This is a genomic window from Collinsella sp. UBA1693, assembly GCF_002320115.1.
GTDB classification, from domain to species: Bacteria; Actinomycetota; Coriobacteriia; order Coriobacteriales; family Coriobacteriaceae; genus Collinsella; species Collinsella tanakaei.
This window is the reverse complement of sequence record NZ_DCJT01000013.1, coordinates 201,128-316,470: the sequence shown is the minus strand read 5'-3', so window position 1 is coordinate 316,470 and position 115,343 is coordinate 201,128. Positions and strand designations below refer to the sequence as shown.

The following is a 115,343-nucleotide window of genomic DNA, read 5'->3' as shown; positions in this document are numbered from 1 at the left end:
TGATGTCTGCCAGGGTCACGTAATCGTCCAGCTCCAGCGCGGTCAGGCGCAGCAGGGAACGGTCAAGCGAGGTGCGCGTGGTCTGCAGCGTCGCCACCAGCTGGTTGACGGAGCTCATGATCTCGCCCACCGGCTTGATCTGGTAGGAGCGGCCGTTGACGTAGACGTTGACCACGCCGCGGCGCTCGGAGACGGAGATGACGATGGCGTCGGTGAGCACGCTCATGCGCGCGGCGGTGCGGTGGCGCATGCCCGTCTCGCTGGTCGCCAGCGAGGGGTCCGGGTTGAGGTGGAAGTTGGCGCGCAGGATCTGGGTGAGGTCCTCGTCGATGACGATGGCGCCGTCCATCTTGCACAGCTCGAACAGTCGGTTGGAAGTGAACGAGATGCTCAAAGGGAAACCGTCGTTGCCCGATGCCAGCACGTGCTCGGTATCGCCCACGCAGATGAGCGCGCCGATGTGGCCGGCGATGATCATGTCGAGCGCCGTGCGAATGGGCTGCCCGGGCGCCGTGAGCCGAATGGCCTCTTGCATGCGCTTCTGAGTATCCGTTTTATCCAAAACACTACCCCCGTCCCGTACGTTCATAGTTGCCATTCTCGCATATACGCAGCGCTAAAAGCGATGGGCGGGCATTTGTTTATAGAAAAAGACCCGCAATAGGGCGGCTGGACGCAAGGGCTCCGCGACCACCGACCGCATCACCGCGCATACAGCGAACGGCGCCCCGCAACCGTTTTGGTCGCGGGGCGCCGTTGACGACGCGTATAAGGTAAAACCCAGAACAGCGCTAGCGCGCGCCGGCACCCATCTGAGCACCGCCGCCCGCCGCTGAAAGCGAGGGGGCCGCATAGCCGTTGCGCGGAGCGGAATCGAAGGACGCCCCAAGGGCGCCGGCCTCGCGGGGAGCGGGGATCTCGCCGGCGCCGTGGGTGAACACGAAGGAACCGTCGACCACGTCGCACTCCACGGTATCGCCCTCGTGCCACTCGCCCGCCAGCAGCTCCTCGGAGAGCGGGTCCTCGATGAGGCGCTGGATGGCGCGGCGCAAGGGGCGTGCGCCGTTGGTAAGGTCCGTACCCTCGGAGACGATCTTCTCGACTGCGGCGTCGGTGAGGACGATGTTCATGCCGTTGGCGATCAGGCGCTGGCGCAGGTCGTCCACCAACAGCTTGGCGATGGATGCCAGCGACTCGCCGGCGAGCTTCTTGAACACCACGATGTCATCGATGCGGTTCAAGAACTCGGGGCGGAACAGGCGCTTGAGCTCGCCCATCGCGCGACCGCGGATCTCGTCTGCGGTAAGGCCCTGCTCGCCGGTGGTGCCAAAGCCCACGGTTGCATCCTGGGCGATCTCGCGGGCGCCCACGTTGGACGTCATGATGATCACGGTGTTGCGGAAGTCTACCGTCTTGCCCTGGCCATCCGTCAAGCGTCCCTCGTCCAGAACCTGCAGAAGGATGTTGAAGATATCCGGGTGGGCCTTCTCGATCTCGTCGAACAGCACCACGGAGTACGGGTGGCGGCGGACCGCCTTGGTGAGCTGGCCGCCCTCCTCGTGGCCCACGTATCCCGGAGGGCTACCGATGAGCTTGGAGACCTCGTACTCGCTGGAGAACTCCGACATGTCGAAGCTGATGAGCGCGTCCTTGCTGCCGAACAGGTACTCCGCCAGGGTCTTGGCGAGCTCGGTCTTACCCGTGCCGGTGGGACCGAGGAAGATGAACGAGCCGCCGGGACGACGCGGGTCCTTGAGCGGCGAGCGGCTGCGGCGGATAGCCTTGGCCACGGCCTGAACCGCCTCGTCCTGTCCGATGATGCGGGTCTTGAGAACGCTCTCGCACTGCAGCAGGCGGCGGCTCTCGTCCTCGGTCAGCGAGGAGACGGGCACGCCGGAGGCGATGGAGACGATGTCGGCGATCTGCTGGGTGTCGATGACGAGCGGATGGGCGTCCATCTCGGCCGTCCAGTCCTCACGAGCCTTGGCGAGCTCCTGCTCGGCGGCCTTCTCGTCCTCTTTGATCTCCGCGGCGCGGTTCATGTCGTCGCCCGCCGCCGCCTCATCGATCGCGGCCTTGAGCTCGGCGATACGTGCTTCCGCGTCGCGAACGGACTGAGGGGCCTTATTGGCGGCGATGCGGGCGCGGGCACCGGCCTCGTCCATAAGGTCGATGGCCTTGTCCGGCAAAAAGCGGTCCTGGATGTAGCGCGAAGACAGGTTGGCCGCGGCCTCGATGGCGGCGGGCGTGTAGGTCACGTGGTGGTGCTCGGCGTAGCGGGGAGCGAGCGCGTTCAGGATCTTGATGGTATCCGGAATGCTGGGCTCCTCGACGTCGATCGACTGGAAGCGGCGCTCGAACGCGGGATCCTTCTGCAGGTGCTTGCGGAACTCCTCGGCCGTGGTGGCGCCGATGATCTGGAAGGCGCCGCGAGCCAGCACGGGCTTGAGCATGGAGCTCGCGTCGATGGAACCCTCTGCGGAGCCCGCGCCGATCAGCGTGTGCATCTCATCGATGAACAGGATGATGTCATCGGCCTCCGTTGCCTCGGCGATAACGTTCTTGAGTCGCTCCTCGAACTCGCCGCGGTACTTGGCTCCGGCCACCAGGCCGGGAAGGTCCAGCGTCCAGATGTTCTGGTTCATGAGGTTCTCCGGCACGTTGCCGGCGGCGATCTCCTGCGCCAGCCCCTCGACGATGGCGGTCTTGCCGACGCCCGGATCGCCCAAGATCAACGGGTTGTTCTTGGTGCGGCGGGACAAGATCTCCATCATGCGCGAGATCTCTTTCTCACGTCCGATAACGGGATCGAGCTTGCCGGCGCGTGCCTGGTCGGTGAGGTTGGTGCCGAACTGCTTTAGCGTGCTCTCCTGCTGGCCCTGGCCCTGGCCGGCCTCGCCGGAGAAGAACGGCAAACCCGCGCCGGGGCGACCGGATGCGGAACCGGCCATGGGGCGCTTCTTTCCCTTGTCCCTGCTGGTGAGCTTGTCGATGGCGGCGCGCACCGAAGCGGCGGAGACGCCCAGGCGCTGCAGGATGTCCATCGCCTTGATGTCCGTCGCCTTGCCCTGTCCCACCTCGACGATGGCGAGCAGCAGATGCTCGGTGGAGACATAGGTCTGGCTGTTCTCGCGCGCCAGGCGAAAGCCCTTCTCCATGACGGCGATCACGCTGGGGGTGAAGGCGAGCTTGCCGGCAGCGTTGTCCGCAGCGGCTTTCTCGTCCAGATCAGCATCGTCGCTTTTTGCCTGCTCTTCCGGCGCGGCGGCAGAGACGGTGGTCGCCATCTCTTCAAGCTGCGTCAGAATATCCTCATGGGTTATCTCGAGGTCGCGAAGGGCCTCGGACGCTATGCCGGAATCCTCCTTGGCAAGCGCTAGGAGCAGATGCTCGGTGCCAACCTTTTGCGACTTAAGTCCAAGCGCCTCCTCCTTCGCCAGCGACATGACGCGGCGGGCGCGATCAGTGAATCTATCAAGCATACGGGTACCTCTTACGTGCTATCTCAAACGTATCAGTTTTGGTCTTTACCCTATAAGATTCAACATCATACCTGATAGATGCTTTTACATTGCCGTGCAAGCCATTTTGTCAGCATCTTTTGCACTTCGCATGCGCTGCCATAGCGTGAAAAAGGCGCCGTCGCACATCGCGGCAGCGCCTTTCTCAAGAGCTATAAAGTGAAAACCCGATAAGTCCCCTACTGTGCCAGGCGGCGCAGCGCATCGACCAGCAGCACGTAGAAGCGCTCGAAAGATGCCAACTCCATATGCTCGTCGGGCGTGTGGACGTCATAGAGCTGCGGGCCCACGGCGATGGCATCCAGGCCGGGCAACGCATCGGCGAACAGGCCGCACTCAAGGCCGGCATGGATGGACTCGATACGCAGCTCGGTGCCAAACAGCTCGCGGTAGCTCTCCTGGAAGACCTCGCGCACGGGCGAGTGCTCCACGTAGCTCCAACCCGGATACTCGTACTCAAAGATCACGTCAAAGCCCAGAACCTCCGCCAGCGTGGCGATGCGGTCCTTCACATCGTCCTGCAATGATTTGATGGACGAGCGGGGCGACAGCAAAATCTTGATCTGGTCATCGGTGACGGCGACCACGCCGATGTTGGAGGAAACCTCGACGGAGCCGTCCGCCGCGACGTTGCGACGCATCACGCCGTTGGGGGCAAGGCGCAGAGCGCGAACCAGCGCAAGGGCATCGTCCTTGCTCATAGCGTCGACCTCAACACCGTCCTCGACCGCGATAGCGCAGGCGAAGCCCGGGTCAAACACTTCCAGCTCAACCTTAATGTCTTCAACAATGCTGACTGCGATGGCGGCGCCCGCCTCCGCGGCGGCGTGGTCGGGGTAAACCAAGACGGCCTTGCACTCGCGGTTGATGGCGTTGTCCTTGGTACCGCCGTTGAAGGTCACCAGCGCGGGATCGCCGGCAGCCATAAGGCGCTCGACCATGCGGCCCATCAGCAGGTTGCCGTTGCCGCGCTCCAAGTGGATGTCCGCGCCGGAGTGCCCACCCAAAAGACCGGAGATCTCAAGGGTAAGGGTGCTGCCGGCCTTGTGCTCGCGGGTGACGGGGCGCGTATAGGTGGCCACAACGCCGCCGGCGCAGCTAACGGTCGCCACGCCCTCTTCCTCAGAGTCCAGGTTAATCATGATGCGCGCGTCGATCTGGGACTTGTCCAGGGTCTCGGCTCCAACCAGGCCGGTCTCCTCATCCGTGGTGAACACGCACTCAAGGGCGGGGTGAGCCAGCGAGTCATCGTCCAAAATAGTGAGCATCAGCGCCACGGCGACGCCGTTATCCGCGCCCAGAGTGGTGCCGTTGGCGCTCAGCACGCCGTCCTTCACTACCAGGTCGATACCCTGGGTCTTGAAATCGTGCTCAACGCCCGCCAGCTTATCGCAGACCATATCGATGTGGCCCTGCATCATGACGGCGGGGGCACCCTCGGCGCCGGCGCTCGCGGGCTTCTTGATGATGACGTTATATACATCGTCCTGGTACACCCACAGGCCACGCTCCTTGGCAAAAGCTACCAAAAAGTCGCTGATGGCCTTCTCATCACGGGATTCGCGCGGAATGGCGGCGATGTCCTCAAAGAAATGAAACAGTTTCTCGGGCTTGTATCCAGCGATCTTGTATTCCATGTGCTGTCCTCCTTGGCGCATTGTGGAACTGCCTTTTGCATACACGCTATATATTCCCAAAGATCCTAGAGACGAGCCGTGTCAATACGCTGGCAGTTCCAAAAACAGCAGGGAACGGCACTTTGATATGCCTTTGGACGATGATTCTATTCATGTTTGATTCTGCAGTACACCCGTTCCATAATCTATAGACGTGGTGCCATTTAAATCACTGGGTACAGAAAGCTACATACGATATGGCAAGGAGACTCCAGTGGAAACTGCGATCCAAACGACCGCTCACCCGGGTCTTTCGTCCAAAGAAACGGCGCGCAAACTGGCCCTCATAGAGCATGGCGCCAGACTCGTCATCTCCGTTGCCCAGCAATGCGGCTATACAGGCCCAACGGACAACCTTCTTGAAGGCAAAACCTGGAGCGAGCTTCGCGATGATATGTATGACGAAATGCTCGATGCCATAAAGGGGCGATAAGCAAGTCCAACAACTTGCTGCGCTGCCTCATAACAGCAAAACGGCGAGCCACCCTCTCGGAGTGGCCCGCCGTTCTCATTTTGATGTACGCGCAAGGACCATAGAGCCTTCCGCCGCAAAGCTGCCGTTAGTACAGCTTGGCGCCCGCGGGGATGGAATCATCCACGATCAGCACGTTCAGGCGCTCCTCGGGCTCCTCGCCCTCGGCGACGTTCTCGGCGTGCACCGCGGAGATGATCATGCCGCACGAATCGATACCCATCATCTTGCGCGGGGGCAGGTTGGTGATGGCGATCAGCGTCTTGCCGACCAGGTCCTCGGGCTCGTAGTAATCATGGATGCCGGAGAGGATGATGCGGTCGGTGCCCGTGCCGTCGTCCAGCGTGAAGTTCAGCAGCTTCTTGCTCTTCTTCACGGGCTCGCACGCCTTGACCTTGACGGCGCGGAAATCGCTCTTGGCAAACGTATCGAAATCGACGAAGTCTGCGAACAGCGGCTCGATGGCGAGCTTGCCGTAATCGAGCGTGGGCTTCTTGGGGGCAACAAAGGGAGAGGAGGCAACAGCCTCGGCATCCTGAGCTGCCTTAGCGGCGGCGGCGCCGTTCTTGGAGCCCTTCTCCGGCTTCATGTGCGGGAACAGAAGGACATCGCGGATGGACGTGGAGTTGGTAAGCAGCATGACCACGCGGTCGATGCCGATGCCGATGCCGCCCGCCGGAGGCATGCCGTACTCGAGGGCGCGCACGTAGTCCTCATCGTACTCCATGGCCTCATCATCGCCGCCGGCCTTCTCGACCATCTGGGCAGCGAAGCGCTCGGCCTGATCGACCGGATCGTTGAGCTCGGAGAACGCGTTAGCGTACTCGTGGCCGGCGATCACCAGCTCGAAGCGATGGGTCAGACGCGGGTCGTCCTCGTTGCGCTTGGCCAAAGGCGACACCTCGACGGGGTAGTCGCATACAAAGGTGGGATTCACGATGGTGTCCTCGCCCAGCTCGTCATAGAGCTCGGCGACCAGCTTGCCGGCGGTCCACTCGGGCTTGGTCTCGATACCGCGCTCGGCGCAGGCGGCGCGCAGCTCCTCGACCGGGGTGTCGAGCGTGACCTCGCGACCCAGGACGTCGGAGACGATGGAGGTCATGGGACGGCTTTCCCAGTTGGAGAACAAATCGATCTGCTGACCCTGGTACTCGATGACGCCCTCCAGGCCGACGGCGTGCGCAGCGGCCTTGATAACGCCCTCGGCGAGCTCCTTCATGCCCTCGAGATCGGAGTAGGCGCGGTAGGCCTCCATCGTGGTGAACTCGGGGTTATGGGTGAGGTCCATGCCCTCGTTACGGAAGATGCGGCCGATCTCGAAGACGCGCTCGTAGCCGCCCACAAGCAGGCGCTTGAGGTGCAGCTCGGTGGCGATGCGCAGGTAGTTCTCCTGATTGAGCGCGTTAAAGTGGGTGATGAACGGCTTAGCGGTGGCGCCGCCCTGAATGGTCTGCAGGATAGGGGTCTCGACCTCCATGTAGCCGTTATCCTCCATGTAGCGGCGGAAGGTGGAGATGATCGCGGAGCGCTTGCGGAAGGTCTCGCGAACGTCCTCGTTCACGATAAGGTCGACATAGCGCTGACGATAACGGGTCTCCTTGTCGGAGAGGCCGTGGAACTTCTCGGGAAGCGGGCGAACCGCCTTGGAAAGCAGTTTGGCCGTACGGGGGGCAACGGAGAGCTCGCCGCGCTTGGTGCGGACCACAACGCCGGTCGCCTGGACGATATCGCCCAGGTCGAGCTCCTTCAAGACCTCCCAGGAAGCTTCCTCGACATCGTTCACGCGGCAGAACAGCTGGATGTCAGCGGAGGGGTCGCGAAGAACCAGGAACATGATCTTGCCCTGGCCGCGCTTGGCGACGATACGGCCGCCCACGGTGACGGTCTCGGCGCCCTCTTCCTCGTTTGCCAAGCCGGCATAGCGCTCAAGCAGGTCGGCGGCATGGTCGGTGACGTCGGAATGCTCGGGATAGGGATTCTTACCGGCGGCGTACAGCGCGGCGCGATCGGCGAGGCGGCGGGCGCGCTCGTCATTCAGCGTCGAAGCGCCCTGTGCTGCCGCATCGACGGACTGGTTCTCAGCCATGTTCTCTCCTTTTACAATAAAACGCTCCCTGAGGCCTGACGGTCCCAGGGAGCGAACTGTTACCTGTGCGCGGGACCGAAAGCCTAGCGCGTGATCTTGGTGATGGTGTAGACGCGGCGCTTGCCAGCCGGGGTGATGATCTCAACGGTCTCGCCCTCGCCGTGACCGATGATGGCGCGGCCGACCGGGGACTCGTTGGAGATCTTGTGCTCGAGAGAGTTGGTCTCGGTGGTACCGACCAGGGTGACCTCGGTAGCGACGCCGTCGCCATCAACCAGGGAAACGGTGCTGCCAATGGAAACGGTCAGACCGAACTCGCCGCTCTCGGCATCCTTGGCGTTTGCGAGGATAGCCTGGATCTCGGCGATGCGAGCAGCGTTCTTGGCCTGCTCTTCCTTGGCGGCGTCGTACTCAGCATTCTCGGAAAGGTCGCCGAATGCGCGCGCCTCCTTGATGTGCTCGACGATCTCACGGCTCTTCTCGCCCTCGCGCCACGCAAGCTCATCCATGAGCTTCTTGCGGCCCTCTGCGGTCAGTACGATCTGGCTTGCGTCCATGCGCAGAACTCCTTGCTACATCTGTCGGCGGCGCTGCGGTGCAGCGAGCCTTTCGCCAACGGTACTCCAAACAACAAAAGCGACCGGTCGACCCTACCAGGGGAAACCGGTCGCCGCTCTCCCCTTGTGAGAGAAGCGTTTACTCAGCGTGCTGAGCGCTATCTTCCTTCTTGGCCTTAGCGGCGGCAAGCTTTGCCTCAAGCTCGCGAATCTCCGCATCGTCCTCATCCTCGACCACGGTCTCGGACTCGACCTCCTCGGCCTTGTCGTCACCCTCCATGCCCTCACGGATGTTCTTGACGGTAGAGCCAAAAGCCTTGCCGAGCTTTGGAAGGTTCTTGGGACCAAAGATAAGCAGGACCACAACCAGGATGACTACGAGCTCCATAGGACCAAGTCGCATGTTACTTCCTCCAAATACGTAGAGTCGATGCGAGGCGCATCGGAAAATCGCCGCCTTTGCGCGATCCGGCCAACGCTGGCCGTGCCTGTAAAGTTCGATTGAGTATACCGCGCCTGTACTGCGAATGACAACACCGCCATATTTTACACGCTTGACGGGCATCAATATCAGCATTTGGTAAGCCGTGCATCAGTTCACCTACATAGCAAAAGGGGCCAAAGCCTAATGCCTTGACCCCTTTATCATGCAATGGTCGGGTTGACTGGATTTGAACCAGCGACCCCTGCGTCCCGAACGCAGTGCTCTACCAAACTGAGCCACAACCCGTTAGCTCGACTATAGTACCAAAGGCGGACGAGAAATACCAGAGATATTTTTCGTCCACATCATCACGCTGCCTATTCCAAACCCTGGACCTGGGTACAGCTTAGCCGACGGCGATAAAAGGACCGCTCTTCTCCATCTTGGCGGCCTGGGCCCACCAACCGTGGTCCTTGAGTGCGGACAGCGCGATCTTCTCGGCCGCCATCTGCGTGTTGCATACCGCAAAGAGGCACGAGCCCGAACCGCATACATCCACGGCGCGGACGTTGTCCTGCGCACGGAGCCACTCGAGAATGTCCGCCATCTCGGGCGAGAGCTTGAGCGCCGCCGCACCCAGGTTGTTGTGGATGTTCGCAAAGATATCCTGCTCGCGATGGTCGCGCATAGCCTGGAGCATGGGCTCTATATCCGTGGGCGCAACCGGATCCGTATCGAACTCAGCGTAGGCGTCCGCCGCGCTCACCCCGCCGTTCATGGGCTTTACCAGCGCCAGCGGCGTTCCCGTGAGCGGCCGGTACATTTCCTGCATCGCGTCGCCCCTGCCGGATAGGTACGCCGGCGGGCCATACAGGAAGAACGCCACATCAGAGCCAATGGAGCGCGCGACGGCATCGATACGCGGATCTGTGGCGTCGATCTTCCAGAAGTAGCACAGACCCATGATGACCGCGGCGGCGTCCGCAGACGGCCCGCCCAGGCCGGCGCGCACGGGAATGTGCTTATCGATCAAGATCGCGAAATTGGGGTCGCGACCAAACGCCTCGCCCATGGCGATGGCCGCCTTGTAGGCGGAGTTCTGCTCCATGGGAAAATCCGCCTCGGGCACCATGCGAACCAGCAGCTCGTCATGAGGCGCCATGGCGACGGTATCCGCCAGGTCGATCGCGGTCATAACCGTATCCACGCGATGGTAACCGGACTCCTCCGCCTTTGCATCCGTCCCATGGGGATGAACGCCAAGGTATAGGTTAATCTTGCCCGGCGCGGTAATCAGGATGAACTGAGGAGCCATAGCCCTACTCCTCCAGCTGGTTTCCCAGGGGAACAAAGATATGCTCGCCGGACTCCGGATCAAACAGCTCGACGGTACCGGTTAGCACGTCGACGTACTGGTAGGACTGGCGGGACTTGCGGCCACGGCGCTCGTCCACCTCGACAATGAACACAGACGGATGAACCGTCTTGATGGTGCCCATGCGCTCGACCACGCGGGTGCGGCCCATATTGGCCTTGACGCGGATTCGCTCCCCCACCATGTTGATCAGCTTCTGGTGAATCTCGTCCACGTGATTAACTTCAAGCTCTTCCATCTTGTTAGCCTCCACAAGGGCATAATGCGCCCAACTTAGGTTCAAACGGAAGCAGTATAGCAGCCTGCTAACAAAATTGCACGTCAGAGCGTCACGCATAGAAGAGGCGCCCCAGATATCCGTCAAATGAGGACAATCTGGAGCGCCGCGAAGTGCGTATCTTGGAAACGAGGCTAGAGCTCGTCGGTGTCGAGAATGATGGTGAAGGGACCGTCGTTGACCAGCGAAACCTTCATGTCGGCGCCAAAGCGGCCGCACGCCACATGGGTGACGTCCGCACGCACCAGCGAGACAAAGTACTCGTAGAGATCGTTGGCGACTTCCGGGGCGCCTGCCGCCGTGAAGGACGGGCGACGGCCGCGACGGCAATCCGCATAGAGCGTGAACTGCGAAACCACCAGGACCTCGCCTTTCACCTGCTCCAGCGACAGGTTGGTCTTGCCGTCCTCGTCATCGTTGATGCGAAGGCCGCCCAGCTTGCCCCACAGCTTGTCCGCGTCCGCCCTGGTATCGTTGTGGCCAACGCCCAACAGCACCAGGTATCCACGGCCAATTTGGCCCACCGTCTCGCCGTCTATAGCCACCGATGCGGACGAGACGCGCTGCACCACGGCGCGCATCTACTTAGCCTCCGCGGAGAGTTTGGACGAGAGGTCCAAAAGCGCGTGGAACCTATGGCTGATAGCATTTTTCTCGTCCGGCGCGAGTTCCGCCATGGTCTTGCCCGGAGTATCGCTTGGCAGGAAGAGCGGGTCATAGCCAAAACCAAACTCGCCACGCCCCTCATGGCCTATCACGCCCTCGCACGAACCGGTGCCGGTGAGCACGAAGCCCTGGGCGTCGATCAGCGCGACCACGCTCATGAAGCGCGCCGTGCGGTCGGCATCGGCCACGCCGTCCATATTCGCCAGCAGCTTGGCGTTGTTGGCGGCGTCATCGCCATGCACGCCAGCGTAACGGGCGGAGTAGACGCCCGGCTCGCCGTTCAACGCATCGACCACCAGGCCGGAATCGTCCGCGATGGCGGCGAGGCCGGTTACCTCGACAGCAGCCTGAGCCTTGATGATGGCGTTTTCCAAGAACGTGGTTCCGTTCTCCTCCGGATCCTCGAAGTCGCCTAGCTGACCCAACGCGACAAAGCGAACATCCGGCAGCACGCCGGAAAGAATGGCCTCGATCTCGGTCAGCTTATGCATGTTGCCCGTAGCGACTACAATGGTCCGCTTGGGATCGAGCTCTCCGATGTTGATCTTCTCGAGCACGTCGTGCTCCCTTCTGGTAATCGCGGCAGGTGCTACTCGTCCCTAAACGCAGTGACCTCGTTTTGCAGGGCGATAAGGTGCTGAATGCCAAGATCGCCCAAGTCGAGCAGGTTGTTAAGACGCGTACGGTCGAACGGGGTGCGCTCACCGGTTCCCTGCAGTTCCACAATCTCGCCGGAGTCCGTGGCGACCAGGTTCATATCGACCTCTGCATTGGAATCCTCGGAATAATCGAGGTCGAGCAGTTCGGCACCATCGACCACGCCCATGGACACCGCGGCGACCTGGCCGGTGAGCGGCAGACGAGCGATCTTTCCGGCGTCGACCCACGCCATAAGGGCGTCATGCAAGGCGACCCAGGCGCCGGTGATGCTGGCGGTGCGAGTGCCGCCATCTGCCTGGATGACATCGCAGTCCACGGTGACCGTGTACTCGCCCAGGGCGCGCAGGTTCACCACGGTGCGCAGGCTGCGCCCGATGAGGCGCTCGATCTCCATGGAGCGGCCCTTGCGCGCGGAGGTCTCGCGACGCGTGCGGCGATTGGTGGAAGCGGGCAGCATGGCGTACTCGGCGGTCACCCAGCCCGCACGGCTGGCACGACGCCACGCAGGCAGGCCCTCCTCGATGGTGGCGGCGCACAGCACGCGCGTGTCTCCAAACTCGACCATGCACGAGCCCAGCGCGTTCTTCATAACGTCGCGCTCCAGGCGAACCGGGCGCATTTGGTTGGCGGCGCGGCCGCCGGATCGAACGACTTCGATATGTTCCATGGTATAGCTCCAATAGCCGTAGACGTGGTTGATGATGGAGGCGACGCGGTGCGCCCGCTCGCAGGGCACCGTGGGACGGTTTTTTCTAACCCGCCTGGCAGGACCTCCCGGCGGCGCCCGCGGTAACCGGCAGGCTCTCGAGCTCTTCCAGCGGAATATGCTCGATGCTGCGAAGGGGCTGGCCAAAGATGAAGCTGCCCGCGGCGGCGAACTCCGCGATGTTGTCAGACGTGGTGGCGAAGCGATGCTCTGGAACCACATCGTCCGTTGCCAGCTGATCGCGGCGACGCAGGATGTCCGCCAGCTCGTAGGTGGTCTCCTCAGCCGAGGATACCACGCGCACCCCGGGGCCCAGCGCATTGCGAATGGGACCGGCCAGCAGAGGAAAATGCGTGCAGCCAAGCACCACGGTATCGATAGCGGCGTCTTCCAGCGGCTTGATGGTACGAGCCACCTCAGCTCGGGTCTCTGGCGTATCGAAGATATCGCCGTTCTCAAGCCACTGCTCTTGCAGGTGCGCCCCCGTGGCGAGCTCGCGCTCGACAATGTTGACAAAGCTGGAAGCCGGGCAGCCGTACACGTCCACGCCGGCGTCCAATGCGTGAATCGCCCTGGCGTAGGCACCGGAGCGCACCGTAAGCTCGGTTGCCAGCACGCCCACCTTGCGCGTGCGGGTTGAATGGATGGCCGCGCGGGCGCCAGGCGCGATGACGCCGATTACCGGAACGCTGAACAGCTGCTGGGCAAGGGGCAGGGCGGCGGCGGTCGCCGTGTTGCAGGCGATCACCATGATCTTGACCGCATGGGCCTCAAGCCAGCGCCCCGCCTGGATAGCGAAGGCGCGTACCTGGTCTTCCGAACGCGTGCCATACGGACAGCGCTTGGTGTCGCCCACGTAGTAGATAGACTCGTGCGGCAGCGCCTGAGCGATGGCGCGAGCAACGGTAAGTCCGCCCAGGCCCGAGTCGAACACGCCGATGGGCAACGCGTTGAGCGAGATGTCCTTCACATCCAATGTATGCATCTGTTCTTGCACGACCTTTCCGTTAGCTTAAAGACCCTGCCTGATGAACGGGCCTGCGCCGGCGATTCTCATCCAGCGCGCACCCCCTACTGTTTGGCGGCGAGCAGCGCCCTCATAGCGTTGATCCAGCCGGTAACGATGCGGCCGTCCGTCACGTACGCGTTCTCGTGGCTCTCCAGGAACGCCTGCGCGCCGGGGTCCTTCAAGCCATTCTCGACCAAGAAGAACAGGCCCGTGGCGTCCGCCATGAGGAAATCAGAAGACGCGTCGCCAATGGACAGGGTCTCTTCCCTATCGATGCCGCGCAGCTCGCAGAAGCGCTCCACGCCGCGACGCTTGTTGAGGCCCAGCGGCATAAGGTTGAAGGCGCGGCCTCGCACGCCCTCCGGCAGCTTGAGCGTGGTAGGTGCGGAGATGTAGTTGAGAAAGCCGTTGTCGCCCCAAGAGAGTTGGGCGCCCGCAGCCTCGATGATGGCCAGCGCCTCCTCGTCCGGCACCTCGCCGCGCATGCCCACCGTGACCTCGCGGTACTTGTAGCCGTTTGCCATGTCGTTATGGAACTCGAGCAGACCCGGCCAGCGGCTCATGAACTCGTCCAAAACGCCGGTTTCCTCGATGCACTCGTGCGGCGTCTTGCCCGACCCCTCGTCAAACGGCATGTCAGCGGTAAAGTAACGCCAATCATTGCGTTTATGGTCGAGCATGAGCAAGCCGCCCATCTCGCCAATGTAGGAGTTTAGACCCAGCACGCGCACGTCCTCATGCAGCATGGAGCGGTTGCGGCCCGAGCACGGGATGACTTCCACGCCGGCGCGCTTAAGGTCCAGCAGCGTGGCGACCAAATCGAGGCTGGGATTGCCGTCGTTATCCGCCAGCACGCACGAACCCGGAGCGAGCATGGTGCCGTCCAGGTCTGTGAACACGTAGCGAACGCGCGCGAGGCGCTCTTTGAGCTCGCCTGCGGGATTCGCGGGCAAAACGGTGTTGGGCATGAGGAGGTCCTTCCGCGTAGCTTGTCGCCGCAGGGCGGCGGGCGATTAACGAACCTATCATACCCGCATGCCCAAAGGGCTGCCAAACGCGTCGGCGCGCCTGCGCAATTAAAGCCCAATACAAACAGGGCGGTCCGCCATCCGCTTGGGACGCGGGCCGCCCTGCACCGTGGATGGAGGATGCAAGCAGGCTATTCGACCGCCTTCACCTCTTGGTCGAAGACACGGGCGAGCATGGACGAATCGCCCTCGTAGGGATCTCTTCCGTGAGCGCGGATCATATGGCGCTCATGCCCCTTGCCCGCCATCACGATAATGGCAGGACCGGTGCAACCGCGTACCGCCGAGCGCGCCGCCTGCTCGCGGTCTGGCTCGATTTGGATATTGGTTGCCCCGGCATCGCGAGCGAAGGACTCTATGGTCTTGCATATATCCATCACGTTTTGGGTGCCGGCGTCATCCTCCGTGATGATGATGCGGTCCGCCAGCTCGCCCGCCACGCGGCCCATGCCCTCGCGACGTTCGACGCCCTTGTCTCCCGTTGATCCAAAGACGCAGCACAGTTCTCGATCGGGATAGCTTCGACGCACGTTCTCAAGCAAAGCGCGCATGCTGACCTCGTTGTGAGCGTAATCAACCAAGCCCACAATGTTGGGATCGCGCGACTCGATGCGCTCCATGCGGCCGGGCACGCGCACGTCCTCAAGCCCGTGCTCGATGGCGGCACGGCTACACCCAAGGACCTCCGCGCAGGCGATAGCGCCCAGCGCGTTGGACAGGTTGAAGTCCGCGATGGTAGGGACGATGACGTCTATGGTGAAGCGCGGCGTCTTAACCGTTAGAACCGTCTTGTGACCGCGCTGCTCCCACGACACGGCGTGAACATCTGCTGCGGGGTTGGTCATGGAGTACGTCAGCACGCTCTCGCAGACGGAAGCCGCCTCGAGCACGCGATCGACCATGTCCATATCCAGATTGACCACGGCGTGACGGCACTGGCGGAACAAGGTGAGCTTGCTGGAGAAGTAATCCTCAAAGGTGGGGTGCTCGATAGGCGAGATGTGGTCCTCGCTGATGTTGGTGAACGCACCGACCTCGAACTCGACGCCCGCCACTCGTCCATATTTTAGCGCTTGGCTAGATGATTCCATCACCACGTCACGGGAGCCAAGCTTCCACGCGCTCGCCAGATAGAGGTTGAGCTCCAGGGGCTCCGGCGACGTGAGCTTGGACATGATGCGGTGGCGACCGTTGTCGATAAGGATGGTGGAGATGAGGGCGCACGGCTCGCACTCGTCCGCGCGCGCCTCCTTGTCCAAAATGCCCTTGAGGTAGAACGCGCTGGTAGTCTTACCCTTTGTTCCCGTAAACGTGCTGATGCGAAGGTGCTTGGCAGGCTGCCCGTAGGCAAGGGATGCCAACGGGCCCAAAGCGGCGCGGATATCATCCACAAGCAGGCATGGAAGATCGATATCCGTATAGTTTGACTCTGACACGTAGGCGACGGCGCCGGCATGCTGCGCCTGCACCAGGTAATCCTCTTTGAACGCAGCGCCTTTGCAGATGAACAGCGTGTCCGGCCCCACGGCTCGCGAATCATAGCTGACCAGCGATATGGGAATGCCCGCCACGTCCTCGATAGACGTGGAGCCCGCACCGCCCGCCAGGACCCCCGCGCTCTCGAGCGCGTCGATGTATTGCTCAAGCGTACCCGGTATCTGCAGCGATGCGGGATCGAGCGATGCGGCGTCTGTTGTAGCCATGATGCCTCCGAAAGCCCCCGCGGGCGGCCCGGCAAACCCGATGCGACCGAGGGGAAAACGCCCGGCCAGCGCGATGCGGCGCGTACCGGGAACTCATCGTCCAAAAACTATTACTATTGTAGCCTTGCCGAACTGCTTTGCTGTGGATATACTAGATGCCCATGGGCGATTGGCGCAACGGTTAGCGCAGGTGCTTTACACGCACAAGGTTGGGGGTTCGAATCCCTCATCGCCCACCATCGATTTGCCAGCGGCGCCATGAAGGCGCCGTTTTTATTTGAAATGGCTGCCGTCGAGAGGCGCGGTGTTAAGGGGCGACCCGACTTGCGGGGGCTTCCTGACTTGCGGGGGCGTCGGGACCAAATAGCGCGTTGCCGCGAGATGCAGGATGTGCCAAATAATCGCTTAGTGCGGAGGTTGAGACAAATAGTCGCTTAGTGCGGTCCGGTCGAGAGATAGACGAGGCAACTTATGAATAACGCATTCTTATATTACGAGTTAGAGAGATTGGTCGACATCGCTCGATGTATAAAATCATCGATTCGGACCGCCTCCAATCCGCACTAACGCACTATTTGACCAAACCTCCGCACTAAGCCTTTATTTGACACGCCGCTCTTCTCGCACTAAAGCGTTTTTTGTCACAGCATGACAATGGAGCAGATGCCCCGCGCGGACAGCACTCGTGATTGTGCGGGGACTGCAAAAAACGCGCGGCGCCCCGTGAGACGCCGCGCGATATGCGATCTAAACGTTACTCGTAAACGCTGCTCCAGGATACGCTACGCGAGAATCGCGGAGAGCGCATCGATAAGCGCGTCGACGTCCTGGCGTTCGCAAATTAGCGGTGGCAGGAAGCGCAGGGTGTGAGCACCCGTCGCGTTGATGACGAAACCGCTTGCAAGAGCAGCGCCGACCACGTCATGCGCATCGCCGGCGGCATCGTCCAAATCGCAGCCAAGCATGAGCCCGCATCCGCGCACGTCGATCACATGGGGCAGACCAGCCAGGCGCGCGGCCATGTAATCGCCGACCACCTGGGCATGCTTATCGTACTCGCCGCGGACAAGCTCGCACAGCACGGCGCAAGATGCCGCCACGGCCAGGGCGCTGCCACCAAACGTGGTGCCGTGGTCACCGGGGTTGAAGGCATCGGCAACGGATGCCTTCGCCATCACCGCGCCCATGGGGACGCCGCCGGCGATGCCCTTGGCAAGACTCATGATATCTGGCTCGATGCCGTAAGCCTGGAACGCAAAGGGCTTGCCGGAACGGAAGACGCCCGTTTGGACCTCGTCCGCGATAAGCAGTGCGCCGTGGGCATGGGCTAGGTCATGCGCGGCCTTGAAGAACTCGGGCGTCAACGGATGAACGCCGCTCTCACCCTGGATGGGCTCGACCATAACGGCGCAGATCTCGCTGCCGTGTTCCTCGAAGAGCGCGGTGAGCTCGTCCACGTCGTTAGGCGTGCAGGCAAGAAAATCTTGCGGCAGCGGCTTAAAGGCATCTTGCAGGCGGTCCTGCATGGTGGCGGCGATAGTCTCCAGCGTGCGGCCGTGGAAGCTGCCGCGCAGGGCCACTATGGTGTTGCCGCCGTTGCCAGACCGCTTGGCGTAGAGGCGGGCGAGCTTCATTGCGCCCTCGTTCGCCTCCGCGCCGGAATTGGCAAAGAACGTCTTCCATACCTGGTCGTTCTCAGTAGGCAAACCCAAGGCGACCGCGGCGGCCCCGTCGCCGGCGCGCACCGCATCGGCGATCATCAAAGCGCCGTCCATATCGCCGGATGCCAACTTGGACAGAATCGCAGCCAGCTCGCCGCGCCGCTCGATGTAGTAGTAGTTGGAGACGTGCAGCAGGCGCTCCGCCTGACGCTGGATAGCCTCTACCAGCACGGGATGGCAGTGGCCCAGGGAGCACACGCCGATACCAGCGAGGAAGTCGCGATATTCCGTTCCGTCATCGCCCACCAACGTCATGCCGTGCCCTTCGACAAACTCCACGGGCATGCGCGCGAACGTATTCATTACATAGCTGGATTCCAGAGCTTTTTGCAAACCTAGCGACATATCGCCGCCTCCTTATTCGTCCAGATTCTCCACCAAGCGCGAGGCGAAGACGCCAAGCGGATGGGGATGGGTGTCATTCTCATATGCCGCCTCGGTCGAGTGCATCACGGTGCCCACGCCGGCATCGGTCAAAAGCTCCAACAACAGCGAGTGCGGCGTGGTGCCGTTGATGATGTGGGCGCGGAACACGCCGCCGCGCAACGCGTGGATGCAGCTTTGCAGCTTTGGAATCATACCGCGGTCGATTTCACCTTTGTCCAGCATATCCTGGGTTTCCGCCAAAGTGAGGTTGGAGATGAGCGAGTCCTTGTCAGAGAAGTCCTCGTACAGGCCGTCGACGTCGGTAAGGAAGATTGCCTTGTGCGCGTGAACCGCCGCGGCGATATGGCCGGCGGCGACGTCGGCGTTGATGTTGAAGAACCCGCCGTCCTCGCCCGCGGCAACCGTTGCGACCACGGGGATGTAGTCGTTGGCCATGATACTCTCAAGGTAGCCGGAGTTTACGCGCACGATGTTTCCCACGCGGCCCAAATCCGGGTCGAGCTGCTCGGCGATAATGGTGCCCGCGTCCGCACCGGACACGCCCACCGCCAGGTTGCCGTGCTGGTTGATAGCGGCGACCAGCTCCTGGTTCACCTTACCCACCAACACCTCGCGCACAATCTCCATGGCCTCCGGCGAGGTGACGCGCTGACCGTCCTTGAACTCGACGGGAATGTCGTAGTGCTTAAGCGCCGCGTTGATGTCCGCGCCGCCGCCGTGCACGATCACCGGGTTCACGCCGATGATCTTGAGCAGGACGATGTCGCTCATCACGTCATCGCGCAGCTTGGGATCGACCATGGCCGCCCCGCCGTACTTGATAACAATGGTCTTGCCGGTTAGGTTTTTAATCCACGGCAGCGCCTCAAACAGCAGCTGCGCGGTCTTTTCATGCGATATTCCGGGACGAGAATCCCTTGCGTACTTCATAGCTCTCCCCTTATGAACGTCTCCCATCGTACGAACCGGGGCCCCTTACGGACCCGCAGGCACGGCCTACGTGCGGTAGTCTCCGTTGATGGTGACGTAGTCATGGGTGAGGTCGCAGGTCCACACCGTGGTGGTATGCTCGCCCGCGCCCAAATCGCACGAGATCACGATCTCGGGCGCCTCGAAGCGTCGCAGCGCCTCGTCCTCATCAAACGCAACGGTAAGGCCTCCGCGGCATACGGGCATGCCCATGATATCGATTGAGACATCCTCTTGGTTAAAGGCGACGCCGCACTTACCCAACGCCATGGCGATACGGCCCCAGTTGCAGTCATGGCCGGCGATGGCGGTCTTGACCAGCGGCGAGTTGGCCACGGCGCGCGCCGCCGTATCGGCATCTTCGTCCGTTGCGGCACCGGTCACGTTGACGGTCACCAGTCGCGACGCGCCCTCGCCGTCGGACGCGATGGTGCGGGCGAGCGTTTCGCACACCTCATGCACGGCGTAGAGCAGCTCGTTGTAGGCATCGCTTCCTTTCTCGATGGGAGCGGCGTCCGCGCCGGCGGCACCGGAGGCGAGCATGATGCAGGTATCGTTGGTCGAGGAATCCGAGTCGACGGTCACCTTGTTGAAGGTCACGTCCACCGTCTGCTTCAAGATCGAATGCAGCACTCGCGGCTCCACCGGGGCGTCGGTGGTGATCACGGCGATCATGGTCGCCATGTTGGGCATGATCATGCCGGAGCCCTTGCACATACCGCCTACGGTAAAGGTGCAGTCGGCATACTGCAGCGTCTGGCTAGTATAGGAAATCGCATATTCCTTGGAATGCGTGTCCGTGGTCATGATTGCGCGCGCTGCGTCCGCACCGCCGGAAACGCAGAGCGCATCGATCGCCGCGGGCAGTCCCGTCTCGAACAACTCGATGCCCAGCGTCTGGCCAATCACGCCGGTAGAGGCAACCAGCACCTGTTCGCTCTCGCAGCCCAAGATCTGCGAGGCGATCTCGCACGTCTCGGCAGCAACCGCGCGACCCTGCTCGCCCGTGGCGGCATTGGCGTTACCGGAGTTGATGACAATGCCCTTTACCAGACCGTAGCCCTTTTCCGCACCGCCCAGGTTCTGGCGGCTCACCTGCACGGGCGCCGCGCAGAAGCGGTTGGTGGTGAAGACGCCCGCGCACGAGGCGAGCTCGTCAGCCGTCACGCAGGCCATATCGAGGCGCTGCGGGTTCTTGCGAAAGCCCGCATGGATGCCCGCGGCCTTAAAGCCCTTGGGACTGGTAACGCCTCCCGCCGGCACGGTGCGAATGCATGTTTCAAAGTGGTCGATATTCATAATCAGCTGTCTCCCCACAAGAACCGCCCACGCGAAGACGGGCGGTGGTTCGTTGTTCTCAGTGTAGCCGTTGGCCGCGACACATCGCGGCGCAAGCTCGCCCGCTGGCTAAACGGGCATCGCGACCATGGGGAGTCCTCGTCGCTGGTCCCAGCCGTACACAATATTCGCGCACTGTACCGCTTGGCCGGCGGCGCCCTTGCACAGGTTGTCGATGGCGGCGACCGCTACAAGCACGCCCGCACGCCGGTTGAGCGCAAGGCCGATATGGCATCCGCAGGTTCCAACCACGCTCGAGGTCTTGGGCATCTGCCCCGCATCGAGCACGCGCACCATAGGTGAATCCTTGTAAAACTCGCGATACGCGGCCACAACCTCATCCGCATTCAACCCGTCATCGCCCGCAAAGTCCGCAGCGAGCGGCAGCGTGACGGTGGAAAGCAGGCCGCGCTTAAGCGGAGCCAGATGCGGGGTAAACACCACGCGGTCCTTCGCGTCCAGAATCTGTTCGATCTCAGGCGTATGACGATGCTTGCCCACGCCGTAGGCCTCCAGGTTCTCGTCCGCGCTGCAGAAGTGCGTGCGCTGGTTGGCGCCCTTGCCGGCCCCGGTCACACCGGAAATGGCATCGACCACAATGGCGCCGGCATCGGCAACCCAGCCCTGCTTGATAGCCGGCAGCGCGGCCAGCGACGTAGCGGTGGGATAGCAGCCCGCGCATGCAACCAGCACGGGGTCGCCCGCAGCATGTGTCGCGGCAGCGCTTGCAAGATCGCCCGCAAACAGCTCGGGTAGGCCAAAGGCGCGCGTTTCAAGCAATTCGGGCGATGTGTGCTCGGTGTCGTACCACGCCTGGTACACACCGGCGTCCTTAAGGCGATAGTCCGCGGACAGGTCGAATACAGAGACGCCGTGCTCAAGCAGCTTAGGCACCGCCGCCATGGCAGCTGTATGCGGCACCGCCAGGAACACGGCGTCCAAATCAAGCAGGATCGGGTCATCATGCGTGGTAAACGCCAGATCCGTGGCGCCGGCAAAGGCAGGGTATACATCGGCGAGCGCAACGCCGGCGTCCGCGTTGGACGTCACGGCAGCAAGCTCCATATCGGGGTGGCCAAGCACCAATCGCACCAGCTCTGCCCCCGCGTAACCGGCAGCCCCCATAACGCCAACTTGAATACCCATCGTCTTTCGCCCTCCCGACGCTAACGTCTCCCTATCGCCCGGCGCGCCCGCAGCCCCATCCTTTTGGCAGCCATCGGACACGCCTTGTATGCACTAAATCGCATGCAACGCGCTTGAATATTTAGTAGTTCGAGAGATTAGCACTCTAATACCTGATTGGACGCAAATTTAATGACTGTTAATACAGATTCACATTTGGACGAGGAAAGGCTTGGGGTCCCTCCCGGGTTAAACCCGCTAGCAGGGCACACCGGCACTCACGACGCTATCGTCCACGGCTTCATCGTCCACGCCCTCATGCCCTACCTTTGCCTTTGATGCGACGCTGGCCGCACAGAAACATAGAAGAACGGGGGCGGTGTAAATCATGGGCAGCGCGTAGCGCGTATCGTACATGGGCGACATCAGCACCGCCCCCACGGTGAGGGCCACGGGGATAAACAACGGGATCCAGCGAGGCGACCTTCTCACGCATACCCAAAGACACAATGCGGGAATCCAAATCGCGTAGAGCGCGCTCATCATGAGCACGTTGATGACGGGAGTCTCAGTCGCCGCCTCGAACACCTCCGTTGCCGCCTGGCGCATGCCCCTTAGGTTGGCGGGACGGGTCAGCAGCTCTGTTCCGCCGCGCTGCTTATCCCACAGCGCGTCTTTGAGCTGCGCCGCACCCTTGGGCGATACAAACCCTGCAATGGGTGCAACCAGGGCTTCAAAATAGACCTGCGGGTCATCCATCCCCTGCTGGGCCCACACGGCAAAATACGCATCCCATGCCTTTTGGGTCGCGTTGTATACATACTTGTACTTCACGGGGTCCGCCCATGCGGGCTCGTAGCGCTCCGCGAGCGTGTCATAGCGAAGCACGTCATCGATGGCCTCGCGCTGGTCCTTGTCGATCTTGTCCCCATGCTCGACCACGTAGCGCGCGGTCTGCTGAAATATAGGGCCCAGCATCTCCTGCTTGCCGCCCGGCGCCACGTCGAGCGCGGGAAACACCACCTGGGGCAGCACAACCCACATCACGCCGCCCACGGCAAGGGCCTGCATGCCAAGCCTCCACCACGCGCGCCAATAGATAAGGGCCAAAGCTGCCAAGGTTGGCACAACCACGTACACGCCCGTTTTCTTGGTCAGCGCGCACAGTACGCCAGAGACCAGCAGGGCGATATAGAACCCGGGCGAGCGCGCAAGGCCTCCTTTGCTGTTGACCAGGCGCGCGACAAGCGTGAACCAAAAAAGGTAGATAGGCGAGAAGATGGAGTCTTTCATGTTGAGCGACGAGTAGTGCCCAAACACGGGCACCAGCCCCACCAAGAGAAACACCGCGGCGCACAGGGTTCGCGGGGCGCCCAGGTCACGTGCCGTGGCCAAGGCGTACGAGAAGCAGAGCGCGGTCACAAGCACCTGCACCGTGACAAGCGTGAACAAGCCGGTATTCCATGATGCCGTCTGGGCCTCGCTTGCCTGCGCGGCAAAGCCGTAGATCAGCGTATCGAGAATGGGATGATGATCAGAGTAGTGGGCGTCAAGCTCTACCCCGGGGACGTTCCACACGCCAAAATATACCGAGCTGTCCTCTGGGTAGGACTGGCATATCTGGTAGTAGGTGTCATACAGCATGGAGCCCGGGCAAAACGCCACAAGCCAAAAGCTCCACAGCGCAAACAATACAAGCGCATGGGCAAGCACGCTCTTTACGCCCAGCTGGGGCGCCAGGATATCAAGCAGTCGCGGGAATCGATCGGTATGATGGCAAAGGCGACGTAGCAGCCATTCGCATAGCAGGATGATCGCCGCTATGGCAAAGGTCAACGCGCCGGCGTTGGCATAGAGCTCCGCGGGCTGGGCGCGCGCCCACCCGGTATCGAACATAGAGGTACCAAACACAAGTAGGACCGCGACGGGCCAGGAAATCGCCAAGAGCAAAAGCACGCGGGCGACCGCGAGGAAAACACCCATAACATCTTTTCTTGCCACCTGCATCCCCCGCATCATCGTCCGCATGACCTAGCAAGCCATAATAAGGCACCAGCCCCATGAACGCGACGCATATGCGGTTGAACGCAAAAAGAGGGGCCAGGCAGCTTCTTGCCACCTGGCCCCTCGCAATCATCTGAAAGATGAATTAGAACTCAACCGGGGTGTCGTTGTAGACGCACTCCAGCAGCTGCTCCATCTCCTCCTGAGAGGGCTGGCGCGGGTTGGAGCCGGTGCAGGCGTCCAGGATGGCGTTCGCGGCGACGTCGTGCTTCTTGGCCTCGAACTCCTCGTAGTCGATGATGGACTCGTCGGCCTTCACGCCGCCCTTGCCGTAGTTCTTGATGCCCTGCGGAATGTCCAGAGCGTCGTTGAGGTCGCGGATCTTCTGGACCAGAGCGGCAACCAGCTCGTCCTCGGTCTCGCCCTCAAGATGCAGGATGTCCTTGGCGATGAAGGCGTAACGGCTCTTGGCGCGCTCGTCCTTGGCGTTGAACTGGATGACCTTGCCCAAATACATGGCGTTGGCGCAGCCGTGGATGATGTGGTCGCCGGTAAATGCGGCGCCGGTCTTGTGGGCCATGGAGTGGACGATGCCCAGCAGGCCGGACGAGAAGGCGATGCCGGCGATGCACTGGGCGTCGTGCATATGGGCGCGCGCCTCATGGTCGCCCTGGTAGGACTTGGGCAGCCACTCGACGATCTCGCGGATGGCATGCAGGGCGTTGCCGTCGGTGTACATGGAGCCGGCGGTGGAGACGTACGCCTCGATGGCGTGGGTCAGGGCGTCCATGCCGGTGTGGGCGCACAGCTTGGCGGGCATGGTGTAGGTGAGCTCGGGGTCGACGATGGCGACATCAGGGGTGATGTTGAAGTCTGCCAGCGGGTACTTGATGCCCTTCTCGTAGTCGGTGATGACGGAGAATGCGGTGACCTCGGTAGCGGTGCCGGACGTAGAGGCGATGGCGCAGAACTTGGCCTTGGTGCGGAGCTCCGGGAAGGAGAAGGGCACGACGGCCTGCTCGAAGGTCTCCTCGGGATACTCGTAGAACAGCCACATGGCCTTAGCGGCGTCGATGGGCGAGCCGCCGCCGATGCCGATGATCCAGTCGGGCTGGAAGTCCTCCATGGCCTTGGCACCCTTCATGACGGTGTCAACGGAAGGATCGGACTCGACGCCCTCGAAGATCTCTACCTCGAAGCCGGCCTCCTTGAGGTCCGCCTCGACGTCCTGCAGGAAGCCGCCGCGGCGCATGGAGCCGCCACCGGTGACGATCATGGCGCGGGAGCCCTTGAGGTTCTTCACCTCATGACGAGCGCCCTCACCAAAATACAGGTCGCGAGGATTGGTAAAACGTCCCATAGGATTGCCTCCACTCTACAGATCCAGGCGTGGATCTGCCCAAAATAACGGGGCACCCAAACGGCCCCGTTGCTTCCCGGGGGTCGTGCATGCGATCTGCACGGCTCAACGTTATTTTACCGTCCTGCTATTTTTTCATTCCATATAATTAGGTGAACATGTTTCATCTTTCGCGAACAATCGCACGCTCACACCACGTACCTGCGAGGTCTTTCCCATGGGCAAAACCCTTAAAACCGGTGACCGAATTCTGCTTGCTATTCTCGCCATAACGGTCATAATATGCGCTCTCGCGTTCGGCGCGCGCACCCTTGGAGGACGGGACGGCCAGCAGTCCCAAGGAGGCTCCGGCGCCATGGTGGTCTGCCAAACCAAAAGCGGTTTCTACCGCGCCGACCCGCTCTCGTCCAACGCCGAATACACGGTCGACACCACCGCCGACGCCATAAAGAGCAGCGCCGAGAACGGCAAGAACACCATCCGTATAAAAAACGGTGAAGTCGACGTGATCTCGTCCAACTGCTCCAACCAAGTCTGCGTCAACCACGATCCCATTAGCCAGGCGGGCGAGCAGATTGTCTGCCTGCCGCATGGTTTGGTAGTCGAAATTGTACAGGACGAGGATATGGCCTCCAAACTGGTGTAGATGCGCGGGATTTTAGGGCCTTCACGCACCTTGCACGCCGGTAAACAACGTTACACTGTTGCAATTACCAGCTATTAGAAAGGAGGCGCCCGTGTCATTCGATCCCATACAGGAAGACTGCCTGCGCCTCATACTCCAAGACATGCGCCGCAAGCGCGTCTTTCCCCTTGAGAACCCCGCGTTCATCGAACGCGACATGGACGTATACAGCCAAGACCCCGCACGCCTCATTAAAACGGACGAGGACCGCTCGTTTCATCTAACCACGCGCGCCGCCGAGATGGTCGATTACCGCATTCCCTTCGTAACGGACGAGGCGGAAATCGATCGCATGAGCGACGAGGCCGAGGGCATGTTGCGCGAGGCGGCGGAGCTCGACCCTTCCAACTGGGACGCCCGGCGCATGCTGAGCGCCCTGGTTGCGCAATCAAACGACGAGTACGTGAGCTACCTGCTCGACGCGCGTGAAGAGGTCGAGCATGATTGCGCCCTTATGGTCGCCTCCGCCCAAGACCCCTACAGCCGCGAATTCGCCGCGGGCATAGGGCGCAACCCGTACCTGCGCTGGCTGGCGGCCATCTCATCCCAGGCGCTTATCTGCGGGCAATACCGCCTTGCTTTGCGCACGGCGGAAGAGAGCCTCTCCTACGCCCCGGACGACCCCGGCGATGTCCGGCACACCGGCATGTTCGCCCTGGCAAAACTCGAGGCAACCCGCAAAGAGCTCGCCGACTACCGTCGCCGCCACGCGGTAAGCTACGCGCTGCCCTCTCCCCGCAACCGTCGCCCCCACCCCGCTGAGAAGGACCTGGACCCCTGGTCTCTTTTAGCGCAGATGAGCGTCGAGTACCGCGAGCTTGACTATGACGGCGCCTCGCGTCTGCTGCGGCTGCTGCTCAAGCGAAGCCCCCATGCAGCGCACGCCCTGTTCTACCAAGCGGAGTTCCCGGAGGGCGTGTTTGGCCGCGTCAACGTGATGCCCGGCAGCGAGGACGAGCTGGTGCTGGCCATCAGCGAGGCCACGCCGCTGCTCCAAGAGGGCATGGGGGCACCGGAGGCTTCCTCGTTCTCTACATGGATCTCGCAAAACGATGCCGTTCAAGACGCGCTTGACCAACAGGACGCTCAGCTTGCGCCCCATTTTGGCGGCGCCACCGGGGGTGAGAACTAATGGAGCCCTCCCTGTATGTTCCCGCATTTCTGGCCCGCACCTACGCCCGCGAGCATCCAGACCTAACGCCCGCGGCAATTGAGCTGGTGCGCGATGAAATTGCCCTGCACCCCGAGACCTATGCCACAGAGGTCCATGCGCAGGCATGCCTGTCTTACGCTCGCGTCCATGCCAACCTGCATTCCGGCCTCTCGCGCATGGAAGAGTTGTCGGACGAGGAGTATGAGAGCCAGCGCTCCCGGTTGTTTGAGCAAACGCGCCTGAACCTTTTCAAAATCGCCAAAACGGATCCCGCCTGCATCGATGCGCGCTTGGTCGACATCCTGCTCGCCAACGTGCCCTTGGATGACTGCATCAACGACCTTATGCGCCTTGAGCTAGAGGCACGTGGCACCCTTGAAGAAAGCGGACGAGGGTTCTTATCCGCAGCCCCCATGTTTTGGAGCGACGCCGCCCTTGATGCTGCGCAGAGCGACCCCCTACTCTCCACCGTTGGCAACAACCTGCCGCTAGCTGCAAACTCTGCGCCCGGTTTCTCGGGCGCGCCCAACCACGCAGCCGAATCCGCAGCCAATGCAGACGACCGCGTGCTTGCCGCAGCCTACCTCACCGGCACCGACCCCGAGGTGGTTGGATGGCTGCACACCGTTGAATGCCTTGCGCAGGGCTGCATGGTGACCGCACGCTACAAGGCTGCCGCCCGCTATGCCCGCATAATTATGCGCGCGCAGGGCTACCCCAACTTTGCCGTGGGCACCCTTATGCTCGCGCTCGCCCGCCTTGAGGACGAGGAAGGGTTCTTTGCCGCCGCGCAGTCAAACCCTGCCGCCGCCTTGCAAGACTCGCCCTGGTACCTGCTAGGGCGCGCTTTGCTGCTCTACAAGCTGAGCCGCCGCAAAAATGCCCGCCGTGCGCTCAAGGACTTTGCCTTCCGCTGCGAAGGCGGTGCGTTCTTCTTACTAAACCCCACGTACCTCGCACCGTACCTGCCGGTGCGCCCGCCCGTTAAAGAAGCCTGGAACCTCACGCACCAAGCCGTTTGGGAGGCTGATGGCATCATTGCGGACACGCCGGACTTCACCGGTTGGGCCATGTCTATCGACGGCATCCAAGAGGAATCCGAGGCCTTCGCGCGCCGCTACGGCTTCTAAGCGCCTTTCCGGTCCCACGCGCTCCATGCAAGCGGACGCCTCTCACATATGGTTGCGCACGCGGGGCGCAAGCGGCTACAGTACTAGGGTGGGCGTGCACGCGCCCCCCAGCACCGTTATTCGCAATTGAAAGGGTCTTGCATTGTCAGACTTCTCTCTTAAGCACAAGGTTTGCGTCCACTACACCGGCAGCTTCGACGATGGCGAGGTGTTCGACACCACGCGCGGTCGCACGCCGCTTACCTATATAGAGGGCAACCATGAAGTTGTTCCCGGGTTTGAGATGGCCGTGCTCTCCATGAAGCCGGGCGAGACCAAAAAGGTCCACCTTGAACCGCGCGACGCATATGGCGAGCGTCGCATGGAGCTGCTATACCAAATGCCCACCATCGAGATCCCCAACTACGACGACCTTGTTGTGGGCGAGATGATCTACCTAATGAACGAGACAGGCCACCAGCAGCTAGCCCGTGTGGTCAAGGTTGAGGACGACGGCATGACCGTGTTTGACTTCAATCACCCCATGGCAGGCTGCAGCCTCAACTTTGAGCTTGAGCTCTTGAGCCGCGAGCCGTATAACCCCGGCGACGCCGCATCCCAGGACGAGGGTGCCTCCCATGCATAAGGTCGAACGCGGCGTATCGTGCGCGGGCTGCCCGCATCGCGCCGCCTACATCGCCTGCAAGGAAGCCCTTGGTCGAGGCAAGAACAAGGTGATCTGCGGTAACGCCGGTTGCGCCGCGACGGGATACATGCACCCGGCGGCAACCACCTGCACCGGCGGCGAAGACGCCTTGCTGCCCCGCTACAAGCAAGAGGTTCCCAGTGGCGGCGCCGTAGACCAACCCGCCGTCGAGGCTTGCATCCATTTCGCCCTGGATACCGAGGTTGCCGCGGACGATGCGCCCCGACGCTTCGCCGGGCTTGCCGCGGAGGGCGCCGTCACGATCCTCGCTGTTATGGTTTCCAGCCGCACCTTCCTTGGCGCAGAGGCCATCGAGGGATTGTGCCAGCATATGGTCGAAGACCTTCGCATCGATGACGTGGTCGCCGTCGATCCGCTCGATACGCTGGCCTGCACCGATATCTTGCGCGACATGCTCGCGCGCCCCGGCGTCCACGCCGTCGCCTTCTGCTCACCCTGCGTCCAGCTGCAAGGCGACCGCGCTCCCGAGCCGGTGGATATCGACCGCATCGCCTGCGTGGGCTGCCACCGCTGCAAGCAGATTACCGGGTGCCCCGCCCTTGTCTTCGCTCCGCCCGCTTATACCGTCGATGCGGACGCCTGCGCCGGATGCGACCTGTGCACCTCGTTTTGCCGCACGCACGTGATTTATTCGCCCCGCGTTCGCATCGCCCCGGCAGAGCGCTGCGAGATGCGCTACGTTGCAGCAACGTCCCAGCGCTAGCGGGGCGCGTTTCGTCGCCTATGCCCTGGCACCGCGCACGTACGCTTGAAGCACCGCGACGCGCCCACCAGGGCGCTTGTTCACCAACAGGTAGCGCCCCACGCTCTCCGGCACAATGAAGGTCTCGGCGTAATGCACCGTCATAGGATCAAACGATCCGTCGAGGCTCCGCACCTCGACCTCCTCGCCCTCGACCAGATTGAGCATGTTAACGCTGCCGTGGCACTCGACCGCGACCCTGTCATCGAACCAGTGACGGCGCGTCTCAATGGGCTCCAGCCCGTGCAGGCCGGTGCTCTCGGTGAAGACGCCCGGTTGATTGGACAGGTTCTCGCGTTCATCGTCCACGCGCGTCAGCAGCTCGCGCTCGCAGAACCCTGTATCGCGGTCCATCATGATATTGGGCGCGCCGTGAGCGATGTTGATGGGGCGCGGCCTGCCGTCCAGGCCCATACGACCCCAATCCCATAGCTTGAAGGTAAAGTTGTACGGGGTCGCGCTGATCTCCAAAACAACGGTACCCGCCCCCGAGCAGTGAATGGTGCCCGCGGGAATAAGCACATGGTCGTGCTTCTTTACCGGGAACACGTTGACGTGCCGCTCCGCCGGGAACGGGGCTTCGCCGCGCTGCGCCGCCCCAAGGTCCGCGAGCAGGGCCTCCTTGGTCGTGTCATCCCGAACGCCCAGGTACACGCAGGACTCGTCCGTGGCATCCAAGATGTAGTAGCTCTCGTCCTGGGTGTAGGGCATGCCGAAGGCGTCCTGGATGTACTCCGTGCGGGGGTGCACCTGCAGACTCAGATTTCCGCCGCCAACGGTGTCAAGGAAGTCGAAGCGGATGGGAAACTCCGTGCCGTAGCGAGCACGCACCATGGCGCCAAGCAGCGAATCGGGCTCGTTGAGCACCATGTTGATGGCAGGAATCTCAACTTCGGCACCCCCATAGGAGAGGATGATGCTGTTCTCCTCCGGCACGCCGTCAAACGACCACCCGTAGTTGGGCTTAGCAGGATCGAGGTTGAAGCGCTCCTTCATCCACTGACCGCCCCACACGCTCTCGTCAAAATACGGCACCAGACGGAAGGGGCGCCTGGCCGCCGCGGCCAATCCGGCGCGGTACGCGTCGCCGTCGACCATCCTGGGCTCCCCGGGCACGTTGGTCTCCATCAAGAAGTCGATGCGCCGGTGCAGATCGCGCTTGAGGCGGTCGGCGATGCGCCACTCGAAGAAGTAACCGCGCTTGATCTTGCGCAGCGGGTCCTCGTCGGCGTTATCGGTTTTCCAGTTCCGCATGCCCGCGCGGAAGCGCAGCGTGATCTCCCAGCGCGTGAGGTCGGAGTAGACCAGCAGCGCGCCCGGCGCGATCAGCGAGGCGCCCACGCCGTAGACGACCACGGGACCGTGCGCGGCCTCGCCGTCCGCGTCGAGCGCATGGGCGATGAGCCCGCGGGCGCGCTCGACCTCGCTCTCATCGTAAAAATCCCGTACGCGGTAGTGCGACATGACACCGAAGATGCGGTCGTCTGTCACCGTGTCCTTGATCCGCTCCTGCACGCGCGGCGCATCCCAGGCGAAATCATCCGCGCACAGCGCCAGCGACGGATTAAGCCGGGGCAGCAGCTGCTCGCGCAATTCCTCATAGTCCGTGCCGGGATAGCACTCGATAGCCAATACCCGGGATAGCGTCGCGTCGTTCCCCTCGGCTTCCGAACAGCGCCTTCTCATTGCCTCCTGCAATTGCTCGGCAATGGAGGAGAAGCCGACCACCGCGGTTCCGTGCGATCGGACATCGATGGCGGGTCTCAAGGTGTAGGTCGAATCGGACATGGATTTCCCCCTTCTTCTCGTCCTCGACCGTATATATAACATATTCCTTACATATTGTCTTTTTATTCTATATCTATAGGCGATCGCGAGACTTAGAACCGAAAAGGCGATATATCATGTTCTGGATCGTTATCAGAGCAGATGCCCGTCTCCCCCGTCGCCGCACGATGCGCAATATGTCAAGTTTGGAAGGTCCGGATATGCCCGCTTTATACATTCGCATCAAAGAGGATATCCTCAACAAGATCACAAACGGCACCTACGGCGAAGGCACGATCATCCCATCGGAGATGGAACTCGCCACCATGTACAACGTGAGCAGGCCAACCATACGCCAGGCCGTACAGCTGCTTGTCAACGAAGGGTACCTGGAGAAGCGAAAGAGACGCGGCACGGTGGTATGTCGGCCCAAGGTGCGCCAGGCATTCAGCCTTGGCATCCGCAGCTATGAGGATGAAGCGAACACCGCCGGATCCGCTGTGGAAACCGTTGTCTTGCTGTTCAAGCGAACCAAGGCAAACGAGGAAGTCGCCAGCCGACTGGGGGTTTCCGTTCACGATGATGTCTTTCGCTTGGTCCGCGTCCGCCGCGTGGACCAAGAGCCCAACGTACTCTCTGAAACGTATATCTCATGTAGCCGCTATCCCGAGATAGACGGCGTCGATTTCACGACCAATCGCCTCTACGACGTACTGGAAGCAACCGGCAGGCCCGTTGTCGATGCCGAGTATTCCCTTGAGGGGGCACGCGCCGACGCCTATTCCGCGGCAATTCTGGGCATAGAGGAAGGGGATCCGCTGCTGATTCTGCACACCGTCGGCCGCAACCAGCAAAGAGACGCCGCCGAATACTCCATCTCCACCTACCGGGGAGAACGAACCTCGTTCTCGTTTGTCGCCACCAGAATATAGGGAGGATTTGGACGAGCCACCCTACCTAGCAGCCAACTTGAGCAACCGCTCGACCATACAGCCTATGCGCGCACCGACGACGAGCTTGATGGCATCCGGGATGACGAAGGGGAGCACCGCGAGCATCAGCGCCGGAACCAAATCGAATTGGGCCACTATCATGAGCTGAGCGGTTCCGCAGGCATACGCTACCGCAAGCATCGCGATATCGGCAAGAAGGACGCGCGCGAATGGACGCACCCGCCCCGCAAGCGCTCTCGCGATCACCCCGGCAACAGCGACCCCAAGCAAAAAGCCCCACAGAAAACCACCTGTGGGACCCGCGATAACGACGATGCCGCCGCCGAATCCGGCAAAGACCGGCAGCCCCAGCGCGCCAAGCAGCAGATACACCCCCACTGCAGCGCACGCGGTGGTAGCATCCAGCACCGCCGGAAGCAGCGCCAGCGCCATGGTCTGCAGCGTAAAGGGCACGGGACCCAGGGGGACGCTCACCCACGATGCAACGGTTAGAAGCGCGACAAACACGCCGGCGCGCGCAATCTGGCGAACGTTCATAGCGAAGGCACGTCCTCTCTTTAAAGCCCAACGAGCACAAAAAGGGTACTCCAAACCGCTCGCGCGCGCCACAGGACAGCGGGGAACCGTCGCTGCAGGTGCGGCTCAGCACCCAACTTTGAAAGCGAGGAAATGCAAAAGGGCCCCGGATGCCGGAGCCCTTCGTGGTACAGATGGATTCGAGCGAGCATGCGGCTGGCCTTCCAAGCCGTCGCGCTCGCAATATCAGCGCTCGCCAAGAAGCTTTTGAAGCTGCATGGCGAGGCCGTTTTGGTCGTTGGTGAGCTCGGTGACGCCCGCCGCGGAGCTCTTGACCTCCGCGGGAGCGTTCGCCATGGCATAGCTTCTAGGCACCGCGCGCAGCATGTCGATATCGTTGCGACCATCGCCGAACGCGATCGCGCGATCGATATCGAAACCAAGGTGGTCGCAAACCACGTGAACTCCCTCGCTCTTGGTGACATCCCCGCGCATGACCTCGCACAGCGTCTCAGACGAGCGGACCGCCGTGAGGTTGGAGTAAGCAGCGGAAATCCGCTCCTGAGCAGCGGCGATTTGGTCGGGATCGCCCATCAGGAGGAACTTGTGGATTCCCCGTTCGTCAAACGCTTCGCTCAGCGGAGCGCGGGTTGCCTTGAGCGTGGTGATGCGCTCCTCGTTCATAATGCGCGGATCGGTGTCGTCATCGCACGCCCATGTGTGGAAACCATATTCAGAGCAGCAGATATCCGGCAGCTCCGCATCGAGGAACGACTTGAAATCAAGCGCCTCGTCCAGGGCAATGGGCTTGCTCAGCAATTCATTCCCCTGATCGTCCAACACGTACGCGCCGCTATAGCACACCAACGGACCCTTAAAGCCAATCTCGTTTTGAATGGTATAGAGTCCCTCCGGCATGCGTGCAGACACCAACACAAACGGTATGCCCAGAGGCGCTAAGCCCTGAATCACAGGACGAGAACACGCGATCACGCGGTGTTCGGCGTCGAGCAGCGTCCCATCGACATCGGTGAAGACGATATCGAATGCAGCGACATGATCGGTTGCCATATAGATTCGCTCCCCTCGAGCAGCAGCCAGGACAATAATGGCCGCTTCTCCCTATCGCGCGCATTTCGTCCCGTCTGAGGTGTGTATGTACAGTTGCATCATGCCTTTTTGGACGATGGAGCCTTGTCGATATCAACGCCTGCCTGGGACAAGATTCCCTGAACGTTAGCTGTCGCCCGCGTGATCCCCACGCGAAGCACGATCGCCGCCGGAATACCGAGAACCAGGCACACCGCACCGACTGCCGTGGCGACGCCGTTGGCAGAGCTGGAAGACCATATCAGCAGAATGGCTCCGACAGCGACCAGCGAGTAGGCCAGGCGCAGCCAGACCTTAAGGTGCTGAATCGCATCGGTCTGCATCCTCGCCTCCTTGACAAGGTCGGCACGGCTCCAATTCTCCGTGTTCACGGGCCTGGGCATGGCTGTCATCCTCCAAAAGGCACTTAAGCTGCGGGCCGCGGCAATATGCTCGCGGCACGCATACGGTTGTATCAGCTTGTAATGCTAAACCACGAAAACGGTTACGCGACCGGCGCGGCGATGGTGGCGGCGCCGAAGAAGCCAACTGCAGCGCCGATGAAGGCGACGACCAGAAGGATCAGCATGGTGACGATGGGGCTAACCTTCTTCTTGGCCATGAGCCACCAGCAAAGGATGGTGAAGCCCATGGGCAGAAGCTTGGGGAAGATGCCGTCGAGCGTGCCCTGAAGGGTGCCTCCGCCGGGAAGGGTAAGAGCGGTAGTGATGTTTACCCAAGTAGCCGCAACAGCACCGATGACCATGGTACCGATCATGACGATGGACTCACGAAGAGCGGTGGCGTTGGGTCCCACCAGCGCCTCAACGGCAGCGCCGCCCAGGTCGTAACCACGGAAGTAGGCAAAGCGCATACCAAAGTACGCCAGCAGGTTCCACACCACGATGTAGAAGATGGCGCCCAGAGGGGAACCGCCCTCGGACAGGCCCATGGCGATGCCCAGAAGGATGGGGATAAGGGTGCCGACGATCAGCGAGTCGCCGATGCCTGCCAGCGGGCCCATCAGGCCGGCGCGAATGCCGTTGATGGTCTCGTCGTCAATCGCCTCGCCGTTTGCACGGGCCTCCTCAAGACCGACGGACACGCCGACGATCATGGCGCCGATCTGCGGCTCGGTGTTGAAGAACGCAGTGTAGGTGTTGAGCGCCTTCGACTGCTCTTCCTTCTTCTCGTACAGGTCCTCGACGATCGGCAGCATGGAGACCAGGTAGCCGAACGTCTGCATGTGCTCCTGGGAGAAGCAGGTGAGGTTTCCATAGTACCAGTTGTGGAACGACTTAGAGAGGGCCTTCTTGGAGACCTTCTTGCCAGTGTTCTCAGCCATTAGATATCCTCCTCGTCCTCATCGTCGGCAGAAGCGATGGCGGCGGCGGTGCCAGCCGTAGCAAGCTTCTGCTTGAGGGTGGTCATGTTGAAGTTGATCAGCGCGAAGAAGCACGCGATTACAGAGCAGGCGATCAGGTTGCAGCCCATGACGGCGGCAAGGGTGAAGCCAAAGAAGAAGGTCAGGAAGTCCGTGGGCTTGGAGATGACCTGCTTGAGCAGGATCGCGATACCGACGCAGGGCAGAAGCGAACCGACGGCGAACAGGGTCTTCATGGCCAGGCCGTCCATGGGAAGGCTGGTCATAACGAAGTCAACGGCGCCCTGGCCCGCCATAAGGATGAAGAACGTAGGCAGGAAGGAGCAGATGATGTGCGAGATCCAAGGCAGAACCATGTCGACCAGGTAGAGCTTGTGGGTATCGCCCTTCTCGAGGGCCTTCCAACCGTAGGACTGCCACACCAGGTTAATGGTAGCGGTGCCATAGAAGAGAATGGCGCCGATGGTGCCGCAGGTGGCACCAAGAGCGGTCGCGACGGCGACGGCCTCTGCACCGGAGGGGTTGGCCGCCAGATCGGGCTGAGCCTGGATGGCCATCATGGCCAGCGGGATGCCGATGTAGCAAGCGGCGCGAACGTCAGCGGAAACGGTTCCGCCGGGGGTGACCAGGGCAATGTAAACCACCTGGATAGCCGTACCGACGATGATGCCCAGCGAAACGTCGCCCATGATAAGGCCAACGACCAAGCCTGCGACCAGAGGACGGCCAAGCGTGTAGTTGCCTACCGAGGTGCCACCCAGACCGGGCATCGATGCCAAACAGGCGAAGATGCCAAGCAGCGCGGCTTGCCAAATTTGGATTGTCATACGTACCACCTTTCTTATTCCAGCGCTTTAATACGCTGACAGCTCCCCGCCCAACCTCCCTCATTGGGACGGGGCCGCAATAATGCGCTCATTTCAAGCAGCTTGGGTCCTAGAAACCAAACTGATCGCGGAACTTCTCCCACTTGCCAATGCCCTTATCGGGAAGCAGACGGAAGTCGACCTCGTAGCCCGCCTTGGAGATGTCCTCGAATGCCTGCGCCTCCTCCTGGGTGATGGACTGGTTGTTGCCCAGCTTCACCGTGTTGGGGCGATCGTTGCACGGGCCCACGATGACGGTCTTGACGTCGCTGGGAACAAAGCCCATCTCAACCAAGATCTCACGCATGTCCAGCGGGTTTTTGGTGATGAGGAAATAGCGGGTCTTACTGTCCAGAACTGCCTGAGCCTTCTCCTTGAAGTGCTCCATGGTCCACACAAAGGTCTTCTTGTCCGGAGCGGCGCTCTTGTACGCGCTCTTGAGGACCGGGTTGCCGGCAGCGGCATCGTTAACGGCGATCAAGCCGTCGCAAGGATACTCGACTGCCCAGCGGGTGCAGGTCTGACCGTGGATCATGCGGTCATCGATGCGAACGAAAGAAATCATGATGCTGTCCTTCCCTCTCAAGCCCATTAGGACTGATAACTTATCAACTCGATAACGTCGTGCTACAAATCTTCCTCGTCCTCATCATATGCGAGAACGATTTCAGTTATCCCCATGCGAGACTCATCCACCAAGCGCGACCTAAGCTCCTGGAGATCGCCGGAGCCCAGGCTCATGAGCGCGGTCATCGCCATGGGTAGATTCATTCCTGCAAAGACGATGGTCGAAGGCAGCATACCGGCGGAAGCGATCTCGTTCATGGCGTTGGTCAAAGGCGAGCCGCCCTGGATGTCGCCCATGAGCACGATTTCGTCTTCGGCGCTCATATCCTCAATGGTCTTCTTGAAATTCTCGACGAACGCTTCAGCACCCATGCCGTCTTCCAAACAGCAATGCCTGACCGCGGGGGAATCCCCTCCAAGCATTTTTAGGACGCTGTGCATTCCTTCTGCGAGCGTGCCATGGCTCACAAGTACCAGATAGCGCATATCGCTCCCCTCCTCGATTGCTCCGGCCCGTGCCGTCGCCCTTCGAAAGTAATTATTACTATTAACTATTTGTTCATGACAATTATTTCGTGAACGGTAGGTTTAGGAGGATTAATGGTGTTAACTATTTCGTAGTAACGAGTTTGGGGTCACATGACTACGAATGGAGCGATTTACACTAGCCTGCAAATAAAAAACGGGGTGCACGACCCCGCTTACAAACGATTCCTTTAACCGATGCCCTATTCACTAGAGCGCTTTCGACGTTTTGTCTTTTTCTCTTTATTGATTTCGGGCTCGCGATTATACGTAATGCTGTACGCCTTTTCCAGGACGTTGAGAAGCTCCAACACGTTTTGATCACCCAGGGCGCTCAACTGGCTTGCGACCGCGGCGACGCCGCCGCCCGATGTGCTCTCAGTGTGTTCCCTACCCGCTTCAGTTGCAGCTACAAGGACCTTGCGACGATCGTTGGAATCGTTCTTTCGCTCTACATAGCCCTTTGCCACCAAAGAATCCAGAATGCGCGTCATGCGAGGGCGGGTGTAGCCCAACGTATCCGCTAAAACCGAGGGGTTCATCTCGGCGTCATTATCCACAAGATATTGCAGCACCGGCTCCTCGCCCACCGAAGCGGCACGCGCAGTTCCCAGCGAACCCTTGGCCAGACCACCGGAATATACAATTAGCTTCCGAGCGGCCTCCTCGTAATTCACCATCGAACCCCGCCCCCCTTCGAGATAGCAAAAAGCACTTTAAAATGATTAACAGTATTGATTATTCCCACTTTGTCCATTTTATCAAGCTGCCTTTGAAAAGGAATGTCAAATGTGCGGACATGCCCTGAAGGCACCTTCATTTGAAGAAAAAGCCCGCCTGGAAGCTACCAGACGGGCTCGTTTCATTTCAAATGGTGCCCCCAACGGGATTCGAACCCGTGATATCCACCTTGAAAGGGTGGCGTCCTTGGCCGCTAGACGATGGGGACAGCGGTAGAAAGTATAGCAGAACTCCCGCGATGTAAAAGAGTGCACAAAAAGATGACGACTACAAAGGCGGGACAAGACAAGGATCGAACCAATTTGTAACAAACTATTTGTTTTTCTACCAAACATACCGTTTGCCCTCAAGTTTCAACCTATCACCTATCTCGTCAGAAGTAAGCCGAATGAAACTGTAAGCCGTAGGGTATCTTTGCGCCATGTACCGGCATGCATATACATCCAACTCGCGGACGCTCCGCGGCTATGAAAGGAGTTATGACATGGGATTGTTCACCGGCAAAACCGTTATCGTCACCGGCGGCGGCAAGGCGACCCTCAAGGATGGATCGGCGGGATCGATCGGCTACGGCATCGACATCGCTTTCGCCAAAGAGGGCGCCAACCTGGTAATTACCGGCCGCAACGTCGCCAAACTCGAGGCCGCCAAGGAATCCCTTGAGGCCGAGTACGGCGTCAAGGTCCTCCCCGTCCAGGCAGACATCTCTGCCGGTCAGGACAACGAGGCCATTGTTCAGCATGTAGTTGACGAGACAATCGCCGCATTTGGGCGCATCGACGCCCTGGTCAACAACGCCCAGTCTTCTGCTTCCGGCGTTACCATCGCCGACCACTCCATGGAGCAGTTCGACCTAGCCATCTACTCGGGCCTGTACGCCACCTTCCTCTATATGCAGAAGTGCTACCCGCACCTCAAGGAGACCCGCGGCTCCGTAGTGAACTTCGCCTCTGGCGCCGGCCTCTTTGGCAACTTCGGCCAGTGCTCCTACGCCGCGGCCAAGGAGGGCGTCCGCGGCCTCACCCGCGTCGCGGCCAACGAATGGGGCCCGGATGGCATCAACGTCAACATCGTCTGCCCGCTTGCCTGGACCGCGCAGCTCGAGAACTTCCAGAACGCCTATCCGGAAGCCTTCGAGGCAAACGTCCATATGCCTCCCGCGGGCCACTACGGCAACGTCGAGACCGAGATCGGCCGCGTTGTCGTCCAGCTTTGCGGACCTGACTTCAAGTACATGAACGGCGAGACCGTCACCCTTGAAGGCGGCATGGGCCTGCGCCCGTAGGCAGCTGCCAGCGAATCAACATGAGGGCGGCGGGGTTCATCCCCCGCCGCCCTTTATCCGCTAGCTAGCGAAATCTACACGTAGAACAGGATGTCGTCGTAGGTGGGAACGGGCCAGTAGTCGGCGGCCACGATCTCCTCCATGGCGTCCACGGCAGCGCGCAGGCGCTCCATCGCGGGAGCGATTTCATGAGCGTACATGTTGGCCTGCTGCTGAGCGTCCTCGATAGCCTCGGCCTGCTGGTGCAGGGCGTCGAGCGCCTTGATGGACTCGTTGATCTCCGTAACGCCGCTGCACAGCTTGTTCAGCGTGTTCTGCTCGCACTGCATCACGGCCTCGGCGCCGGCGGCGCGGATGGTCTCCAGGCCCTTGGCGACCTTGGTGGCGTACGCGGTGATGACGGGGCGATAGGTTCGGCGCGCCTCGCGGACCATGGTGGTCGCCTCGATGTTCATGAGCTTGTTGTACTTCTCGAGCTTGCAGTCATAGCGGCAGACGGCCTCGGCGTGGGACAGAACGCCCATGCTCTCGAACAGCTCAAGGTTCTTCGGCGCGATAAACGCGGGCAGAGCGTCGGCAGTGGTACGGAAGTTGCACAGTCCGCGCTTCTCGGCCTCGACAGGCCACTCGTCAGAGTAGCCGTCGCCCGAGAACAGGATGCGACGATGCGCACGCAGGTGCTCGGCACAGTAAGCAAGGGCCTTCTCCTGGAACTCATCGGCAGGGGTGCCCTCGAGCGCGTCGGCGAAGTCACGCAGCGCCTCGGCCACGGCGCAATCGAGCACCATGTTGGCATCGGATACGTTGGCCTCCGAGCCCACGGCGCGGAACTCGAACTTGTTTCCGGTAAAGGCGAAGGGGCTGGTGCGGTTACGGTCCGTGTTGTCCTGCTCAAGGTCGGGGAGCACCACAGCGCCCAAGTCGATGACGCCGGTGGTGGCGTGGACCGACGCCTTGCCGTCCATGATCAGCTCGACTGCCTCGGTGAGCTGGTCGCCCAGGAAGATCGACATGATCGCCGGGGGAGCCTCGTTAGCGCCAAGGCGGTGGTCGTTACCGCAGCTGGCCACGCTGGCGCGCAGCAGGTCCTGGTACTTGTCGACGGCCTCGATCACCGCGGTCAAGAACACCACAAACTGCAGGTTCTCAAGCGGGGTGTCGCCCGGATCAAGCAGGTTCTCGTCCGCCGTGCCAATCGACCAGTTGTTGTGCTTACCGGATCCGTTGATGCCCTCGAACGGCTTCTCGTGGAGCAGGCACACCAGGTCGTGGCGGCTGGCGATGAGCTTCATCTTCTCCATCGTAAGAAGGTTGTTGTCAACAGCCTCGTTCAGCTCGGTGTAGACCGGCGCGAGCTCGTGCTGGCAGGGCGCGACCTCGTTGTGCTTGGTCTTCGCGGGGATACCCAGCGCCCACAGCTCATCGTCCAGATCCTTCATGTAGGCGGAAACCGTGGGGCGGATGGCACCGAAGTAGTGCTCCTCCAGCTCCTGGCCCTTAGCAGGGGCGGCGCCAAAGAGGGTGCGGCCGGTGATGACCAGGTCACGGCGACGGCGGTAGGCGTCCTTCTTGATGAGGAAGTACTCCTGCTCGTCACCCACGCTGGGGACAACCTTCTTGGGAGCTTTGCCAAAGAAGGCGAGTACGCGCTTGGCCTCGCGGTCGAGCGCCGTCATGGAGCGCAAAAGGGGCGTCTTCTTGTCCAGCGCCTCGCCGGTGTAGGAACAGAAGGCGGTGGGGATGCACAGCACCTCGTCCTTGATAAAGGCGGGGCTGGTGGCGTCCCAAGCGGTGTAGCCGCGGGCCTCGAAGGTGGCGCGCAGGCCGCCGTTGGGGAAGCTCGAGGCGTCCGGCTCGCCCTTGATCAGGGCTTTGCCGGTAAATTTGGTAATCGCCGTACCATCGTGGTTGGGTTCCAGGAAGCTGTCGTGCTTCTCGGACGTGATGCCGGAGAGCGGCTGGAACCAATGGGCATAGTGCGTGGCCCCGTTGAGTAGGGCCCACTCCTTCATGGCATGGGCGACGGCGTTCGCCACGTCCAGGTCCAGGGGCTCCCCCTCCTCGATGGTAGCCGCGAGCTTCTTGTACACGTCCTTGGGCAGCCAGCGCTTCATGACGTCTTCGGAGAAGACCTTGGTGCCGAACCGTTCGGTAAGGTTGGACATGACTCGCTCCTTCCTGTCGCACCGCGGCATCGCCACGGCGTCTCTTGCGGATGACACTTTGGCAGACTAAGCAGAATTCGTTGCATGTGTGTTTCGAAACGTGCGGGCAACAAGAGCGCAAACGAATGGAAAAAACCCGCCCATAGCATGTTCAGCCGAACGATTGAGAAACGAGACATCGATTGGAGCACTCTATGGACGCTACGGATTCCAAAGACCCCGCGCAGCGAAGTTCCCATGTGAAGACGCTTTGGCGACCTGAATTTGAGCACGACGCCTGCGGCATCGGCGCGCTGGCAAACATCAATGGCCACAAAAGCCACCAGATTTTGGACGATGCACTCTCGGTGCTTGTCAACCTTGAGCATCGAGGCGGCGTCGGGCTGGAGCGCAACACCGGTGACGGCGCGGGCATCTTGTTCCAGGTTCCGCATCGCTTCTTCCGTAAAGAGGCTCAAAAATGCGGCCAGATCCTGCCGAAAGAAGGCGACTACGGCGTCGCCATGCTCTTTTTGCCGCAAGATGCCCAGGGCGTAAAAGATGCCAAGCGCGTCTTTGAGGAGGGCTGCGCCGCATGCGGCGTGCCCCTGCTGTTCTGGCGCCAGGTACCGGTCGACCCGCATGACCTGGGTTCCACCGCGCAGGCCTGCATGCCCACCATCATGCAAGCGTTCTTGGGCAGGCCCGACGGCGTGGAGGCGGGCGACGACTTTGAACGCGCCCTGTATATATGTCGCCGCACCATCGAGAAGCGCGCCGACGCCTGCCCCGCACTCGAGGGCAAGATCTTCTATGCGTGCTCCATGTCCAGCCGTACCATCGTCTACAAGGGAATGTTGGTAGCAACCCAGATGCGCCGTTTCTATACGGACCTCAACGATGCCGCGGTCAAGACCGCCGTGGCCCTGGTCCACTCGCGCTACTCCACCAACACCACCCCTAGCTGGGAGCGCGCGCACCCCAATCGCTTCATCATCCACAACGGCGAGATCAACACGCTTAAGGGCAACGTCAACTGGATTCGCGCCCGCGAACCAAACCTGTACTCCCCCGTACTGCAAGGCGACCTGGACCGCGTGCTGCCCATCATCAACCGCGAAGGCTCCGACTCCGCGATCCTGGACAACGTACTTGAGTTCTTGGTCATGAACGGCCGTCCCATGACGCGCGCCGTCTCGCTACTTGTGCCGGAACCCTGGGACAACAACGACGCTCTCTCACCCGAGCGCCGTGCCTACGACGCCTACCAATCCATGCTGATGGAACCCTGGGACGGCCCCGCCGCGATCGCCTTCACGGACGGCCGCACCCTGGGCGCCGCCCTGGACCGCAACGGCCTGCGCCCCGCGCGCTACTACGTCACCCGCGACGACCGCTTCCTGCTCTCCTCCGAGGTGGGCACCATCGAAATCGACCCCGCCAACGTGCTGACCAGCGGATGTTTGGGGCCGGGCGAGATGCTCGAGGTCGACATGCAGGCGGGCCGCGTGCGCTACAACGACCAGCTGCGCGACCAGATGGCAAAGCTCAAGCCGTTCCGCGATTGGATTGACGAGGAGACCATCACCCTGGACACCCTTGTGCAAGAGCAGCGCGACCGCGATTCCCAGCAGACTGCCAGCACAGAGGATGAAGGCGTTTCCCGCGCGGTGCGCGCCACCAAGCTGGGCATACACTGGGATGACGTGGACGAAATCCTGCGGCCCATGGCGACCACCGGTAAAGCACCGCTTGCCTCCATGGGCATCGACGCGCCCCTTGCCTGCCTCTCTGGCAAGACGCGCTCGTTCTTCGACTACTTCTATCAGCTCTTCGCCCAGGTCACCAATCCGCCCATCGATGCGCTGCGCGAGGCCCACGTCACCTCCACGGTGCTCTACCTGGGCAACCACGGCAACCTGCTTGAGGACTGCCGCAACACCTGCCAGCTCATCCGCTTGGATGCGCCGCTGCTAACGCAAGAGCAGTTCGATAGCATCGTCTCCATCAAGCGCACCGGCTTCAAGAGCGCCCGCTTCCGCGCCGTGTTCAAGCACGATGGCGGCGATGGCGCGCTTGAAGAGGCCTTGGAACAGCTAGGCGCCCAGGTTGAGGCCGCCGTGCGAGATGGCGCAAGCATCATCGCCCTATCCGATCGCGCCGGCGCGGACGAACTGCCCATTCCGTCGCTTCTAGCCGTGTCCTCCGTCCACAACCACCTCATTAGGCGCGGCCTTCGCACCTTTGCAGACATGATTGTGGAATGCGGCGACGCGCTGTCCTCGCACGACTTCTCCGCCCTGGTTGGCTACTCTGCCAGCGGCATCTTCCCTTATGAAGCCCATGCCCAGATCGCGGCAATGGCGCAGGAGGGCGACCTTGCAGACGCATCCGGCCGCGCGCTGAGCGCCCAGGAGGCCATCGCCAACTACAACCGAGCCGCCGTCGCAGGCATGGTGGGCATCATGTCCAAGATGGGCATCTCCACGGCGCAGAGCTACCATTCCGCCCAGATCTTCGAGGCGGTCGGTCTTGCGGACGGCCTCATCAACCGCCACTTCACCGGCACCGTAAGCCGCGTTGGCGGACTTGACCTGCCCCAGATCCAAGACGAGATGGAGCGCCGCTACGACGCGGCGCAGGCGATCACCCGCTCTCCCGCATCGGACGAGCTGCGAACCCTGGGCCTTACCACCTGGCGTCCGCTGGACGGCGAGGACCATCTCATCGACCCGCAGACCATCTACCTGCTGCAGCGCGCCGTCCGCACGGACAGCGCCGAGGACTTTGCCGCCTACAGCGCGCGCCTGCATCGCCCGGGTCGCTGCGTTCGCTTGCGCGACCTTTTGGACTTCAACGCAGCCGGCCGCAAACCCCTGCCGCTTGACCAGGTGGAGAGCGCCCGCAGCATCGTCACCCGTTTCAACACCGGTGCCATGAGCTACGGCTCTATCAGCCAAGAAGCCCACGAATGCATGGCCATCGCCATGAACCGTTTGCACGGACGCTCCAACTCCGGCGAGGGCGGTGAAGATCCGCGCCGCGAGACGCCGCTAGCCAACGGCGATTCCAAGAACTCCGCCATCAAGCAGGTGGCGAGCGGACGCTTTGGCGTCACCAGCCGCTACCTGGCAAGCGCCACCGAGATCCAGATCAAGATGGCGCAGGGCGCCAAGCCCGGAGAGGGCGGCCACCTGCCTGGCAAGAAGGTGTACCCCTGGATTGCCGAGGTGCGCCGTTCGACCCCCGGCATCGGCCTCATCTCTCCCCCGCCCCATCACGACATCTACTCCATCGAGGACCTGGCGGAGCTTATCTTTGACCTCAAGTGCGCCAACCCCGGCGCGCGCATCAGCGTCAAGCTGGTCAGCGAGGCGGGCGTGGGCACCATCGCTACCGGCGTGGCCAAGGGCGCTGCCAACAAGATCTTGATCAGCGGCCACAACGGAGGCTCCGGCGCCGCGCCGCGCGACTCCATTTGGCATGCGGGCCTGCCTCTTGAGCTCGGCCTGGCCGAGGCCCAGCAGACGCTGGTGCAAAACGGCCTGCGCTCCCGCGTGGTGCTGGAGGCGGACGGCAAGCTTATGGACGGCACCGACGTCGCCGTCGCCTGCCTGCTTGGCGCCGAGGAGTTCGGCTTCGCCACCATGCCGCTCATCGCCATGGGCTGCCTCATGCAGCGCGACTGCCAGCAGGACACCTGCCCCGCGGGCATCGCCACGCAGAACTGCCGCCTGCGCCACGGATTTGCCGGCAAGCCCGAGCACGTCGAGCGCTTCATGCTCTTTGTTGCCGAGCAGCTGCGCGAGGTCATGGCGCGCCTTGGGTTCGCCACGGTGGACGAGATGGTTGGCCACGTGGAGTGCCTGCACCAGGTAGAGGTAGAGGGCAACGACAAGGCGAACCTCATCGACCTGTCCGCCGTGCTGGCACCGGCCGTCTGCAGCTTCGGCCGTCACCTGCCCGGCGCCGACGCATGCCACTACCTGCCCGAGATGGCGGCGGACTCCCAGCTCGAGCGCACGCTTGACGCAACCCTCTTCATCCCCCACACCGCGGAGGCGCGCGAGCACCTGCGCCCGGTTCGCTTCCATGCGGACATCGCCAACATCAACCGCTGCGTGGGCACCATGCTGGGCCATGCGGTCACCTCCGCTCATCCGGACGGCCTGCCCGCGGGTTCCATCACCATCGACTGCGATGGGTCGGCTGGCCAGAGCTTTGGCGCCTTCCTGCCCGCAGGCATCACCTTGAACGTTGAGGGCGATGCCAACGACTACTTTGGCAAGGGCCTCTCCGGCGGCGAGCTCTCCGTGCGTCCCAAGGCCACCGCGAGCTATAAGTTCGACGAGAACGTTATTGTGGGCAACGTCGCTCTTATTGGCGCCACCAGCGGCCGCGCCTACATCAACGGCCTTGCCGGCCAGCGCTTCGCCGTGCGCAACTCCGGCGCCGTCGCGGTGGTCGAGGGCGTGGGCAACTGCGGCTGCGAGTACATGACCGGCGGATGCGTGCTGATACTGGGCGAGGTTGGCCACAACTTCGCCGCGGGCATGACCGGCGGCATCGCCTACGTCTATGACGAGTACGGCACCCTGCCCAGCCGCATCAACGACGGCGGCATTGCGCTGCGCACGCCCACTCAGGCGGAACTCGGCCAGATCCGTACCCTGCTCGAGGAGCACGTCGCCGCAACGCAGAGCCCGCGCGGTATCAAGCTGCTCTATCGCTTCGACGCCATCAAAGACCGCTTTGTCAAGGCAATCCCCACCGATTACGAACGCGTCATGCAGCAGTCCGCCAACGCCAGCTACCAGAAGGAGGCCTAGGCCATGGGTAAACCGGGAGCCTTTCTCGACATCGATCGCGCGGCCAGCAAGCTGCGCCCTATATCCCAGCGCGTTCGCGACTTCGACCCGCTCTATGAAGAGCTGGACCAGGACGCGCGCCACGCCCAGGCCAGCCGTTGCATGAAGTGCGGCGTGCCGTTTTGCCAGGTAGGCGCATCGTTTGGCAAGGCGCGCCCCAGCGGTTGCCCCCTGCACAACCTCATCCCCGAGTGGAACGAGCTGATCTATCGCGGCAAATGGGACCATGCCGCCGCGCGACTCGCCCTCACCAGCCCGCTGCCCGAATTCACCAGCCGCGTGTGCCCCGCACTTTGCGAGGCGGCCTGCAACCTGGGCACAGTCAACGGCGAGCCCACCACCATTCACGATAACGAGCGCGCTATCTCGGATTGGGAATGGGCCAACGGCGGCCCCGCCCGCTTCGAGCCCGCGCAAAAGGGCGCCCCGCGCGTCGCCGTGGTGGGCTCCGGCCCCGCCGGCCTCGCCTGCGCCTGGGAGCTCGCTCGCCGCGGCGCGCAGGTTGCCGTCATCGAGCGCGATGACCGCGCAGGCGGCCTACTTATGTACGGCATCCCCAACATGAAACTCGAGAAGAGCGTGGTCACGCGCCGCACAGATCTTATGGAAGAGCTTGGTGTTGAGTTCCACCTCGGCACGGATGCCGCCGACCCCACGGTAGCCAAGCAGCTGTTGGACGAATTCGACGCAGTGGTTATCGCCGTCGGCTCGCGCGCCGCTCGCGGCATCACCGCCCAGGGCGCGCAGGGCCAGGGCGTGGTCTACGCCGTGGACTACCTCACGGACGCCACGCGCTCGCTACTCGAGGACGCCGTGCCCCAGATCAGCGCGGAAGGGCTGGACGTTGTGGTGATTGGCGGCGGAGACACGGGCAACGACTGCGTCGGCACCGCCGTGCGCCAGGGCGCGCGCTCAGTCACCCAGCTCGAGTTCTTGCCGAAGCCGCCGCAAAAGCCCTTAAGCTCCAACCCCTGGCCCGAGTGGCCCAACGTGCTTAAGACGGACTACGGCCAGCAGGAGGCCATCGACCTCATGGGCGGCGAGATGCGCTCTTGGGCCGTCGACACCCTTGAGATTGCGCGCGACGAGTCCGGGGCCGCAACCGGCGCTGTCGTGGTCGACCTTGATTGGAGCACCGGCAAGCCCCAGCGCCTTGAAGACACCAAGCGCACGCTGCCCGCGCAGCTGGTGCTGATCGCATGCGGCTTCACCGGCCCGGAGGCAAGCGTATTCGACGCCTTTGGCGCCAGCGTCTCTGCCCAGGGACGTCCCCTGCCCGTTATGGAAGACGATTCCCACCGCTGCGCCGTCGAGGCGCGGAACGCAACAGGCGCAGCCGCAATCTTCGCATGCGGCGATGCGCGCACCGGCTCTTCGCTGGTGGTCAACGCCATCGCAGACGCCATGGCATGTGCGGACGAGGTGGCACGAGAGCTTGGCCTGTAGCCAAGTCGCAGCCAACTTGCCAGCTGCACACATGATATGAGGGCGGCGGGGGACTTCATCCCGCGGTGCACCCGGCGCTCATTGCGCCCCAGGGCACCGCGCTACGAAACCTCCGCCGCCCTTTTGCGTTCAGCGTCAACCATTCGCGCGGAAAACTGGGGAGGTCATCCAGTTGACGCGATGCCTGGACCAAATAATGCGTTAGTGCGATGCGGCCGGTGTGCCAAATAATCGCTTAGTGCGGAGGTTAGGGCAAATAGTCGCTTAGTGCGGTTCAAATCGTGTCAAATAATGCGTTAGTGCGGTCCGGACGAGAGATAGCAATGGTACCTTATGAATAGGGCGTCCGCATCGCCCGTGCTAGAAGGATCGGACGATGCTGCTCGATGTATAAGGAAGGCAGGTCCGTCAGACCGCCTTCAATCCGCACTAACGCACTATTTGACCAAACCTCCGCACTAAGGCGTTTTTTGACATCCCACCCTTCCGCGCTAAGGCGTTATTTGTCACTCCTCCGCCGCTTGTCAACGGCAACACGCTACCCCTGCAATCCAATTAAAAGTAAAAAAGCTCTTCAAACTTTTTATCAAGCGCGATGCACAAGGTAAGTGCGAGCTTCGCCGTAGGGTTGAACTGTCCCGTCTCGATGGAACTTATCGTGTTTCGAGACACACCAACCATCTCTGCGAGCTGCGCCTGCGAGAGACCCCTTTGGCTGCGCGCTTCCTTCAGATAGTTTTTTAAGGTCAAACATTCCTTCATACCATCATCAGTCCATAACCACGTAAGCACACAGCCACCCTATAGCAAACGCACCGTACAGCGCGGCTACCAAAAGCGTTCTGTTTGATCTGGTCCTGCTCCATATAAAGGCATTCGCGGCAGCAAGGTACGTGAACAGGATTGCAAGCAGGTCGTATGGGTCCCCTCCTTTAGTTAGCACGCGGACCATGAAGACCGCAGCGACTGCCATCGCCATAGCAACTGCTCCCCAAACACCGGACTCCTCAGTTATCTTGCGTTCACGCTCGTCCCCACCACGATTATCAATGCGACTTTTGCTGAGAATCTCGTCCCTGTTCATTGCTGTCTCCACTTTTGCCAAGTTTTGTTGTCATCACGATTATACAAATGCCAATAAAACTTGGCAATTATCCCTTCTTCGACGAAGAGACCAGGACGCATCCAAACGCACTCATATCCGAAAACACCGCTGGATCGCCTTCGTTTGAAGAGCAATCCTAATCATTCTAACCAGATAGTTGGTTAGAATGATTAGAATGGTTAGGAAGGAGCAGTCGCATGATCAAACGCGTCGAAAGCAGCCAAGTTGAATTTAAGCAATCAGTCTGTGCTGGAGCAATCAAAACGATTGTTGCTTTCGCCAACACTGAAGGAGGCGACCTTTATATCGGAGTCGAGGATGACGGTGAAATAATCGGAATATGCAACCTCGATGAGGAGCTTACCAGGCTCTCGAACATGATGCACGACTCAATAAGGCCGGATATCCTCATGAATTGCTCCATTCGACCTGAGTCGATTGACGGCAAGAGCGTCATCCTTGTCCACGTGGAGAGGGGCACCAAGCGCCCATACTATCTAGCCTCTAAGGGACCCAGGCCAGAAGGCGTCTTTATTCGAAGCGGCGCGGCCACACTTCCATCTAGCGAGTCCGGCATCCTGCACATGATTCAGCAATCCGAACAGGATACCTTTGAATCACGCCCGTCCCTCCTGCAAGACCTCACATTCGACTACGCTTCTGCAGAGTTCAGTCGTAAAACCATCTCCTTTGGAGCCAACGAGCTAAGGACGCTCGGAGCCAGGACAGCTACCGGCTCTTATACCAACCTTGGGCTTCTCCTTTCGGATCAATGCCCGTCCACCATCAAAGCTGCCCTGTTCTCCGATGACGAAAGGACAGCCTTTACATTTCGCGAAGAATATTCGGGCTCAATCCTTAAGCAACTTGCAGATGCTTATAGCTTCCTAGAACGAAACAACCACTACAAAATGTCATTCGATGGACTGGAGCGCATCGACCACCATGACATCCCTCCCGTAGCCCTGCGCGAAGCCCTTATCAATTCGGTTGCACACCGAGAGTACGCCCTCTCTGGCCCCACGCTCATCTCGGTCATGCCGAACAAGGTCGAAATCGTGTCCTTAGGGGGCTTGCCCCTGGGAATTGACTACTCGGACCTAAGCGCCCACATCTCAATGCCAAGGAACAAGCTCCTATCCAATGTCTTCTTCCGTCTTGAGCTTATCGAAGCGTATGGAACCGGTATCGAGCGCATGCGCAACAGCTACAACGACAGTGGCACGCAACCAACGATTCGCATCACGCCAAACACTTTCACCGTCGAGCTTCCCAACCGTAACGCTCCGCGACCCGAACTGGCCAACGAAGCCGGCTCGGATGTGGAGGTCCGTTCGATCCTGGGCGACGGCAAGGCTCGTTCCAGAAAAGAAATCCAAGACGAACTTGGCGTTTCCCAATCAACGGCGATTCGACTCCTCAAAGAACTGGAGACGCAAGGGCACGTAAAAAGAGTCGGAAGCGGTAAAAACACCCGCTACGCGATCACGCGCTGAGCAAACTTGCCAGGGGCGTGAACTTAGCAGGAAAGAGAAGACTGAAGACGAAGATGGACTAGGTAAGCCCACCAAAGTGCATGTCACACAGCCTCGAAGGCCTGACACAACAAGGGCTACGAGACCCCGCCGCCCTTTTGCGTCGCGCGCCAGCCATTCGCGCGGTAAATGACCAGGACGATCATCAGGTAGCGGGAGACTTGGGCCAAACAACGCGTTAGCGCGAAACGGCCGGCGTGCCAAATAATCGCTTAGTGCGGAGGTTAGGGCAAATAGTCGCTTAGTGCGGTTCAAATCGTGTCAAATAATGCGTTAGTGCGGTCCGGGCGGAATATAGTAAGGGTACCTTATGAATAGATTGCTCGAATCGCCCAAGCTAGAAGGCTCGGGCGATTCCGCTCGATGCATAGGTGAGGCCTGCCGGGCCTCCCCTATCCCGCACTAACGCACTATTTGTCCTAACCTCCGCACTAAGGCGTTTTTTGGCATCCCCGCCCCTTCCGCACTAAGGCGCAATTTGGCACAGCAGCCCCTCTCAACAGCAAAAGCGGCGGGGTTTTCACCACGCGGTGCCCCGAGGCGCGAAGAGCGCCGAACGCACCGCGGGATGAAATCCCCCGCCGCCATTTATCTGTTGAATATCGAGAGCTACACGTAGAACAGGATATCGTCGTAGGTGGGCACCGGCCAGTAGTCGGCGGCCACGATCTCCTCCATGGCGTCCACGGCAGCGCGCAGCTCCGCCATAGCGGGCGCGACCTTGTGCGCGTAGACCTCTGCCTGAGCCTGCCCATCAACGATGGCCTCGGCATTCTTGTGGAGCTCGTCCAGCACCTTGATGCAGTAGTTGATCTGGGTAATGCCGCAGCACAGCTCATTCAAGGTGTCCTGCTCGCACTGCATCACGGCCTCGGCGCCGGCGGCGCGGATGGTCTCCAGGCCCTTGGCGACCTTGGTGGCGTACGCGGCGATGACGGGGCGATAGGTTCGGCGCGCCTCGCGGACCATGGTGGTCGCCTCGATGTTCATGAGCTTGTTGTACTTCTCGAGCTTGACCTCGTAGCGGCACACCGCCTCCGCCTCGGTAAGCACGCCCATCTCGGCAAAGAGCGCCAGGTTCTTGGGCGCCACAAACTGCGGCAAGGCCTCGGCGGTGGTGGGCAGGTTGAACAACCCGCGCTCCTCCGCTTCCTTATGCCACGCCTCGGAGTAGCCATCGCCCGAGAACAGGATGCGACGATGCTCGCGCAGGTGCTCGGCGCAGTACTCAAGGGCCTTCTCCTGGAAGTCCCCGGCAGGGGTACCCTCGAGCGCGTCGGCGAAATCGCGCAGTGCCTGGGCCACGGCAGTATCCAGCACCATGTTGGCATCGGACACGTTGGCCTCCGAGCCCACGGCGCGGAACTCAAACTTGTTGTTGGTGAAGGCGAAGGGGCTGGTGCGGTTGCGATCCGTGTTGTCCTGCTCCAGATTGGGCAGCACCACGGCGCCAAGGTCGAGCGTATCGGTGGTGGCGTGGACAGACGCCTCGCCATCCATGATCATCTCGACCACCTCGGTGAGCTGGTCGCCCAGGAAGATGGACATGATAGCCGGCGGCGCCTCATCCGCGCCCAAGCGGTGGTCGTTGCCGCAGCTTGCGACGCTGGCGCGCAGCAGGTCCTGGTACTTGTCGACGGCCTCGATCACAGCGGTCAAGAAGACGATGAACTGCAGGTTCTCTTCGGGCGTGTCGCCTGGATCCAGCAGGTTCTCGTCCGCCGTACCCAGCGACCAGTTGTTGTGCTTACCGGAACCGTTGATGCCCTCGAACGGCTTCTCGTGCAGCAGGCACACCAGGTCGTGGCGGCTGGCGATGAGCTTCATCTTCTCCATGATGAGTAGGTTGTTATCCACGGCCTCGTTCAGCTCCGAGTACACCGGAGCCAGCTCGTGCTGGCAGGGGGCGACCTCGTTGTGCTTGGTCTTGGACGGGATGCCCAGGGCCCACAGCTCGTCATCCAGATCCTTCATGTAGGCAGAGACGGTGGGGCGGATGGCACCGAAGTAGTGCTCCTCCAGCTCCTGGCCCTTGGCGGGCGCGGCGCCAAAGAGGGTGCGGCCGGTGATGACCAGGTCGCGGCGCTTACGGTAAGCGTCCTTCTTGATAAGGAAGTACTCCTGCTCGTCGCCCACGTTGGGGACTACCTTCTTGGGATGCTTGCCAAATAGCGCCAGCACGCGCTTGGCCTGCACGTCCAACGCCGTCATGGAGCGCAGGAGAGGGGTCTTCTTGTCCAGCGCCTCGCCGGTGTAGGAACAGAAGGCGGTAGGAATGCACAGGACGTCGTCCTTGATGAAGGCAGGGCTGGTGGCGTCCCACACGGTGTAGCCGCGGGCCTCGAAGGTTGCGCGCAGGCCGCCGTTGGGGAAGCTCGAGGCGTCGGACTCGCCCTTGATCAGCGCCTTGCCGGAGAACTTGGTGAACGCGGTACCGTCCTGATTGGGCTCCAGGAAGCTGTCGTGCTTCTCGGACGTGATGCCGGAGAGCGGCTGGAACCAGTGGGCGTAGTGCGTGGCGCCGTGCAGCATAGCCCATTCCTTCATCGCGTGGGCGACGGCGTTCGCCACGTCCAGATCCAGCGGCTCGCCCTCTTCGATTGTCTTGGCGAGTTTCTTGTACACGTCCTTGGGCAACCAGCGCTTCATCTCGTCTTCAGAGAAGACCATGGTTCCAAAGCGCTCGGTAAGGTCGGCCATACAGAACTCCCTTCGGGTGGGCACGGCGGCGCCTCGAGATGCTTCAACCGTGCGACGGATCCAGCAAACGCTACATTATGGTTTGCATGCAATGTTTCCCGCATATTACCAGCGTCATTTGGACTTATGTAAGCTGGACGAGAAATAACCCCAGAAAGTATAGCCGCATGGCATCGCCCGCAGCCGCGCGCGGCCACCGCGCAAGCCGCCGCAACGGCAGCCGCACGGCAAATGCAAGCGGCGGCCAGCCCGCGCGCCTTTTGGTAACCAACTCGTATCGCGCCCGAGCGCAAAGCCGCAGCGCACCCGCCCTGCGGTATAGTGATTCGCTAAAACGCTTGGAAGGAGACCGCATCAATGAGAGTCGACCAAATCTTTGAACAGGCAAAAGCCGCTGGCGCGCAGCCCGTATCGTTTGAGATGTTTCCGCCCAAGGGCGAGATGACGCTCGAGCGCGCCCGCGAGGTCGCGGGCTCCTTCTCGCAGCTTAACCCCGACTTCATCAGCGTCACCTATTCCGCCGGTGGATCGGGCAACAACGGGGCCACCACCAAGATCGCTCAGATGATCGACGCCGACTTTGGCATCCCCTCCGTCGCGCATCTCACCTGCATCTCGCTCAAGCGCGCCGACCTTCTCGCCAAGATAGACGAGATGCGCGCCGCGGGCATCCAAAACGTCCTGGCACTGCGTGGAGACGTTCCGCAGGGAGCCCCCACCGGCCCGGGCTGCGCAGACTACCGCTACGCCAAAGACATCATTCCCCACTTGGTCGACGCCGGCTTTTGCGTGGGAGCCGCCGCCTATCCGGAAGGCCATATCGAATGCGACGACCTTGAGCTCTCCGTGCGCCAACTTAAAGAGAAGCAAGACGCCGGCGCCTCTTTCTTGGTGACGCAGCTCTTCTTTGATAACCAGTACTTCTACCGCTTCCGCGAGCTGGCAGAACGCGCCGGCATCACCGTGCCCATCACCGCCGGCATCATGCCGTTTATGGGCAAGCAGCAGATCAGCCGCATGGTCTTCATGTGCGGCGCCTCGCTGCCCTCGCCCGTGATCAAACTGCTCGCCCGCTATGAGGACGATGCGGACAGCCTGCGCGCCGCCGGCATCGAGTACGCGTGCCGCCAGCTTGAGGACCTTGCCGCCAACGGCGTCGACGGCCTGCACATCTACACCATGAACCGCGCGGACGTGGCCGGCGCCGCCATGAGCGCGCTGCGCGCCTAGGCAGACCCCATGGCATCCACTGCCGCGCCGTCGCTATTCGACCCCCTGGTTTGGCGCCCCTCATCGGATGGCGCCCCCGCGCTCAGCCGCTCCGAGATGTTGCGCTACCTGGGCTATTCCGGCCAAGAACTCGATCAAGACCTGCAGCAACGCATAGAGGACGCCGCAGCGGGCGTGGTAGCAGACGCGCGCATCTGCGGCGTCCGTCGCGTCTTCTCCGTCGACGCCTCGGCTTTGGACGAGCAGGGGAACCCCTGTATCGCGCTTGAGAACACCTGCGTACGATTGCGCGGGCGCGACATCTTTCGCCATCTAAAAGACGCACGCTACGCCGCCCTTATCTGCTGCACGCTCGGCATGCAGACCGAGAGAAGGCTGCGCGCCATGGGCGCGGGCGACGCACTCGACGCAGCACTGTACGATGCCGCGTGCTCCGCATACGCAGAGGACGCCGTCGAGATGCTCGATGCGGACACACGCGAAGCCGGACTTGCCAACGGGCTGAACGCTAACTGGCGCTTTAGCTGCGGCTACGGAGACTGCCCCCTCGACGCCCAGCCGGCAATCCTAGCCGCCCTCAACGCCCAACGCCTCTGCGGCATCACCGCCACGCCCACCAACCTGCTGCTTCCCAGCAAAAGCGTCACCTGCGTCATCGGCTTGTTCGAGGGCCCGGTCCACGATGCGCGAACGCGCCCCACCTGTTCCATCTGCCGCCTGCGGCCCTCGTGCGCTTTTCGCGCTCGCGGCACCACCTGCTACCAAACAGCAAGCGCGCACTAATGTATAGTCGCTGCAGCAGCGCCCGACCAGCCCTCCATGATTGGATAACCATGACCATCGTCCAAAGCACCCAAGCCCACACACCCCGCACGCTGGACACCCTGCGTATCGCGGATGATGACCTGCGTGCAGCCCTTGAAGGCCGCCGCCACCTGCTTTTCGATGGCGGCATGGGTACCATGCTGCAAGCGGCGGGCCTTAAGGCGGGCGCCCTCCCCGAGCTGATCTGCCTTACCAATCCAGACGCCATTACCCGCGTCCACGCCGCCTACGTCTCCGCTGGCAGCGAAGTTGTCACCACCAATACCTTTGGCGCCAACGCGCTCAAACTTCACGGAGAGGCCACGGTCGAAGAGGTCTTTAACGCCGCTGTCGCCTGCGCGCGCGCCGCCGGCGCCCGCTACGTCGCAGGCGACATCGGTCCGCTTGGCACCCTGCTTCGCCCGCTGGGCACCATGGGTTTTGACGAGGCATACGATTACTTTGCACAAGAAGCCCGCGCCGCCCGGGCAGCCGGCTGCGACCTTATCATTATCGAGACCATGACGGACCTGGCAGAGATCAAGGCAGCGGTGCTCGCCGCAAAGGAGAACTGCGATCTGCCTATTTTCGCTACCATGACCTTCGAGGCGGACGGCCGCACGTTCCTGGGCACTTCGCCGGACATCGCCGCCATCACCCTCGATGCCCTGGGCGCGGACGTAGTGGGCATCAACTGCTCGCTGGGCCCAGCGGAGCTTCGCCCCTTCGCCCGGACGATGCTCGCCGTCACGGCCAAGCCCGTTATGGTCCAGGCAAACGCCGGCTTGCCCCACGTGGAAGACGGCTGCACCGTTTTCGATATCGATCCGCAATCCTATGCGGATGCCGTGGCAAACATGGTTGAAGACGGCGTCGGCATCATAGGCGGCTGCTGCGGAACCAATCCGGACTACATCCGCCTGCTCGCCGACATCATCGCCGACCGCGCTCCGCAGCAGCGCCCCGCCCCCACGTCGTTTACGGTCACGGGCGCCCAGCGCCTGGTAGAGCTGCCGCAAAACAGCCGCCGCGTCGCCGTCATCGGCGAGCGCATCAACCCCACCGGCAAAAAACGCCTGCAAGCGGCCCTGCGCGAAGACAACCTGGATTACGTTGTTGGCCAGGGCATCAGCCAGCAGGAGCAGGGCGCCGACGCACTCGACGTCAACGTCGGCCTGCCCGGCATCGATGAGCCCCGCATGATTGCGCGAGCCGTCGAGGCCTTGCAGGGCGCCACGCTGCTGCCCCTACAGATCGACTCCACCAACGCAGACGCCATCGAGGCAGGCGTGCGCGCATACGCGGGCAAGCCCATCATCAACTCCGTCAACGGCAAGCAAGAGGTGCTCGACGCCGTGCTGCCCATCGCCGCCCATTACGGCTGCAACGTCATCGGCCTTACGTTGGACGAAGACGGCATCCCCGCAACCGCAAGCGAGCGCGTGGCCATCGCCCGTCGAATCATCGACGAAGCCGCCCGCTACGGCATTGGCCGCGAGCGCATCCTCATCGACTGCCTGGTCATGACCGCCTCGACCAACCAGGCGCAGGTAACAGAGATCTTGCGGGCCGTCACCCTTTGCCGCCAAGAGCTTGGCGTGCACTGCACGCTGGGCGTCTCCAACGTCAGCTTTGGCCTGCCCGCACGCGAGCTGCTCAACGCCACGTTCCTCACCGCCGCCTTTGGCGCCGGACTGGACGCCCCCATCATGAACCCCGGCTCCCAACGCTACATGGATGCCGTGCACAGCTACCGCGTCCTCAACGCAGAAGACCTGGGCTCCGTCCGGTTCATCGAGCGCTACGCCGGCTGGAATGACCCCTACAAGGTCCCCGTCAACGTCGCTTCAACCCCTGCCGCTTCCTCGTCCTCCGCACCGGCGGCATCGCCCAACACCGCGCCTTCTCCAGCCGGCGCAAACAGCGCCCAGGGCAACGGCGAGCTGCACCACCTAGTTCTCAGCGGCAGAAAGGCAGACGTGCCCGCGCTGGTGCGCGACCTGCTTGCCGCACATGACGCCATGGACGTGATCGACCACATGCTCATTCCCGCTTTGGACGAGGTGGGCGATAAGTTTGACCGTGGCGAGTTCTTCTTGCCCCAGCTTATGGCCTCCGCCGAGGCGGCACGCGCCGGATTCGATACCATTCGCGACCTCATGCCCGCCGGCAACGTGGCCGATAAGGGCAAGATCGCGCTGGCTACCGTCAAGGGCGACATCCATGACATCGGCAAGAATATCGTCAAGATGCTGCTGGAAAACTACGGCTACCGCGTTTACGACTTAGGACGAGACGTTGACCCCCAGGTGGTGCTTGACGCCGTGCGGCAGCACGATATCCCCCTGGTGGGCCTTTCGGCCCTCATGACCACCACCGTGACCAACATGGAAGAGACCATCGCCCTGCTACGCCGCGAGGCTCCGGGCGTGCGGGTCTTTGTGGGCGGCGCGGTCCTCACACCCGAGTACGCCCGGCAGATAGGTGCGGACTTCTACGCCAAGGACGCCGCCGAATCCGCCCGCATCGCGGAGCGCGTCTTCGCAAAGTAGCCCTCAATGGTTTCCAATGGTTTCCAAGCGGTTATGTTCTGCAGAAATGCGGCGTGAGGCCTGTTGTTCCGTATACAGCAATATAGAATAGAAACATTCGTCAATCTCATACAACGACAGGAGAGGCGCATGTCGATCACGCCCGCAGAAATCGCCGAGACACGCGGAATGGTCTCCGAGCAAAACCTCGACATCCGCACCATCACCATGGGCATCTCGCTTATGGGTTGCGCGGACGAGAACCTTGAGCGCATGTGCACCAAGGTGTACGACCACATCACCACCACCGCGGAGCATCTGGTCGAGACGGCCGAGAGCCTTGAGCGCGAGTACGGCATCCCCATTGTGAACAAGCGCGTCTCCGTTACCCCCGTGGCGCAGATCGCCGCCGCCTGCAAGGACACCGACCTGGTGCCCCTTGCTCACGCTCTTGACCGCGCGGCCGAGACCCTGGGCATCGATTACCTGGGCGGCTACTCTGCACTGGTTCACAAGGGCATTGGCGATGCCGACCGTCGCCTGATGAACTGCATTCCCCAGGCATTGAACGAGACCAGCCGCGTTTGTTCTTCCGTCAACGTGGCGAGCCTGCGCGCCGGCATCAACATGGACGCCGTGCTGCTATGCGCCCAGATTATCCAGGAAGCAGCGCGCCTTACGCAGGACCGCGAGTGCATTGGTGCTTCCAAGTTTGTCTGCTTCGCCAACATGGTCGAGGACTCCCCCTTCATGGCGGGCGCCGTCCATGGCTCCGGCGAGGCCGACGCCGTCATCAACGTCGGCGTCTCCGGCCCGGGCGTCATGGCCGCGGCGCTTGAGGAGCTGCCCGAATCCGCCAATATGATGGAGGTCGCCGAGAAGATCAAGCAGACCGCCTTCAAGATTACCCGCGCCGGCGAGCTCATGAGCCGCGAGGCCGCACGCCGTTTGGGCGTCGAGAAGGGCATTGTCGACCTGTCGCTGGCCCCCACCCCGGCCATCGGCGACTCCGTGGCGCGCATTCTGGAGATCATCGGCGTTGGCCAGTGCGGCGGCCCCGGCACCACTGCCGCCCTTGCCCTGCTCAATGACTGCGTAAAGAAGGGCGGCGTCATGGCCAGCTCTTCGGTGGGCGGCCTTTCCGGCGCCTTCATCCCCGTCTCCGAGGACGCGGGCATGATCGCCGCCGCAGAATCCGGCGCGCTGTGCCTGGAGAAGCTCGAGGCCATGACCTGCGTTTGCTCCGTTGGCCTGGACATGATCGCCATCCCCGGCGACACCCCCGTGGAGGCCATCGCCGGCATCATCGCGGACGAGATGGCCATCGGCGTGATCAACAACAAGACCACCGCTGTACGCATCATCCCCGCCTTCGGCAAGAAGGAGGGCGAGAGCGTGGAGTACGGCGGGCTCTTTGGTCGCGCGCCCATCATGCGCGTTAACCCTCACGCCGGCACCGTCTTCGCCCACCGCGGCGGCCGCTTCCCCGCCCCGCTCAACAGCTTGAAGAACTAGCTTTAACGCGTACGCTCGCAATCAATCGATCAAAGAGACCGTCTCGCACTTAGGAGGCGGTCTCTTTTTCGCATCGCCTTCAGTACTCAAGCCAAAGGTCCGCACGGAAATCGATGGTCGAGCATCCCGTTTTTCCCGTGGCATAATTGAGCCCAATGCAAGCAATAGCGCCCGCTTACAACTCCCGGGAGGAATCATGCGCAATCCGCGATCGGCCCTGCTTTCCACCGATTGGAACGAGGAATGGAAGGCGTTGCAGGCCGATCGCCGCTCCGCCGACGATCCATCATTTTGGGATAAGCGCGCCAAGCACTTCAAACCGCGCGAGACTCACCCATACGCACGCGACTTCCTAAAGCTCGCAGACATACACCATGGCGAGAGCGTGCTCGATATGGGCTGCGGAGGCGGCTCTCTAGCCATCCCGCTCGCCCGACAGGGTTGCTCCGTGCTCGCCTGCGATTTCTCAAAGCCCATGCTCGATGTTGTACGAGAAGGCGCTCAACACTTCCAAGTTGATCAGCTTGTCGACACCAAACTGCTTGCATGGGACGAGGACTGGGATGAGGCCGGCATGAGGCCCAAGAGCGTGGACGTCGCCCTCGCAAGCCGATCGATTGCCACCGCGGACCTTGAGAGCTCGCTGGTAAAACTTGACAGCACGGCACGCAGGCGCTGCTGTATCACCCTGGTTGCAAACGCCAGCCCACGCTACGACGAACACGTTATGAACGCGATAGGCGCGAGCGTCACGCGCAGCCATGACTTTGTCTACGCCTTCAATATCCTGATTAGCATGGGAAGGCTCCCCGAGGTCTCCTACATCCATTCGCCGCGACGCGACACCTTTGATTCTCTGGATGAGGGCGTTGCCGACTTTGCTCGCATGCTCGAAGGCGGCAACGAGGACAAACTCGATGAGCTTCGCTCCTACATCGCCGCCCATATGATAGAGAACCCGCAGGCAGGGCAGCCCGGCTCAAAAGGCAAACCGCAGGGACGCTACACGTTAGACCACGTGCGCATGGTCCACTGGGCATTCATCTCTTGGAACCCGTCCGAGCCCGCGCACCAAGACTAGCGCGTTGCCAAGCATTCTCATCCCAATCAGCTGCAGCCCGTTGTGGTACCGCAATCAAGGCACACCTTGCACGTGCCGTTTTGCACCATGCGCGAGCTGCCGCACATAGGACAGCTGCTGCCGTCATAGAGCCGCTCGCCATGCTGGGCCGCCTCGCGCGCCCGCTCGTTCACAAAGGCAGAGGTGTAAAAATCGCCCATATCGACCGAGCCCACCTCTTCGCGCAGCTCGTCCTCTTTCTCCTCGCGCAGATGCTCCATGGCCTCGGGCGTCACCACCGGCTCCAGCTCATCCTCTGCACCAGATGCCGCACTCGCCGTAGCAACGGTGGCGACCTCGTCCTCCTCGCTTAACGCCGCGGGCACGCAGACGTCCGCCGGCTTAACTTGAACGCGCGTGTAGTCACCCAACTCGATATCGATGATCTTTGAGATGAGGTCGGAGATGGACGTTACGTACTTGATGTTGGGATGACTCTGGACAAAACCATATGGCTCGTATTTCTGGCCACGCAACATCTTGGAGATGCTCTGCGGCGGAATGTCATACTGCAGCATCACCGAAATGGTTTTCGATAGCGAGTTGAGCAGCCCCATGATGGTGGTGCCCTCACGGTCCGTGGTGACGAACACCTCGGATATCTTTCCCGCCGCGTCGCGATTCACCGTGGTGTAGATCTTGACGCCGTCCACTTGGGCCAGATGCGTGCGACCGGAGCGTATGCCCACCACGCGCGTGCGGTGCGCCCGGCTCTGCCCTTGAGAGCGGAGCTCCTCAAGCTCGGCGGTTGCTTCGCGCGCGTGCTGTAACAGCGCCTGATAGCCAAGGTCCTCCAACTTGCCCGCCCTTTGGTCTTCAAGCCTGGTGTTGAGCGGCTGGGCGTTTTTGGAGCCATCTCGATACAGGGTGATACCCTTGCATCCCGTCTGCCACGCCAGCATGACTACGTCTTTGAAGTCTTGCACCGTGGCGGAAGCCGGCAGGTTCACCGTCTTTGATATGGCGCCGGAAACCAGTGGGGTAAGGGCGGCGACCATCAGCACGTGTCCCTGCGGCGCGATGAACCGCGTCCCCGTGCCGCACACGTTGGCGGTATCAAAAATGGGCAGGTGCTCGGGCTTGAGATGGGGCGCTCCCTCGACCTTTCCATCCTTGACCATGCCCGCCTCATCGAGCGCTTGCACGTATGACAAAATATCGTCCACTTGCGCGGACGTGTACCCCAAACGCGCGAGGGCGTCTGCGATCACTGGATTGGCGATGGTCATGAACCCGCCGCCAAAAAGCTTCTTGTACGCCATGTGGCTGAAGAACGGCTCTATCGACGTTGCGGCGCAATCCATGGCGAAGCTGATGGTGCCCGTAGGAGCCAACACGCTCACCTGCGCATTGCGATAGCCGTAGCGCCCGCCCAGTTCCTCGGCATAGGTCCAACTCTCTACCAGTTTGTTCGCAAGATAGTCCTCACCCATATCAAGAAGGAGGTCGAAATCGATGCGCGCGGGCTCTATACCGAGCCCCTCGAAGGCGTCGTCGCGCGCGCCCGCGACGCGGGCATGGTTTCGGATGACGCGTGCCATATGGCGCTTGTTAATCTCATAGCATACAAAGGGCTCCGTAGTACGGGCCATTATCGCGGAGGCCGTGTAGCTTTGCCCGGTCATAACGCCAACAAGGGCGGCGGAGAGGGCCCGGGCGCGCGGCGAATCATAGGGCAAACCCTTGGCCATAAGCAAGCTCGCCAAATTTGAGATACCCAAACCGGTTGCGCGGAATCGATAGGTTTTACGGGCGATATCCCGCGTGGGGAACTGGCCCCAGGCAATAGAAGCCTCGAGCGCTAGCTGAGCCATGTTGACCGCATGCACAAACCCATCGATATCGAACGCCCCCGTGGCCAGATCATAAAAACGGTAGACGTTGATGGAGCCCAGATTGCAGCTGGAATCGTCCAAAAATGCGTACTCGCCACAAGGGTTGGTGGAGTTGAGCCGGTTATACGCAGCGCCCACAACACCGTCCTCGCCCGCAGGGCAGGTGTGCCAATCGTTAAACGTGTCATCGAACTGCGGAGCGGGATCGGCGCAACGCCATGCCGACTGGTTGAACACATCCCAGATATGCGCCACCGAGACCTCGCGGTCCGCCGAACGGTCCACGCGACCCTTAAGCTGGTACGTTGCCTCTGGATCTTGATCGAGCAGGGCGACCTTCTGCATAAACGCGTTATCGATGCGCAGGGAGTTATTAGAGTTTTGACCGGAGACCGTGGAATACGCCTCGCCGTTGATGTCGCCGTCGTACCCCATTTTGATGAGGGCCAGCGCCTTATCCTCCTCACGGGCCTTCCAGGTTATGAAGCTCTCCACGTCCGGATGGTCAATATCCAGGCAGACCATCTTGGCGGCACGGCGCGTGGTGCCTCCGCTTTTGATTGCATCCGCATTGCGGTCGAATCCACGTAGAAAGCTCATGACTCCGCTGGATACGCCGCCGCCCGAAAGGCGCTCCCCCTCCCCTCGAAGCGCGGAGAAGTTTGACCCAGTACCCGAACCGCCACGGAAGAGCTTGGTCTCCGTCACGTATTCTTCTGAGATCGAGTGCTCGCCCAGCAGCTTATCCTGTATGGAGAGAATGAAGCATGCGCTTGCCTGCGTACGGCTATAGTTATCGAGAGATTCGACCACTTCGCCCGAATCCTCGTCCACGTAATACATACCTTGCGACTCACCCGCGATACCGTAGGCGCGCTTGAGGCCCGTGTTGAACCACTGGGGAGAATTTGGGGCGAACCGCTGATCCAAGATCATGTAAACAAGCTCGTCATAGACTATCTGCGCCTGCTCGCCCTCCTTGACCATGCCCTCGTCCACCAACGCGGCAACCCAGAAATCGACCATGCGATGGGCGACCTGCCGCATAGACACCTCATGCCCGGTCACCGGGACGCCGGCGCGGCGGAAATACTTTGAAGCAATGATGTCGACCGCGTTTTGAGAATAGGACGAGGGAAACTCCAGGTCTTGCATATCGCACAGCACGCGGCCCGTTTTGTAATCCGTGAGGTGCACGTCGCGCTTGGACCATTCGAACAAGTCGTACACAGTTTTACCCGCATAGGCGGGGTCGTTGAGCGCACCGGTAAAACGTCGCGTGATCAACTCATCCATAGTGGTAGCCATGATCTCACCCAACCCTCATTCTCCCGTAATCGCGACCCGTGTAAGGCCGGTAAGGGCTTGTGTACCCAATCGAGGGCACAGGGACAATGGCCGACGGGTGAACGGTCGCGTGCGGCAATACAAACGGTGCGCGACCGCGGTATCAACTTGTTGTGTTAATTACTTAATTCAACCACTATATATGCTTGCGATTTCTTTGCGAACTCAACCACCTCGCCCTTTTGCCCTTTCATGCTGCGATAATGTGGTATTCCAGCATCAACCACCAGCTCAGAAAGCGAGCAGATCCACATGGCACTTACCGGCAAGCAGGTTCGTCAGCTCCGCAGCCTCGCCCATCACCTCAATCCCATCATCCATATTGGCAAATCCGACATCACCGACGCTCTAGTCAAGGAGACCGAGGCCGCTCTTGAAAACCGCGAGCTCATCAAGTGCGCGGTGCAGGACGGCAGCGACCTTGAAACCCGTGAGGCCGCCGATATGCTCGCCGAGCGCACCAACGCCGATGTGGTCCAAGTCATTGGCCATCGCTTCTCGCTGTACCGCGAGAGCAGCCGCGATGATATCGAGAAGATCAAGCTGGTCTAGAGCAACTCGTTCACCCTCTTCTCACCCATGATGTTCTCATACAGGAGGCGCGTCTCGTCTTCGGGCTCCATATGCAGCTCGTGATGAAGGTAATACAGGTGGCTGCCATACAGTTCGACCACCTCGCGCTTCCTGCCGTTGAGGTTGTAAACCGTCATAGCGTGCCGCACCACGTCCTCGCGCGTTGGCTCGTGTTTAAGGGCAGCCTCCACAAGCCACGTTGCCGATGGCAAATCGTTCTCCTCTATCGACAAATCAATACCGCGCACCATGCAGTCGATAAATTTAGATTGGTAGGAGCGCCTCAGCCTGACAAAACAGGTGACATCACCGGAGTCCGGAACGTATAGCGCGCCGGTGTAGATCTGCTCCATTTTGAGGCACGCATCGATAAGTTGTCTGTTGGTCATACCCGTGCGCTTGAGAAGAACCTGGCGTGCCAGTATGTCGAACTGCATGAGGTCCGTTGTTACGAATTCCGCATTGAGACCGATGCTTTTACCCTGCTTGATTACGTATTGGACGCCATCTTGCTGTTGTCCCAGCGCTTGAATCAAGGCCGTGATCGCCCCGTAGAGATTCTGGCGGGCGCGCTTGTATGTTGAGTTGGGCCACATTTCATCTATGAGCTGACCCCTACCGATATACGATCCCAGCACCAGCGCCAAACGTGCCGCCAGCACGCTCGCCCGCTTGCGCTTCCAATCATGCCCCGTCAACACATGGCCGTTTCGCTCCACCCTGAGCCCGCCAAAGAGCCTGATAGAAATCTGACCTATCTGGGGCTCCAGCACGGCATCCAGCACTTCAAGCTCGGCATTGCGCACCGCGGCATCTCCCAGCTGAAACTTATCCACCATAGAGGGAGGCACAAGCCGCCGCACCGCGGCGGACATCTCGCCCAGATGAAACATAGCCAATCTAACCTGCGGCCTCAACCATTCCGCCAGCAGTATGTCGCGATGCATGGAGAACCATGCCGAAAGCTCGGCATCATGGTGTGCGGCAGATAGCAGCAGCGTCGTAGCCCACGCATCCGCGGCATCGTCCGTCTCTACGGATAAGTCGAGCAAATCTGCCTCTTGAGAAATGATCATCCTCGATGTGGACCGCAAACGCGTGGCGCATTCAAGCAGCTTGGCCCAGGCTCGCACAAACGTAAGGTCATCTGGAGCGGTCTTGCCCGCCTGCTGGGCTCTAAAACTCGCATTGAGTTGCTGCCCCATAGAGAAGTCCATCCAGCCCTGCGCCACGGTGCAAAACAGCTGAGCCGTATGGTCCGACTCGCGCAACGACGTTCTCTCCGCATCTACAAACGCGCGCTCATCTACCACCGGCCTACCTGCCATAAGGCGCCCCATAGCCGCAACGGCGCGAAGACGGTTTACCACTGCCTCCAACCTTTTTTCGCTCGCCCTTGCTATCTCATCCTGCAAGCGGGCATCGACTTCACCTTGAACGCTCGGCCCATCACACATTATCTGGCCCAGATCGAATGCCATCTCCAGTAGCATAGATGGGACGTCGAGTGCATTTGGGCACGTCGCCTCATGTTCCCGATGCTCGCCAACGGGCACTCGTCCCCGTTCTATCAGCGACCGCGTAATATGGCGAGCACGACGTAGCTGCACGGCAGCACCGTATGTCGCACGCTTTTGCATCTCTTTTGATAAAACCGGTAATGCCGTGCCTGCTCCCCCACCCCAGTATTCGTTGAATGCGAGTGCCCTATCCCATTCATCCGCATCGACCTCTCGACTGATTCTCATCGCCTCGCGCGCTAATCGATCCGCCGCATTTCTCGCCGTACGATATTCCCCGGTTATGAGCGCGCATGCCCAACTGGCGAGCACGAGCCCCAAGCCGGCGCGACAACACGCTTCCTCACCAGCCTCCACCATAGCCGAGCGCACAAACGAGGCATGTCCCGCGAATGCGAACGCCATCGGCCTGCTGGCAATAGCTTCCACGCGCCGAGCGACATCCATAAATGACTCCATAAGCCGCACGGCATCGTCCACGCGATCCACGCGCAAAAGAATGCGAACCGCCCTCTCAACATACTCTGGATGTCGACGCGCGATAGCCGCTCGCAACCTGCCCAAAGCCGCATCACGCTCTCCAAGGCAGCTGAACTCTTCTGTATCCGGCGCATATACCACAATCGGATAGTCATGCATAAGCCGCTGCATTTGGCGCGATTGAACGCGGCATCCCCCGCGTCGAATCTCGCGCAATGACCCAGACCCCAAAAGCAACAGCAGGCATATCGTCTGGTACAGGGAATCTCTCCTGCCGCTCAAAGCCTTCAATACGGAACCCACAACCCGCTCCACTTCACGCTCGAGCAGTTCAGAAGATCTTTTTTCTCCCGCGATCGTCTGAAGGGCGGAGACCAGCGACGGTATTCCAGCCGTCAGGCGATAAGCATCGAGCGTGCTATCGATCATCAGCGTCTTTATCCACGTCGCATATTCCTGCGGCTGCACACACAGCTGCCTTGCCCCCACCTTGGCGGAGTCGCCCAAAGCGGTAACCAGCTCGGCCTGGCCAGGCTCGCAAACAAGCACGATTTCACACCCCGCTTCACGGCAAGCTCGCACTGCCGAAGCAAGCTCTTGCGCCTCGTCCTTGCTCTTCACCGACACGTTGTCCAAACCCAGCAACGGTCGGACCGCGGCAATTGATTCGTGAGCCGCATCGTCCAAGAACTCGATTACGCCTTTGATCTCGCGGCGCGACGCATCGATAAGCCGCGCCTGTCCACGTTGAGGATCTTCTTTGACCCAAGCGCTATACAGCAATAGCAGCGACGTTTTTCCAAATCCAGCAGGAGCCTGCACCAACACAATCCCCGCGTCTCGACCCATGGCGGAAATGGACCTCATAAGCTGTTCGCGCGGTACCATAGCCACCCTTTTTTGTTGAGGCAGCCCCGCATCTGCCTTATGCGCTGATTGAACTTGAATTGCTTGCTCGTCAACCGTCTGCACTGAATCCCCGACCGTCTCTGCGCTGGTTCCCATTTTATCTCCCTCCATGCGCTCCTTGATGTAAGGGTATGGCCCAGCGCGCGTCAGCCGCGTTTGGAAATTCCTCACTTTCAATAGACAGTAAGATTCGAGAGCTATCTTTGTAAGAACCCCGCATGCCGCACAGCGCCCCCTCCGCGCGATACGTGCACCATTTCCTGCCATACCATCAGTAAATGTTAGTGCTTTACGCTTATATTGTTTCGATTTTGATATTCCGCTTGCATCTTTTTTTCCATTCACCGCGACCGCAAGATGCTTAATTTTCAAAGGCGCGATGTTTTTGTCAATAAAACGGTAATATCGACCCGACATTTCCCATGTATGGTGAAAAAAGAAGCGCCCCCACCGAAACGGTGAGCACGCTTCATGGTCTTTATGAAGGTCGTGAAAATAAGCTCAACCCAGACGCTATACGACTAGAGGACCTACTTGCACAGAGAAAGGGCGGCCTCGTCAGCGACCAGGATAACGTTGGAATGCAGCTGGAGAATGGAAGCGGGGCAGCTGGGGGTAATGGGTCCATAAACCATATCATGAACGGCCTGGGCCTTCTTCTCACCGTTAGCGGCGACCACGATGGCACGAGCGCTCATGATGGTGTGGGTACCCATGGTATAGGCCTGACGCGGAACATCCTCGATCTTATCGAAAAGGCGGCTGTTGGCCTCGATCGTGCTCTCGGTAAGGTCGACGCAATGAGTGCCGTAGGAGAAGTGATCGTCGGGCTCGTTGAAGCCAATGTGACCGTTGTTGCCAATGCCCAAAAGCTGAAGATCCTGGTAGCCCGCAGCCGCAACCATGGCATCGTACTCGGCGCAAGTGGCATCAGCATCGGGATTGGAGCCATCGGGCACATGGGTGTTCTCGATATTGATGTTCACGTGATTGAACAGGTTCTCGTTCATGAAATAACGGTAGCTCTGGGGGTCATCACCGTTGAGACCGCGATACTCGTCCAAGTTATAGCTGCTCACCTGGGAGAAGTCAACGTCGCCCTTCTTGTACCACTCGACAAGCTGCTGGTACGCACCAATGGGAGTAGAGCCGGTAGCCAGGCCAAGAACGCAATTAGGCTTGAGAATAATCTGCGCAGAGATGATATTGGCAACCTGGCGGCTCATATCCTCATAGTCGCGAACTCGAACGATCCTGATCATGCGTGACCCCTTTCTTTGACCGGCTTCCTATCGACTTTTAGCGACAATCAGCTGGTCAAGTTCGGTAACGTGGTCTCCCACATCACCTTTAATACTTGCAAACTCAACCGCGTTCCTGATGAGAACGGGGACCGTAATATCATAACCCTCGTTGACAATAGCCTGTCGATCGAATTCGATGAGCGTCTCACCAGCCGTGACCATATCACCGGGAGCCGCATGAACTTTAAAATGACGGCCCTCGAGGTTATACGTTTCCAAACCAACATGTATAAGCACGTCCAAGCCATCTACGGTTCGAAATGCCACCGCATGACCAGTAGGGAAAATCGCTTCGATTTTGACGGCGGTCGGAGCGATCACGCGATCACCTGTCGGCCTAATGGCAACACCTTGACCAAGGTATCCCGCGGCAAACGTCTCATCATTCACCTCGGAAAGAGGGATGACATCTCCCTCAAGCGGCGCACGCAGCACAATGCTTCGCCCCGACAGGCCAAATGACTTGAATAGGCTACTGAACATTCTTCTCCCTCGATCACCCGTGCAGAGACCGTACTGGCAGATATATTTATGGTACATCATTGGGAACGTGCGAGATAGCATACACCGATTATTTGATACCGTTCGCGTGATGGCTATTCCATTCCAAAGCCACCCATCTCCGCTTATGCGACACAAGCAGCTCAATAGCATCAAAAATAGAAAAAACGGGATCCACCGATAAATCGGTAGATCCCGTCCATACGTATCTTCCAATAAGGAAAGATTAGCGCTTGGAGAACTGCGGAGCGCGACGGGCCTTCTTCAGGCCGTACTTCTTGCGCTCGACCACGCGAGAATCGCGGGTGAGGAAACCAGCGCGCTTGAGGTCAGCACGGTAGTCGCCCGCGTTCAGAAGAGCGCGAGCGATGCCGAGGCGCAGAGCGCCAGCCTGACCGGAGATGCCGCCGCCATCGCACAGAGCGATAACGTCGAAAGCGCCAGCGGTATCGGTCACCTTGAAGGGAGCAAGGGCACCCTCAAGAAGCTGCTGACGGCCGAAATACTCAGCGGCATCACGCTTGTTGACGGTAACCTTACCGGTACCAGGGACGATGCGGACACGGGCCACGGCGTTCTTGCGACGGCCGGTGCCGTAGTAAACAACGGTGTTCTCAGCCATCTTTAAGCCTCCAGCTCGATCTTAACGGGGTTCTGGGCAGCGTGCGGATGCTCGGCGCCTGCATAGACCTTGAGCTTCTTCAGCTGCTGACGGCCGAGGGTGGTCTTGGGGAGCATGCCGCGAACGGCGCGCTCGATGACCTGCTCCGGGTGCTTCTCCATAGCCTGGCGGAAGCTCTCGGCCTTGAGGCCGCCATTGTAGCCGCTGTGACGGTAGTAGACCTTGGTGTCAGCCTTGTTACCGGTAAGCTGGACCTTATCGGCGTTGATGACAACCACAAAGTCACCGCAGTCAGAGTTAGGGGTGTACTGAGGCTTGGTCTTGCCGCGCAGAATAGCTGCGATCTGAGTGGCAAGGCGGCCCAGGACAGCGCCCTCGGCGTCGACGAGGACCCAGTTGCGGGTAACCTCGCCCTGCTTGGCGTAGTGAGTCGACTTCTGAATCACTTGACTCCTCCATGTACAATACGTGTCTTAACAGAGTTTCACGGGGCTCTGCAAAGTAACCTGTCGAGTATACCGCGTAACGGGGTTGAGTCAACGCATTTTCGGTTGTCTAGCAGAGTTTCTGCACAAGCGGCACACAGTTTTTAGCACGGCCATGCTTATGAAGAAATCTCGCAGGTTAACGCTCTTTAGAGATAAATGCGCGCACCTCATCAAGCCTGCGCTTGCCTTCTTGGCGACCTTGGATGTAAAGAGCCAGCAACTTAGCGGGATCATGCTCGATATGCCCCACCTCGACCGGCTGCGGCGGAGCGATGACCAGCGCCCTACCTTGGCGCTCGTACTCCCAAATGTGCTCACGCTGCTCGTTGTAGCGTTCGTGGCGGTTCTCAAGCGCCTCAAGAAGATATGGGTAGGCAGCGTAGCGGGCATGAGCCGCCGCAAGGAACTCGTACGGGCCCTTTTTATAGGTTCTGTCCTGGGTGAGGACAACAATCGCCCTATCGAAACCCGCGTCTTCGAGCGCATGCTCGACGGGAACGGAATCCGCGACGCCGCCGTCTAGATAAATGGCATCGCCCATCTCTACGGGCTGCGTCATGAGCGGCAAAGATGTTGTGGCGCGCAGCGCATCCACGTCGAGCACGGCGTTTTCAACCGGAAGATATGCCGGCGTACCAAAGACCACGTCCGTAGCTACCGCATACAACGACATGGGGTTCTTCTCAAACGCATCGTTATCAAAGGGATCAAGGCGATCTTGAATGTCGTTGAGCAGGAAATCGTAGCCCACAACGCTGCCGCTTGTTGCAAAGGACTTAGCCCCCATGTAGCGGCTATCGTTGCAAAACGCCAGGTTCACTCGGTTGGCTCGACCAATCTGACGAGACTTGTAGTTGAGTCCGGAAAGCGCGCCGGCAGACACGCCATAGCATGCTGAAACCTCAACGCCGTTCTCCATGAAGACATCCAACACGCCCGCGGTGAACTGGCAGCGGAAGCTACCGCCCTCGAGCACCATGGCGACCTTGCCAGCGTTATTAGCTTTCTGCTCCACGTTCATGGAAACAACCTTCCTGCTTGGACTTTTCGCACTTGTGCTCTTCTACCACAAATGAAGGTCTTGCAAACTTACACAATCGTTCGATATGGCAGGCGCATGAACGGAATCGCGCAGACGAGCCTGAAAAACCCGCTCAAGCTCGGCCACGTCATCTGCGGAAAGACATGGAGACCGCAGACGATTTGGCCGCTCTTGAGCGGGCGTTAGCGCGAAGGGCGGCACGGTCGAGGATGGCGTTTGGCCGACCGCCCTATTGGCTACAAAAGATGGGTGCGAGACACCCGGGCATCACGCCTCGGGCGTCACCACGGGATCGTCGTTGATAAGGTCGCTTCCTCGTCCATAGCTGGGACGAGCGGCGTCGCGCTGGATCTCCAGCGACAGGTCGCGCGCGAGCTCCGGCGCCACGTTATCGTAGCGACGGCACGCGCAGATATGGTCGGGCAGAACCTCGCGCTGCTCGGGGGCGCTCACGTCGCACGCGCCGATCTTGGCGAAGCAACGACTTGCGAAGCGGCAACCCGCAGGCGGGTCGATGGGGCTGGGCACGTCGCCTTCCAGGATGATGCGGCGACGCTGCAGCTTGGGATCGGGGCTGGGAATCGCCGAGAGCAGGGCCTGGGTATACGGGCACAACGGCTCGGTGTACAGGCTCTCCTTGGGAGCGATCTCCATCATGCGGCCCAAATACATAACGCCAACGCGGTCGGAGATGTGCTTCACCACGTTGAGGCCGTGGGCGATGAACAGGTACGTTAGACCCAGCTGCTCTTTGAGGTCATCCAGCAGGTTGAGCACCTGCGCCTGGATAGAGACATCGAGTGCGGATACGGGCTCGTCGCACACGATGAGCTTGGGATTGAGCGCAAGTGCGCGGGCGATGCCCACGCGCTGGCGCTGACCGCCGGAGAACTCGTGCGGGTAGCGATTCTTCATGTAAGGCGCCAGGCCAACCAACTCGAGAAGCTCGTCCACGCGCTCGTCCACCTGATCTTTGGGCAGGATCTTGTTGGTGAGAATGGGCTCAGCGATGATCTTGCCAATGGTCATGCGGGGATTGAGGCTCGCGTACGGGTCCTGGAACACCAGCTGGATGTCACGGCACATGGCACGGCGATCGCGCTGCCCCAGCGCGGTGATGTCGCGCCCCTCGAACAGAATCTGTCCGCTGGTGGGCTTGAGCAAACCGCAGATCATCTTACCGATGGTGGTCTTGCCGCAGCCAGACTCGCCCACCAGGCCAAAGGCCTCGCCACGGCGAATGGTAAAGCTGACATCGTCCACAGCCTGCACAAACGAGGTGGGACGGCCAAAGAAGTCCGTATCGGCAACAAAGCTCTTGGTGAGGTGCTGGACCTCGATAAGGTTCCTTGAATTATCCTGCGACATCCTAGCGCACCCCCTCTTGTGCTGCGGACCCACGGCGAACGGCTTGGGCGGCCTGGTCGATAATCTCGCGCTCCTGCGCTTCGAGCTCTGCCTTCACGCGATGCGCCGCCTCCGTCGCCTCGACGGCGCGGGCAATCTCATCCGCATCCTCATACAGATGGCAGCGGACCTTGCGCGTGGCACCGGGCAGCAGCTTGAGCTGCGGGGCCTCGGTGCGGCAGCGGTCCGTACAGCGCTCGCAGCGATCGGAGAACGGACAGCCGGCCGGCATGTTGAGCGGATTGGGGACCGAGCCCTTGATCATGTACAGGCGACCGGCGTTTTGCTCTTCCAGACGAGGAATCGAGCGCAGCAGGCCCAGGGTATAGGGGTGCAGCGGATGCTCAAACAACTCGAACTTCTCGCCCTCCTCGACCACCTGGCCGCAATACATGACCACAACGCGATCGGCGACCTCGGACACAACGCCCAGGTCGTGGGTGATGAGCAGGACCGCCATATTGAACTCGCTGCGCAGCTTGTAGATGAGCTCCAGAATCTGCGCCTGAATGGTCACGTCGAGCGCCGTAGTGGGCTCGTCCGCAATCAGCACCTTGGGGTTGCATGAGAGCGCCATGGCGATCATGACGCGCTGGCGCATACCGCCGGACATCTGGTGCGGATAGTCGTGCGCGCGCTCCTCCGGGCTGGGGATGCCAACCAAACGCAGCATCTCGACCGCGCGGGCCCACGCGTCCTTCTTGTCCACCTGCTCGTGCGCCTGGATAGCCTCTACAATCTGATCTCCCACGCGATAGACCGGGTTCAGGCTGGTCATGGGCTCTTGGAAGATCATGGAGATGTTGCCGCCGCGCACCTGCTCCATCTCGGACTCGGATAGCGCAAGCAGGTCCTTGCCGTCGAAGGTGATGGAACCGCCGGCTACGTGGCCGGGTTTTTGCAGCAGACCCATGATGGAGAGCGACGTGACGCTCTTACCCGAGCCGGACTCGCCCACCACGGCCAAGATCTCGCCCTGTTCAAGATCGAATGTGACGCCGTTGACCGCGCGCACCACGCCCTTGCGGGTGGGAAATTCGGTCACCAGGTCATGAACCTCTAGCATTGCCATGTCATCACCGGTTCCTAGATTTGGGGTCGAACGCATCGCGAATGCCGTCGCCCAACAGGTTGAAGGCGAGCACGGTCACGGTGATGGCCAGACCCGGGAAGATCATCGCATGCGGCGCGGCAAAGATGTAGTTGCGGCCGCGACCAAGCATATCGCCCCACTCTGCCGCGGGAGGTTGCACGCCCAGGCCAAGGAAGCCCAGGGCGGCCGCATCCAGAATGGCGCTGGAGATACCCAGTGTGGCGCGGACGATGATGGAGGGCATGACGTTGGGCAGCACGTGGCGGAAGATGATGAGGGCATCGGAGTCGCCGATCACGCGGGCAGCGGCAACGTAGTCGGACTGCTTGACCGACAGCACCTGGCTGCGGACGATGCGCGCGTACTCGGGGATGGAGACGAAGCCGATGGCGATGATCGCCTTGTCGATTCCTCGTCCCAACGCCGCCATGAAGGCGATTGCCAAAAGAATCGACGGGATGGCGAGCATCATATCCATCACGCGCATGATGACGGTGTCGAGCACGCCGCCCTTGTAGCCGGCGAGCGCGCCCAGGGTGACGCCGATGGTGAGCGAGATGGCAACGGACAGCAAACCCACGGTGAGCGAAATCTGGCTACCGATGAGCACGCGGCAGAAGATATCGCGACCTTGCTGATCGGTGCCAAACCAGTGCGCGGCACTGGGACCCTGGAACGATGCGGACAGATCTTGCTGGTAGGGATCGTAGGGCAGAATCTGCGGAGCAACAAAGGTGACGATGGCGACCAGAGCAAGCAGCGTGATGACGCCCAAGCTGACCATAGCGGGGATGTTTTGGCGAAGCGAGTACCAAACGTCCTTCCACAGCGACTCGGTCTTCTCGGCCTCTTGCTTCTTCTGGACGGGAGCGTTGTTCTGTGCAACGGCAGCAGCCATGCGGATCACCCCTCTTCCTTTGCATACGTGATTCGCGGATCAAGGTAGGCGTAGACCACGTCGACGATTAGGTTGATCGCGATAAAGATGACGCCAATCAGCAGAACGGCGCCCTGAACCACCGGGAAGTCGGACTTCAAGATGCAGTCGACCACGTACTTGCCCAGGCCCGGCCACGCGAAAACCGTCTCGGTCAGCATGGCGCCGCCAAGCAGGCTGCCAAGCTGCAGGCCAATAACCGTGGTGACGGGAAGCATGGCGCAGCGCAACGCGTGGTGACGGTGCACACGGCCCAACTTCAAGCCTTTGGCGCGAGCGGTGCGTACATAATCCTCGTTCAACGTCTCCAACATGCTCGAACGCGTCATGCGGGTGATGACCGCCATGGAGTACATGGACAGCGCCAACGCCGGCAGGATAATGTGGCTCAGCGCATCGCCAAACGCCTCGAAGTCGCCGGAAAGCAACGTATCGAGCAAGTAAAGGCCGGTGCCTCCCACGGGCTGCAGCAGCGGGTCGATACGGCCAGAGCTGGGCAGCACGTGCAGCACGCCGGCGAACAGGATGATGAGCAGAACGCCCAGCCAGAAGATAGGCATGGAGACGCCCACCAGCGCCAAAATAGTCGCGATGCCGTCGATGGCGGTGTTCTTGTGGGTCGCGGACAGCACGCCAAGCGCGATACCGGCGACCGCCGCAATCACAATGGCAACCAAGGCAAGCTCAACAGTTGCCGGGAAGCGGGCCATGAGCTCTTGCAGCACGGGGGTGTGCGTGTAATAGCTCTCGCCCAAATCACCGCGAATGGCACCAAAAAGAAAATCGAAATATTGGACGATGATGGGGTCGTTAAGGCCCTGGGCATCACGCCATGCCTGCATCGCCTCGGGAGTTGCATGCTGGCCCAACACAACGGGTGCGGGGTCGGCGGAGAACACTCTCATGATGAGGAAGACAATGACCGAAACGCCCAAGAGCACGGGAATGGCCTGCAAGATGCGCTTGAGAATATATTTCAACATCGAGGCCCCTCCTTTCTGTAGCGCGGACGATTAGCCCGTAGCAAAACAAAGGGGCAGGAACTCGTCCCGCCCCATCTGCCTTACCCGCGGCCCTTCGCCGGCGGGGCATTATGCGGACTTGGTCACACCCTCCATGTGAACAACTCCGGTGGGGTGATAGAAGAAGCCCTTGACCTTGGGGCTATAGCCAGCAAGGTTCTTGGAGTGGCTGATGAGCATCCAGGGCATTTGGTCTGCAACCATCTGCTCGCACTGCAGGTAGATGTCATCGCGCTCATCGCCATCAGCGGTCTCGAGGCCCTTTTGGATCAGCGCGTTGTACTCGTCATTGCGGAAGCGACCAACGTTCATGGATACGTTCTCATCGGAGAGCAGGTTCATGAAGTTGTCGGGATCGCCGTTGTCGCCAACCCAGCCATAGAGGCAGACGTCGAAGGCGTCGGTCTCGACCTTGGTCTTGTACGTGGTCCAGTCATAGGAGACGATCTCCATGTTGACGCCCACCTTTGCCAGATAACCCTGAATCGCCTCGGCAAGCGCCTGTCCGCCAATGGTGTTATACGGACGAGGATTGGTGTAGGTCAGCATGGTGCAACTGGTGATACCAAGCTCGGCAAACGCAGCCTTGGCGGCATCGGGATCGTACTCGGTGCGCGCAACCTTCTCGGCATAGGGCGCCATCCACAGCGGCATGACGGAGGTTGCGACGCCCGCATAGTCGCCATACAGGCTCTTGACCATCTCTTCAACGTTGACGGCCTGACAGAACGCGCGGCGAGCCTCAACAGCTGTGAACTGGCCGCTGTCGTTGCGGAACGCCATGTAGTTGATGTTCATGCCGTCCTCATCAAAGAGTTCGCAGCCACCGCTGGTAATGGTATCGACAACGGAGGCGTCGATGCCGTCGATGATATCGACCTCGCCGTTGGTAAGGGCGGTCACGCGGCTGGAGTTCTCGGCGATGAAACGGAAGACGACGTTCTTGGTCTTGGGAGCGTTGTCCTTGTCCCAGTAATCCTCGTTGGCCTCGAGAACCACGTTCTCGCCCTTGGACCAAGAAACAAACTTGTAGGGGCCGGAGCCAACCGGCTGCTCAAGAGAGGTGCCGGCCTCAAAGGCAGAGGGAGCGACAATGGGAGCCGCCAACGCCATGGCCATGTTCTTCACAAACGGGGTGGAAGCGGCGCGCAATTTGATTACCAGCGTGGTCGCGTCGGGAGCCTCCATGGATTCAATGCCGGTACCAGAGTCCTGGGCGCCAAATACAAAGCCAGCGTAAGGCATGTCCTCGGTGCGGTTGGGCTCGAGCTGACGCTCGATGGAGGCCTTGACGGCCTCGGCATCGCAGTCGGTGCCGTCGTGGAACTTGACACCCTCCTGCAGCTTGAACGTATAGGTAAGACCGTCGTCGGAAATCTCGGGCATCTCGGACAGGCCTGCAACCACCTCGCAGGTCTCCGTGTCGTAGCGAAGCAGCGTGTCATAGATGTTGCACATGATCTTTGCGGACTCGCCGTCGTCAACGTACGCGGGGTCCAGTCCACGGGGGTCAGCGCCCTGGGCAAACGTGATGGTATCGGCCACGCCGGAAGCACTCGTAGAGCTAGAACCAGCCTCGCTAGCACGCTGGCTACCGCAACCAGCCAGGCCCATAACGCCCAGCGCGCTCGCAGCGCCCATAGCCTCGACAAAACGCCTTCTTGAAATCTCAGCATTGAAGGACATGCCCATCACCTTTTTCTTATCCATCCTCTTTAATACAATCGCGCAGCACGCAACGCATCACGATAAAGTAAAGCGCGACAAGGACAATTATTGGCTTCATTGCCATATATAGAGTTGAAGGCTTTTTTGTTTACTTTACTTTATTAAAGTGTTTAATCAATGGAAACATGGCTATGTTGACAAATGAGCACATTTAGACATCAAATGCATAAAAATCGCGTTCATCGTATATTTTAGACCGTTCGCCCTGACGCGCAAAATACAAGAAGCGGGCAGATTGAAACAATCTACCCGCTTGCAATGTGTGGTGGAGGCGCGGAGAATCGAACTCCGGTCCACGAAAGCCCCCTGATCGGCATCTCCAGGCTCAGTCACCGATTTAGATTCGGAGCCTTTGCGCGCGGTGACGCGCTCGCGGGTTCCTAGTCGGTTCGATCTTAGTTCGCGCCATACCGACTACGTGCGCAAACGCATTCCCCTAAAATGACATCTCGCTGGAGGCGGGGAACTCTCCAGTTCGACGCGCCGCTAATTAATTAAGCAGCGAGGGCATACTGCCCAGAGAAATTCTTGTTGTCAATTCATTTTGACGGTACCCCGGTTTAACGTGGGCGAGGAGACCACGGCCTGCTTCCTCTCTCAGAGCTATCGTGTCGAAACCAGTCGCCCCCTCATTTAAAGAGGTCTGGGCATCGAGGCAAACGCCGCGAATGCATCGACCTGTCAAAGTACACACGCAAAGTGATGGCTGCGCGATTTTTTACTATACCACGTAACGCGCTCTCCCAATCACGTGCTCACCCCACCCCATAGCAATTGCGGAAGCCCAATTGCGGAAGCTCCTGGGGAAACCCTTGCCACATGAACGGCTCAGGCGGGCAGATTGCGCATGGAAGTCAATCGCCACGGACTCAAACCCGCCCCATTCTCCTCATTCTCCGACCCGATCGAGACTCCAAGGGGCCCATCAAGCGCAAAAGTCGCGGATAATTGCATCGCTTTAGAAATAGTCTATGTATACCCCAAGCGCGCAATCGCGCTACCAGCGGTTCTTTCAAAGAATGCATGCCCCTACTCGCCTTTTTTAAAAAACGATGCAATTATCCTTCACAACTGCTCACCCCAACAGCAGCGGGAGCCGTCTGAACGCCTAATTATGTTGTTGAAGGGGTTTCTACCGCTAAGACGCCGTTGCCGCTCCGGGCATGAGCCCGTATTTCTCCATCTGCATGAGCACCACGTCGCGACGCGCCTCCGCCGCCTGCCTGTCTGAGGAGTAGAGCGAAGGCTCGTTGGGAATACCTGCCATCAACGCCGCCTGCTCCAGCGTCATATCCCCGGGCACGACACCCAGCATCTGGGGTGCCGCCTGGCCTATGCCCGTGCATCCCAAACCGAAATAGGAGGAGTTCACGTACAGCTCAAGTATCTCGCGCTTGCTACAGGTAGCTTCTAGATCGAATGCTAGGAAGACCTCGGCGACCTTGCGCGTAAACTCCTTTTCCTGCGTAAGGAAGAGATTCTTGGCAACCTGCTGCGTTATGGTGCTGCCGCCTTCCTCTAAGCTCATGGTTCGCAGGTCGTTCCATGCGGCGCGGCAGATAGAGATGATATCGATGCCGCAATGGGTATAGAAACGGTGGTCCTCGATAGCGACCACCGCGTCCAGATATACCTGTGGCAACTCATCGACAGACGTGTAGCCGGGCTGCGCGTGCAGCTCCGCCACAGCTTCCTCGATACTCTTTTCCTGCAAAGCCGATCGATACATCTGGTAGCCGCGCACGCCCACCACAGCGCATGCCAATCCGGCAATCAGGGCAAGTCCCAACAGCACACGCTTTACCATCTTGCCGATCATAGTCGACCAATCGTCTTAAAGCCGCGGGCGCGTGCAAAGGCGCTCCCTAGCGGCAGGGCCATCCGTTAGGGATATTGTGCCCTTCCCACTCCCCTCGCGCGACAGCATCTGATTACACTTTTGAAAGGTTACCTATCAGGTACTAAGACGACCCCCTTCCGCTTTCAAACAAGGAGCGCCGCCGAACCTCCATGAGGCTCAACGGCGCAGAACTAACGCATTATGAGAATAAGCCCCTAGCTCAGCGAAGCGCGCAGCAGCTCGTTGAACAGCTTGGGGTTGCCGCTGCCGCGACTTGCCTTCATGCACTGACCCACCAAGAAACCGATAACCTTCTGGTTGCCGTCACGGTACTGCTGGGCCTGGTCTGGGCAGTTGGCAAGCACCTGGTCCACGATGGGCTGCAGGGCGCCGGCGTCGCTCACCTGGCGCATGCCGCGCTCGTCCACGATCTTCTCCGGATCGTCGCCGCTTTGGGCCATTGCCTCGAAAACCTCGTGAGCCTGGTTGGAGCTGATGGCATCCTCGGCCAAAAGCTTCGCCAGCGATGCCACCTGCGCGGGCGCGATGCCGCTGTCCTCCAGCGAGGTACCCGCCGCCTTGAGATAACCAGCCATCTCGTTGACGATGAGGTTGGCAACCACCTGCGCCGCCTTACCGGCAAGGCCCTCTGCCGCCTGCTCGAAGAACGCCGCCGTTGCGGGATCGCCGGCGATCAGCTCGGCGTCGGCGCGCTTGATGCCGAAATCGCCTTCGAAGCGGTCGCGCTTGGCATCGGGAAGCTCTGGCAGCTCGGAAGCGCAGTGCTCGATGAACTCGTCCGAAAGGTCGAACGGAGCTAGATCCGGGTCCGGGAACAGACGGTAGTCGTCCGCGGTCTCCTTGACGCGCATCACCACGGTGCGCTTGCGGCTGGGTTCCCAGTGACGGGTCTCCTGGTAGATGATGCCGCCCTCCTCAAGTACCTCCGCCTGGCGGCAGATCTCATAGGCGAGGCCGTCGTGCAGCGCCTTGAAGCTGTTGAGGTTCTTGAGCTCGGTTTTGGTTCCCAGGCGGGTATCGCCGCGGCGACGCAGGCTCACGTTGCCGTCGCAGCGCATGGAACCGTGCTCCATGGAGCAATCAGAGATGCCTAGCGTGAGGAAGATGCGGCGGAGCTTCTCCATAAAGAGGCGGGCCTCCTCCGGAGTGCGCAGGTCGGGCTCGGTTACAAGCTCGATCAGCGGGGTGCCGCAACGGTTGTAGTCCACCAGGCTCTCGGCAGCCGCGGTGATGCGACCCTCCTCGCCGCCCAGATGGTTCATCTTTGCGGCGTCCTCTTCCATATGGATGCGCAGGATGCGGATGGGAACGCTGTAGCTGCCGTCCTCATGGCGCTGCGGCAGCGAGAGCTCGTCCGCGCTATAGCCCGCCATATGGATGGCGCTCTCGGGCATCTGCTCGTTCATGCTGGTGGAAAGACCCACGGCGTTGGCGCTGGCGCTGGCAAGGCTCTTGGCCTCGTCCTCACCAAAAGCGCACTCCGGACGCTCGGCGGCACCGCAGCCCGTAACCTCCAGGTCCAGGTGGCCGTGCATGCAAAACGCGATGGGGCCCTGGGTGGTCTGGAAGTTCTTGGCCATATCGGGATAGAAGTAATGCTTGCGATAGAACATCGAGTGCTTCTGGATCTGGCAGTTGGTCGCCAGGCCCGCCTTGACGATAGACTCGATCGCGCGCTTGTTGGGCACGGGCAGGGCGCCGGGCAGGCCCAGGCAGACCGGGCATACGTTGGCATTGGGCTCGTCATCATGGCTGAGCTTGCAGCCGCAGAACATCTTGGTATCGAGCGTGGTGAGCTCGGTGTGGATCTCCAGGCCGATGACGGCCTCCCAATCCTTTAGAACCTCGGAGAGCTCCTTCATGCGAGCTCACCTCCCTTCCCTGCGAAATCCGGTGCTACGGGCGAAGAGCCAAAGGCGAGCTCGAGCGCGCGGGCGATGGTCAGCAGCTTGCGGTCGCTGAACGCGGGCGCCACCAGCTGAGCGGAAACGGGCAGACCGGAGTCCTCGCCCAACCCAAGCGGTACGGATACGCCGCCGTTGCCGGCGATGTTGAGCGAGATGGTGTACAGATCGGACAGGTACATCTGCGTGGGATCGGAAATCTCTCCGTGCCTGAACGCGGTGCGGGGCGCCGCGGGCATGAGAATCGCATCGACCTTCTCGAACGCCGCCGCGTAGTCGCGGGTGATGAGGGTGCGGGCCTTTTGGGCCGCGTAATAGTATTTGTCGTAGACGCCGCTGGAGAGCAGGTAGGCGCCCAACATCTGGCGGCGCTTGGCCTCCATGCCAAAGCCGCGAGCACGCGAGCGGGAGCTCTGGTCTGCCAGGTTGGAACAACCCTCCTCCTGGAAACCGTAGCGCACGCCGTCAAAGCGCGCCAGGTTGGAGAACGCCTCAGCGGGGCCGATGACGTAGTACGCGGCGATGGCGGCGTCCAGATGCGGCAGGTCGACCTCGACCAGCTGCGCGCCCTGGGCCTCCAACTCCGCGGCAGCTTTCTCGACTGCCCGGCGCACCTCTGCGGTCAGACCCTCGGCCTCCATGAAGGCGGGGATGATGCCGATGCGCTTGCCGGCGACGCCGTCCTCCAGGTGCTCGCAGAAGTCGACGGCGAAATCCTGGGACGTTCCGTCATAGGGGTCGCGACCCGCACCCACCAGCGCGTTCATGGCGAGCGCCACGTCGGCGACCGTGCGGCCAAAGGGGCCCACCTGATCTAGCGAGCTGCCAAAAGCGACCACGCCGTAGCGCGACACCGCGCCGTACGTGGGCTTCATGCCCACCACGCCGCAGAACGATGCGGGCTGGCGAATCGATCCGCCGGTATCGGAGCCAAGGGCGAGGGTCGCCTCGCCGGCAGCGACCGCGGCGGCAGATCCGCCCGAAGAGCCGCCCGGCACGCGCTCGACATCCCAGGGGTTGTTGGTGGGATGGAACGCAGAACTCTCCGTTGAGGAGCCAAACGCGAATTCGTCCATATTCGCCTTGCCAACAGGCAGGCAGCCGGCGTCCAGCATGCGCTGCACGCACGTGGCGGTGTAGACGCTCTCGTAGTTGGCGAGCATATTGGAGGCACAGGTGGTACGGGTACCCACCAGGTTCATGTTGTCCTTGATGGCAAGCGGCACACCCGCCAGCGGGGGCAGGGCCTCGCCGGCCGCGCGAGCGGCATCGATACGCGCTGCGGCGTCAAGCGCCAGCTGGGGCGATACCTGCAAAAATGCCTGAACGGCCCCCTCGCGCTCATCGATAGCGGCAAGGGCGGCGTTCGCGACCTCGGTTGCGGAGAAATCGCCCGCGGCGACGCCGGCGGCGATCTGCTGGGCGCTAAGGGTATCGAGCGATAGCATTACTGGTCTCCCCCTTCGCCAAGAATAGAGGGCACGCGGAACGAACGGCCGCGCGTGCTGGCGGCGTCCTTCAGCGCCTCGTCCACGGGCAGCGCGCGATCAGCGTCGGTCGCATCGGCGCGCATCACGTTGGACAGGTCGCCGATGGGATGGAACGTGGGCGCCACGTCCTCGTCCGCATACTGCAAGATGGGCTCGAGCATCGAGACGGCATCGTTCATATAGGCGGTCATATCCGCGAGTTCTTCTTCTGTGAGGGCGATGCACGCATAGTCCGCTATGCCGCGCACGTCCTTCTCGGTGAGTGCCATGGGCGCTCCTTCCGCTTGCATACGAATGTTCACCATTATATGCACAAGCGGCCGCTCCACCTAAATGGAGCAGCCGCAAGCTTCAAATTCAACCAAGTTGCAATCTTTAGCGTTTTTGGACAAAGGAGCCGGGCAAGGGCCGTTAGAACGTACACGCCAAGCGCATACCCTGCTCCGCCTCGCACTCGTCCACGCCATCAAGCACCACCACCAAGGTATCGCCCGCGTTTGCGTCGAGCGCCATCAACGCCAGCGGATCGCGCGCGGGCACAGAGGAGCCTGCAGCATCTTCGCCGGCGCGCCTCGCGGCAACGGTGATGTCGCAGGTCCACTTGCCAGCCTCGGAGGCGACAAGCACCACGGGACGCGCGTGGAAACCCTGGGGATCGGTAATGGTATGTTCAAACGTCTTCATAGCCCGGTCTTTCACCTAGCAGTCGCAGCCGTAGGAAAGATGCGCGTCATCCGCCACGCGCAAGGTCTTATCCAGGTAGCGCGTTGCCAGCCACTTTGCCATGGGCAGGTTCTGATCCAGGTAGTTACCGCATTCCTCTGGACGGGCGCCGGGAATCTCGCCCTCGAAGCCCTCGACAAACTCAAAAAGCGCGGTCACCAGCGGCAAGATCTCGCGCGACGCCACCTTGCCAAAGACCACCAGGTAAAAACCGGTGCGGCACCCCATGGGGCCAAAGTAGACCACGCGGCTTGCCCACTGGGGGTGGTTGCGCAGGAAGGTGGCGCCCAGGTGCTCGATGGTGTGCGCCTCGGCGGTATTCATGACCGGCTCGCGGTTGGGCGCCGTCATACGCAGGTCAAACGTGGTGACCGTGCAACCCGTCGCCTCATCGCGGTCAACGCGCGATACGTACACGCCCGGCTCCAGCGTGAGGTGGTCGACGGTAAAGCTAGCGATCTTCTCCATTGCGGGCATAGCGGCTCCTTGGCGTTACGGGTATAGGTGTGAACGAGCGCCCCTGAGCGTCCGCTTTTCGCGGAACCGCCACGGGGCGCTCATGCCATTTTACCGCGATGCATCCGTTATGCGAACGAAGCCGCGCTAGATCAGGCCCAGGTGCGTAAACGCGTTCCACATGCCGTCATCGTCCACATCCGTGGTCACCCAGTCCGCGGCGGCCTTGGCCTCTTCTCCGCCCGAACCCATGCACACGCTGGTTCCGCAGCACTCGAACATGGGGATGTCCACGGCGGCATCGCCCACGGCAACGGTATCCGCCATGTCCGCGTCCAGGTGCTCCACCAGCACGCGCACGGCATGCGCCTTGTCGATACCCTTTACACCCAGGTCGCCAAAGAGCGCGTGCTCTCCCTTGCCGCCCCAGGTACGCGCCACCAAATCGGGGAACTCGTCCACGGAATCCAGATGGTCCTGGTAGCTGGAGAGGATGAAGCTCACCTTGTTGAGGTCGTCGCGGTAGAGCTCGGCGCCGTAGGTAAGCGTATCCATGAACGCATGGGCAGAGGTCTGGGCATCCTCGTCGCTCGCGCCCTTGCCCTTGGCGTAGAGCGTCATGACGGGGGCAGCCGCCTCCCTGAAGTGCTCGCTAGCGAACAGGCCATTGTTGGACTCCAGGTAAAACTCCAGGCCGCGTCCGTGCAACCAATCCACAATATGGCGGCACTGGTCCGCGGTGATGAGTTGGTGCATGACCACCTCGCCATCACTCTCCACGTAGCAGCCGTTGCCGCCGATCATGCCATCGAAGCCGATATCCCAGATCTCCTGCGGGTTCTCGGCCTTGCTGCGCCCGGTGCACATGTAGACGCGGTGCCCGTTAGCGCGCGCCCGCTTGATAGCGTCCTTGCAGCTTTGCGGAATGAAGTTCTCGTAGTTGGTGATGGTGCCGTCGACATCGAGGAAGATGATCTTACCGTTAGACATGCTCGTCCCCTTTCCCCTTACCCGCGGGCACATCAAGCTATGGACGAGAAAACCCGTCCGCTTGCGCCCGCATCATGAAAAGGCCGCCCGCAGCGCACGGGACATGCTGCGAGCGGCCAAAACCAAAAAGCACTGCCGTGCCTACTCCAGGCCCTCGGCGCCGTTGGACTTGATGATCTTCTGGTATGCGAAGAAGCTGTCCTTGCGACGGCGCTCATAGGTGCCGGTGCCGTCATCGTACTTGTCAACGTGGATGAAGCCGTAACGCTTGCGCATCTCGCCGGTGCCGGCGGAAACCAGGTCGATGGGGCCCCACCAGGTGTATGCGATCAGATCGACGCCGTCGGCGATGGCCTCGCCCATTGCCTCGATGTGGCTCTTGAGGTACGCGATGCGATACGGGTCGTGGATGGAGCCGTCCTCTTCCACCTCGTCGTAGGCGCCCATGCCGTTCTCGACCACCATCAGCGGAATCTGGTAGCGGGCATAGATCTGGTTCAGGGCGATGCGCAGGCCCATGGGGTCGATCTGCCAACCCCAGTCGGTGCTCTCCAGATACGGGTTCTTGCCGCCAAAGGTCATGTTGCCCTCGGTCATCTCATGGTCGGCGTGCGTGCTCACGGTGCCGCTCATATAGTAGGAGAAGGTGTAGAAGTCCACCTTGCCGGCGGCGATGTCCTCAAGGTCGCCCGGAGCCATCTCGAGCTCGATGTCGTTTTCGGCCCAGAAGCGCTTGGCGTAGAACGGATAGGTGCCGCGCACCTGAACGTCGGAGCAGTACCAGTTCATGCGGTTCATCTCAAGCTCGTTGGCAAGCACGTCCGCCGGATCGCAGGTGCCGGGGTAGCTCAGGATAAAGCAGTCCATGTTGCCCATCTTGAACTGGGGATACTTCTCATGGGCGAGCTTGACCACGCGGCCGTGAGCCACAAACTGATGGTGCAGGGCCTGGTAACGCTGCTGCGGGGTTGTCTTGATGGCGGACGCCGGACCCTCGAAGCCCTGGATGAGGCCGGTCTCCATCATGGCGCCCATGTCCATGGTGCCGCAGTTGATCTCGTTGAAGGTGAGCCAGAACTTCACCTTGTCCTTGTAGCGCTCGAAGACGGTGGCGCAGTAGTTCTCAAAGAAGCCGATGAGCTCGCGGGAGGCCCACCCGTTGTACTTCTCGACCAGGTGGTAGGGCATCTCGTAATGCGAGAGGGTCACCAGCGGCTCGATGCCGTGCTTGGCGCAGCAATCGAAGACGCGGTCGTAGAAGGCCAGGCCCGCCTCGTTGGGCTGGACGTCGTCGCCGTTGGGGAAGATGCGGCTCCAAGAGATGGACATGCGGAACATGTTGAAGCCCATCTCGGCGAACAGGGCGATGTCCTCCTCGTAGTGGTGATAGAAGTCGATGCCGTCGTGGTTGGGATAAAGCACGTCCGGCTTGATGTCGATCGTGATCTCGCGCGGCTTCTCGTAGCTGCCGCCGGTGAAGTGGTCATCGACCGAGGCCCCGCGGCCATCGACGTTCCAAGCACCCTCGAACTGGTTGGCGGCCGTGGCGCCGCCCCAATAGAAACCCTTGGGGAACTGCATGGTTAATCCTCCATTATCGTTGCTCTTATACGGGAATGCTTAGGACAGGTCGGCACCATTGGTGGCGATGACTTTCTTGTACCAATCGAAGCTCTTCTTCTTGGAGCGGGCCAGGGTGCCGTTGCCGGCGTCGTCGCGGTCGACGTAGATAAAGCCATAGCGCTTGGACATCTCGCCCGTGGAAGCAGAGACAAGATCGATGGGACCCCAGGTGGTGTAGCCAAGCAGGTCCACGCCGTCCTCCACCACGGCGTCGCGCATGGTCTCGATGTGCTGGCGCAGGTAGTCGATACGGTAGTCGTCGTTGATGGAGCCGTCCTCCTCGACCACGTCCTTGGCGCCCAGGCCGTTCTCAACCACAAACAGCGGCTTCTGGTAGCGGTCGTACAGGTCGTTCAGCGTGATGCGGAAGCCCAGCGGGTCGATGGCCCAGCCCCACTGGCTCTCTTTGAGGTAGGGATTCTTGGCACCCTGGAAGGCGTTGCCCTCGGTCTTGGGGGCGTCGGAACCCTCACCGGCGGAGCAACGGGTGGAGTAATAGCTGAAGGAGATGAAGTCGACCGTGTTCTCGGCCAAGACCTGCTTATCTTCCTCGGTCATGCCGACGTCGATGCCGGCTCGCTCGAGCTTCTTCAACGCGTAGGCCGGGTAGTAGCCGCGGCTCTGTACGTCCACGAAGAAGTAGTTGTCCTGGTTGGCGATCTGCGCGGCGCGGACGTCCTCAGGGCGGCAGCTATAGGGGTAGTAGCTGCCCGCCGCAAGCATGCAGCCGATCTTCACGTCGGGGTCGATCTCGTGAGCGATCTTGGTGGCCCAAGCGCTGGCGACCAGCTCGTTGTGGGCCGCCAGGTACTCGACGGCCTCCTTGTCCTCGCCCTGCTCAAAGACCAGGCCGGCGCCCATGAAGGGCAGGTGCAAGATCATGTTGATCTCGTTGAAGGTGAGCCAGTACTTCACCAGGCCCTTGTAGCGGGTGAAGAGCACGCGGGCGAGGTTCTTGTAGAAGTCAATAAGCTTGCGGTTGCGCCAACCGCCGTACTCCTTGATGAGATGGATGGGGCAGTCGAAGTGGGTGATGGTGACCAACGGCTCGATACCGTGCTTCTGGCATTCGCGGAACACGTCCTCGTAGAAAGCGAGGCCGGCCTCGTTGGGCTCCGACTCGTCGCCGTTGGGGAAGATGCGCGTCCACGCCAGGCTCATGCGGAAGGTCTTGAAGCCCATCTCCGCGAACAGCGCGATGTCCTCCTTGTAGTGATGGTAGAAGTCGATGCCGGTCTGCGCGGGATAGAAATACCCGTCCTCGAAATCGAGCATCTTGCGCAGGCCCAGGCCAACCGGGAAGCGATCTTTACCATGCGGCATCACGTCGACGTTGGCCAGCCCGCGGCCGTCCACGTTGTACGCGCCCTCGCACTGGTTTGCGGCGGTGGCGCCGCCCCACAGGAAGCCCTCGGGAAAAACCTTCTCCATACCCTGATTCCTCTCTCTAAGACCTTGGTGGCCGTGTTGGCCCCATCATGCCAACCATCGTCCCGACACTCAAGACATATCAGCTAGATAGATACTTCTTTTCTAAGGTCACAGGTAGTATTCTTAATTCACTTGATACTTCTTGATACATTTTGTGTAAGGAGTCGCCATGGATATCATGAGGCGCATCGAGAACGCCCGGGGCCTCACTCCCACAGAGCAGCAGCTGGCGTCCACGGCACGGTCCCTGGGTCCGCGTCTGCAGGGCTACAGCATCAAGGAGTTCGCCGTCGCAGCGCACGTATCGATTCCCAGCGTCCATCGCTTCTGCAAGAAGATAGGACTCGAGGGATTCAAAGAACTCAAGGTGGAGTTCGCCCGCGCCCAGGCCTTGCGCGAGCACCGCTCGGCAGCCGTCGACATCAACTTCCCCTTCTTGCAGGACGATGATGCCGAGACGGTCCTCGAGAGCATCTCCGCCGTCTACGAGTCGACTCTGCGCGATACGCGGGAGTTTTTGGACCCCGCCGCCATGGACCGCACCGCCGGTCTGTTCAACCAAGCCGGCGTCGTCGATATCTACACGCAATCGCACAACCTCTATCCCGCGCAGATGTTCTGCAACCGCCTGCTCTCATGCGGGCACGCCGCTACCTGCCATGAGGGCCTCGAGCGCCAGACGTGGTCGGCGCTAGCATCCGACGCGTCGCACGCGGCGCTGCTCATCTCCTACTCCGGCCTTGGGCCGAACCTGGCGACGCTTCTGCCCATTCTTGCCGATCGCAAGGTCCCCGCCGTGCTCATTGGAACGCCGCGGGCGGAACGCCTCAACCCCGGCCTCGCCGCATACCTGCACGTCAGCGATCAAGAGAGCCTGCAAGACCGCATCACGCAGTTCGCCAGCCACATCGCCGTGCAATACGTGCTCGACTCCCTGTTCGGCTGCATGCTCGCGCTCGACTGGGAACGCGGCAGCGACTTCCTGTCGCGCTCGCTTCCCCACACGAGCCTCCCCGCCCTTCAGCCCCCGCGGCTCAGCCCCGCTGAATACGCCGGCATCATGATGAACCGCATGCGGTAGCGCACATGCGAAAGGGGTCGACGAGCAGCCCCGTCGACCCCTTTTTCCCGAGAGCATCGCGTGCTCGCGCTATTCGGCCTTGCCCTCGCAAGATTCGAGCGCTGCCGTCCTCGCGGCAACGGCGTTCTCGCCCCCGTCCAGCGCGCTGAAGCACGGCTTGCGGCGCTCGCGAATCGCCTCGCCCAACTCCTCCACATGATCCCAAGAGACCTCAGTCACAATGTCGATGACCGCGGAGGAAATGGTCACCGTTACCAGCGACCAAGCGATGCTGACCACGGGAATGTAGGTGAGCGAGAGGGCCAGTACCGTAAGGTCCGTTAACAGGTAGCAGCGGCCAACGCGCCAACCGGTGGCCTTGGAAATAGAAAGCGCCAACGCGTCGTCGCCGCCCGCCGATCCGCCCTGGCGAACCACCAGGCCCACGCCCACGCCCACAAACAGGCCGCCGAGGACCGCCGCGGCAAACGGGCTGGCGGAAAGGTTGGGCAACATGTGCGGGAAGCTCTCCCACACGCGGTAGAAACCGGCGACCGCCGCCGTCGCGACGGCAGACCATCCCAAGAACTTACCGCCCAACATCTTGAGCGCGATGGCGTAGCAGATGATGTCGAGTACCGGCGAGGCGATGGATGACGGGACGCCAAACCACTTGTTGAGGAAGAGCATAAGGCCTATGACGCCGCCCTCTGTAATGCCCGTGACCTCATGGATGTTGTGGACGCCAAAAGTGAAGATGGCGGCGCCCAGCAAGATGATGGCTACTTTTTTAATCAATCGCTTAATGCGCATGGTACGCGCCGACCCCAACATCGGTATCAATCCCCCGTAACAACTGACGTGCCGCTCCAGCGTATCGCTTTGTCCGAATTCAGACAACCCGCGAAAAAGCGCGACCCTTATTCGTCCACACGTTCTCCATTAGTCCGATTTCGGACTATTAGTGAGCGCATCACGCAGCTGGACGACCGACCATCGCGCACGAAAGATTGTTGCTGACAATCTCCCCATTCGCGGGCAACCCGCGCTCGCATCAAAACGCACTCGTATAATGCTGCCTATGGCCATGCTTAGGGAGTTAGGAGAATCATGGCAGACATCATCGAACTCAAGCCCGTGTTCCACGAGAAGATCTGGGGCGGTTCTCGTATGCGCGACGCATATGCGTATGACATTCCGTCTGATAAAACCGGCGAATGCTGGGCCATCTCTGCCCACCCCAACGGCGACTGCCCCGTGCTGAATCCAGAGTTCGAGGGCATGACGCTGTCGCAGCTGTGGGATCAGCGCCGCGACCTTTTTGGCGATATCGAAGGCGATCGCTTTCCCTTGCTGATCAAGATTATCGACGCTGCCGGCGACCTGTCCATTCAGGTGCATCCCGATGATGCGTACGCCGCCGAGCACGAGAACGGCTCGCTGGGCAAGCGCGAGTGCTGGTACGTGCTGGATTGCGATGCGGACGCCACCATCATTGTGGGACAGCGCGCCGCGTCCCGCGATGAGTTCGCAAAGCTGGTGGACGAGGGCCGTTGGGGCGATCTTTTGAACGAGATTCCCATCCACAAGGGCGACTTCTTCCAAATCGACCCCGGCTGCGTGCACGCCATCAAGGCCGGCACGCTGATTCTGGAAACCCAGCAATCCAGCGACATCACCTACCGCGTGTACGACTACGACCGTCTGGACGACGAGGGCAATCCTCGTCCCCTGCACCTGCAGCAGTCCCTTGACGTTATCGATTACCAGGCAACCTCGCCCAAGAGCGGCACCATCACCGCGTCGGAATCCAACGGCGTGACCGTGCTCGAGAGCAACGACAACTACACCGTGGAACTGGTGCGCGTCGAGGGCGAGCGCGAGCTTGAGCAGCGCTGGCCGTTTATGTGCGTCTCCGTCATCGACGGCGAGGGCACCGTGTGCGGAGTTTCCGTTAAAGCGGGCAGCCACCTGCTGGTTCCCTCCACCACCGCCGCCGTCGAGCTCAGCGGCACCATGCAGCTGGTAACCAGCCACCTGTAAGCGCACGGCAACAGCACCGCAAAGCTCAACCGTCCCAAGCAGCAGGAGCCCCGGCATATGCCAGGACCCCTGTTTCTTTATATGTGCGGGCGATGAAGCGCCTTGATCAAGCCGCCGTCCCAACCGGGCGAAGACGGGAATGGACAACCCCGATCACCGCGGCAGCCAACGCCGGCAGCAGCCACTCCAGATCAAAGGAGGCAAGCGGCAGCACGTCGAGCATGGGCAGCGCGCCGGGGAAGAACGCATCGCGCGCGCTCACGACGACGCTGACGATTGCGGTAAGGCCAACAACCCATTGCCACATGCGCGGGTAGCGATCGCATACCTTATGCAGCATGCCCATGACCACCAGCACGATAGCAACCGGGTACAGGGCGTTGAGCAGCGGCACGGAGAACGCCAGGATCGCGTCGAGCCCAAGGTTGGAGACCGCACAGGAGAACATGGCGAATCCCGCCGCCCAAACGCGGTATGGCACGCGCGGAAACTCGTCTGCAAAATACGTTCCGCAACAGCTGATAAGGCCAATGCACACATTGAGGCACGCAAGCAAGAAGATCGCCGCGACAACGACCAGCCCCACAACGCCAAAATGCAGCGACGCGGACGCCGTGAGAATGGCGGCGCCGTTGGTGAGATCGGGCATGGCGGCGCTAAGGTTAGCGCCCACAACCGCCAGGCCGCAGTAGATGAGCGCCATAAGAACGCCCGCAAACAGGCCGGCGCGCGAAACCTCGCGCGTAAGGCCCGCGTCATCCGTAACGCCCAGCTCGCGGATATTGGTAGCGATAACGATGCCAAAGGTAAGCGACGCCAGAAGGTCCATGGTCTGGTAGCCAACCAAGAATCCCTGCATAGCGGGTGCGGACGAGTACGACTCCTGCGCGGCGGCGACGCCCGCGGGGTCCGGGTTGAAGATGGCCGCCCCAACCACGGCGACAATAAGGACTATCAGCGCGGGCCCCGTCACATGTCCCAGCAGGCGCGTCAAGCGGCCGGGATGCATGGCCAAAAGATACGCAGCAACAAAGAAGAGAACGGAAAACGCCAGGCGCACCGCCTCAAGCGGAAGGTGCTGGGGCAGCAGCGGCTGCAGAATCTCAAATGATGTGGACGAGGTGCGCGGAATCGCCAGGCACGGACCAATAGCCAGATAGACCGCCGTCACAAAGATATGGGCGAAAACAGGGTGCACGCGAGATGCCAGATCGCGGATGGTACCCGCTAGAGCGACGGCGACAATTCCCAGCACCGGCAGGCCGATGCCCGTGATCAAAAAGCCGACCATCGCCGGGATGCCCCGCGCGCCGGCCTGAAGACCAACCAAGGGCGGCAAGATAAGGTTGCCCGCGCCAAAGAACATCGAGAACAAGGTGACGCCTACAAACAGCGACTGCTTGGGCGATAAGGTTTTTGCGGCCACCACGGGCCTCCGTTCACATCCAATCGCGCGTACGCGAACCTGCATCTATCACCGCATTGCGTGACTTTCCACTGTACCACCGCAGCGCCTTCATAACGTGCACACAGCAATTCAACCAAGCGACCATCCCACTATTGCTATTCTTTTGATAGCATGAGTTAGCCAAAGGAAACGTTATTCAACCGGGCATCGCCTGCCCGACACATCGAAAGGTGCACCCATGGACAACACCACACCCGACCGCGCGGGAAGCGCCGCATGCGCCAGCGAGGGCCCCGACGGTATTCGCGACCTCGCCATCTCCAAGCGCGACGGGCGCACGGAGCCCTACGACGGCTCCAAGATCAAAACCGCCATGTCGCGCGCCTTTGCAGAGCTTGGCGCGCAAGTCGATGACAACCAGCTCGACCAATTGCTCCAGGCAGTCGAGTCGTCCATGATCGCCCGCGGCGTCGAAGGCGTCGAAGGCATCCAGGACCTGGTCGAGCGCGCCCTTATGGAGCAGGGGTTCTACGACGTCGCGAAGGCATACATCCTCTACCGTCACCACCGCGCGGAGCGGCGCGGGCTGCGCCAGGCTCTCGCCCAGACAGCTGGGGTGCCCGATCTGGTCGCCTGCCTTGAGCGCATCGAGCGCGATTTCACAGACCCCGCCTATAGCCTGGAGCATCTCGAGCACCGCTTCTCCTCGTTCGCGAAACCCGGCATGAGCATCGAGCAACGTCTGGACTCCCTAATCAAGGCAGCGGTCGAGCTCACTTGTCAGGAGGCCCCGCGCTGGGAGATGATCGCCGGGCGCCTGCTGGCTTTCCGCGCGCACCGCGAACTCGCCTCAACCCAAGAGCGCCTGGGACTCGTCAACCTCTACGCAAAGCTGCGCTACCTTACGGACCAGGACCTCTACGGCGACTATATCCTTGCCGCCTACACCCGCGAGGAGATCGACGACGCAGCACGCCTCATCGATGACTCCCGTGACGAGCTCTTCACCTATGCTGGCCTTGACCTGCTGCTCAAGCGCTACGCAATCCGTACGCGCGACCACCAGTTGCTGGAAAGCCCGCAGGAGATGTACCTGGGTATCGCCCTGCACCTGGCCATGAACGAGAAAACCGATCGCCTGGGCTGGGTGGAGCGCTTCTACAACATGCTCTCGCGCCTCGAGGTCACCATGGCCACCCCCACGCTGTCCAACGCGCGCAAGCCCTACCACCAGCTCTCCAGCTGCTTCATCGACACCGTGCCGGACAGCCTCACGGGCATCTACCGCAGCATCGACAACTTCGCCCAGGTATCCAAATATGGCGGCGGCATGGGCATGTACCTTGGCAAGGTCCGGGCCACCGGCGGATCCATCCGCGGCTTCGCCGGCGTGGCCGGCGGCGTGATCCGCTGGATCCGCGTCATCAACGACACCGCCGTGGCCGTGGACCAGCTGGGCATGCGCCAGGGCGCCGTAGCGGTCTACCTGGACGCCTGGCACCGCGACCTGCCGGAGTTCTTGCAGCTGCGCACCAACAACGGCGACGACCGCATGAAGGCGCACGACGTCTTCCCGGCCGTGTGCTATCCGGACCTGTTCTGGCGCATGGCGCAAGAAGACCTCGACCAACCCTGGCACCTCATGTGCCCGCATGACATCCTCGCCATCAAGGGCTACGCGCTCGAGGATTACTATGGGGACGAGTGGGAGCGCCGCTACCTGGACTGCGTGGCGGACCCCCGCATCGCCAAGCGAACCATCACCATCAAGGACCTCGTCCGCCTTATCCTTAAAAGCGCCGTCGAGACCGGCACGCCCTTTACGTTCATGCGCGACGCCGTCAACCGCGCCAACCCCAACCCGCACGCGGGCATTATCTACTGCTCCAACCTCTGCACGGAGATCGCGCAGAACATGAGCGCCATCGAGGAGGTCTCCTGCGAGGTCAAGACGCAAGACGGCGACACCGTGGTGGTCCGCACCACGCGGCCGGGCGACTTTGTTGTCTGCAACCTGGCAAGCCTGTCGCTAGGGCACCTGCCGGTGCGCGACCGCGACAAGATGCGCGAGGTGGTCCGTACCGTGGTGCGTGCGCTGGACAACGTCATCGACCTCAACTACTACATGCTCCCCTACGCCGAGCTCACCACCAAGCGCTACCGCGCGATAGGTCTGGGCGTATCTGGCTACCACCACATGCTGGCGCAAGCCGGCATCTCCTGGGAGAGCGAGGAGCACCTCGCCTTTGCCGACCAGGTCTTTGAAGACATCAACCGCTTCGCCATCGAGGCGTCCTGCGCCCTTGCGGCGGAGCGCGGCAGCTACCAGCTGTTCGACGGCAGCGACTGGCAGACCGGCGCCTATTTCGAGAAGCGCGGGTATGTGGACGAGGAATGGCAGCAGCTAGCACATCGCGTGAGCGAGCAGGGCATGCGCAACGCCTACTTGCTGGCGATCGCCCCCACCAGCTCGACCTCCATCATCGCCGGCACCACTGCGGGCATGGACCCCGTCATGCGCAAATTCTTCTTGGAAGAGAAGAAGGGCAGCATGCTGCCGCGCGTGGCGCCGGGCCTGTCTCCCCAGACCTACTGGTACTACAAGCCCGCGCACTACATCGACCAAACCTGGAGCGTGCGCGCCGCCGGCGTTCGCCAGCGCCACATTGACCAGGCCCAGTCCATGAACCTCTACATCACCAACGACTACACTATGCGCCAAGTCCTCAATCTGTACCTGGAGGCATGGCGAGCCGGCGTCAAGACCATCTACTATGTTCGCAGCAAATCGCTCGAAGTCGAGGAATGCGAGAGCTGCTCCAGCTAAAGCTCGTCCACGCCCTCGCCCGCCCCGCCCACCATGCCCGCCTTGACCCGTCCGCCCACCCTGCACGCTAGACCACACACCATTTGGGAGGCCCCATGATCTCTTCTTATAAAACCGACGCGCCGCTGGTGCACAAGCCGCTGTTCAACCCCCAGGGCGATACGGACGTAACCGCGCGCCGCATGATCGGCGGCAACACCACCAACCTCAACGATTTCAACAACCTCAAGTACCCCTGGGTCTCCAGCTGGTACCGACAGGCCATGAACAACTTTTGGATTCCGGAAGAGATCAACCTCACCCAAGACGTAAAGGACTACCCCAACCTGGGCGTCTCCGAGCGCACCGCCTACGACAAGATCCTCTCCTTCCTGGTGTTCTTGGATTCGCTGCAGACTGCGAACCTGCCCAACATCAGCGAGTACATCACCGCCAACGAGGTCAATTTGTGCCTGCACATCCAGTCGTTCCAAGAATGCGTGCACAGCCAGAGCTACAGTTACATGCTCGACAGCATCTGCAGTCCCGAGCAGCGAAACGACATCCTCTACCAGTGGAAGACCGACGAGCGCCTGCTTGCCCGCAACACCTTCATTGGCGAGCGGTACAACGAGTTCCAGGAGAAGAAGGATGCCTTCACCCTGCTCAAGGTACTGATGGCCAACTACATCCTGGAAGGCGTGTACTTCTACTCCGGCTTCATGTTCTTCTACAACCTGGCGCGCATGGGCAAGATGCCCGGCAGCGCGCAAGAGATCCGCTATATCAATAGGGACGAGAACACGCATCTGTGGCTGTTCCGCTCCATGATCTTGGAGCTTCAAAAGGAGGAGCCGCAGCTCTTCACCCCCGAGAACATCGAGGTGCTGCGCGCCATGCTAGAGGAAGGCGTGGCGCAGGAGATTGCCTGGGGCCACTACGTGATAGGCGACGCCATCGAGGGCCTCACCCGCCAGATGGTAACCGACTACATCCGCTATCTGGGAAATCTTCGCTGGAGCTCGCTAGGCTACGGTTACCTGTTCGAGGACAACCAGCGCGAGCCCGCCGACATGGCATGGGTGGGCCAGTACAGCAACGCCAACATGGTGAAGACGGACTTCTTCGAGGCAAAGTCGACCGCCTATGCCAAATCGACCGCCTTGGTCGACGACCTGTAAAACTAAGGACGAGAACGGGTGGCGAGGCGTAGAATAAGATAGCTTTGTACGGTATGTACATATCTTTGCTATCGAAGAGGTCATGATGAACGCGCTCGAGGAACTATGCCGCATCCCGCTTGATGACACCTCGCCCACCCCGCTTTACCAGCAGCTTAAACAGCGCTTGCTCCAGCTCATCGCAATAGGCGCGTTCCCAGAAGGAACAGCACTTCCCACCGAGCAGCAGATCTGCGAAGCGCTGGGCCTTTCGCGTGCCACCGTGCGGCGCTGCTTTCAAGACTTGGTGGACCAAGGCCATGTAACGCGCAGGCGCGGCAAGGGCACCTTCCCCGTCGCCACCTCTGCCGAGGGCATCGACGTCATGATAGGTTTCAGCGACGAGATGGCCCACGCGGGCAAAACCCCGTCCTCGCGCCTGATCAACTTTAAGAGGATCAGGGGCGGCGAGCTCGTTTGCCGCTCCCTTAAGGTCCACACCGGCACCCAGCTGTGGCAGACGCGCAGGCTGCGCCTCGCTAACAACCGGCCGCTGCGCCTGGAAACGTCCTACATCCCCTGCGAGTTCTGCCCCTCGCTCACCCAAAACGATGTCACCAGCTCGCTTTACGCCTACCTGGCGGAGCGCGCGCGCATCATACCCGCTCGCGCAGAAGACATCTATGAAGCGGTCACCCTGGACGCTGCGGAGGCAAAGCTTCTGGCGGTCCCCACGGGTGCTGCGGCCCTGCACTGCCTGCGCGTCTCATATGACACATACGACCGCCCCTTCGAACTCTCGTCCGTCTACGCACGCGGCGACGGCTACCGTCTGGGCATCAGCATGGACGAGCACGGTACCACGCTGCGCCGGCTCTGCTAAAAACGCAGCATGCCGGACCACGCTACGCGATCCGGCATGCTAATCATTCGCTATCAAGCGGGCGAGCGCACAGGGCTCCAATTCAAGCCAGCCCACCCCTAAAGCCCGCCAACCCTAACTGATCTTCACAATGGGCGCAAAGCCCTTCATGAGCTTCTTGGTCTGTCCGCTCTTCTCAAACTGAACCTCGATCATGTCGCCGGCGGCAGAGATGACCGTACCGGGACCAAAGGTCTTATGGCTCACCTGGTCGCCGGGGGCAAAGGTCTCGGCTGCCTTGGCGGCGTCGGGACGGCGCTGCTCCACGGCGGGGGACGCGGCGGCCCTTCGCGGACGAGGAGTGCCCGATCCAAACGTGGACGGCTTGCGCCCCGCATCCGGACTCACGCCGGTGTGGCGCTGCGTGCGACCGGTCGAACGGGTGTAGGAACCAAAGACGCTGCCGCCGTACTCACTGCCGGTTCCCGATCCGTAGGTGCCGCGGCGGTCGCCGCGCTTCTCCCAGCCAACGCCCTCGAAGCCCGCGGACCCCACGCCGGAGAACTCGATATCCACCTCGGGAATCTCGTTGATGAACCGCGAGCGCGGGTTTGCCTGCGTGGAGCCGTAGGTGCGGCGCGTGGCAGCATAGGTGAGGAACAGCTTCTTGCGCGCACGCGTGATGGCGACGTAGGCCAGGCGACGCTCCTCCTCCAACTTGCCCGGGTCATCCGATCCGCCAAAGCCGGCGACGTGCGGGAAGATGCCCTCCTCCAAACCGGCGACAAAGACCACGGGGAACTCCAGACCCTTGGCGGAGTGGACCGTCATCATGGTCACGGCCTGGGTCTGGCCGGCAAGAGAATCGAGGTCGGAGCGCAGGGCGAGCCATTCCATCAGCGCCGGCAGCGCCTTGCACGCCAGAGGTCCGTAGGTGCGCTCGATCTCCTGCGCGGCGATCGCGGCGGCGGGCACCCCGGCGGGCTCGGCGGCGCCGGCGACGCTCGCGGCACCCGCAAACGGCGCGGCGCCCTCGACAGCGGGGGCGGCATCCTCGGGCACGCCCTCCATGCCGGCGGCGCGCAGCTCTTCCAAGCTCTCCAGCGTCCCCTCTATGTCGTCGTGCGTCTCCTCAAATTCCGCGGCGACGCCCATGAATTCCTGGATGTTCTCCATGCGGCCCTCGGCCTCCATGGTGCCCTCGGCGCGGAACGCCTGCACCAGGCCGGTCCTGTCCACAATCGCATCGACCACGTCTTTGAGCTCGCCGTCCATGCGGCGCCCCTCGCGGACGATATTGACAAAGCTGCCCAGTGCGGTGCGCACCTTGGCCGTAAAGCGACCCGTCTCAGCGCACGCCAGCTCGCACGCCTGGAAGAACGAGCATCCGTTCTCGCGGGCAAGCTGCTCGATCTTCTCAATGGAAGTGGAGCCGATGCCGCGGCGCGGGGTGTTGATGACGCGCTTGACGCTCATCTCGTCCGCCGGGTTCACGATCATCTTGAGGTAGGCCATCACGTCGCGAATCTCCGCGCGGTCGAAGAATCGCGTGCCGCCCACGATCTTGTACGGCACGCCGGCGCGCAAAAACATATCTTCCAAGATACGCGACTGCGCGTTGGTGCGGTAGAAGACCGCCATGTCGTCGTAGCTCACGCCTGCCGATCGCTGCTTGTCGATCTCGCCGGCGATCCAGCGGCCCTCGTCGCGCTCGTCGCCCGCCTGGTACGCCTGGATCTTCTCGCCCTCGCCCAGCGCGGTGAACAGACGCTTCTCCTTGCGCTGCGAGTTATGGCGCACCACCGCGTTGGCCGCGTTCAGAATGTGGCCGGTACTGCGGTAGTTCTGCTCGAGCTTGACCACCTTGGCCTGCTTGAAGTCCTTCTCAAAGTCAAGGATGTTGGAGATGTCGGCGCCGCGCCAAGAGTAAATCGACTGGTCGTCATCGCCCACCACCATAAGGTTTTGGTACTTAGCGGCAAGCAGGTTGGCGATCTCGTACTGCACGTGGTTGGTGTCCTGGTACTCGTCCACGGAGATGTAGCGAAAACGATCCTGGTACTTATCCAGCACCTCCGGGCGGGTGCGCAGCAGCTCGAGCGTGCGAACCAGCAGGTCGTCGAAGTCCATGGCGTTGGCGGCGCGCAGGCGGCGCTCCAGTTCGGCGTAGACCTGCGCGGCCTTGCGCTCCTTGGGGTCCGACGCCTTCTCCAGCATCTCGTCCGGGCCCACCATGGCGTTCTTGGCCGCAGAGATCTTGCCGCGGATCATGTTGATGGGGAAGTTCTTTTGGTCTATGTCCAGGCCCTGCATGATCTCGCGCACCATGCGGCGCGAATCGTCGTCATCGTAGATGGTGAACTGGCCGGTGTAGCCCAGCAGATCGGCGTCCTCGCGCAGCATGCGCACGCACATGGCGTGGAACGTGCACACCCACATGCCGCGGGTGCTGTCGGGCAAAAGCGCGCCCAAGCGCTCGCGCATCTCCGCGGCGGCCTTGTTGGTAAAGGTGATGGCCAAGATCTGCCAGGGACGGATGCCCAGATCCGCGATCATATGGGCGATGCGATAGGTCAGCACGCGCGTCTTACCCGACCCTGCGCCCGCCAGCACCAGCAGAGGCCCTTCCGTGGTCACCACGGCCTCGCGCTGGGCGGGGTTCAACGAATCGATATCGACCTTGGGCAACGCCGGCGCAGCCATGCGCGCGGGCGCGTAATCCGCGGGCGCGTAAGTCTCTGCCGGAACGTAGTCCGTAGGCACATAGGCTTGCGCGGGCGCGCCCTCATCGGCAGAGATGTACTCGCCCGCAGACGCGCCGTAGGCGTCTAGCGGAACCAAATCTGGTTCGGGCGCGGACGAGGAAGGGGACGCGCCGGACGAGAACAGGTCGAGCGTCGCCTGCTGCGCCGGCTTGGCTGCGGGTCGTGCGCTGGAAACGGGCGCAGCGCCACCCGGCGCCGCGGTCTCCTTGCTCGCCGCCATCATGTTCTTCTCCCACGGATACGGGGCTCTCTGGGGCATGGGCAACTCCAAAAGCAATCTCATGCGCCGCCTGCGGGCAACGCGAAATCTTCAACCCATCCAGTATAGCCACCCGCGCAGACACCCGGGCGCACCCCGCGCCCCTGCGCACAAACACTCGAATCTGCAAGACGCGTCCCGCCGAGCGGCGGGCGCATCGCCGGCGAGTCCGTATGAGCAAATCGGCTGCATACTCTTTTCCCTGATAAAGCGGCAACCTACCACCTGCCGAAAAGAATATTTCACTTGAGTTTTATTCCCATAAAGCGGGTATCGCACAGTAGACTGTTGAAATCTGCTATCTAAGCAACGACCGACAATTAAGGAGCTTCTATATGGCAACTACGCCCACGCCGCATAACGGCGCCATCGAAGGCGACATCGCCAAGACCGTCCTCATGCCCGGCGACCCGCTGCGCGCGAAGTTCATCGCCGACACCTACCTAGAAGACGTCCGCTGCTTCAACACCGTTCGCAACATGCTGGGCTACACCGGTACCTACCAGGGCATCCCCGTCTCCGTCATGGGCGGCGGCATGGGCATGCCCTCCATCGGCATCTACTCCTACGAGCTGTTCAACTTCTACGGCGTCGAGTCCATCATCCGCGTGGGCTCCGCCGGCGGTATCGCGGACGAGGTCAAGGTCCGCGACGTAGTGGCCGGCATGGGCGCCTGCACCAATTCCAACTACGCCCACCAGTACCAGCTGCCCGGCACCTACGCCCCCATCGCCAGCTTCGACCTGCTCGAGCGCGCCGTCGCAGCCGGTCGCGATCAGGGCGTGGAGCTTAAAGTTGGCAACGTCCTCTCCAGCGACACGTTCTATGACGACAATGACCAGGCAACCGTCTCCTGGCAGAAGATGGGCGTGCTCGCAGTCGAGATGGAGGCGGCCGCGCTCTACATGAACGCCGCGCGCGCCAACAAGAAGGCCCTGTGCCTGCTCACCATCTCCGACCTGCCGCTCAAGGGCGAGAGCCTCTCTGCAGAAGAGCGCCAGACCAGCTTTACCCAGATGATGGAGATCGCTCTCGCCGTCGCCATCCAGGAGTAGCAAACCACCTTTGGTATCAGCGCCGGGGTTCGCCGCCCCGGTTCGAGATACATGCATGTGTACCTGCAACGCTTAGTGAAAGGGAAGAGAAACATGAACAAGCGTTTCAAGGGCATCGCCTCCATGGCGGCCGCAGGCGTCCTCGCGCTGGCTCTCGCCGGCTGCGGTGGCGGTGGCGCTGCCGACTCCGGCTCCGCCGGCACCGACAAGGGCGCCGAGAGCTCCTACAAGGTGACCATGGTCACCGACATGGGCGGCGTCAACGACCAGTCCTTCAACGAGCTTGCCTGGAAGGGCCTGCAGGAACTCGAGGACGAGACCGGCACCAAGGTCTCCTACACCGAGTCCAAGCAGGAGTCCGACTACGGCCCCAACCTGGACAAGGCCGTCGACGGCGAGAACAACCTGGTCTGGGGCATCGGCTTCGCCATGGCCAACGCTATCGAGACCGCGGCCAAGCAGAACCCCGACGTCAACTTCGCTATCATCGACAACGCCTACGAGAACACCCCCGACAACGTCACCGGCGTCGTCTTCCGCGCCCAGGAGCCTTCCTTCCTGGTCGGCTACATCGCCGCTATGACCACCCAGACCGGCAAGGTCGGCTTCGTCGGCGGCATGCAGTCCGTCGTTATCGACCAGTTCGAGTGGGGCTATAAGGCTGGCGTCGAGTACGCCAACAAGACCCAGGGCAAGAACGTCACCGTCGACGTCCAGTACCTCGAGAGCTTCGGCGACGCCGCCAAAGGCAAGGCCACCGCTACCAAGATGTACTCCGACGGCTGCGACATCGTCTTCCACGCCGCCGGCGGCGCTGGCAACGGCGTCATCGAGGCCGCTAAGGAAGCTGGCAAGCTGGTCATCGGCGTCGACAAGGACCAGTCCAGCCTCGCGCCCGAGAACGTTCTGACCTCCGCTATGAAAAAGGTCGACGTCGCTGTTCTCGAGCTTTCCAAGAAGGCCATCAACGGCGATAAGATCGGCGGCCAGACCGTCGAGTTCGGCATGACCGACGACGCCGTGGGCATCCCCGAGGAGCATTCGCTCATGGCCGACGAGGTCTACAACCAGGCCATCGATCTGGAGGGCGAGATCAAGGACGGCAAGATCACGCCGCCCGCCAATGAGGACGACTTCAACGCATTCGTCGCTACCCTCTAAACCATCGAGCATACAAGCGGGCAGCGCGCCTTGGCGTGCCGCCCGCTTTTCTTTTTCTCCCCCACCCGCAATTCATCCAATCATCCCCCAAGCATCCGCCATCGTTCACCCCGCGATCGCGCCGCGCCTGGCCAAGGGCACGCCCGCCCTGAACCCCGCGCGACCCGGCCGCGGTTTGACCGATAGAAAAGGGAGGAGAGCCGTTATGGAGGTTAACCCCAGCTATGCGGTGCAGATGCACGGCATAGTCAAGATGTTCGGCTCGTTTTGCGCCTTGGACCACGTGGACCTGGACGTAGAACGCGGCAGCATCCACGCCATCCTGGGCGAGAACGGCGCCGGCAAGAGCACGCTCATGAACGTGCTCTACGGCCTATACCAGGCAGAAGAGGGAGAGATCTTCCTCGGTGGCGAAAAAGTCTCGATCAGCAACCCCAATGATGCCATCGCCCACGGCATCGGCATGGTGCACCAGCACTTCATGCTGGTCGACAACTTCACCGTCACCCAGAACATCATCCTGGGACAGGAGCCCTGCCGCGGGGCGGGCTTGCTCGACATGAAGGCGGCCGGCCAGCGCGTCCGCGACATCATCGCCGAGTACGGCCTCGAGGTAGACCCGGACGCCAAGATCGAGGACATCTCCGTGGGCATGCAGCAGCGCGTCGAGATCCTCAAGGCGCTCTACCGTGGAGCCGACATCCTCATCCTAGACGAGCCCACCGCCGTCCTCACCCCGCAAGAGATCGACCGTCTGGTCCAGATCATGCGCGGCCTCGCCGCCAAGGGCAAGACTATCATCATCATCACGCACAAGCTCAAGGAGATCAAAGCCTCCTCCGACACCTGCACCATCATCCGCCGCGGCAAGTACGTCGGCGCGGTCGACGTCGCAGGGGTGGACGAGGAGGAGCTTGCGGAGAAGATGGTGGGCCACCACGTCAACTTGGTTGTAGAGAAGGCGCCCGCCAATCCCGGCAAGGAGGTCTTCCGCATCGACGACCTGGTGGTTAAGGACGAGCGCGGCATCGAGGCCGTGCGCCACCTCAACCTCTCCGTGCGCGCAGGCGAGATCGTAGGCATCGCGGGCATCGACGGCAACGGCCAAAAGGAGCTGGTCGAGGCTATAACCTGCCTCACCCGTGCCCAAAGCGGCACCATCACCGTCAACGGCGAGGAGATCCAAAACACCACGCCGCGCAACGTCATAGACCACAAGGTCTCGACCATCCATGAAGACCGCCAGCGCCGCGGCCTGGTACTCCCCTTCACCGTCGCGGAGAACGCCGTGCTGGAGAAGTACCGCACGCCCGAGTTTGGCGCGCACGGGGTTCTCGACCGCGCGAAGATGCACGAGTTCACCGAGCAGCTCATCCACGACTACGACGTTCGCCCCGCCGATTGCGCGGACCACACCGCCGCGGGCCTCTCCGGCGGCAACCAGCAAAAGGTCATCATCGGCCGCGAGATCTCCAACAACCCTGACGTGCTCATCGCCGTCCAGCCCACCCGCGGCCTAGACGTGGGCGCCATCGAATACGTGCATAAGACGCTGGTGGCCGAGCGCGACCGCGGCACCGCGATCCTGCTCATCTCGCTTGAGCTGGACGAGGTTATGAGCGTCGCGGACACCATCGCTGTCATCTACGCCGGTGCGATCGTCGACACCTTCAAGCAAGGTGACGTGGACGAGAACCGCATCGGCCTGCTCATGGCGGGAGGTCACGAGTAATGGAAACCATCCAGAAAATCTTGAAAAAGCCCATCACCGCGACCTTTATCGCCATCATCCTGGGATTTCTGGTCGCAGCGGGCGCGCTTGCCGTCGCGGGCTACGACCCCGTCGCCGCCTTTACCGCGCTGTTCCAGGGCATCTTCTCTAAACCCAAGTACATCTCCAACACCATCATCAAGGCCGCGCCCATCATCCTCACGGGCATCTCGGTCGCCTTCGCGTTCAAGACCGGCCTGTTCAACATCGGTGCAGAGGGCCAGTACATCGCCGGCACCATGTGCGCGGTGCTGGTGGGCGCCAAGCTCAACCTGCCCGCCCCCATCCAGATTCCCGTGGTCATCCTGGCGGGTGTCGCGGGCGGCGCGTTGATCGGCGCCATAACGGGCTTCCTCAAGTCGCGCTTCGGCATCCATGAGGTCATCACGGCCATCATGCTCAACTGGACCATGCTCTACCTCAATAACTTCGTGGTCTCCACCGCGGCCTACCACCAGCCCAACACCACCTCCAGCTTTCCGGTGAACGAGTCCAGCTTCACCACCATCCTGCATAACTGGAAGATGTCGGATCAGGGACTCGAGACGCTCAGCGGCACGCCGTGGCTCTTCGACGTGTTGGTCAAAACCGACGTCAACATCGCCTTTATCGTCGCCATCGTGGTTGCCGTGCTCGTATGGTTCCTGCTGTTCCGCTCCAAGCTGGGCTTCGAGCTGCGCGCCGTGGGCTTCAACCGCGACGCCGCCGAGTTCTCGGGCATCAACGTCAACCGCAACACCCTGCTCGCCATGACCATCGCCGGCGCCATCTCCGGTTTGGCCGGCGCCCTCACCATCACGGGCATCGAACCTCACTGCCTCACCATGCTCGCCGCGTTTGAGAACAACGGCTTCAACGGCTTCTCCGTCGCCCTCATCGCCGGCTCCAGCCCCATCGGCTGCATCTTCGCCGGCCTGCTGTTCGGCGGCCTCATCTACGGCGGCCAAAGCGTGCAGCTCGCCGTGGGCGCCCCCACCGACATCATCAACATCATGATCGGCACCATCGTCTTCTTCGTCGCGCTGGCCCGCGTGGTCACGCTTCTGGCCGAGAAGCTCGGAAAGCGAGGGGCAAACCATGCTTAACAACATCCTGCTTCTGCTGGGCATCACGCTCATGTACTCCACGCCGCTGGTCTTCGGCGCGCTGGGCGGCGTCATCTCCGAGCGCTCTGGCGTTGTCAACATCGGCATCGAAGGCATGATGACTATCGGCGCGCTGGCCGCCGTCGCCGGCAGCTACTTTACCGGCAACCCCTGGGTGGGCTTTATCGCCGCGGGCGCCGCGGGCGGTCTGTTCGCCGTGCTGCACGCGCTGGCCGCCGTCACCTTCAAAGCCGACCAAAACGTCTCCGGCATCGCCCTCAACCTGCTTGGCCCCGGTATCGCGCTGTTTCTCGCCCGCCTCATGTGGGACGGCGGTACCCAATCGCCCACCATCACCACCTTGCCCAAGCTCTTTGGCTCCGGCGCCTTCCAAGGCACCCCGTGGGCAAACCTCAACGTGGATATCACGGTTGTCCTGGGCCTTGCGGCCACGCTGATCGTTTGGTTTGTGCTCTATAAGACCAAGTGGGGCCTGCGCGTGCGCGCCGTGGGCGAGCACCCGGCGGCGGCCGACACCCTGGGTATCAACGTCAGCCGCATCCGCTTCATCTGCGTGGTGCTCTCCGGCATCTTGGCGGGCTTTGGCGGCGCGTCCATCACGCTGGCCATCATCTCGCAGTTCACGCAGACCGCCGTCGCGGGCCAGGGCTTCATCGCCCTCGCCGCGGTGATCTTTGGCAAGTGGACCCCTCATGGAGCGTACGGCGCATGCCTGCTGTTCGGCATGGCACAGGCGCTGGTAGTCATCCTGGGCGGCGGCGCCATCGCGGTACCCAGCCAGATCCTGGCCATCCTCCCCTACGCGCTCACCTTGGTTGTCCTGGTCCTCTTTGTGGGCAAGGCCGTCGCGCCCAAGGCAGACGGCGTGCCGTATGAGAAGGGCTCGCGCGGCTAGGCATACACGCCCGCCCCGCATCGTCCAAACACGCACGGGCTCCCGCAAACAGGAGCGGGGGCCCGTCCTTTTAGGCTACCTTCCACCCCGTCTCGCTGCGAGCACGCTCGCGCAGCCGCCGCGTCCCACCGGGCACCAAGCCGCCCTGCCCGGCTCGACGTCTGCGCGAACAGGCTTCAACACAGAAAGGAGCGCTTCCATGACGGATATCGAACTCGTCCAAGCGGCCATCCGGGCGCGCGAAAAGGCATACTGCCCCTACTCCAACTTTGCGGTGGGCGCCGCCCTGCTCTGCGCGGACGGTACCGTCTACGGCGGCTGCAACATCGAGAACGCCGCGTACTCGCCCGGCAACTGCGCCGAGCGCACCGCCATCTTCCGCGCGGTCTTTGACGGGCAGCGCGACTTCACCGCCATCGCCATCGTGGGCGGCCCCGCAGGTCAGCCCGTAAGCGAGCTCTGCGCGCCGTGCGGCGTCTGCCGGCAGGTCATGATGGAGTTCTGCGACCCCGCGACGTTTCGCATCCTCATGGGCACAGGAGGCGACGCCTTTGAGGAGCGCACGCTCCGGCAGATGCTGCCCTTTGGCTTTGGCCCTGCCAACTTAGGGAAGTAACCGCCCATGAGAATGTACGAAATCATAGAGAAGAAGCGCGACGGGGGCGCCCTCACGGACCAGGAGATCGCCTTCTTTGTCAACGGCTACGTCGCCGGCAACATCCCTGACTACCAGGCGTCCGCCTTGCTGATGGCTATCTACCTGCGCGGTATGGACCAGGATGAGACCCTATCGCTCACCATGCGCATGCTCCACTCCGGCGACGTGGTGGACCTTTCTACCCTGGGCGGCGTCACCGTGGACAAGCATTCCACCGGCGGCGTGGGCGACAAGACCTCGCTCGCCGTGGTGCCGCTTCTGGCCGCCATGGACCCCGGCCATGTCTTCGTCGCCAAGATGAGCGGACGAGGGCTGGGCCACACAGGCGGCACGCTCGACAAACTCGAGAGCATCCCCGGCCTTTCCACCCAAGTTGAACGCGACGATTTCCTACGCATCGTGCGCGAGCACGGCGGCGCCATCATCAGCCAGACCGGAAACCTGGTGCCGGCAGACAAGCTCATCTACGCGCTGCGCGACGTCACCGCCACGGTTGGCTCCATTCCTCTCATCGCATCGAGCATCATGAGCAAGAAGCTCGCATCCGGCTCCGACTGCATCCTACTCGACGTCAAGGTGGGATCCGGCGCCTTTATGAAGACCGTGCCGCAAGCCGTCGAGCTCGCCCAAACCATGGTCGCCATAGGCCGGGGAGCCGGACGGCGCGTCCGCGCGCTCGTCACCAATATGGACCGGCCGCTGGGCCGCGCCATAGGCAACTCGCTCGAGGTGATCGAGGTCGCCCGTATGCTGCAGGGACGCGGCCCCGCCGACCTTGAACACGAGTGCCTCATGCTCGCCGGCGAGCTGATGGAGATGACCGGTCGCATGGGCGCCGCCGCGGCGAGGGATCGCGCCCGCGAGCTTATCGAAAACGGCGGGGCCTTCGACAAGCTCTGCGAGATCGTCCGGGCCCAGGGCGGCGACCCGGCATACCTGCGCGACACCGCGCTGTTCGACGCCTCGCCCATCCAGCACCGCGTCCTAGCTCCGTGCGACGGATACATTTGCCGCATCGATACCGAACAAGTGGGCATCGCCAGCGCGCAACTGGGTGCCGGGCGCCTTGCCAAGGGCGACGCGATCGATTACTCGGCCGGCATCGAGTTGCTCGCAAACTACGGTGACCCCGTCAGGTGCGGCCAACCGGTGGCGATCCTGCACACCTCACGCGAAGAACTCCTCGTCCAGGCCCTTGCCACCTTCAACGCGGCACTCACCTTTGGTACGGACGAGCCGCCGGCAGAACCGCTACTCTTTGCCACGGTGGACGAGAACGGCGTGACCTACCCAAATCGGCGCGATGCCGAGTGACCCCTTGGCCGCACGGCCCACGCCGTCGTCCCATTCAACCTTTGCCCTCGACCAGAAAGGAACAACCATGAACCTCACCCAATCCCAGCTTGCCAAGTACATGGACCACACCCTGCTCAAGGCGGACGCCACCCTGGACGGCATCGACCGCGTGGTCGCCGAGGCCAAGCAGTTTGGCTGCGCCAGCGTCTGCGTGAACCCCTTCTGGGTGCCCTACGTCGCCCGCCTGCTCGACGGCTCAGGCGTCGCGACCTGCACCGTGGTCGGCTTCCCGCTGGGCGCCAGCTCCACCGCGTCCAAGGTTTTCGAAACCACCGACGCCATCGCCAACGGCGCCGACGAGATCGACATGGTCATCAACATCGGCGAGCTCAAGGCCGGCCATGCCGAGCTGGTCCGCGAGGACATCCGCGCCGTCGCCGAGGCCACGCATGCCGGCGGCAAGCTACTCAAGGTCATCATCGAATGCTGCCTGCTCACCGATGACGAGAAGCGCCTCGCCTGCCTGCTGTGCGCGGAGGCCGGCGCCGACTTTGTCAAAACCTCTACCGGCTTCTCCACCGGCGGCGCCACCGTCGCCGACGTCACCCTTATGCGCGAGTGCGTGGGCCCGGACTTCGGCGTCAAGGCAGCCGGCGGAATCCGCACGCTTGCGGACGCCTACGCCATGATCGAGGCGGGCGCCTCCCGCCTGGGCGTATCCGCCGCCGCGTCCATCCTGGCAGAATTGGACGAGTAGCCCATGGAGAACACCAATCGCGACGCGGGCCGCGCACCCTACAAGCGCTACAAGCGCGTCCTCGCCATCGTTATCGACTCCATCGGCGTCGGCGGCGCGCCCGATGCCGACAAGTACAACAGCGCGGGTGCGGACACCCTTGGCCACATGGCTGACTGGTTCGTCCGCGAGCGGGGCCGCCCGCTGGCGCTACCCAACATGACCCGCTTGGGCCTTGGCCTGGTGCGACCCGGCGAGCCCTTCACCGGCATCGATGCGGTCGCCAACCCCGCCGGCGCCTACGGGCGCATGCAGGTCACCAGCTTTGGCAACGATTCTCTGGACGGCCACTGGGAGATGATGTGCCTGCCGGCACGCTTCCATGTGGACTACTTCCCCCAAGGCTTCCCCGATAGCCTGCTAGATAAGATCCGCGAGTTCAGCGGCCGCGGTATCCTGTGCAACAAACCGTACTCCGGCACCGAGGTCCTGCGCGACTACGGCGAGCAGCAGCTTACCACCGGCGACCTCATCGTCTACACCTCGGGAGACTCCGTACTGCAGATCGCCGCGCATGAAGACGTCATCCCCCTAGACGAGCTCTACCGCATCTGCGAATACGCGCGCAAGCTCATCGACGGCCCGGAGATCACCATGGGCCGCATCATCGCCCGTCCGTACGTGGGCGACTCCGCCGACACCTTTGTCCGCACCGCCAACCGCCATGACTACGGCCTGGTCCCCACCGGGCCCACCGCCGTGGACTTTCTGCAGCAGGCGGGCTTCGACACCATCGCCGTGGGCAAAACCTACGACCTTCTCTGCGGCCACGGCTTCGACCGCTCCTACCACAACCAAAGCAACTCCGATGGCATGGACCATGTGGACGAGGTCATGTCCCAGGATTGGTGCGGCCTATGCTTCACCAACCTGGTCGACTTCGACTCCGTCTACGGCCATCGCCGCGATCCTTTGGGCGACGGCCTGGCCCTTGAGGACTTCGACCGCCGCCTAGGCCGCGTGATGGAGGCGATGCACGGGGACGACCTGGTTCTGGTGACCGCCGATCATGGCAACGACCCAACCTACAAGGGCACCGACCACACGCGCGAGCTTGTCCCGCTTCTGGCATGGTCGCCCTCGATGGCCGCCACGGGCACTGATCTTGGCCTACGCTCCACCTGCTCTGACCTGGGCGCCACCATCTTGGACAACTTCAACGTCGCCGGAAACGGCGAGGGCGCCAGCTTCTTGGAGCAGCTCGCCTAACGAATCAGCATGGCTGCCATGCCACCAGCGCGGGGCCGCTGCGCCGAGCATGGCAGCCATATGGCAATCATCCTGGAACCACCGCAAATATGAATGAGGGACGCGCCCCCATCCGCATCTGGAATGGGGCGCGTCCTCCCTATTTAACCTGCCTGCTAAAAACCTGTCTGCTAAAAACGCGCTTCAGTTGGAGTTACCGCCTGCTGAAATCGAGCTTCACTTCACCCAAATTACTATAATCGCCCTTCAGTTGGAGTTGAAAAAACAGACCCATATGATCACAATGCGTCTACCTGCGCTTTCTTTAAACCGGCGCATCTGCCAACCCATGCCAAGTCCAACTGAGCAGCGATTTTAGTAGTCGCAAGTCCAACTGGACCGCAAAAGTAGCAGCCAACTCCAACTGAAGCTCGATTTCAGCAATCCAACCCCAAACTGGACCGCAAGGGTAGCGAACCGATGCCCTCAAATGAACGCCGGACGCGGCATAGGAAAGTGCCTACTCCCAGCCCTTCCATACATCCGGCTGGTAGCCCACGGTCGCCTGGCGGCCGTTACGGACGATGGGTTCACGCAGCACCTGTTGGTTCTCAAGCAGCTTCTCAAACTTCTGGCTCTCAGCCAGATAGGTGATAAGCGCGACCGTATCCTGGTCCTTTGCATCACAGTCCAGCACGCCATCGATACCGCCCACGCAACGCATGACGCTCTCAAGCTCGCCCTTGCTCATCCCCTTCTCTTTAAGGTCGATAAACTGGAACTTGATACGGCGCTCTTTAAAGTAGCGTTGGGCCTTCTTGGTATCGAAGCTCTTCTTGGTGCCGAAGATCTGGATATTCATATGCATCCTCCTAGCGGGTTACGTCAAAGTGTACCAACAAAAAAAGCTCCGGAACCCCAAAGGACCATCCGCGCGATGCGCGGCAATGGACGCTTGTGGAGCTCCGGAGTCATAGGGACGAGGAAATCGTCCTAAATCAAGACCGTAAGAAGACGGCCTTTACGCGATCAAGAAGGAAATCAGGAACGCGATGTCAACCAGCCAGGTAAGCGGCTTGACCTTGGAGGCGTTGCCGGTGCAGACAGCCATAAGGGTGTAGGTGATGAAGCCCAGGCCAATACCGGTAGCGATGGAGTAGGTCAGCGGAATGCCGATGATGGTCATGAAGGCGGGGATGCCGTCCAGCGGGTTGCTGAAGTCGATGTCGCTCACAACGTTCATCATGAGGAAGCCGACCATAACCAGGGCGCCGCAGGTTGCGGGAGCGGCGATCATGGAGACCAACGGGGAGAAGAACGCGGCGAGCAGGAAGATGACGCCGGTGACAACAGAGGTGAGACCGGTACGGCCGCCGTCGGCAGCGCCAGAGGCGGACTCGACAAAGGTGGTGCAGGAGGAAGCGCCAAACAGGCCACCCACAGAAGCGGCAAGGGAGTCGACGATCAGGATCTTGCGGATGTCCTTGACGTTGCCGTCCTCATCCAGGAAGTCGCCCTGCTTACCAACGGCAACGGCGGTGCCCATGGTGTCGAAGAAGTCGGACAGCATGATGGAGAAGACAAAGACCAGCAGCGTGGGGTTGACGAAGACCTTAACGATAGCCATGCCGGAGCCGTCGGCAGCGGTCTGGAACGGAGCCATGAAGGTCGTGAAATCGGGCAGCTGGACAATGCCGGTAGGCATAGGGGTCACGCCCAGGGGTACGCCGGCGACGGCAGCGATGATGATGCCCCACAGGATGTAGCCCTTGATCTTGAAGACGTACAGGGCAAAAGTCACCACAACGGAGATGATGCCCACCAGGAACACGGGGTTGTACACGGATCCAAAGGTGATGAGGGTGGAATCGTCATTGACCACGATACCGCCATTGATAAGGCCCAGCAGCGCGATGAAGATACCCAGGCCGACCGCGATGGCGTGGCGCAGGGAGACGGGCACGGCCTCCATAATGGCCTCGCGCAAACCGCACAGAACCAACGCCAGGATGATAAGGCCCTCGAGGAAGATAACCGCCATAGCGACCTTCCAGTCGCCGCCGGCGGCAGCGGTGAGCGAGAACGCGACGACCGCGTTGATGCCCATGCCGGATGCGCAGGCAAGCGGACGGTTCGCGAACAGGCCCATGAGGATGGTCATGATGCCGGCAGCAAAGCAGGTGGAGGTGACGGCGGCGCCCACCGGAATGCCGGCGGCAGACAGAAGCGCCGGGTTGACGGCGATGATGTAGGCCATCGCCAGGAACGTGGTGATGCCGGCGCGCACCTCGGTGCCGACGGTCGAGCCACGCTCGCCGATCTTGAAGAAGTTGTTCATTCTCTACCCTTCCTTGATGAACAAAAACTTCACAACCATACCACACTATTCAGGTACCTGCAGGTTTTTCCCGTTTCACGCTCCTTCGAGTTGGCAACATTTTGCAATCCAGCGCATGAATTGCCCGCCAACCGTCTCATTTGTGAGCATATGGACGAGATTATTCTTCTTAGCGTTCCGCCCTTAAAACCCTCCGCCCCTTATCGCGCGCGGCAGGACGCATGCAAAAAGGCGCGGCACCTGCCACGTGGGCCGGCGCCGCGCCTTTGGCGTGCAAAGTACAGGATCGAGAATAGCCGCTGCCGAGTATCTACGCTCTCGGCGGACAGGGCCAAAGATTAGGCGGCAAGACCCAGGGCGGGAGCGATGGCGAAGAAATACGCCAGAACCAGCACGCCCAGGACGATGCGGTAGACGCCGAACGCCTTGAAATCATGACGTCGGACAAAGCCCATGAGCCACTTGATGGCAAGCAGCGAGACCACAAAGGCGACCGCGCAGCCAACGCCCAGAATCGCGAGCTCGGGCGCGCCGAACGTGCCGCCCTTGATAAAAAACTTCACCAGTTTGAGGGCGCTGGCGCCGAACATGACGGGGATCGCCAGGAAGAACGTGAACTTAGATGCCACCGAACGAGTGCAGCCCAAAAGCAGGCCGCCGATGATGGTGGAACCAGAGCGCGAGGTGCCGGGAATGAGCGACAGCACCTGGAAGCAGCCGATGCCCAGGGCGGTCTTCCAGGAAAGCTCGTCCAACGACGCGATGGCGCCAAAGTCGGAATCGCCGTCATATGCCGAGCCGGCAGCACCACCGGCAGCGGAAGACGCGACGGGAGACGCAGCGAAGTGGGCGCCGGCGGGACGCGATCCGGGAAGCGCACCGGCGGCGGAAAGCTCGCTGCGGCGCCGAGCGCGCCAGCTCTCGATCACGATGAAGGCGATACCGTAGACAATCAACGCGGCGGCAACCACCACGGAGCTGTAAAGGTGCTCCTCCATAAAGTCATCCAGCGGGATTCCGATAACCGCGGCGGGGATGCAGCCCAACACGATCTTGCCCCACAGACTCCAAGTGGCGCGCCTTCCGTCTTTTCCCTTTTTGGGCGAGAACGGGTTGAGCTCATGGAAGAACAGCAGGCAGACGGCAAGAATCGCACCAAGCTGGATGACCACCAAAAACATGTTCCAGAATTCTTCGGTCACGTTGAGCTTGATAAACTCGTCCACCAAGATCATGTGACCGGTGGAAGAAATGGGCAGCCATTCGGTGATGCCCTCAACCAGGCCCAGGAACGCGGCCTTGAGAAGTTCGATGATGTCCAAGAAAGACCCCCCTTACGACGTCGTCGCACTATTATCGCGCTGTGGCGGACACCGCAAGAAAAAAGCGCTTTCATTCACAGAATAATAAGGTCGGATTGTTCCCACTTAGGGTATATGTTTAGCGAAGTAAAGCGGACGGCATGACGGGTGGCACGAGCCCGTCCCCGGATAGGAGGTCCTCATGAACGAAGGCTATTCCAAGATTTTCGTTTCGCTCGACGGCACCGAACAGCAGGATTTTGTCCTCGCGCGCGCCATCAAGGTCGCTGCGAACAACAATGCCAAATTGATTATCGGTCACGTTATTGACTCCACCGCGCTCGAGAGCGCCGGCGCATACCCCGTCGACCTGGTCAACGGCCTTGAAACCGCCTTTAGGAACTCCATTGCCGCGCAGGTGGAAGAGGCGAAGGCCAATCCGGACATCCCCGAGGTCGAAGTTGTTATCCGTGCCGGGCGCATTCGCGAGACCCTGAAGGACGAGATGCTCGACGTCATCCAGCCCGACCTGGTACTCTGCGGCGCACGCGGTCTATCTTCCATCAAGTACGCGCTGCTGGGCTCCATCTCCACGTTCCTGCTGCGCAACACCGATTGCGACATCCTTGTTGTGAAGTAGCACTTGGATAAGAACGGCTATGAGCGGGCGCCCCGCTCTCCCGTGCAAACGTCCTCGCCCCGTTGGGGCTGCGGATTGTTTTCACGGGAGAGCGGGGCGCCCCTCTTGTCTCGATCTTGCGCCCGACGCTACGCTTCTGCAAACTTGGAAAGCAGGAACTCTTTGAAGTGCAGCATATCGAACGCAATCTTTCCGCGCCCGCGCGTGCCTATGATTCCCTGTTCCACCAGCCTTGCACGGTACTGGGAAGCGTAATTGCTGGCAACCCCCATGCGCTGCGCTATATCTGCTACCAAGCTCACATCTTGGTCCTCAAGCATCGCCCCAAGGAACGCAAGGTCGCCGTCCGATAGTTCATAAAACGTTGGCTCTAGCACGCGCTGATCAAGGTCGCCTTGCGCCAACGCCACGCCTCGTTGCACGTCTTTGACGGTAATTTCGCATGAACCAAGGGATACATCCCACGATCTGTACCCCACAAGCTGCATCATAAAGGGGAAGCCGCCGATGGCGTCGACCATGAGGTCGATCGCTTCTCCAGTCGCCGTCTTCCCTTCGCTTGCAATGGTTTGGACAAGCGCTTGCGCTATCTCCTGATCGGCGACACCGCTTAGGCGGTGCTGGACCGAACGGCGAAGAAAGGAAACCGTTTGGTTTCTTAAAAGTGCGGAGACCTGATGGGGAAGCCCCGCCATGAGCAATCCGACGCGCTTGCCCTCGCGAACAAAAAGCTGGTATGTCGCGGCAAAGGAAATCATCTCATCAAGAGACGCGGACACCTCGTCCACGGTAATCAAAAGCCCTATGCCATATTGATCGAGCCCTTTAAACAAAGCGTTCATGCGAGAACGCCAATTGAGCTGCTCGCGAGGGGCGGACCCCCACTCGAGGCCAAAGGGCTGCGCGACGGTCAATCCTTTAAGTTTTGGGCTGTCCGTCGTATCGATATAGGCGGCGGCAGCCTCCTTGGTACGCTCGTAAATGTCCTCCAGCATACCCGGTGCCGCGACAACACTTACCGAGATCCAGCCATGCTCAAGCGCTTCATCGGCGAGATACGAAAGAAGCGCCGTTTTTCCCGTACCTCTTGCTCCTATGAATATGGTGGCCAAATTGGGGTCGCCCGGGCCGCGGTCAAGAGCACGGACGATGTCTTCGATAACGTATGTACGCCCAGCCATATAGGGCGGCACGATTCCAAACGTTGGTGTAAACGGGTTATTAAACGCTGCCATGATAGTCCGCCTCCTTGGTATGCTTTAACAAGTTTTCATTTCGAAGCAGAAGCATTGAAGGAGGGGCGCCGCCCTCTCTGGCA

Annotated in this window: 93 protein-coding genes, 3 tRNA genes and 1 other RNA gene (1 of these 97 cut by a window edge); 33 read left to right on the top strand and 64 right to left on the bottom strand. The window is 61.2% G+C overall.

What is annotated here, in order from left to right; all coding sequences use genetic code 11:
• From disA to B3H65_RS10385, 3 genes are all read right to left on the bottom strand, one after another.
• Nucleotides 1–589 carry the 5' portion of a DNA integrity scanning diadenylate cyclase DisA gene (gene disA / locus B3H65_RS10395; protein WP_009141998.1) on the bottom strand. 509 nt of this gene lie to the left of the window's left edge, so 589 of the gene's 1,098 nt are visible here — the first part of the coding sequence; it begins with the start codon at nt 587–589; its stop codon lies beyond the left edge, outside the window.
• 202 nt (nt 590–791) lie between these two features.
• Nucleotides 792–3,482, bottom strand: coding sequence for an ATP-dependent Clp protease ATP-binding subunit (locus B3H65_RS10390; RefSeq protein WP_286685157.1), 2,691 nt, complete (start codon nt 3,480–3,482; stop codon nt 792–794).
• Between the two features lie 218 nt (nt 3,483–3,700).
• The gene (locus B3H65_RS10385; RefSeq protein ID WP_286685156.1) at nt 3,701–5,158 is read right to left on the bottom strand and encodes an aminoacyl-histidine dipeptidase; all 1,458 of its coding nucleotides are present in this window, start codon (nt 5,156–5,158) and stop codon (nt 3,701–3,703) included.
• Nucleotides 5,159–5,411: 253 nt separating this feature from the next.
• On the opposite strand from B3H65_RS10385, the gene B3H65_RS10380 reads away from it, so the two are divergent.
• Nucleotides 5,412–5,630, top strand: coding sequence for a hypothetical protein (locus tag B3H65_RS10380; RefSeq protein WP_286685155.1), 219 nt, complete (start codon nt 5,412–5,414; stop codon nt 5,628–5,630).
• A gap of 127 nt (nt 5,631–5,757) precedes the next feature.
• Here the strand turns inward: B3H65_RS10380 and lysS are convergent, their stop codons facing one another.
• From lysS to B3H65_RS10320, 12 genes are all read right to left on the bottom strand, one after another.
• On the bottom strand, nt 5,758–7,755 hold the full coding sequence (lysS, locus tag B3H65_RS10375; protein ID WP_286685154.1) for a lysine--tRNA ligase: 1,998 nt from the start codon (nt 7,753–7,755) through the stop codon (nt 5,758–5,760).
• A gap of 83 nt (nt 7,756–7,838) precedes the next feature.
• A complete protein-coding gene (greA, locus tag B3H65_RS10370) occupies nt 7,839–8,312 on the bottom strand; it encodes a transcription elongation factor GreA (RefSeq protein ID WP_117678811.1) in 474 nt (157 codons plus the stop codon).
• Nucleotides 8,313–8,451: 139 nt separating this feature from the next.
• On the bottom strand, nt 8,452–8,715 hold the full coding sequence (gene tatA, locus B3H65_RS10365; RefSeq protein ID WP_009141376.1) for a twin-arginine translocase TatA/TatE family subunit: 264 nt from the start codon (nt 8,713–8,715) through the stop codon (nt 8,452–8,454).
• Between the two features lie 250 nt (nt 8,716–8,965).
• A tRNA-Pro gene (locus B3H65_RS10360) sits at nt 8,966–9,042 on the bottom strand.
• 100 nt (nt 9,043–9,142) lie between these two features.
• Entirely contained in the window at nt 9,143–10,051 is a 909-nt protein-coding gene (gene ispE / locus B3H65_RS10355) for a 4-(cytidine 5'-diphospho)-2-C-methyl-D-erythritol kinase (protein WP_286685153.1), read from the bottom strand.
• Nucleotides 10,052–10,055: 4 nt separating this feature from the next.
• Nucleotides 10,056–10,349 carry a Veg family protein gene (locus tag B3H65_RS10350; protein WP_009141374.1) on the bottom strand — a complete coding sequence of 98 codons (294 nt, stop codon included), beginning with the start codon at nt 10,347–10,349 and terminating at the stop codon, nt 10,056–10,058.
• 173 nt (nt 10,350–10,522) lie between these two features.
• Nucleotides 10,523–10,969 carry a D-aminoacyl-tRNA deacylase gene (gene dtd / locus B3H65_RS10345; protein ID WP_286685152.1) on the bottom strand — a complete coding sequence of 149 codons (447 nt, stop codon included), beginning with the start codon at nt 10,967–10,969 and terminating at the stop codon, nt 10,523–10,525.
• Nucleotides 10,970–11,611, bottom strand: a complete 642-nt coding sequence (gene rdgB / locus B3H65_RS10340) for an RdgB/HAM1 family non-canonical purine NTP pyrophosphatase (protein WP_286685151.1) — start codon at nt 11,609–11,611, stop codon at nt 10,970–10,972. It abuts the gene before it with no gap.
• A gap of 32 nt (nt 11,612–11,643) precedes the next feature.
• Nucleotides 11,644–12,381 carry a ribonuclease PH gene (gene rph / locus B3H65_RS10335; protein WP_009141371.1) on the bottom strand — a complete coding sequence of 246 codons (738 nt, stop codon included), beginning with the start codon at nt 12,379–12,381 and terminating at the stop codon, nt 11,644–11,646.
• Between the two features lie 85 nt (nt 12,382–12,466).
• Nucleotides 12,467–13,405, bottom strand: coding sequence for a glutamate racemase (murI, locus tag B3H65_RS10330; protein WP_286685168.1), 939 nt, complete (start codon nt 13,403–13,405; stop codon nt 12,467–12,469).
• Nucleotides 13,406–13,491: 86 nt separating this feature from the next.
• On the bottom strand, nt 13,492–14,397 hold the full coding sequence (locus tag B3H65_RS10325; RefSeq protein WP_009141369.1) for an HAD family hydrolase: 906 nt from the start codon (nt 14,395–14,397) through the stop codon (nt 13,492–13,494).
• A gap of 191 nt (nt 14,398–14,588) precedes the next feature.
• Nucleotides 14,589–16,160 carry a Mur ligase family protein gene (locus B3H65_RS10320; RefSeq protein WP_286685150.1) on the bottom strand — a complete coding sequence of 524 codons (1,572 nt, stop codon included), beginning with the start codon at nt 16,158–16,160 and terminating at the stop codon, nt 14,589–14,591.
• Between the two features lie 163 nt (nt 16,161–16,323).
• On the opposite strand from B3H65_RS10320, the gene B3H65_RS10315 reads away from it, so the two are divergent.
• Nucleotides 16,324–16,399: transfer RNA gene (locus B3H65_RS10315), tRNA-Val, on the top strand.
• 543 nt (nt 16,400–16,942) lie between these two features.
• On the opposite strand, the gene B3H65_RS10310 is transcribed toward B3H65_RS10315, so the two are convergent.
• From B3H65_RS10310 to B3H65_RS10285, 6 genes are all read right to left on the bottom strand, one after another.
• On the bottom strand, nt 16,943–18,226 hold the full coding sequence (locus B3H65_RS10310; protein ID WP_286685149.1) for an aminotransferase class III-fold pyridoxal phosphate-dependent enzyme: 1,284 nt from the start codon (nt 18,224–18,226) through the stop codon (nt 16,943–16,945).
• Between the two features lie 12 nt (nt 18,227–18,238).
• On the bottom strand, nt 18,239–19,198 hold the full coding sequence (argB, locus tag B3H65_RS10305) for an acetylglutamate kinase (protein WP_117678857.1): 960 nt from the start codon (nt 19,196–19,198) through the stop codon (nt 18,239–18,241).
• A gap of 66 nt (nt 19,199–19,264) precedes the next feature.
• Nucleotides 19,265–20,536 carry a bifunctional glutamate N-acetyltransferase/amino-acid acetyltransferase ArgJ gene (gene argJ, locus B3H65_RS10300; RefSeq protein ID WP_286685148.1) on the bottom strand — a complete coding sequence of 424 codons (1,272 nt, stop codon included), beginning with the start codon at nt 20,534–20,536 and terminating at the stop codon, nt 19,265–19,267.
• A 108-nt stretch (nt 20,537–20,644) separates the two neighbouring features.
• Entirely contained in the window at nt 20,645–21,721 is a 1,077-nt protein-coding gene (gene argC / locus B3H65_RS10295; RefSeq protein ID WP_286685147.1) for an N-acetyl-gamma-glutamyl-phosphate reductase, read from the bottom strand.
• A 237-nt stretch (nt 21,722–21,958) separates the two neighbouring features.
• The gene (locus B3H65_RS10290) at nt 21,959–23,683 is read right to left on the bottom strand and encodes a DUF6020 family protein (protein WP_286685146.1); all 1,725 of its coding nucleotides are present in this window, start codon (nt 23,681–23,683) and stop codon (nt 21,959–21,961) included.
• Nucleotides 23,684–23,849: 166 nt separating this feature from the next.
• Nucleotides 23,850–25,064, bottom strand: a complete 1,215-nt coding sequence (locus B3H65_RS10285) for an iron-containing alcohol dehydrogenase (protein WP_009141310.1) — start codon at nt 25,062–25,064, stop codon at nt 23,850–23,852.
• Between the two features lie 217 nt (nt 25,065–25,281).
• Here B3H65_RS10285 and B3H65_RS10280 point away from each other — a divergent pair, with 217 nt between their 5' ends.
• The 5 genes from B3H65_RS10280 (at nt 25,282) to B3H65_RS10260 (ending at nt 29,441) form a co-directional block, all read left to right on the top strand.
• The gene (locus B3H65_RS10280) at nt 25,282–25,710 is read left to right on the top strand and encodes a NusG domain II-containing protein (protein WP_286685145.1); all 429 of its coding nucleotides are present in this window, start codon (nt 25,282–25,284) and stop codon (nt 25,708–25,710) included.
• A 91-nt stretch (nt 25,711–25,801) separates the two neighbouring features.
• On the top strand, nt 25,802–26,881 hold the full coding sequence (locus tag B3H65_RS10275; protein ID WP_281694447.1) for a hypothetical protein: 1,080 nt from the start codon (nt 25,802–25,804) through the stop codon (nt 26,879–26,881).
• Nucleotides 26,881–28,032 (top strand): hypothetical protein, encoded by a 1,152-nt coding sequence (locus tag B3H65_RS10270; protein WP_286685144.1) that lies wholly within the window; start codon nt 26,881–26,883, stop codon nt 28,030–28,032. Before B3H65_RS10275 ends, B3H65_RS10270 begins: the two co-directional genes overlap by 1 nt.
• Nucleotides 28,033–28,174: 142 nt before the next feature.
• On the top strand, nt 28,175–28,657 hold the full coding sequence (locus B3H65_RS10265) for an FKBP-type peptidyl-prolyl cis-trans isomerase (RefSeq protein ID WP_281694445.1): 483 nt from the start codon (nt 28,175–28,177) through the stop codon (nt 28,655–28,657).
• Nucleotides 28,650–29,441, top strand: a complete 792-nt coding sequence (locus B3H65_RS10260) for a hypothetical protein (protein WP_286685143.1) — start codon at nt 28,650–28,652, stop codon at nt 29,439–29,441. The genes B3H65_RS10265 and B3H65_RS10260 overlap by 8 nt, the downstream gene beginning before the upstream one ends.
• Nucleotides 29,442–29,459: 18 nt before the next feature.
• Here B3H65_RS10260 and B3H65_RS10255 read toward each other — a convergent pair whose 3' ends face one another.
• Nucleotides 29,460–31,268 (bottom strand): class I mannose-6-phosphate isomerase, encoded by a 1,809-nt coding sequence (locus tag B3H65_RS10255; protein WP_286685142.1) that lies wholly within the window; start codon nt 31,266–31,268, stop codon nt 29,460–29,462.
• A gap of 200 nt (nt 31,269–31,468) precedes the next feature.
• Here B3H65_RS10255 and B3H65_RS10250 point away from each other — a divergent pair, with 200 nt between their 5' ends.
• Nucleotides 31,469–32,179 (top strand): GntR family transcriptional regulator, encoded by a 711-nt coding sequence (locus tag B3H65_RS10250; protein ID WP_281694442.1) that lies wholly within the window; start codon nt 31,469–31,471, stop codon nt 32,177–32,179.
• A 21-nt stretch (nt 32,180–32,200) separates the two neighbouring features.
• Here the strand turns inward: B3H65_RS10250 and B3H65_RS10245 are convergent, their stop codons facing one another.
• The 9 genes from B3H65_RS10245 to B3H65_RS10205 form a co-directional block, all read right to left on the bottom strand.
• Nucleotides 32,201–32,737 (bottom strand): biotin transporter BioY, encoded by a 537-nt coding sequence (locus B3H65_RS10245; protein WP_286685141.1) that lies wholly within the window; start codon nt 32,735–32,737, stop codon nt 32,201–32,203.
• A 225-nt stretch (nt 32,738–32,962) separates the two neighbouring features.
• On the bottom strand, nt 32,963–33,787 hold the full coding sequence (locus tag B3H65_RS10240; RefSeq protein ID WP_286685140.1) for a Cof-type HAD-IIB family hydrolase: 825 nt from the start codon (nt 33,785–33,787) through the stop codon (nt 32,963–32,965).
• Between the two features lie 98 nt (nt 33,788–33,885).
• Nucleotides 33,886–34,209 carry a hypothetical protein gene (locus B3H65_RS10235; RefSeq protein ID WP_286685139.1) on the bottom strand — a complete coding sequence of 108 codons (324 nt, stop codon included), beginning with the start codon at nt 34,207–34,209 and terminating at the stop codon, nt 33,886–33,888.
• Between the two features lie 101 nt (nt 34,210–34,310).
• Nucleotides 34,311–35,150 carry a PTS system mannose/fructose/sorbose family transporter subunit IID gene (locus B3H65_RS10230; protein WP_281694438.1) on the bottom strand — a complete coding sequence of 280 codons (840 nt, stop codon included), beginning with the start codon at nt 35,148–35,150 and terminating at the stop codon, nt 34,311–34,313.
• Nucleotides 35,150–36,016, bottom strand: coding sequence for a PTS mannose/fructose/sorbose/N-acetylgalactosamine transporter subunit IIC (locus B3H65_RS10225; protein ID WP_281694437.1), 867 nt, complete (start codon nt 36,014–36,016; stop codon nt 35,150–35,152). The genes B3H65_RS10230 and B3H65_RS10225 overlap by 1 nt, the downstream gene beginning before the upstream one ends.
• A gap of 109 nt (nt 36,017–36,125) precedes the next feature.
• Nucleotides 36,126–36,620: a PTS system mannose/fructose/N-acetylgalactosamine-transporter subunit IIB gene (locus tag B3H65_RS10220; protein WP_281694436.1), complete on the bottom strand. Its 495-nt coding sequence runs from the start codon at nt 36,618–36,620 to the stop codon at nt 36,126–36,128.
• 62 nt (nt 36,621–36,682) lie between these two features.
• Nucleotides 36,683–37,108, bottom strand: a complete 426-nt coding sequence (locus tag B3H65_RS10215) for a PTS sugar transporter subunit IIA (RefSeq protein WP_286685138.1) — start codon at nt 37,106–37,108, stop codon at nt 36,683–36,685.
• A gap of 242 nt (nt 37,109–37,350) precedes the next feature.
• A complete protein-coding gene (locus tag B3H65_RS10210) occupies nt 37,351–37,824 on the bottom strand; it encodes a MarR family winged helix-turn-helix transcriptional regulator (RefSeq protein ID WP_270239500.1) in 474 nt (157 codons plus the stop codon).
• A 195-nt stretch (nt 37,825–38,019) separates the two neighbouring features.
• Nucleotides 38,020–38,096, bottom strand: a tRNA-Glu gene (locus tag B3H65_RS10205).
• Between the two features lie 276 nt (nt 38,097–38,372).
• On the opposite strand from B3H65_RS10205, the gene B3H65_RS10200 reads away from it, so the two are divergent.
• Nucleotides 38,373–39,173: an SDR family NAD(P)-dependent oxidoreductase gene (locus tag B3H65_RS10200; RefSeq protein ID WP_286685137.1), complete on the top strand. Its 801-nt coding sequence runs from the start codon at nt 38,373–38,375 to the stop codon at nt 39,171–39,173.
• A gap of 74 nt (nt 39,174–39,247) precedes the next feature.
• On the opposite strand, the gene B3H65_RS10195 is transcribed toward B3H65_RS10200, so the two are convergent.
• Nucleotides 39,248–41,338 (bottom strand): glutamine synthetase III, encoded by a 2,091-nt coding sequence (locus B3H65_RS10195; protein WP_117678866.1) that lies wholly within the window; start codon nt 41,336–41,338, stop codon nt 39,248–39,250.
• A gap of 194 nt (nt 41,339–41,532) precedes the next feature.
• Between B3H65_RS10195 and gltB the strand changes: the two genes are divergently transcribed.
• A complete protein-coding gene (gene gltB, locus B3H65_RS10190) occupies nt 41,533–46,146 on the top strand; it encodes a glutamate synthase large subunit (RefSeq protein WP_286685136.1) in 4,614 nt (1,537 codons plus the stop codon).
• A 3-nt stretch (nt 46,147–46,149) separates the two neighbouring features.
• A complete protein-coding gene (locus tag B3H65_RS10185; protein ID WP_286685135.1) occupies nt 46,150–47,631 on the top strand; it encodes a glutamate synthase subunit beta in 1,482 nt (493 codons plus the stop codon).
• A 555-nt stretch (nt 47,632–48,186) separates the two neighbouring features.
• Here the strand turns inward: B3H65_RS10185 and B3H65_RS10180 are convergent.
• Both B3H65_RS10180 and B3H65_RS10175 read right to left on the bottom strand, forming a co-directional pair.
• On the bottom strand, nt 48,187–48,393 hold the full coding sequence (locus B3H65_RS10180; protein ID WP_117678869.1) for a helix-turn-helix transcriptional regulator: 207 nt from the start codon (nt 48,391–48,393) through the stop codon (nt 48,187–48,189).
• A 7-nt stretch (nt 48,394–48,400) separates the two neighbouring features.
• On the bottom strand, nt 48,401–48,715 hold the full coding sequence (locus B3H65_RS10175) for a DUF6442 family protein (protein WP_286685134.1): 315 nt from the start codon (nt 48,713–48,715) through the stop codon (nt 48,401–48,403).
• 218 nt (nt 48,716–48,933) lie between these two features.
• Here B3H65_RS10175 and B3H65_RS10170 point away from each other — a divergent pair, with 218 nt between their 5' ends.
• A complete protein-coding gene (locus B3H65_RS10170) occupies nt 48,934–50,232 on the top strand; it encodes an RNA-binding domain-containing protein (protein ID WP_286685133.1) in 1,299 nt (432 codons plus the stop codon).
• 648 nt (nt 50,233–50,880) lie between these two features.
• Here the strand turns inward: B3H65_RS10170 and B3H65_RS10165 are convergent.
• On the bottom strand, nt 50,881–52,971 hold the full coding sequence (locus B3H65_RS10165; RefSeq protein WP_286685132.1) for a glutamine synthetase III: 2,091 nt from the start codon (nt 52,969–52,971) through the stop codon (nt 50,881–50,883).
• A 357-nt stretch (nt 52,972–53,328) separates the two neighbouring features.
• Here B3H65_RS10165 and B3H65_RS10160 point away from each other — a divergent pair, with 357 nt between their 5' ends.
• The 5 genes from B3H65_RS10160 (at nt 53,329) to B3H65_RS10140 (ending at nt 60,132) form a co-directional block, all read left to right on the top strand.
• Entirely contained in the window at nt 53,329–54,201 is an 873-nt protein-coding gene (locus tag B3H65_RS10160) for a methylenetetrahydrofolate reductase (protein ID WP_286685131.1), read from the top strand.
• A gap of 9 nt (nt 54,202–54,210) precedes the next feature.
• Nucleotides 54,211–54,984 carry a hypothetical protein gene (locus B3H65_RS10155; protein ID WP_286685130.1) on the top strand — a complete coding sequence of 258 codons (774 nt, stop codon included), beginning with the start codon at nt 54,211–54,213 and terminating at the stop codon, nt 54,982–54,984.
• Nucleotides 54,985–55,034: 50 nt separating this feature from the next.
• Nucleotides 55,035–57,557 carry a homocysteine S-methyltransferase family protein gene (locus tag B3H65_RS10150; protein ID WP_286685129.1) on the top strand — a complete coding sequence of 841 codons (2,523 nt, stop codon included), beginning with the start codon at nt 55,035–55,037 and terminating at the stop codon, nt 57,555–57,557.
• A gap of 129 nt (nt 57,558–57,686) precedes the next feature.
• Nucleotides 57,687–59,051 carry a PFL family protein gene (locus B3H65_RS10145; RefSeq protein WP_286685128.1) on the top strand — a complete coding sequence of 455 codons (1,365 nt, stop codon included), beginning with the start codon at nt 57,687–57,689 and terminating at the stop codon, nt 59,049–59,051.
• Between the two features lie 196 nt (nt 59,052–59,247).
• Complete coding sequence (locus tag B3H65_RS10140) at nt 59,248–60,132, top strand: class I SAM-dependent methyltransferase (RefSeq protein ID WP_286685127.1); 885 nt, start codon at nt 59,248–59,250, stop codon at nt 60,130–60,132.
• Between the two features lie 26 nt (nt 60,133–60,158).
• Here B3H65_RS10140 and B3H65_RS10135 read toward each other — a convergent pair whose 3' ends face one another.
• Complete coding sequence (locus B3H65_RS10135) at nt 60,159–63,314, bottom strand: vitamin B12-dependent ribonucleotide reductase (protein ID WP_286685126.1); 3,156 nt, start codon at nt 63,312–63,314, stop codon at nt 60,159–60,161.
• Between the two features lie 291 nt (nt 63,315–63,605).
• Between B3H65_RS10135 and yhbY the strand changes: the two genes are divergently transcribed.
• The gene (yhbY, locus tag B3H65_RS10130) at nt 63,606–63,905 is read left to right on the top strand and encodes a ribosome assembly RNA-binding protein YhbY (RefSeq protein WP_117679978.1); all 300 of its coding nucleotides are present in this window, start codon (nt 63,606–63,608) and stop codon (nt 63,903–63,905) included.
• On the opposite strand, the gene B3H65_RS10125 is transcribed toward yhbY, so the two are convergent.
• The 21 genes from B3H65_RS10125 to B3H65_RS10025 all read right to left on the bottom strand — a co-directional run bounded on the left by B3H65_RS10125 (nt 63,902) and on the right by B3H65_RS10025 (nt 87,457).
• A complete protein-coding gene (locus tag B3H65_RS10125) occupies nt 63,902–66,814 on the bottom strand; it encodes a BTAD domain-containing putative transcriptional regulator (protein WP_286685125.1) in 2,913 nt (970 codons plus the stop codon). The genes yhbY and B3H65_RS10125 overlap by 4 nt on opposite strands.
• 551 nt (nt 66,815–67,365) lie before the next feature.
• Nucleotides 67,366–68,097, bottom strand: a complete 732-nt coding sequence (nagB, locus tag B3H65_RS10120) for a glucosamine-6-phosphate deaminase (protein WP_009141286.1) — start codon at nt 68,095–68,097, stop codon at nt 67,366–67,368.
• Nucleotides 68,098–68,124: 27 nt separating this feature from the next.
• Entirely contained in the window at nt 68,125–68,622 is a 498-nt protein-coding gene (locus B3H65_RS10115) for a PTS sugar transporter subunit IIA (protein ID WP_009141285.1), read from the bottom strand.
• 244 nt (nt 68,623–68,866) lie between these two features.
• Nucleotides 68,867–69,262: a 30S ribosomal protein S9 gene (rpsI, locus tag B3H65_RS10110; RefSeq protein ID WP_009141284.1), complete on the bottom strand. Its 396-nt coding sequence runs from the start codon at nt 69,260–69,262 to the stop codon at nt 68,867–68,869.
• A gap of 2 nt (nt 69,263–69,264) precedes the next feature.
• Nucleotides 69,265–69,708 carry a 50S ribosomal protein L13 gene (rplM, locus tag B3H65_RS10105; RefSeq protein ID WP_009141283.1) on the bottom strand — a complete coding sequence of 148 codons (444 nt, stop codon included), beginning with the start codon at nt 69,706–69,708 and terminating at the stop codon, nt 69,265–69,267.
• Between the two features lie 178 nt (nt 69,709–69,886).
• Nucleotides 69,887–70,771, bottom strand: a complete 885-nt coding sequence (locus B3H65_RS10100; protein ID WP_270479343.1) for a patatin-like phospholipase family protein — start codon at nt 70,769–70,771, stop codon at nt 69,887–69,889.
• A 288-nt stretch (nt 70,772–71,059) separates the two neighbouring features.
• Nucleotides 71,060–72,160 carry an ABC transporter ATP-binding protein gene (locus B3H65_RS10095; RefSeq protein ID WP_009141281.1) on the bottom strand — a complete coding sequence of 367 codons (1,101 nt, stop codon included), beginning with the start codon at nt 72,158–72,160 and terminating at the stop codon, nt 71,060–71,062.
• Between the two features lies 1 nt (nt 72,161).
• The gene (locus B3H65_RS10090) at nt 72,162–73,271 is read right to left on the bottom strand and encodes an ABC transporter ATP-binding protein (RefSeq protein ID WP_286685124.1); all 1,110 of its coding nucleotides are present in this window, start codon (nt 73,269–73,271) and stop codon (nt 72,162–72,164) included.
• Between the two features lie 4 nt (nt 73,272–73,275).
• Complete coding sequence (nikC, locus tag B3H65_RS10085; protein ID WP_181973372.1) at nt 73,276–74,190, bottom strand: nickel transporter permease; 915 nt, start codon at nt 74,188–74,190, stop codon at nt 73,276–73,278.
• Nucleotides 74,191–74,195: 5 nt separating this feature from the next.
• A complete protein-coding gene (locus B3H65_RS10080) occupies nt 74,196–75,212 on the bottom strand; it encodes an ABC transporter permease (protein ID WP_117679985.1) in 1,017 nt (338 codons plus the stop codon).
• Nucleotides 75,213–75,320: 108 nt separating this feature from the next.
• Complete coding sequence (locus B3H65_RS10075; RefSeq protein WP_286685123.1) at nt 75,321–76,961, bottom strand: ABC transporter substrate-binding protein; 1,641 nt, start codon at nt 76,959–76,961, stop codon at nt 75,321–75,323.
• Nucleotides 76,962–77,242: 281 nt separating this feature from the next.
• Nucleotides 77,243–77,608: a transfer-messenger RNA gene (gene ssrA, locus B3H65_RS10070) on the bottom strand.
• A 509-nt stretch (nt 77,609–78,117) separates the two neighbouring features.
• Nucleotides 78,118–78,798 (bottom strand): biosynthetic peptidoglycan transglycosylase, encoded by a 681-nt coding sequence (locus tag B3H65_RS10065; protein ID WP_286685122.1) that lies wholly within the window; start codon nt 78,796–78,798, stop codon nt 78,118–78,120.
• A gap of 236 nt (nt 78,799–79,034) precedes the next feature.
• Entirely contained in the window at nt 79,035–80,702 is a 1,668-nt protein-coding gene (gene gatB / locus B3H65_RS10060; protein WP_286685121.1) for an Asp-tRNA(Asn)/Glu-tRNA(Gln) amidotransferase subunit GatB, read from the bottom strand.
• Nucleotides 80,699–82,192: an Asp-tRNA(Asn)/Glu-tRNA(Gln) amidotransferase subunit GatA gene (gene gatA / locus B3H65_RS10055; protein ID WP_286685120.1), complete on the bottom strand. Its 1,494-nt coding sequence runs from the start codon at nt 82,190–82,192 to the stop codon at nt 80,699–80,701. The genes gatB and gatA overlap by 4 nt, the downstream gene beginning before the upstream one ends.
• The gene (locus B3H65_RS10050; protein WP_009141273.1) at nt 82,192–82,503 is read right to left on the bottom strand and encodes an Asp-tRNA(Asn)/Glu-tRNA(Gln) amidotransferase subunit GatC; all 312 of its coding nucleotides are present in this window, start codon (nt 82,501–82,503) and stop codon (nt 82,192–82,194) included. The genes gatA and B3H65_RS10050 overlap by 1 nt, the downstream gene beginning before the upstream one ends.
• A 142-nt stretch (nt 82,504–82,645) precedes the next feature.
• Nucleotides 82,646–82,918 (bottom strand): HPr family phosphocarrier protein, encoded by a 273-nt coding sequence (locus B3H65_RS10045; protein ID WP_286685119.1) that lies wholly within the window; start codon nt 82,916–82,918, stop codon nt 82,646–82,648.
• A gap of 15 nt (nt 82,919–82,933) precedes the next feature.
• Nucleotides 82,934–83,425 (bottom strand): S-ribosylhomocysteine lyase, encoded by a 492-nt coding sequence (locus B3H65_RS10040; protein ID WP_286685167.1) that lies wholly within the window; start codon nt 83,423–83,425, stop codon nt 82,934–82,936.
• Nucleotides 83,426–83,560: 135 nt separating this feature from the next.
• Nucleotides 83,561–84,403, bottom strand: coding sequence for an HAD family hydrolase (locus B3H65_RS10035; protein ID WP_286685118.1), 843 nt, complete (start codon nt 84,401–84,403; stop codon nt 83,561–83,563).
• A 141-nt stretch (nt 84,404–84,544) separates the two neighbouring features.
• Nucleotides 84,545–85,984 carry a glycoside hydrolase family 1 protein gene (locus tag B3H65_RS10030; protein ID WP_286685117.1) on the bottom strand — a complete coding sequence of 480 codons (1,440 nt, stop codon included), beginning with the start codon at nt 85,982–85,984 and terminating at the stop codon, nt 84,545–84,547.
• Nucleotides 85,985–86,023: 39 nt separating this feature from the next.
• A complete protein-coding gene (locus B3H65_RS10025) occupies nt 86,024–87,457 on the bottom strand; it encodes a 6-phospho-beta-glucosidase (protein ID WP_286685116.1) in 1,434 nt (477 codons plus the stop codon).
• Nucleotides 87,458–87,626: 169 nt separating this feature from the next.
• Between B3H65_RS10025 and B3H65_RS10020 the strand changes: the two genes are divergently transcribed.
• Nucleotides 87,627–88,538, top strand: coding sequence for a MurR/RpiR family transcriptional regulator (locus B3H65_RS10020; RefSeq protein ID WP_286685115.1), 912 nt, complete (start codon nt 87,627–87,629; stop codon nt 88,536–88,538).
• A 69-nt stretch (nt 88,539–88,607) separates the two neighbouring features.
• Here the strand turns inward: B3H65_RS10020 and B3H65_RS10015 are convergent, their stop codons facing one another.
• Entirely contained in the window at nt 88,608–89,330 is a 723-nt protein-coding gene (locus tag B3H65_RS10015) for a YitT family protein (protein WP_286685114.1), read from the bottom strand.
• 297 nt (nt 89,331–89,627) lie between these two features.
• Between B3H65_RS10015 and B3H65_RS10010 the strand changes: the two genes are divergently transcribed.
• The gene (locus B3H65_RS10010) at nt 89,628–90,560 is read left to right on the top strand and encodes a type I phosphomannose isomerase catalytic subunit (protein ID WP_286685113.1); all 933 of its coding nucleotides are present in this window, start codon (nt 89,628–89,630) and stop codon (nt 90,558–90,560) included.
• 106 nt (nt 90,561–90,666) lie between these two features.
• Here the strand turns inward: B3H65_RS10010 and brnQ are convergent, their stop codons facing one another.
• Nucleotides 90,667–91,986: a branched-chain amino acid transport system II carrier protein gene (brnQ, locus tag B3H65_RS10005; RefSeq protein ID WP_286685112.1), complete on the bottom strand. Its 1,320-nt coding sequence runs from the start codon at nt 91,984–91,986 to the stop codon at nt 90,667–90,669.
• 220 nt (nt 91,987–92,206) lie between these two features.
• Here brnQ and B3H65_RS10000 point away from each other — a divergent pair, with 220 nt between their 5' ends.
• The 3 genes from B3H65_RS10000 (at nt 92,207) to B3H65_RS09990 (ending at nt 96,817) form a co-directional block, all read left to right on the top strand.
• Complete coding sequence (locus tag B3H65_RS10000; RefSeq protein ID WP_286685111.1) at nt 92,207–94,795, top strand: ribonucleoside-diphosphate reductase subunit alpha; 2,589 nt, start codon at nt 92,207–92,209, stop codon at nt 94,793–94,795.
• Nucleotides 94,796–94,890: 95 nt separating this feature from the next.
• Complete coding sequence (locus tag B3H65_RS09995) at nt 94,891–95,955, top strand: ribonucleotide-diphosphate reductase subunit beta (protein WP_286685110.1); 1,065 nt, start codon at nt 94,891–94,893, stop codon at nt 95,953–95,955.
• A gap of 85 nt (nt 95,956–96,040) precedes the next feature.
• Complete coding sequence (locus tag B3H65_RS09990) at nt 96,041–96,817, top strand: GntR family transcriptional regulator (RefSeq protein WP_286685109.1); 777 nt, start codon at nt 96,041–96,043, stop codon at nt 96,815–96,817.
• A 114-nt stretch (nt 96,818–96,931) separates the two neighbouring features.
• Here B3H65_RS09990 and B3H65_RS09985 read toward each other — a convergent pair whose 3' ends face one another.
• Nucleotides 96,932–99,499, bottom strand: coding sequence for an ATP-dependent helicase (locus B3H65_RS09985; protein ID WP_286685166.1), 2,568 nt, complete (start codon nt 99,497–99,499; stop codon nt 96,932–96,934).
• A 656-nt stretch (nt 99,500–100,155) separates the two neighbouring features.
• On the opposite strand from B3H65_RS09985, the gene deoD reads away from it, so the two are divergent.
• The 9 genes from deoD (at nt 100,156) to B3H65_RS09940 (ending at nt 109,767) form a co-directional block, all read left to right on the top strand.
• The gene (gene deoD, locus B3H65_RS09980; protein ID WP_286685108.1) at nt 100,156–100,875 is read left to right on the top strand and encodes a purine-nucleoside phosphorylase; all 720 of its coding nucleotides are present in this window, start codon (nt 100,156–100,158) and stop codon (nt 100,873–100,875) included.
• Nucleotides 100,876–100,968: 93 nt separating this feature from the next.
• On the top strand, nt 100,969–102,036 hold the full coding sequence (locus B3H65_RS09975; RefSeq protein ID WP_270479354.1) for a BMP family ABC transporter substrate-binding protein: 1,068 nt from the start codon (nt 100,969–100,971) through the stop codon (nt 102,034–102,036).
• A 205-nt stretch (nt 102,037–102,241) separates the two neighbouring features.
• Nucleotides 102,242–103,768 (top strand): ABC transporter ATP-binding protein, encoded by a 1,527-nt coding sequence (locus B3H65_RS09970; protein ID WP_117679998.1) that lies wholly within the window; start codon nt 102,242–102,244, stop codon nt 103,766–103,768.
• Nucleotides 103,768–104,892: an ABC transporter permease gene (locus tag B3H65_RS09965; RefSeq protein ID WP_286685107.1), complete on the top strand. Its 1,125-nt coding sequence runs from the start codon at nt 103,768–103,770 to the stop codon at nt 104,890–104,892. The genes B3H65_RS09970 and B3H65_RS09965 overlap by 1 nt, the downstream gene beginning before the upstream one ends.
• Nucleotides 104,885–105,808: an ABC transporter permease gene (locus B3H65_RS09960; protein ID WP_009141254.1), complete on the top strand. Its 924-nt coding sequence runs from the start codon at nt 104,885–104,887 to the stop codon at nt 105,806–105,808. The genes B3H65_RS09965 and B3H65_RS09960 overlap by 8 nt, the downstream gene beginning before the upstream one ends.
• 145 nt (nt 105,809–105,953) lie before the next feature.
• On the top strand, nt 105,954–106,424 hold the full coding sequence (locus B3H65_RS09955; RefSeq protein ID WP_349676002.1) for a cytidine deaminase: 471 nt from the start codon (nt 105,954–105,956) through the stop codon (nt 106,422–106,424).
• Nucleotides 106,425–106,430: 6 nt separating this feature from the next.
• On the top strand, nt 106,431–107,780 hold the full coding sequence (locus B3H65_RS09950; RefSeq protein ID WP_286685105.1) for a thymidine phosphorylase: 1,350 nt from the start codon (nt 106,431–106,433) through the stop codon (nt 107,778–107,780).
• A gap of 67 nt (nt 107,781–107,847) precedes the next feature.
• Nucleotides 107,848–108,519, top strand: coding sequence for a deoxyribose-phosphate aldolase (gene deoC, locus B3H65_RS09945; protein ID WP_009141251.1), 672 nt, complete (start codon nt 107,848–107,850; stop codon nt 108,517–108,519).
• Nucleotides 108,520–108,522: 3 nt separating this feature from the next.
• Nucleotides 108,523–109,767 (top strand): phosphopentomutase, encoded by a 1,245-nt coding sequence (locus B3H65_RS09940; protein ID WP_286685104.1) that lies wholly within the window; start codon nt 108,523–108,525, stop codon nt 109,765–109,767.
• Between the two features lie 499 nt (nt 109,768–110,266).
• Here the strand turns inward: B3H65_RS09940 and B3H65_RS09935 are convergent, their stop codons facing one another.
• The 3 genes from B3H65_RS09935 to B3H65_RS09925 all read right to left on the bottom strand — a co-directional run bounded on the left by B3H65_RS09935 (nt 110,267) and on the right by B3H65_RS09925 (nt 113,406).
• Complete coding sequence (locus B3H65_RS09935) at nt 110,267–110,608, bottom strand: arsenate reductase family protein (protein ID WP_286685103.1); 342 nt, start codon at nt 110,606–110,608, stop codon at nt 110,267–110,269.
• 159 nt (nt 110,609–110,767) lie between these two features.
• Nucleotides 110,768–112,084, bottom strand: a complete 1,317-nt coding sequence (locus B3H65_RS09930) for an NCS2 family permease (RefSeq protein ID WP_117680003.1) — start codon at nt 112,082–112,084, stop codon at nt 110,768–110,770.
• A 338-nt stretch (nt 112,085–112,422) separates the two neighbouring features.
• Nucleotides 112,423–113,406 (bottom strand): undecaprenyl-diphosphate phosphatase, encoded by a 984-nt coding sequence (locus B3H65_RS09925; protein ID WP_117680004.1) that lies wholly within the window; start codon nt 113,404–113,406, stop codon nt 112,423–112,425.
• A 181-nt stretch (nt 113,407–113,587) separates the two neighbouring features.
• Between B3H65_RS09925 and B3H65_RS09920 the strand changes: the two genes are divergently transcribed.
• A complete protein-coding gene (locus B3H65_RS09920; protein WP_270239624.1) occupies nt 113,588–114,025 on the top strand; it encodes a universal stress protein in 438 nt (145 codons plus the stop codon).
• A gap of 128 nt (nt 114,026–114,153) precedes the next feature.
• Here the strand turns inward: B3H65_RS09920 and B3H65_RS09915 are convergent, their stop codons facing one another.
• On the bottom strand, nt 114,154–115,260 hold the full coding sequence (locus B3H65_RS09915) for an ATP-binding protein (RefSeq protein ID WP_286685102.1): 1,107 nt from the start codon (nt 115,258–115,260) through the stop codon (nt 114,154–114,156).
• Between the last annotated feature and the right edge of the window lie 83 nt (nt 115,261–115,343).

Excerpts from the sequence above, each read along its gene's own strand:
- yhbY (WP_117679978.1), top strand. The coding sequence starts at position 63,606 with ATGGCACTTACCGGCAAGCAGGTTCGTCAGCTCCGCAGCCTCGCCCAT.
- murI (WP_286685168.1), bottom strand. The coding sequence starts at position 13,405 with ATGCATACATTGGATGTGAAGGACATCTCGCTCAACGCGTTGCCCATC.
- nagB (WP_009141286.1), bottom strand. The coding sequence starts at position 68,097 with ATGATCAGGATCGTTCGAGTTCGCGACTATGAGGATATGAGCCGCCAG.
- gatA (WP_286685120.1), bottom strand. The coding sequence starts at position 82,192 with ATGCTATCGCTCGATACCCTTAGCGCCCAGCAGATCGCCGCCGGCGTC.
- B3H65_RS10175 (WP_286685134.1), bottom strand. The coding sequence starts at position 48,715 with ATGAACAGGGACGAGATTCTCAGCAAAAGTCGCATTGATAATCGTGGT.
- B3H65_RS10080 (WP_117679985.1), bottom strand. The coding sequence starts at position 75,212 with ATGTTGAAATATATTCTCAAGCGCATCTTGCAGGCCATTCCCGTGCTC.
- B3H65_RS10075 (WP_286685123.1), bottom strand. The coding sequence starts at position 76,961 with ATGGATAAGAAAAAGGTGATGGGCATGTCCTTCAATGCTGAGATTTCA.
- B3H65_RS10385 (WP_286685156.1), bottom strand. The coding sequence starts at position 5,158 with ATGGAATACAAGATCGCTGGATACAAGCCCGAGAAACTGTTTCATTTC.
- B3H65_RS10140 (WP_286685127.1), top strand. The coding sequence starts at position 59,248 with ATGCGCAATCCGCGATCGGCCCTGCTTTCCACCGATTGGAACGAGGAA.
- rph (WP_009141371.1), bottom strand. The coding sequence starts at position 12,381 with ATGGAACATATCGAAGTCGTTCGATCCGGCGGCCGCGCCGCCAACCAA.
- B3H65_RS10155 (WP_286685130.1), top strand. The coding sequence starts at position 54,211 with ATGGCATCCACTGCCGCGCCGTCGCTATTCGACCCCCTGGTTTGGCGC.
- B3H65_RS10180 (WP_117678869.1), bottom strand. The coding sequence starts at position 48,393 with ATGAAGGAATGTTTGACCTTAAAAAACTATCTGAAGGAAGCGCGCAGC.
- B3H65_RS10160 (WP_286685131.1), top strand. The coding sequence starts at position 53,329 with ATGAGAGTCGACCAAATCTTTGAACAGGCAAAAGCCGCTGGCGCGCAG.
- B3H65_RS10255 (WP_286685142.1), bottom strand. The coding sequence starts at position 31,268 with ATGTCCGATTCGACCTACACCTTGAGACCCGCCATCGATGTCCGATCG.
- B3H65_RS09990 (WP_286685109.1), top strand. The coding sequence starts at position 96,041 with ATGAACGCGCTCGAGGAACTATGCCGCATCCCGCTTGATGACACCTCG.
- B3H65_RS10240 (WP_286685140.1), bottom strand. The coding sequence starts at position 33,787 with ATGGCAACCGATCATGTCGCTGCATTCGATATCGTCTTCACCGATGTC.
- B3H65_RS10225 (WP_281694437.1), bottom strand. The coding sequence starts at position 36,016 with ATGACAATCCAAATTTGGCAAGCCGCGCTGCTTGGCATCTTCGCCTGT.
- B3H65_RS10195 (WP_117678866.1), bottom strand. The coding sequence starts at position 41,338 with ATGTCCAACCTTACCGAACGGTTCGGCACCAAGGTCTTCTCCGAAGAC.
- B3H65_RS09950 (WP_286685105.1), top strand. The coding sequence starts at position 106,431 with ATGAGAATGTACGAAATCATAGAGAAGAAGCGCGACGGGGGCGCCCTC.
- B3H65_RS10065 (WP_286685122.1), bottom strand. The coding sequence starts at position 78,798 with ATGATCGGCAAGATGGTAAAGCGTGTGCTGTTGGGACTTGCCCTGATT.
- B3H65_RS10390 (WP_286685157.1), bottom strand. The coding sequence starts at position 3,482 with ATGCTTGATAGATTCACTGATCGCGCCCGCCGCGTCATGTCGCTGGCG.
- B3H65_RS10165 (WP_286685132.1), bottom strand. The coding sequence starts at position 52,971 with ATGGCCGACCTTACCGAGCGCTTTGGAACCATGGTCTTCTCTGAAGAC.
- argC (WP_286685147.1), bottom strand. The coding sequence starts at position 21,721 with ATGGGTATTCAAGTTGGCGTTATGGGGGCTGCCGGTTACGCGGGGGCA.
- B3H65_RS09940 (WP_286685104.1), top strand. The coding sequence starts at position 108,523 with ATGGAGAACACCAATCGCGACGCGGGCCGCGCACCCTACAAGCGCTAC.
- B3H65_RS10050 (WP_009141273.1), bottom strand. The coding sequence starts at position 82,503 with ATGGCACTCACCGAGAAGGACGTGCGCGGCATAGCGGACTATGCGTGC.
- B3H65_RS10095 (WP_009141281.1), bottom strand. The coding sequence starts at position 72,160 with ATGTCGCAGGATAATTCAAGGAACCTTATCGAGGTCCAGCACCTCACC.
- B3H65_RS10310 (WP_286685149.1), bottom strand. The coding sequence starts at position 18,226 with ATGTCGCTAGGTTTGCAAAAAGCTCTGGAATCCAGCTATGTAATGAAT.
- B3H65_RS09975 (WP_270479354.1), top strand. The coding sequence starts at position 100,969 with ATGAACAAGCGTTTCAAGGGCATCGCCTCCATGGCGGCCGCAGGCGTC.
- tatA (WP_009141376.1), bottom strand. The coding sequence starts at position 8,715 with ATGCGACTTGGTCCTATGGAGCTCGTAGTCATCCTGGTTGTGGTCCTG.
- deoC (WP_009141251.1), top strand. The coding sequence starts at position 107,848 with ATGAACCTCACCCAATCCCAGCTTGCCAAGTACATGGACCACACCCTG.
- B3H65_RS10285 (WP_009141310.1), bottom strand. The coding sequence starts at position 25,064 with ATGGGACGTTTTACCAATCCTCGCGACCTGTATTTTGGTGAGGGCGCT.
- B3H65_RS10035 (WP_286685118.1), bottom strand. The coding sequence starts at position 84,403 with ATGTCTAACGGTAAGATCATCTTCCTCGATGTCGACGGCACCATCACC.
- ispE (WP_286685153.1), bottom strand. The coding sequence starts at position 10,051 with ATGGCTCCTCAGTTCATCCTGATTACCGCGCCGGGCAAGATTAACCTA.
- rpsI (WP_009141284.1), bottom strand. The coding sequence starts at position 69,262 with ATGGCTGAGAACACCGTTGTTTACTACGGCACCGGCCGTCGCAAGAAC.
- dtd (WP_286685152.1), bottom strand. The coding sequence starts at position 10,969 with ATGCGCGCCGTGGTGCAGCGCGTCTCGTCCGCATCGGTGGCTATAGAC.
- B3H65_RS10000 (WP_286685111.1), top strand. The coding sequence starts at position 92,207 with ATGGACAACACCACACCCGACCGCGCGGGAAGCGCCGCATGCGCCAGC.
- B3H65_RS10280 (WP_286685145.1), top strand. The coding sequence starts at position 25,282 with ATGGGCAAAACCCTTAAAACCGGTGACCGAATTCTGCTTGCTATTCTC.
- B3H65_RS10090 (WP_286685124.1), bottom strand. The coding sequence starts at position 73,271 with ATGGCAATGCTAGAGGTTCATGACCTGGTGACCGAATTTCCCACCCGC.
- B3H65_RS09995 (WP_286685110.1), top strand. The coding sequence starts at position 94,891 with ATGATCTCTTCTTATAAAACCGACGCGCCGCTGGTGCACAAGCCGCTG.
- B3H65_RS10270 (WP_286685144.1), top strand. The coding sequence starts at position 26,881 with ATGGAGCCCTCCCTGTATGTTCCCGCATTTCTGGCCCGCACCTACGCC.
- B3H65_RS10030 (WP_286685117.1), bottom strand. The coding sequence starts at position 85,984 with ATGCAGTTCCCCAAGGGTTTCTATTGGGGCGGCGCCACGGCCGCCAAC.
- argB (WP_117678857.1), bottom strand. The coding sequence starts at position 19,198 with ATGAAGTACGCAAGGGATTCTCGTCCCGGAATATCGCATGAAAAGACC.
- B3H65_RS10215 (WP_286685138.1), bottom strand. The coding sequence starts at position 37,108 with ATGCGCTATCTGGTACTTGTGAGCCATGGCACGCTCGCAGAAGGAATG.
- greA (WP_117678811.1), bottom strand. The coding sequence starts at position 8,312 with ATGGACGCAAGCCAGATCGTACTGACCGCAGAGGGCCGCAAGAAGCTC.
- B3H65_RS10325 (WP_009141369.1), bottom strand. The coding sequence starts at position 14,397 with ATGCCCAACACCGTTTTGCCCGCGAATCCCGCAGGCGAGCTCAAAGAG.
- B3H65_RS10145 (WP_286685128.1), top strand. The coding sequence starts at position 57,687 with ATGTCGATCACGCCCGCAGAAATCGCCGAGACACGCGGAATGGTCTCC.
- B3H65_RS09970 (WP_117679998.1), top strand. The coding sequence starts at position 102,242 with ATGGAGGTTAACCCCAGCTATGCGGTGCAGATGCACGGCATAGTCAAG.
- B3H65_RS09960 (WP_009141254.1), top strand. The coding sequence starts at position 104,885 with ATGCTTAACAACATCCTGCTTCTGCTGGGCATCACGCTCATGTACTCC.
- B3H65_RS10260 (WP_286685143.1), top strand. The coding sequence starts at position 28,650 with ATGCATAAGGTCGAACGCGGCGTATCGTGCGCGGGCTGCCCGCATCGC.
- B3H65_RS09935 (WP_286685103.1), bottom strand. The coding sequence starts at position 110,608 with ATGAATATCCAGATCTTCGGCACCAAGAAGAGCTTCGATACCAAGAAG.
- nikC (WP_181973372.1), bottom strand. The coding sequence starts at position 74,190 with ATGGCTGCTGCCGTTGCACAGAACAACGCTCCCGTCCAGAAGAAGCAA.
- B3H65_RS10045 (WP_286685119.1), bottom strand. The coding sequence starts at position 82,918 with ATGAAGACGTTTGAACATACCATTACCGATCCCCAGGGTTTCCACGCG.
- B3H65_RS10320 (WP_286685150.1), bottom strand. The coding sequence starts at position 16,160 with ATGGCTACAACAGACGCCGCATCGCTCGATCCCGCATCGCTGCAGATA.
- B3H65_RS09920 (WP_270239624.1), top strand. The coding sequence starts at position 113,588 with ATGAACGAAGGCTATTCCAAGATTTTCGTTTCGCTCGACGGCACCGAA.
- B3H65_RS10015 (WP_286685114.1), bottom strand. The coding sequence starts at position 89,330 with ATGCGCATTAAGCGATTGATTAAAAAAGTAGCCATCATCTTGCTGGGC.
- B3H65_RS10200 (WP_286685137.1), top strand. The coding sequence starts at position 38,373 with ATGGGATTGTTCACCGGCAAAACCGTTATCGTCACCGGCGGCGGCAAG.
- B3H65_RS10230 (WP_281694438.1), bottom strand. The coding sequence starts at position 35,150 with ATGGCTGAGAACACTGGCAAGAAGGTCTCCAAGAAGGCCCTCTCTAAG.
- B3H65_RS09930 (WP_117680003.1), bottom strand. The coding sequence starts at position 112,084 with ATGAACAACTTCTTCAAGATCGGCGAGCGTGGCTCGACCGTCGGCACC.
- B3H65_RS10020 (WP_286685115.1), top strand. The coding sequence starts at position 87,627 with ATGGATATCATGAGGCGCATCGAGAACGCCCGGGGCCTCACTCCCACA.
- B3H65_RS10170 (WP_286685133.1), top strand. The coding sequence starts at position 48,934 with ATGATCAAACGCGTCGAAAGCAGCCAAGTTGAATTTAAGCAATCAGTC.
- B3H65_RS09985 (WP_286685166.1), bottom strand. The coding sequence starts at position 99,499 with ATGGCTGCGCCGGCGTTGCCCAAGGTCGATATCGATTCGTTGAACCCC.
- B3H65_RS10185 (WP_286685135.1), top strand. The coding sequence starts at position 46,150 with ATGGGTAAACCGGGAGCCTTTCTCGACATCGATCGCGCGGCCAGCAAG.
- gatB (WP_286685121.1), bottom strand. The coding sequence starts at position 80,702 with ATGAAGGAGCTCTCCGAGGTTCTAAAGGATTGGGAGGCCGTCATCGGC.
- B3H65_RS10115 (WP_009141285.1), bottom strand. The coding sequence starts at position 68,622 with ATGTTCAGTAGCCTATTCAAGTCATTTGGCCTGTCGGGGCGAAGCATT.
- B3H65_RS10025 (WP_286685116.1), bottom strand. The coding sequence starts at position 87,457 with ATGGAGAAGGTTTTTCCCGAGGGCTTCCTGTGGGGCGGCGCCACCGCC.
- B3H65_RS10220 (WP_281694436.1), bottom strand. The coding sequence starts at position 36,620 with ATGATTTCTTTCGTTCGCATCGATGACCGCATGATCCACGGTCAGACC.
- B3H65_RS10125 (WP_286685125.1), bottom strand. The coding sequence starts at position 66,814 with ATGGTACCGCGCGAACAGCTTATGAGGTCCATTTCCGCCATGGGTCGA.
- B3H65_RS10010 (WP_286685113.1), top strand. The coding sequence starts at position 89,628 with ATGGCAGACATCATCGAACTCAAGCCCGTGTTCCACGAGAAGATCTGG.
- argJ (WP_286685148.1), bottom strand. The coding sequence starts at position 20,536 with ATGAATATCGACCACTTTGAAACATGCATTCGCACCGTGCCGGCGGGA.
- B3H65_RS10235 (WP_286685139.1), bottom strand. The coding sequence starts at position 34,209 with ATGCCCAGGCCCGTGAACACGGAGAATTGGAGCCGTGCCGACCTTGTC.
- deoD (WP_286685108.1), top strand. The coding sequence starts at position 100,156 with ATGGCAACTACGCCCACGCCGCATAACGGCGCCATCGAAGGCGACATC.
- B3H65_RS10135 (WP_286685126.1), bottom strand. The coding sequence starts at position 63,314 with ATGGCTACCACTATGGATGAGTTGATCACGCGACGTTTTACCGGTGCG.
- B3H65_RS09915 (WP_286685102.1), bottom strand. The coding sequence starts at position 115,260 with ATGGCAGCGTTTAATAACCCGTTTACACCAACGTTTGGAATCGTGCCG.
- B3H65_RS10040 (WP_286685167.1), bottom strand. The coding sequence starts at position 83,425 with ATGGAGAAGATCGCTAGCTTTACCGTCGACCACCTCACGCTGGAGCCG.
- B3H65_RS10350 (WP_009141374.1), bottom strand. The coding sequence starts at position 10,349 with ATGGAAGAGCTTGAAGTTAATCACGTGGACGAGATTCACCAGAAGCTG.
- B3H65_RS10290 (WP_286685146.1), bottom strand. The coding sequence starts at position 23,683 with ATGGGTGTTTTCCTCGCGGTCGCCCGCGTGCTTTTGCTCTTGGCGATT.
- B3H65_RS10100 (WP_270479343.1), bottom strand. The coding sequence starts at position 70,771 with ATGAACGTGGAGCAGAAAGCTAATAACGCTGGCAAGGTCGCCATGGTG.
- B3H65_RS10250 (WP_281694442.1), top strand. The coding sequence starts at position 31,469 with ATGCCCGCTTTATACATTCGCATCAAAGAGGATATCCTCAACAAGATC.
- gltB (WP_286685136.1), top strand. The coding sequence starts at position 41,533 with ATGGACGCTACGGATTCCAAAGACCCCGCGCAGCGAAGTTCCCATGTG.
- B3H65_RS10150 (WP_286685129.1), top strand. The coding sequence starts at position 55,035 with ATGACCATCGTCCAAAGCACCCAAGCCCACACACCCCGCACGCTGGAC.
- B3H65_RS10245 (WP_286685141.1), bottom strand. The coding sequence starts at position 32,737 with ATGAACGTTCGCCAGATTGCGCGCGCCGGCGTGTTTGTCGCGCTTCTA.
- B3H65_RS09965 (WP_286685107.1), top strand. The coding sequence starts at position 103,768 with ATGGAAACCATCCAGAAAATCTTGAAAAAGCCCATCACCGCGACCTTT.
- lysS (WP_286685154.1), bottom strand. The coding sequence starts at position 7,755 with ATGGCTGAGAACCAGTCCGTCGATGCGGCAGCACAGGGCGCTTCGACG.